The sequence below is a fragment of the Arthrobacter sp. EM1 genome, from assembly GCF_029964055.1.
Classification (GTDB): domain Bacteria; phylum Actinomycetota; class Actinomycetes; order Actinomycetales; family Micrococcaceae; genus Arthrobacter.
This window is the reverse complement of sequence record NZ_CP124836.1, coordinates 1,032,100-1,147,442: the sequence shown is the minus strand read 5'-3', so window position 1 is coordinate 1,147,442 and position 115,343 is coordinate 1,032,100. Positions and strand designations below refer to the sequence as shown.

Annotated in this window: 98 protein-coding genes, 1 tRNA gene and 3 rRNA genes (2 of these 102 only partly in view); 23 read left to right on the top strand and 79 right to left on the bottom strand. The window is 65.7% G+C overall.

The features are described from left to right. The 4 genes from QI450_RS05095 to glnA form a co-directional block, all read right to left on the bottom strand. On the bottom strand, positions 1 to 408 hold the 5' portion of the coding sequence (locus QI450_RS05095) for an amino acid ABC transporter ATP-binding protein (RefSeq protein ID WP_226773313.1). It extends 342 nt beyond the left edge of the window; the window shows 408 of its 750 coding nt (coding positions 1–408); its start codon is at positions 406 to 408; its stop codon lies off the left edge, out of view. Beyond that, positions 405 to 1,835 (bottom strand): amino acid ABC transporter substrate-binding protein/permease, encoded by a 1,431-nt coding sequence (locus tag QI450_RS05090; RefSeq protein WP_226773331.1) that lies wholly within the window; start codon positions 1,833 to 1,835, stop codon positions 405 to 407. Before QI450_RS05090 ends, QI450_RS05095 begins: the two co-directional genes overlap by 4 nt. A gap of 202 nt (positions 1,836 to 2,037) precedes the next feature. Continuing rightward, complete coding sequence (locus QI450_RS05085; protein WP_226773314.1) at positions 2,038 to 5,049, bottom strand: bifunctional [glutamine synthetase] adenylyltransferase/[glutamine synthetase]-adenylyl-L-tyrosine phosphorylase; 3,012 nt, start codon at positions 5,047 to 5,049, stop codon at positions 2,038 to 2,040. A 9-nt stretch (positions 5,050 to 5,058) separates the two neighbouring features. Then, positions 5,059 to 6,399, bottom strand: coding sequence for a type I glutamate--ammonia ligase (glnA, locus tag QI450_RS05080; protein ID WP_226773315.1), 1,341 nt, complete (start codon positions 6,397 to 6,399; stop codon positions 5,059 to 5,061). 253 nt (positions 6,400 to 6,652) lie between these two features. Here glnA and panB point away from each other — a divergent pair, with 253 nt between their 5' ends. After that, on the top strand, positions 6,653 to 7,558 hold the full coding sequence (panB, locus tag QI450_RS05075; RefSeq protein ID WP_226773316.1) for a 3-methyl-2-oxobutanoate hydroxymethyltransferase: 906 nt from the start codon (positions 6,653 to 6,655) through the stop codon (positions 7,556 to 7,558). Positions 7,559 to 7,722: 164 nt separating this feature from the next. Here panB and QI450_RS05070 read toward each other — a convergent pair whose 3' ends face one another. Continuing rightward, positions 7,723 to 7,887, bottom strand: a complete 165-nt coding sequence (locus QI450_RS05070; protein WP_226773317.1) for an SPOR domain-containing protein — start codon at positions 7,885 to 7,887, stop codon at positions 7,723 to 7,725. A gap of 74 nt (positions 7,888 to 7,961) precedes the next feature. Here QI450_RS05070 and map point away from each other — a divergent pair, with 74 nt between their 5' ends. Further along, entirely contained in the window at positions 7,962 to 8,840 is an 879-nt protein-coding gene (gene map, locus QI450_RS05065) for a type I methionyl aminopeptidase (RefSeq protein ID WP_226773318.1), read from the top strand. Between the two features lie 84 nt (positions 8,841 to 8,924). Then, a complete protein-coding gene (ppgK, locus tag QI450_RS05060; protein ID WP_226773319.1) occupies positions 8,925 to 9,728 on the top strand; it encodes a polyphosphate--glucose phosphotransferase in 804 nt (267 codons plus the stop codon). Positions 9,729 to 9,873: 145 nt separating this feature from the next. On the opposite strand, the gene nrdR is transcribed toward ppgK, so the two are convergent. From nrdR to QI450_RS05045, 3 genes are all read right to left on the bottom strand, one after another. After that, the gene (gene nrdR / locus QI450_RS05055; protein ID WP_226773320.1) at positions 9,874 to 10,365 is read right to left on the bottom strand and encodes a transcriptional regulator NrdR; all 492 of its coding nucleotides are present in this window, start codon (positions 10,363 to 10,365) and stop codon (positions 9,874 to 9,876) included. Positions 10,366 to 10,502: 137 nt separating this feature from the next. Further along, positions 10,503 to 11,894, bottom strand: a complete 1,392-nt coding sequence (gene hisD / locus QI450_RS05050; RefSeq protein WP_226773321.1) for a histidinol dehydrogenase — start codon at positions 11,892 to 11,894, stop codon at positions 10,503 to 10,505. A gap of 64 nt (positions 11,895 to 11,958) precedes the next feature. Further along, positions 11,959 to 12,597: a hypothetical protein gene (locus QI450_RS05045; protein WP_226773322.1), complete on the bottom strand. Its 639-nt coding sequence runs from the start codon at positions 12,595 to 12,597 to the stop codon at positions 11,959 to 11,961. A 209-nt stretch (positions 12,598 to 12,806) separates the two neighbouring features. On the opposite strand from QI450_RS05045, the gene QI450_RS05040 reads away from it, so the two are divergent. Beyond that, positions 12,807 to 13,265: a flavin reductase family protein gene (locus QI450_RS05040; RefSeq protein WP_226773332.1), complete on the top strand. Its 459-nt coding sequence runs from the start codon at positions 12,807 to 12,809 to the stop codon at positions 13,263 to 13,265. 27 nt (positions 13,266 to 13,292) lie between these two features. Here QI450_RS05040 and dnaE read toward each other — a convergent pair whose 3' ends face one another. The 23 genes from dnaE to dinB all read right to left on the bottom strand — a co-directional run bounded on the left by dnaE (position 13,293) and on the right by dinB (position 41,114). Further along, the gene (gene dnaE / locus QI450_RS05035; protein WP_226773323.1) at positions 13,293 to 16,850 is read right to left on the bottom strand and encodes a DNA polymerase III subunit alpha; all 3,558 of its coding nucleotides are present in this window, start codon (positions 16,848 to 16,850) and stop codon (positions 13,293 to 13,295) included. Positions 16,851 to 16,930: 80 nt separating this feature from the next. Continuing rightward, complete coding sequence (locus QI450_RS05030) at positions 16,931 to 18,019, bottom strand: RluA family pseudouridine synthase (protein ID WP_226773324.1); 1,089 nt, start codon at positions 18,017 to 18,019, stop codon at positions 16,931 to 16,933. Then, positions 18,009 to 18,593 (bottom strand): signal peptidase II, encoded by a 585-nt coding sequence (lspA, locus tag QI450_RS05025; protein WP_226773325.1) that lies wholly within the window; start codon positions 18,591 to 18,593, stop codon positions 18,009 to 18,011. The genes QI450_RS05030 and lspA overlap by 11 nt, the downstream gene beginning before the upstream one ends. Positions 18,594 to 18,733: 140 nt before the next feature. Further along, positions 18,734 to 19,429 (bottom strand): DivIVA domain-containing protein, encoded by a 696-nt coding sequence (locus QI450_RS05020; protein WP_226773326.1) that lies wholly within the window; start codon positions 19,427 to 19,429, stop codon positions 18,734 to 18,736. Between the two features lie 137 nt (positions 19,430 to 19,566). Continuing rightward, positions 19,567 to 19,875 (bottom strand): YggT family protein, encoded by a 309-nt coding sequence (locus QI450_RS05015; protein ID WP_226773327.1) that lies wholly within the window; start codon positions 19,873 to 19,875, stop codon positions 19,567 to 19,569. A 138-nt stretch (positions 19,876 to 20,013) separates the two neighbouring features. Then, positions 20,014 to 20,544 carry a cell division protein SepF gene (gene sepF, locus QI450_RS05010; RefSeq protein ID WP_226773328.1) on the bottom strand — a complete coding sequence of 177 codons (531 nt, stop codon included), beginning with the start codon at positions 20,542 to 20,544 and terminating at the stop codon, positions 20,014 to 20,016. A gap of 87 nt (positions 20,545 to 20,631) precedes the next feature. Beyond that, complete coding sequence (locus tag QI450_RS05005; RefSeq protein ID WP_226773329.1) at positions 20,632 to 21,414, bottom strand: YggS family pyridoxal phosphate-dependent enzyme; 783 nt, start codon at positions 21,412 to 21,414, stop codon at positions 20,632 to 20,634. After that, positions 21,407 to 22,147 carry a polyphenol oxidase family protein gene (locus QI450_RS05000; protein ID WP_226773333.1) on the bottom strand — a complete coding sequence of 247 codons (741 nt, stop codon included), beginning with the start codon at positions 22,145 to 22,147 and terminating at the stop codon, positions 21,407 to 21,409. The genes QI450_RS05005 and QI450_RS05000 overlap by 8 nt, the downstream gene beginning before the upstream one ends. Positions 22,148 to 22,239: 92 nt before the next feature. Beyond that, positions 22,240 to 23,460 carry a cell division protein FtsZ gene (ftsZ, locus tag QI450_RS04995; RefSeq protein WP_226773330.1) on the bottom strand — a complete coding sequence of 407 codons (1,221 nt, stop codon included), beginning with the start codon at positions 23,458 to 23,460 and terminating at the stop codon, positions 22,240 to 22,242. A gap of 195 nt (positions 23,461 to 23,655) precedes the next feature. Beyond that, on the bottom strand, positions 23,656 to 24,372 hold the full coding sequence (locus tag QI450_RS04990; RefSeq protein ID WP_309485665.1) for an FtsQ-type POTRA domain-containing protein: 717 nt from the start codon (positions 24,370 to 24,372) through the stop codon (positions 23,656 to 23,658). Between the two features lie 139 nt (positions 24,373 to 24,511). Beyond that, positions 24,512 to 25,987: a UDP-N-acetylmuramate--L-alanine ligase gene (murC, locus tag QI450_RS04985; protein ID WP_282468114.1), complete on the bottom strand. Its 1,476-nt coding sequence runs from the start codon at positions 25,985 to 25,987 to the stop codon at positions 24,512 to 24,514. Between the two features lie 59 nt (positions 25,988 to 26,046). After that, a complete protein-coding gene (murG, locus tag QI450_RS04980; RefSeq protein WP_226774310.1) occupies positions 26,047 to 27,150 on the bottom strand; it encodes an undecaprenyldiphospho-muramoylpentapeptide beta-N-acetylglucosaminyltransferase in 1,104 nt (367 codons plus the stop codon). A gap of 6 nt (positions 27,151 to 27,156) precedes the next feature. After that, positions 27,157 to 28,704 (bottom strand): putative lipid II flippase FtsW, encoded by a 1,548-nt coding sequence (gene ftsW / locus QI450_RS04975; RefSeq protein ID WP_226774311.1) that lies wholly within the window; start codon positions 28,702 to 28,704, stop codon positions 27,157 to 27,159. A gap of 2 nt (positions 28,705 to 28,706) precedes the next feature. Then, positions 28,707 to 30,308, bottom strand: coding sequence for a UDP-N-acetylmuramoyl-L-alanine--D-glutamate ligase (murD, locus tag QI450_RS04970; protein ID WP_282468113.1), 1,602 nt, complete (start codon positions 30,306 to 30,308; stop codon positions 28,707 to 28,709). Further along, positions 30,290 to 31,399, bottom strand: coding sequence for a phospho-N-acetylmuramoyl-pentapeptide-transferase (mraY, locus tag QI450_RS04965; protein WP_226774313.1), 1,110 nt, complete (start codon positions 31,397 to 31,399; stop codon positions 30,290 to 30,292). The genes murD and mraY overlap by 19 nt, the downstream gene beginning before the upstream one ends. Further along, on the bottom strand, positions 31,396 to 32,961 hold the full coding sequence (gene murF / locus QI450_RS04960; RefSeq protein WP_226774314.1) for a UDP-N-acetylmuramoyl-tripeptide--D-alanyl-D-alanine ligase: 1,566 nt from the start codon (positions 32,959 to 32,961) through the stop codon (positions 31,396 to 31,398). The genes mraY and murF overlap by 4 nt, the downstream gene beginning before the upstream one ends. Before the next feature lie 6 nt (positions 32,962 to 32,967). Then, positions 32,968 to 34,626 (bottom strand): UDP-N-acetylmuramoyl-L-alanyl-D-glutamate--2,6-diaminopimelate ligase, encoded by a 1,659-nt coding sequence (locus tag QI450_RS04955; RefSeq protein ID WP_226774315.1) that lies wholly within the window; start codon positions 34,624 to 34,626, stop codon positions 32,968 to 32,970. 104 nt (positions 34,627 to 34,730) lie between these two features. After that, positions 34,731 to 36,533, bottom strand: a complete 1,803-nt coding sequence (locus tag QI450_RS04950) for a penicillin-binding protein 2 (protein WP_226774316.1) — start codon at positions 36,531 to 36,533, stop codon at positions 34,731 to 34,733. Positions 36,534 to 36,574: 41 nt separating this feature from the next. After that, positions 36,575 to 37,246 (bottom strand): hypothetical protein, encoded by a 672-nt coding sequence (locus QI450_RS04945; protein WP_282468112.1) that lies wholly within the window; start codon positions 37,244 to 37,246, stop codon positions 36,575 to 36,577. Next, positions 37,243 to 38,241 carry a 16S rRNA (cytosine(1402)-N(4))-methyltransferase RsmH gene (gene rsmH / locus QI450_RS04940; protein ID WP_226774318.1) on the bottom strand — a complete coding sequence of 333 codons (999 nt, stop codon included), beginning with the start codon at positions 38,239 to 38,241 and terminating at the stop codon, positions 37,243 to 37,245. The genes QI450_RS04945 and rsmH overlap by 4 nt, the downstream gene beginning before the upstream one ends. Before the next feature lie 196 nt (positions 38,242 to 38,437). Beyond that, on the bottom strand, positions 38,438 to 38,866 hold the full coding sequence (gene mraZ / locus QI450_RS04935) for a division/cell wall cluster transcriptional repressor MraZ (RefSeq protein ID WP_226774319.1): 429 nt from the start codon (positions 38,864 to 38,866) through the stop codon (positions 38,438 to 38,440). 435 nt (positions 38,867 to 39,301) lie between these two features. Continuing rightward, complete coding sequence (locus tag QI450_RS04930) at positions 39,302 to 39,676, bottom strand: DUF3040 domain-containing protein (RefSeq protein ID WP_226774320.1); 375 nt, start codon at positions 39,674 to 39,676, stop codon at positions 39,302 to 39,304. 277 nt (positions 39,677 to 39,953) lie between these two features. After that, positions 39,954 to 41,114, bottom strand: a complete 1,161-nt coding sequence (gene dinB / locus QI450_RS04925; RefSeq protein ID WP_226774325.1) for a DNA polymerase IV — start codon at positions 41,112 to 41,114, stop codon at positions 39,954 to 39,956. A gap of 176 nt (positions 41,115 to 41,290) precedes the next feature. Between dinB and QI450_RS04920 the strand changes: the two genes are divergently transcribed. Together QI450_RS04920 and QI450_RS04915 are read left to right on the top strand one after the other, a co-directional pair. Further along, positions 41,291 to 41,824: a hypothetical protein gene (locus QI450_RS04920; protein ID WP_226774321.1), complete on the top strand. Its 534-nt coding sequence runs from the start codon at positions 41,291 to 41,293 to the stop codon at positions 41,822 to 41,824. Next, positions 41,821 to 42,915 (top strand): polyprenyl synthetase family protein, encoded by a 1,095-nt coding sequence (locus tag QI450_RS04915; protein ID WP_226774322.1) that lies wholly within the window; start codon positions 41,821 to 41,823, stop codon positions 42,913 to 42,915. The genes QI450_RS04920 and QI450_RS04915 overlap by 4 nt, the downstream gene beginning before the upstream one ends. Before the next feature lie 116 nt (positions 42,916 to 43,031). Here the strand turns inward: QI450_RS04915 and QI450_RS04910 are convergent, their stop codons facing one another. Further along, a complete protein-coding gene (locus QI450_RS04910) occupies positions 43,032 to 43,385 on the bottom strand; it encodes an Rv2175c family DNA-binding protein (protein WP_226774323.1) in 354 nt (117 codons plus the stop codon). A gap of 278 nt (positions 43,386 to 43,663) precedes the next feature. Here QI450_RS04910 and QI450_RS04905 point away from each other — a divergent pair, with 278 nt between their 5' ends. Then, positions 43,664 to 45,055, top strand: coding sequence for a lytic transglycosylase domain-containing protein (locus QI450_RS04905; protein ID WP_282468111.1), 1,392 nt, complete (start codon positions 43,664 to 43,666; stop codon positions 45,053 to 45,055). Between the two features lie 119 nt (positions 45,056 to 45,174). Next, on the top strand, positions 45,175 to 47,286 hold the full coding sequence (locus tag QI450_RS04900; protein ID WP_226776013.1) for a PASTA domain-containing protein: 2,112 nt from the start codon (positions 45,175 to 45,177) through the stop codon (positions 47,284 to 47,286). A 129-nt stretch (positions 47,287 to 47,415) separates the two neighbouring features. Here QI450_RS04900 and QI450_RS04895 read toward each other — a convergent pair whose 3' ends face one another. Together QI450_RS04895 and QI450_RS04890 are read right to left on the bottom strand one after the other, a co-directional pair. After that, positions 47,416 to 48,789: a 3-deoxy-7-phosphoheptulonate synthase class II gene (locus QI450_RS04895; protein ID WP_226776017.1), complete on the bottom strand. Its 1,374-nt coding sequence runs from the start codon at positions 48,787 to 48,789 to the stop codon at positions 47,416 to 47,418. A 139-nt stretch (positions 48,790 to 48,928) separates the two neighbouring features. Beyond that, positions 48,929 to 49,672, bottom strand: a complete 744-nt coding sequence (locus QI450_RS04890) for a lysophospholipid acyltransferase family protein (protein ID WP_226776012.1) — start codon at positions 49,670 to 49,672, stop codon at positions 48,929 to 48,931. 110 nt (positions 49,673 to 49,782) lie between these two features. On the opposite strand from QI450_RS04890, the gene QI450_RS04885 reads away from it, so the two are divergent. Genes QI450_RS04885 through QI450_RS04875 form a run of 3 tightly spaced genes read left to right on the top strand, consistent with a single transcriptional unit; the run spans position 49,783 to position 51,999 of the window. Continuing rightward, complete coding sequence (locus tag QI450_RS04885) at positions 49,783 to 50,607, top strand: alpha/beta fold hydrolase (protein WP_226776011.1); 825 nt, start codon at positions 49,783 to 49,785, stop codon at positions 50,605 to 50,607. Continuing rightward, positions 50,604 to 51,407 carry an alpha/beta fold hydrolase gene (locus QI450_RS04880; RefSeq protein ID WP_226776010.1) on the top strand — a complete coding sequence of 268 codons (804 nt, stop codon included), beginning with the start codon at positions 50,604 to 50,606 and terminating at the stop codon, positions 51,405 to 51,407. Before QI450_RS04885 ends, QI450_RS04880 begins: the two co-directional genes overlap by 4 nt. Continuing rightward, positions 51,400 to 51,999, top strand: coding sequence for a hypothetical protein (locus tag QI450_RS04875; protein WP_226776009.1), 600 nt, complete (start codon positions 51,400 to 51,402; stop codon positions 51,997 to 51,999). Before QI450_RS04880 ends, QI450_RS04875 begins: the two co-directional genes overlap by 8 nt. Here the strand turns inward: QI450_RS04875 and QI450_RS04870 are convergent. After that, positions 51,996 to 53,087, bottom strand: coding sequence for an ROK family glucokinase (locus QI450_RS04870; protein ID WP_226776008.1), 1,092 nt, complete (start codon positions 53,085 to 53,087; stop codon positions 51,996 to 51,998). The genes QI450_RS04875 and QI450_RS04870 overlap by 4 nt on opposite strands. Positions 53,088 to 53,260: 173 nt before the next feature. On the opposite strand from QI450_RS04870, the gene QI450_RS04865 reads away from it, so the two are divergent. Beyond that, positions 53,261 to 55,081 carry a long-chain fatty acid--CoA ligase gene (locus QI450_RS04865; protein WP_226776007.1) on the top strand — a complete coding sequence of 607 codons (1,821 nt, stop codon included), beginning with the start codon at positions 53,261 to 53,263 and terminating at the stop codon, positions 55,079 to 55,081. A 74-nt stretch (positions 55,082 to 55,155) separates the two neighbouring features. Here the strand turns inward: QI450_RS04865 and QI450_RS04860 are convergent, their stop codons facing one another. Further along, positions 55,156 to 58,551, bottom strand: coding sequence for a pyruvate carboxylase (locus QI450_RS04860; protein WP_226776006.1), 3,396 nt, complete (start codon positions 58,549 to 58,551; stop codon positions 55,156 to 55,158). A gap of 336 nt (positions 58,552 to 58,887) precedes the next feature. On the opposite strand from QI450_RS04860, the gene QI450_RS04855 reads away from it, so the two are divergent. Then, complete coding sequence (locus QI450_RS04855; RefSeq protein ID WP_226776005.1) at positions 58,888 to 59,736, top strand: ParA family protein; 849 nt, start codon at positions 58,888 to 58,890, stop codon at positions 59,734 to 59,736. Positions 59,737 to 59,837: 101 nt separating this feature from the next. On the opposite strand, the gene QI450_RS04850 is transcribed toward QI450_RS04855, so the two are convergent. From QI450_RS04850 to gcvH, 5 genes are all read right to left on the bottom strand, one after another. Next, entirely contained in the window at positions 59,838 to 60,434 is a 597-nt protein-coding gene (locus tag QI450_RS04850) for a MerR family transcriptional regulator (protein ID WP_226776004.1), read from the bottom strand. A 261-nt stretch (positions 60,435 to 60,695) separates the two neighbouring features. Next, entirely contained in the window at positions 60,696 to 61,199 is a 504-nt protein-coding gene (locus QI450_RS04845; RefSeq protein ID WP_226776003.1) for a bifunctional nuclease family protein, read from the bottom strand. Further along, on the bottom strand, positions 61,199 to 61,915 hold the full coding sequence (locus QI450_RS04840; RefSeq protein ID WP_226776002.1) for a MerR family transcriptional regulator: 717 nt from the start codon (positions 61,913 to 61,915) through the stop codon (positions 61,199 to 61,201). Before QI450_RS04840 ends, QI450_RS04845 begins: the two co-directional genes overlap by 1 nt. Positions 61,916 to 61,938: 23 nt before the next feature. Then, positions 61,939 to 62,415 (bottom strand): FHA domain-containing protein, encoded by a 477-nt coding sequence (locus tag QI450_RS04835; RefSeq protein WP_282468110.1) that lies wholly within the window; start codon positions 62,413 to 62,415, stop codon positions 61,939 to 61,941. Positions 62,416 to 62,566: 151 nt separating this feature from the next. Continuing rightward, on the bottom strand, positions 62,567 to 62,953 hold the full coding sequence (gcvH, locus tag QI450_RS04830) for a glycine cleavage system protein GcvH (protein ID WP_226776001.1): 387 nt from the start codon (positions 62,951 to 62,953) through the stop codon (positions 62,567 to 62,569). 145 nt (positions 62,954 to 63,098) lie between these two features. On the opposite strand from gcvH, the gene QI450_RS04825 reads away from it, so the two are divergent. After that, positions 63,099 to 63,968, top strand: a complete 870-nt coding sequence (locus tag QI450_RS04825; RefSeq protein WP_226776000.1) for a DNA-formamidopyrimidine glycosylase family protein — start codon at positions 63,099 to 63,101, stop codon at positions 63,966 to 63,968. A gap of 105 nt (positions 63,969 to 64,073) precedes the next feature. On the opposite strand, the gene QI450_RS04820 is transcribed toward QI450_RS04825, so the two are convergent. The 10 genes from QI450_RS04820 to QI450_RS04775 form a co-directional block, all read right to left on the bottom strand. Then, positions 64,074 to 64,150 (bottom strand) — tRNA-Pro (locus QI450_RS04820). A gap of 140 nt (positions 64,151 to 64,290) precedes the next feature. After that, positions 64,291 to 65,841 (bottom strand): ribosome biogenesis GTPase Der, encoded by a 1,551-nt coding sequence (der, locus tag QI450_RS04815; RefSeq protein WP_226775999.1) that lies wholly within the window; start codon positions 65,839 to 65,841, stop codon positions 64,291 to 64,293. Beyond that, the gene (locus tag QI450_RS04810; RefSeq protein WP_226775998.1) at positions 65,838 to 66,518 is read right to left on the bottom strand and encodes a lysophospholipid acyltransferase family protein; all 681 of its coding nucleotides are present in this window, start codon (positions 66,516 to 66,518) and stop codon (positions 65,838 to 65,840) included. The genes der and QI450_RS04810 overlap by 4 nt, the downstream gene beginning before the upstream one ends. 73 nt (positions 66,519 to 66,591) lie before the next feature. Then, complete coding sequence (cmk, locus tag QI450_RS04805) at positions 66,592 to 67,320, bottom strand: (d)CMP kinase (RefSeq protein ID WP_226775997.1); 729 nt, start codon at positions 67,318 to 67,320, stop codon at positions 66,592 to 66,594. Then, positions 67,320 to 68,429 (bottom strand): prephenate dehydrogenase, encoded by a 1,110-nt coding sequence (locus QI450_RS04800; protein ID WP_226775996.1) that lies wholly within the window; start codon positions 68,427 to 68,429, stop codon positions 67,320 to 67,322. Before QI450_RS04800 ends, cmk begins: the two co-directional genes overlap by 1 nt. A 1-nt stretch (position 68,430) precedes the next feature. Next, on the bottom strand, positions 68,431 to 69,651 hold the full coding sequence (locus QI450_RS04795; RefSeq protein WP_226775995.1) for a pseudouridine synthase: 1,221 nt from the start codon (positions 69,649 to 69,651) through the stop codon (positions 68,431 to 68,433). 111 nt (positions 69,652 to 69,762) lie between these two features. Further along, positions 69,763 to 70,371, bottom strand: coding sequence for an SMC-Scp complex subunit ScpB (locus QI450_RS04790; protein ID WP_226776015.1), 609 nt, complete (start codon positions 70,369 to 70,371; stop codon positions 69,763 to 69,765). Positions 70,372 to 70,475: 104 nt separating this feature from the next. Next, the gene (locus tag QI450_RS04785; protein ID WP_226775994.1) at positions 70,476 to 71,324 is read right to left on the bottom strand and encodes a ScpA family protein; all 849 of its coding nucleotides are present in this window, start codon (positions 71,322 to 71,324) and stop codon (positions 70,476 to 70,478) included. 8 nt (positions 71,325 to 71,332) lie between these two features. Continuing rightward, positions 71,333 to 72,232 carry an AAA family ATPase gene (locus tag QI450_RS04780; RefSeq protein WP_226775993.1) on the bottom strand — a complete coding sequence of 300 codons (900 nt, stop codon included), beginning with the start codon at positions 72,230 to 72,232 and terminating at the stop codon, positions 71,333 to 71,335. Between the two features lie 252 nt (positions 72,233 to 72,484). Then, entirely contained in the window at positions 72,485 to 73,840 is a 1,356-nt protein-coding gene (locus QI450_RS04775) for a cation:dicarboxylase symporter family transporter (RefSeq protein WP_226775992.1), read from the bottom strand. 138 nt (positions 73,841 to 73,978) lie between these two features. On the opposite strand from QI450_RS04775, the gene QI450_RS04770 reads away from it, so the two are divergent. Beyond that, a complete protein-coding gene (locus QI450_RS04770; RefSeq protein ID WP_226775991.1) occupies positions 73,979 to 75,667 on the top strand; it encodes an ATP-binding protein in 1,689 nt (562 codons plus the stop codon). After that, positions 75,664 to 76,383: a response regulator gene (locus QI450_RS04765; protein WP_226775990.1), complete on the top strand. Its 720-nt coding sequence runs from the start codon at positions 75,664 to 75,666 to the stop codon at positions 76,381 to 76,383. Before QI450_RS04770 ends, QI450_RS04765 begins: the two co-directional genes overlap by 4 nt. A gap of 29 nt (positions 76,384 to 76,412) precedes the next feature. Here the strand turns inward: QI450_RS04765 and QI450_RS04760 are convergent, their stop codons facing one another. Further along, positions 76,413 to 78,317 carry an AMP-binding protein gene (locus QI450_RS04760; protein ID WP_226775989.1) on the bottom strand — a complete coding sequence of 635 codons (1,905 nt, stop codon included), beginning with the start codon at positions 78,315 to 78,317 and terminating at the stop codon, positions 76,413 to 76,415. Between the two features lie 174 nt (positions 78,318 to 78,491). On the opposite strand from QI450_RS04760, the gene QI450_RS04755 reads away from it, so the two are divergent. From QI450_RS04755 to QI450_RS04740, 4 genes are all read left to right on the top strand, one after another. Then, the gene (locus tag QI450_RS04755; protein WP_226775988.1) at positions 78,492 to 79,133 is read left to right on the top strand and encodes a GntR family transcriptional regulator; all 642 of its coding nucleotides are present in this window, start codon (positions 78,492 to 78,494) and stop codon (positions 79,131 to 79,133) included. Between the two features lie 12 nt (positions 79,134 to 79,145). Next, on the top strand, positions 79,146 to 80,666 hold the full coding sequence (locus QI450_RS04750) for an MmgE/PrpD family protein (protein ID WP_226775987.1): 1,521 nt from the start codon (positions 79,146 to 79,148) through the stop codon (positions 80,664 to 80,666). Continuing rightward, on the top strand, positions 80,666 to 81,568 hold the full coding sequence (gene prpB, locus QI450_RS04745; RefSeq protein WP_226775986.1) for a methylisocitrate lyase: 903 nt from the start codon (positions 80,666 to 80,668) through the stop codon (positions 81,566 to 81,568). Before QI450_RS04750 ends, prpB begins: the two co-directional genes overlap by 1 nt. A 62-nt stretch (positions 81,569 to 81,630) precedes the next feature. Continuing rightward, a complete protein-coding gene (locus tag QI450_RS04740; RefSeq protein ID WP_226775985.1) occupies positions 81,631 to 82,770 on the top strand; it encodes a bifunctional 2-methylcitrate synthase/citrate synthase in 1,140 nt (379 codons plus the stop codon). Positions 82,771 to 82,835: 65 nt separating this feature from the next. Here the strand turns inward: QI450_RS04740 and QI450_RS04735 are convergent, their stop codons facing one another. The 15 genes from QI450_RS04735 to QI450_RS04665 form a co-directional block, all read right to left on the bottom strand. Beyond that, positions 82,836 to 83,708 (bottom strand): hypothetical protein, encoded by an 873-nt coding sequence (locus QI450_RS04735; RefSeq protein ID WP_226775984.1) that lies wholly within the window; start codon positions 83,706 to 83,708, stop codon positions 82,836 to 82,838. Positions 83,709 to 83,749: 41 nt separating this feature from the next. Beyond that, positions 83,750 to 84,268, bottom strand: a complete 519-nt coding sequence (locus tag QI450_RS04730; RefSeq protein WP_226775983.1) for an 8-oxo-dGTP diphosphatase — start codon at positions 84,266 to 84,268, stop codon at positions 83,750 to 83,752. Between the two features lie 88 nt (positions 84,269 to 84,356). Further along, on the bottom strand, positions 84,357 to 85,364 hold the full coding sequence (locus QI450_RS04725) for a hypothetical protein (RefSeq protein ID WP_282468109.1): 1,008 nt from the start codon (positions 85,362 to 85,364) through the stop codon (positions 84,357 to 84,359). Then, complete coding sequence (locus QI450_RS04720; protein ID WP_226775981.1) at positions 85,361 to 85,834, bottom strand: sigma factor-like helix-turn-helix DNA-binding protein; 474 nt, start codon at positions 85,832 to 85,834, stop codon at positions 85,361 to 85,363. The genes QI450_RS04725 and QI450_RS04720 overlap by 4 nt, the downstream gene beginning before the upstream one ends. A gap of 241 nt (positions 85,835 to 86,075) precedes the next feature. After that, a complete protein-coding gene (locus QI450_RS04715) occupies positions 86,076 to 87,002 on the bottom strand; it encodes a hypothetical protein (protein ID WP_226775980.1) in 927 nt (308 codons plus the stop codon). 1 nt (position 87,003) lies between these two features. Further along, entirely contained in the window at positions 87,004 to 87,540 is a 537-nt protein-coding gene (locus QI450_RS04710) for an RNA polymerase sigma factor (protein ID WP_226775979.1), read from the bottom strand. Between the two features lie 95 nt (positions 87,541 to 87,635). Beyond that, the gene (gene xerD / locus QI450_RS04705) at positions 87,636 to 88,715 is read right to left on the bottom strand and encodes a site-specific tyrosine recombinase XerD (RefSeq protein WP_226775978.1); all 1,080 of its coding nucleotides are present in this window, start codon (positions 88,713 to 88,715) and stop codon (positions 87,636 to 87,638) included. A 2-nt stretch (positions 88,716 to 88,717) separates the two neighbouring features. After that, a complete protein-coding gene (locus tag QI450_RS04700) occupies positions 88,718 to 89,380 on the bottom strand; it encodes an NUDIX hydrolase (protein WP_226775977.1) in 663 nt (220 codons plus the stop codon). A 27-nt stretch (positions 89,381 to 89,407) separates the two neighbouring features. Further along, on the bottom strand, positions 89,408 to 91,186 hold the full coding sequence (locus QI450_RS04695; protein WP_226775976.1) for a CTP synthase: 1,779 nt from the start codon (positions 91,184 to 91,186) through the stop codon (positions 89,408 to 89,410). Positions 91,187 to 91,264: 78 nt separating this feature from the next. After that, positions 91,265 to 93,004 carry a DNA repair protein RecN gene (recN, locus tag QI450_RS04690; protein ID WP_226775975.1) on the bottom strand — a complete coding sequence of 580 codons (1,740 nt, stop codon included), beginning with the start codon at positions 93,002 to 93,004 and terminating at the stop codon, positions 91,265 to 91,267. Positions 93,005 to 93,007: 3 nt separating this feature from the next. Continuing rightward, the gene (locus QI450_RS04685) at positions 93,008 to 94,048 is read right to left on the bottom strand and encodes an NAD kinase (protein WP_226775974.1); all 1,041 of its coding nucleotides are present in this window, start codon (positions 94,046 to 94,048) and stop codon (positions 93,008 to 93,010) included. 22 nt (positions 94,049 to 94,070) lie between these two features. Further along, positions 94,071 to 94,883 carry a TlyA family RNA methyltransferase gene (locus tag QI450_RS04680; protein WP_226775973.1) on the bottom strand — a complete coding sequence of 271 codons (813 nt, stop codon included), beginning with the start codon at positions 94,881 to 94,883 and terminating at the stop codon, positions 94,071 to 94,073. Beyond that, positions 94,880 to 95,149 (bottom strand): hypothetical protein, encoded by a 270-nt coding sequence (locus QI450_RS04675; protein WP_226775972.1) that lies wholly within the window; start codon positions 95,147 to 95,149, stop codon positions 94,880 to 94,882. Before QI450_RS04675 ends, QI450_RS04680 begins: the two co-directional genes overlap by 4 nt. Before the next feature lie 10 nt (positions 95,150 to 95,159). After that, complete coding sequence (locus QI450_RS04670) at positions 95,160 to 96,149, bottom strand: HAD-IIA family hydrolase (protein ID WP_226775971.1); 990 nt, start codon at positions 96,147 to 96,149, stop codon at positions 95,160 to 95,162. Between the two features lie 6 nt (positions 96,150 to 96,155). Then, the gene (locus QI450_RS04665) at positions 96,156 to 97,067 is read right to left on the bottom strand and encodes a hypothetical protein (RefSeq protein ID WP_282468108.1); all 912 of its coding nucleotides are present in this window, start codon (positions 97,065 to 97,067) and stop codon (positions 96,156 to 96,158) included. Here QI450_RS04665 and QI450_RS04660 point away from each other — a divergent pair. Further along, entirely contained in the window at positions 97,056 to 98,102 is a 1,047-nt protein-coding gene (locus QI450_RS04660) for a hypothetical protein (RefSeq protein WP_282468107.1), read from the top strand. The genes QI450_RS04665 and QI450_RS04660 overlap by 12 nt on opposite strands. A gap of 368 nt (positions 98,103 to 98,470) precedes the next feature. Here the strand turns inward: QI450_RS04660 and rrf are convergent. The 8 genes from rrf to QI450_RS04620 all read right to left on the bottom strand — a co-directional run bounded on the left by rrf (position 98,471) and on the right by QI450_RS04620 (position 109,538). Beyond that, a 5S ribosomal RNA gene (rrf, locus tag QI450_RS04655) occupies positions 98,471 to 98,587 on the bottom strand. A gap of 198 nt (positions 98,588 to 98,785) precedes the next feature. Next, a 23S ribosomal RNA gene (locus QI450_RS04650) occupies positions 98,786 to 101,920 on the bottom strand. Between the two features lie 513 nt (positions 101,921 to 102,433). Beyond that, positions 102,434 to 103,957: ribosomal RNA gene (locus tag QI450_RS04645) — 16S ribosomal RNA — on the bottom strand. Together the 16S, 23S and 5S rRNA genes form the textbook arrangement of a ribosomal RNA operon. 211 nt (positions 103,958 to 104,168) lie before the next feature. Further along, positions 104,169 to 104,321: a hypothetical protein gene (locus QI450_RS04640; protein WP_226774705.1), complete on the bottom strand. Its 153-nt coding sequence runs from the start codon at positions 104,319 to 104,321 to the stop codon at positions 104,169 to 104,171. 159 nt (positions 104,322 to 104,480) lie between these two features. Continuing rightward, a complete protein-coding gene (gene tyrS, locus QI450_RS04635; RefSeq protein WP_226774706.1) occupies positions 104,481 to 105,794 on the bottom strand; it encodes a tyrosine--tRNA ligase in 1,314 nt (437 codons plus the stop codon). Positions 105,795 to 105,870: 76 nt separating this feature from the next. Next, the gene (locus QI450_RS04630) at positions 105,871 to 108,099 is read right to left on the bottom strand and encodes an AAA family ATPase (protein ID WP_226774707.1); all 2,229 of its coding nucleotides are present in this window, start codon (positions 108,097 to 108,099) and stop codon (positions 105,871 to 105,873) included. A gap of 124 nt (positions 108,100 to 108,223) precedes the next feature. Continuing rightward, positions 108,224 to 108,766, bottom strand: a complete 543-nt coding sequence (locus QI450_RS04625; RefSeq protein ID WP_226774732.1) for an adenine phosphoribosyltransferase — start codon at positions 108,764 to 108,766, stop codon at positions 108,224 to 108,226. Between the two features lie 103 nt (positions 108,767 to 108,869). Continuing rightward, positions 108,870 to 109,538: a DNA-3-methyladenine glycosylase gene (locus QI450_RS04620; RefSeq protein WP_226774708.1), complete on the bottom strand. Its 669-nt coding sequence runs from the start codon at positions 109,536 to 109,538 to the stop codon at positions 108,870 to 108,872. A gap of 91 nt (positions 109,539 to 109,629) precedes the next feature. Here QI450_RS04620 and QI450_RS04615 point away from each other — a divergent pair, with 91 nt between their 5' ends. Then, positions 109,630 to 111,168, top strand: coding sequence for an AlkA N-terminal domain-containing protein (locus tag QI450_RS04615; protein ID WP_226774709.1), 1,539 nt, complete (start codon positions 109,630 to 109,632; stop codon positions 111,166 to 111,168). Continuing rightward, positions 111,165 to 111,680 (top strand): methylated-DNA--[protein]-cysteine S-methyltransferase, encoded by a 516-nt coding sequence (locus tag QI450_RS04610; RefSeq protein WP_226774710.1) that lies wholly within the window; start codon positions 111,165 to 111,167, stop codon positions 111,678 to 111,680. The genes QI450_RS04615 and QI450_RS04610 overlap by 4 nt, the downstream gene beginning before the upstream one ends. A 25-nt stretch (positions 111,681 to 111,705) precedes the next feature. On the opposite strand, the gene QI450_RS04605 is transcribed toward QI450_RS04610, so the two are convergent. The 4 genes from QI450_RS04605 to QI450_RS04590 form a co-directional block, all read right to left on the bottom strand. Beyond that, positions 111,706 to 112,467, bottom strand: a complete 762-nt coding sequence (locus tag QI450_RS04605; RefSeq protein ID WP_226774711.1) for a maleylpyruvate isomerase family mycothiol-dependent enzyme — start codon at positions 112,465 to 112,467, stop codon at positions 111,706 to 111,708. A gap of 38 nt (positions 112,468 to 112,505) precedes the next feature. Then, a complete protein-coding gene (locus tag QI450_RS04600) occupies positions 112,506 to 113,036 on the bottom strand; it encodes a pyridoxamine 5'-phosphate oxidase family protein (protein WP_226774712.1) in 531 nt (176 codons plus the stop codon). Between the two features lie 136 nt (positions 113,037 to 113,172). After that, positions 113,173 to 114,588: an argininosuccinate lyase gene (gene argH / locus QI450_RS04595; protein ID WP_226774713.1), complete on the bottom strand. Its 1,416-nt coding sequence runs from the start codon at positions 114,586 to 114,588 to the stop codon at positions 113,173 to 113,175. Beyond that, a protein-coding gene (locus tag QI450_RS04590; RefSeq protein ID WP_226774714.1) for an argininosuccinate synthase crosses the window boundary here: on the bottom strand, positions 114,588 to 115,343 show its 3' portion. Its footprint extends 450 nt past the window's final position; 756 of the gene's 1,206 nt are visible here — the last part of the coding sequence; the start codon falls outside the window, past its right edge; the stop codon is at positions 114,588 to 114,590. The genes argH and QI450_RS04590 overlap by 1 nt, the downstream gene beginning before the upstream one ends.

The following is a 115,343-nucleotide window of genomic DNA, read 5'->3' as shown; positions in this document are numbered from 1 at the left end:
GGCCAGCCCCACACGCTTGAGCAGCTTGACTGCGTTGGCCAGGGCCTCGCCCTTGCCCTGCTTTTTGGATTCCACCGGCGCTAGCATGATGTTCTCAAGCACGGACATGTGCGGGAACAAGTTGAAATGCTGGAAGACCATACCAACGTGCCTGCGGACTTCGTTGATGTCCACCTTGGGGTCCGTGACGTCGAAGCCGTCCACCGTGACCTGGCCGGCGGTGACGTCTTCAAGCTTGTTGAGGCAGCGCAGGAAGGTTGACTTGCCCGAACCCGAGGGTCCGATGACGCAAACGACCTCGCCTTCGCCAACTTCGGCGGTGATGCCTTTGAGGACCTCGTTTGATCCGAAGGACTTCTTCAGCCCGCGGACGGAGATTTTACTGGGTGCAGTGACTGCCGTGCTCATTTGTTGAACCTCTTATCCGCGACGTTGGCCAGCTTGGTCAGCAGCATAATTACCACGAAGTACAGGACCGCCACGATCAGCAGCGTTTCGGTGATCCGGAAATTTCCTGCGTAGATCTGCTGGCCCTGATAGAGAAGTTCGGCGAAGCCGATGGCCAGCAGCAGGGAACTGTCCTTGAGCATGATGATCAGCTGGTTGATCAGTGACGGTGTCATAATCTTGAAGGCCTGCGGGACCACCACCTTTTGCATCGACTTGGCGTAGCCCAGGCCGAGGCTGCGGCTGGCTTCGAGCTGGCCAGGGTCCACGGACTGGATGGATCCCCTGACGATCTCGGTAATGTACGCGCCGGAGTTCAGGCTGAGGGTCAGCACACCGGCGACCCAGATGTCGATCGGCGCACCGGTAAGCTGCGGGATGCCGAAGTAGAAGAAGAAGGCCCAGACCAGCAGCGGCGTGCCGCGAAAAATGCTGACGTAGGTGGTGGCGATACCACGCAACACGAGGCTGGTCGAGATCTTCAGGAAGGCCATCAGCAGGCCGACGACCATGGCGACGGCGAACGAAATTCCGGTGACCAGGACTGTGTTTCCCAACCCCTTCAGCAGTGCCGGGAAGCTGTTGATCAGGAGGTCCCAGAAGCTGGACTCGACGGCCTGGGCCGGGTCCTTGAGGTACTTGTCGAGGATTTCCTGGTACTTGCCGCTCGATTTCAGGTCCGCGAGGCCGGTGTTGAAGGCCTGCAGCAGTTCAGGGTTCTGGCCCTTATTAACGGCGAATCCGTAGGAGCCGCCCTTTTCCTTCTCGGACACCGCCTTAAGGCCGTTGTTCTGGCTGATGCCATAGGCCAGGACCGGGTAGTCATCAAAGACCGCGACGGCGTTGCCGGATTTGACCAGCTCGTACATCGTGGCGGACTGGTCCAGCGACTTGACCGTAAAGCCGTACTGTCCTGCGATGGATTTGGCGAACGTCTCCCCTTCGCTGCCGGTCTTGGCCGTGACGGTCTTGTCCTTAAGGTCTCCGTAGCCCTTAATGTCCGTGTTGGCTTTCGCGACAGCCATCTGGACGCCCGACTCGAAATAGGGTTCGGAAAAGTCGTAGATCTGCTTGCGCTGATCCGTGATGGACATTCCGGCGATGACACCGTCCACCTGGTTGGAGGACAGTGCCTGCAGTGCGGCGTTAAAGCCAAGCGACTTGATCTCGACGGCAAAACCCTGGTTCCTGGCGATCTCCCGGATGATGTCCATGTCGATGCCGGTCAGCTCGCCGCCGGTGTCGCGGAATTCAAACGGGGCGAAGGTGGTGTCCGTGCCGATGACGAATGTCTTTCCGGACAGGCTCGACGGCGTCGCGCCGGCCTGTGCCGCGGCTGGTGCTGCGGAGTCCGGTGCCGCGGCTGCGCCGGCGGCACCGAAGAACATTGCTGCAACTGCGAGCAAGGCTCCGATTACAGCGGTGGTCCGCCCTCTGGCGGCCCCGTTCTGCTGTGTTCTGGGCAAGAGTAACAACCCCTTGTTGATGAGCGGATGGAGTGCACGGCCAGACACGCAAAGCCCGGCCAGACATCCCTAGAGATTACCCGCATTCACCGGTCCGGACAGCGGCTGATCCAGAACGGCGGCGTTACTGGCCGTAGAAGACCCGTTCGAAGACCCCACGCGCCCGGCGGCTCAGCCGCAGGTAGTCCTCCTCGAGGGCTGCGGCGTTCCCCTGCCCGTAGCCGCACCAGCGGGCCACGGCTTCCAAATCCCGGCGCGAGGACGGCAGCACGTCCGAGGCCCTGCCGGTCCAGACCACATTGGCCGACCGGATCCTGCTGGCCAGCCGCCAGGCCCGGAGCAGGATCACCACATCGCCCGCTTCGAGCAGTCCGACGGCGGCAGCTTCCTCGAGTGCCTCGACGGTGGAGGTCGTCCGCAAACCGGGATGTTTCCCGGCGTGCTGCAACTGCAGCAGCTGGGCCAGCCACTCGACGTCGCTGAGGCCGCCGCGGCCCAGTTTCAGGTGCCTGGCGGGGTCCGCGCCGCGGGGCAGCCGCTCAGCTTCCACCCGGGCCTTGACCCGGCGGACCTCCCGTGCATCCTGCTCGGAAAGCAGCTCCGGGTAGCGGACCGGGTCGATGAGCGCTACGAAGTCAGCGGCAAGCACGTCGTTGCCGGCCATCGGGCGGGCGCGGAGCAGCGCCTGCGCCTCCCACACCAGTGACCACCGGCGGTAATACTCCGCGTAGGACTCCAGCGACCGCACCATGGGACCGCTTTTGCCTTCGGGCCGCAAATCGGCGTCCACCAGCAGCACGCGTTCGGCGAGGATGGCAGGCTTCAGCGGCTGGGTCAGCAGGCTGGAGAGCCTGCTGACGATCTGCAGCGCCTGGTCCTGGGCCTCTGCCTCGGGGACACCCGGCAGCCCCCGGTGCACATACATCACATCCGCGTCCGAGCCGTAGCCGATCTCCCGGCCGCCCTGCCGGCCCATGGCGACCACCAGCACGTCCGTCTTGAGCGGCGCCCCGGCAGCCACCACGGACTCCGCGACGCGCAGGGCACCCAGGACCGCGGCCCGGTCGGTGTCCGCCAGCGCCGCGCCGACCTGGTCCTGGTCCAGCAGCCCGGCGCTGTCCGCGATCGCAATCCGCAGGATCTCCCGCCGCCGGATCAGCCGGATCAGCCGCATGGCGCTTTCCGGCTCCGCGTGCCGGGACATCTTCGACGCGATCTCAAGCCACTGTGCCGCGAAAGTCAGCGGGACCAGTTCCTTGTCCGAGCCAAGCCACGCCACAGATTCCGGCGACACTTCCAGCAGGTCGGCAATCAGCCGGGAGTTGGAGAGCACGTGGCAGAGCCGCTCGGCGGCCGCCGTTGAATCCCGCAGCATACCGAGGTACCAGTGGGTGGTTCCGAGCGCCTCGCTGACCCTGCGGAAGGCCAGCAGGCCGGCGTCGGGGTCCACGCCCTCCGCGAGCCAGCCGAGCAGGATCGGCAGCAGCTGCCGCTGGAGCGCAGCCCGGCGGCTCACACCGCCGGTGAGTGCCTCGATATGCCGCATGGCGCCCCTCGGATCGAGGTACCCCAAGGCGGCGAGGCGCCCCTGCGCGGCTTCCGGGCTGAGCCGGGCTTCCTCGCTGCTCAGCGCTGCGGCCGTGTTGAGCAGCGGACGGTAGAAGATGCGTTCGTGCAACTCCCGCACGGAGCGTTTGGTCTTGCGCCAGACCGCGACCAGGGCGTCTGGTTTGGGCCGTTCGCTGGAGAAAGGCCCCAGCATAGCTTTGGCGAGGGCCCGCAGCGAGGCTTCCTTGACAGGCATCAGGTGGGTACGGCGCAGCTGGAAGAGCTGGATCCGGTGTTCAAGCAGCCGGAGGTAGCGGTAGGCGCGATCAAACTCGGCGGCATCGGAGCGCCCGATGTAGCCGCCGGCTGACAAAGCGGCGATAGCCGAAGTGGTGTCCCGGCACCGGAGGGACTCATCGGATTTGCCATGCACCAGCTGCAGCAGCTGGACAGTGAATTCCACGTCCCGCAGCCCTCCCCGGCCCAGCTTGATCTGCCGCTGCTCCTCCTCGGCGGGAATGTTTTCGGTGACCCGTCGGCGCATGGAGCGGACGGACTCTACGAAACCTTCACGGCCGGCGGATGACCAGACCAGCGGGGCAATGGCTGCCTCGTACCGTGCGCCGAGCCCGGTGTCCCCGGCAATGGTCCGGGCTTTGAGCAGGGCCTGGAATTCCCAGCTCTCGGCCCAGCGTGCGTAGTAGCTCTCGTGCGAGGCAAGGGTTCTGACCAGCGGTCCGGATTTGCCCTCCGGACGCAGGTTCGCGTCCACCTCCCACAGCCCGGGTTCCCGGCCCGTGGACATAATGGCCCGGGATATACCGGCCGCCAGGGCCGTGCCGATCGTGTTGGCCCGCGAATCGTCCAGCGAGCCGGACTCGATGACGTAGATGACGTCGACGTCGGAAATGTAGTTCAGTTCCCGGGCGCCGCACTTGCCCATACCGATCACGGCCAGCCCGACGTCGGCCACTTCGGCCGCGCTGAACTGCTCGCCAGCTTCGGCCCGGGAGACCGCCAACGCTGCCTCGATTGCCGCGCCGGCGAGATCGGCGAGTTCGGCGCCGGCGGCCGGCATAAAGTCCAACGGGTCCGCGGCACAGATGTCTTTGACGGCGAGCTCCACCAGGCCGCGCCGGTACTCCGTGCGCAATGCCTCGTAGCCCTCCTGCCCGGTCACCAACGCGACTGGGCGGCTGGATTTCGGATCGGCCCGCACGGAACGCAGCAGCCGATCGCGCAGCACCGCCGTCTCTGCCTCCCGCGGTTCGGGGCCGGCCTTCACGTCGAAGGCGTTCAGGTGCTCCGGATGGCGGATGAGGAACTCGCCGAGCGCCTCGGACGCACCCAAAACCCGGTACATGGGCTCGCTGCGGTCCAGGTCCGCGACTGCCAGCCGGCGCAGATCGTGGTGTTTTTCGATCAGCCTGACCAGTGACTGCAGGGCCGTGTCAGGGTTCGCGGCAAGCTGCAGGCCGGCGAAAAGGATGTCCTGGTCCAGGCCGTCCAGCTCCGGGGCGGCCAGGAACCTTTCGCTCTTCTCCAGATCGCTGAAACCCGCGGCTATCAGGCGTCGTGCCAGACTCACCCGGGGCGCCTAGAGGATGCCGAGGTTGCGCTGCAGTTCGTAGGGCGTGACCTGAAGACGGTAGTCCTGCCACTCGGCCCGCTTGTTGCGCAGGAAGTGCTCGAATACCTGCTCGCCGAGGATCTGGGGCATCAGTTCGGAGTCCTCCATCGACCGGATGGCGTCGTGCAGGCTGGCCGGGAGCGGGTCGTGGCCCATCGCCCGGCGCTCCGCCGAACTCAGCGACCAGATGTCGTCCTCGGCCGCGGGCGGGAGCTGGTAGCCCTCCTCAATGCCCTTCAGCCCGGCACCGAGCAGCACGGCGTAGGCCAGGTAGGGGTTGGCCGCCGAGTCGATGCCGCGGTACTCAATCCGGGCGGACTGGCCCTTGCCTGGTTTGTACAGCGGAACCCGGACCAGCGCGGAGCGGTTGTTGTGTCCCCAGCTGAGGTAGCTGGGGGCTTCTCCGCCGCCCCAGAGCCGCTTGTAGGAGTTCACAAACTGATTGGTGACAGCGGTGAACTCCGGGGCGTGCTTGAGGATGCCGGCGATGAACTGCCGGGCCGTTTCGGAGAGCTGGAATTCCGCCCCCGCCTCGTAGAACGCGTTGGTGTCGCCTTCGAAGAGCGAAAAGTGCGTGTGCATGCCCGAACCCGGGTGGGCAGTGAAGGGTTTGGGCATAAAGGTGGCGTAGGTGCCCTGCTGCAGCGCTACCTCCTTGATCACCGTGCGGAAGGTCATGATGTTGTCCGCGGTCTGCAGCGCATCCGCATAGCGCAGGTCGATTTCGTTCTGGCCCGGGCCGGCCTCGTGGTGGCTGAACTCAACCGAGATGCCGACGGATTCGAGCATGGTCACGGCGGTGCGGCGGAAGTCCTGCGCCACCCCGCCCGGAACGTGGTCGAAGTAGCCGCCCTCGTCCACGGGGACGGGGGAACCGTCCGGGCCCGGCTGCTGGGACTTGAGCAGGTAGAACTCGATCTCGGGGTGGGTGTAGCAGGTGAAGCCCATGTCCGCGGCCTTGGCCAGGTTGCGCTTGAGGACATTGCGGGGATCAGCAGCCGACGGTTCGCCGTCGGGCGTCAGGATGTCGCAGAACATCCGGGACGTTGCCTCGGTCTCGCCGCGCCACGGCAGGATCTGGAACGTGGCAGGGTCCGGCTGGGCCAGCATGTCGGATTCGAAAACCCGGGCGAGGCCCTCGATCGAGGAGCCGTCAAAGCCAAGGCCTTCCTCAAACGCGCCCTCGACTTCAGCCGGGGCCAGCGCCACCGATTTCAGCGAACCGACGACGTCGGTGAACCACAACCGCACGAACCGCACGTCACGCTCTTCGATCGTCCGCAGGACAAACTCTTGCTGGCGGTCCATAGTGGCCTCTTTCCGGTTCTTTCGTCCGTGCCCCAGGCCCGTCATGCATGGATCCCGCAGCTGCTCAGGCTTCACTTTACTAATCATTGCCACCGAATGCTGGCACGGCTGCTGCGCGTAACACAGCGTTAACACCCGGACCCCGAAATTCGCCGCCGCAAGCCGCTGCGGCGAACGCGGTGTGACGTGATTCACCCGGGCGCGGGCCGGAAGCCGGTAGCTAGGACACGCGCTATCGCACTACGCTCGTGCCATGGCCACAAGCAACAACACCGATTCCAGCATGCCCGCAGAACTAGCCGCACCCTACGGCAGCGGCCCGGCGGCGCCTGCCGCGGGCCAGGAGCCGGTCACCCGGAAGCCGGTGGCCCGGGTCCGCACCCACCACCTGCGCCAGGCGAAACTCAACGGTGAACGCTTTGCCATGCTGACCGCCTACGACCAGTACACGGCGGAAATCTTTGACCAGGCCGGCATCGAAGTCCTGCTGGTGGGCGACTCGGCGTCCAACAATGTCTTTGGCAATGAGACGTCCCTGCCCGTCACGGTCGATGAGCTGCTCCCGTTGTGCCGGGCGGTGGCCCGTTCGGCCAAGCGCGCCCTGGTGGTGGCGGATCTTCCCTTTGGCAGCTACGAGGTCTCTGCCCAGCAGGGGGTGGCCACCGGAGTCAGGTTCCTCAAGGAAGGCCTCGCCCACGCGGTCAAGATCGAGGGCGGACAGTTCTATGCCGAAACCGTCCGGGCCATGGTCCAGGCCGGCATTCCGGTGATGGCGCACATCGGTTTTACCCCGCAAAGCGAGCATGCCCTCGGTGGCTACCGGGTGCAGGGCCGCGGCGATGACGCCCAGCGCCTGATCGACGATGCCGTCGCCCTGGCCGACGCCGGGGCGTTCTGCGTGTTGATGGAAATGGTGCCCGCCGCGACAGCGGCAGCCGTGGACGCCGCCGTCGAGGTCCCCACCATCGGCATCGGCGCCGGCAACGCCACCACCGGCCAGGTACTCGTGTGGCAGGATATGGCGGGACTGCGCGGCGGCAAAATGGCCAGGTTCGTCAAGCAGTACGCTGACCTGCGGACTTCACTCAGCGACGCCGCGAAGGCCTACGGCGAGGACGTACGCACCGGCCAGTTCCCCGGCCCCGAGCACTCGTTCTAGCGGACACCCGTTCCGGCGCGCCTTTTCCGGCGCGGCCGTTCCGACGGGCGCCCGTTCCAGCGGGCGCCCGGCCATCGGGCGCCCGGCCAGGGAGCAGGTGTCCCCGGCGGCGTGCCGGACCCCGGATGCCGGCGCGCAGGACCAGCCTGCTCAGTGTGGGCCGCCTAGTCGTCGTCGCCCTTTTCCCACGATTCGTTGCGGGCTTTGACTTTCTCGAGCGCGTGTTCTGCTTCGTCGCGCGTTGCGTACGGGCCGATCAGCTGGCTCCAGTCGGACATGGCGTCCTCTTCAACCTCGTGGGTGGTGACGTTGTACCAGTACTCGGGCATGGATTCTCCTCAGCTGGTGTGGCTTTGTTCGGATTTGTTTCTGCGCCTCCGGCCGCGCCTTATATGATCAATGTATGCCTTCCCTAGCCTCGACTGCACCCATCGGCACGCTGGTCCCGGGAGCTGTCAGTCCTCAGCTTCCCGTTCCGGCCTCGATCCCGCGCCCCGAATACGTGGGCAAACCCGCGCCGGCCAAGTTCACCGGCTCTGAGGTCAAGCAGGCGGAGACGATCGAGAAGATCCGCACCGCCTCCCGGATTGCCGCGCAGGCCATCGTGGAGGTCGGCAGGCACATCGTGCCCGGCGTCACGACCGACCAGCTGGACCGGGTGGGCCACGAATTCCTGCTGGACCACAACGCGTATCCATCGACTTTGGGCTACCGCGGCTTTCCCAAGTCGCTGTGCTCGTCCTTGAACGAAGTCATCTGCCATGGCATCCCGGACAGCACTGTGGTCAGGGACGGTGACATCGTCAACATCGACATCACCGCCTTTATCGGCGGCGTGCACGGCGACACCAACTACACCTTCCTGGCCGGCGACGTGGATGAGGAATCCCGCCTGCTGGTTGAGCGCACGCAGGAATCCCTGAACCGCGCGATTCGTGCGGTGGCCCCGGGCCGCGAAATCAATGTCATCGGCCGCACTATTGAGTCCTACGCCAAGCGCTTCGGCTACGGCGTTGTCCGCGACTTCACCGGCCACGGTGTGGGCGAGGCCTTCCACACCGGCCTGATCATCCCGCACTACGACGCTGCCCCGGCCTACAACACGGTGATTGAGGCCGGCATGGTCTTCACGATTGAACCGATGTTGACGCTGGGCACCGTGGACTGGGACATGTGGGCCGACGACTGGACCGTCGTCACCCGTGACCGCAAACGCACTGCGCAGTTCGAGCACACCCTGCTTGTGACGGAGACCGGTGCCGAAGTGCTGACCCTCCCCTGATTGCCCCACAGAAGATCCCGGTCTTCGCATCTCGGCCCTGCGCCGATCCCTGCTAGCTCCGCCCCTGCCACGAACGGAACCACATTGGCCAAGAAGGACGAGAAGTCGACCAAAAACACCACGCTGATCGGCATCGACATCGGTGGTACCGGGATCAAGGGCGGAATCGTCGACCTGAAAAAGGGCAAGCTGCTCGGGGAGCGCCTGCGTATCCCCACCCCGCAGCCCTCCACCCCCGAATCCGTTGCCGATGTCGTGGCCCAGGTCGTTGCCGATTTGACGGCCCGGCCGGACGCGCCGGCACCGGACTCGCCGGTCGGTGTGACCTTCCCCGGCATCATCCAGCACGGCGTGGTCCACTCCGCCGCCAACGTGGATAAGTCCTGGCTGGAAATGGACATCGATGCCCTGCTGACCGCCCGCCTCGGGCGGCCGGTTGAGGTCATTAACGACGCCGATGCCGCCGGGCTGGCGGAGGCACGCTTCGGCGCCGGCGAGTCCGTCAAAGGAACCGTGCTGGTCATCACGCTCGGCACCGGGATCGGTTCAGCCTTTATCTTCGATGGCAAGCTTGTGCCGAATGCCGAACTCGGCCACCTCGAAATTGACGGATTCGATGCCGAAAGCAAGGCCTCAGCCGTTGCCCGGGAACGGGACGGACTGAGCTGGGAGGAGTACAGCGTTCTGCTGCAGCGCTACTTCTCCCACGTGGAATTCCTCTTCTCCCCCGAATTGTTCATCGTCGGAGGCGGCATCTCGAAGCGCGCCGACGAATACCTGCCGCGGCTGCAGCTGCGCACACCGATTGTGCCGGCCAAGCTGAAGAATGACGCCGGAATCGTCGGGGCGGCCCTCGAAATCGCGCTGCAGCACCAACTGGCCAAGTAGCCGGATGGGCTCTCACTCCGGGTTGTCCTGCGCGCTGGCGACGACCCGGAGTGGTGGTTCTTTTCTTGATTGGTGCCGGTGGTGGCCGCGGCTTCCCCTCCGCTGCCACCACCGGAGTCTGTGAGCCGGCGCTCCTGATACGCCCCTAGAGCGGGCTCTTCTGCTGGCTCTGGCCTTCGCGGGCCTTGCTTTCGGCTTCGTGGCGGAGCAGCGAAATGGCAGCCTCGAAGTCCTCGAGGGACTCGAAGGCCTGGTAGACACTTGCGAAGCGCAGGTAGGCCACCTCATCGAGCCGCTGGAGCGGGTTGAGGATTGCGAGACCCACTTCATGGGCGTCGATTTCGGCGGCGCCGGCTGCCCGGATCGTCTCCTCGACTTCCTGGGCCAGCATGGCGAGGTCGTCCTCGGTGACGGGACGGCCCTGGCAGGCCTTGCGGACACCGTTGATGATTTTGCTGCGGCTGAACGGCTCGCCGACTCCGGAGCGCTTGATCACGCTCAGGCTGGTGGTCTCGACGGTGGTAAAACGCCGGCCGCACTCGGGGCACTGCCGGCGGCGGCGGATGGCAGAGCCATCGTCGGCTATCCGGCTGTCGACCACCCGCGAATCAGGGTTCCGGCAAAACGGGCAATACATCTCGTTCCGTCCCCTGTCGCAGGCCGATGACCAAACGCGGGCGAACACCCGTAGTTCGGCGGAGCATTTTTGTCTCCATTATCAGTTTACGACTAGATGTAGGCGAATAACAATCCTGTAATTACTACATGTAGTGGTCAGGCACCGCCGGCAAAGCGGGCGGTGACGGCTTCGCCGTGCGCCGGCAGATCCTCGGCTCCAGCCAGGCTCACGATGTGTCCGCTGACCTCTTCCAAGGCCGCGCGGGTGTAGTTAACCACCTGGATGGCCCGCAGGAAGGTGGTCACGTTCAACCCCGAGGAGAAGGCCGCGGTGCCGCTGGTCGGCAGCACATGGTTTGACCCGGCACAGTAGTCGCCCAGGCTGACCGGGCTGTAGTCGCCCACAAAGATCGCCCCGGCGCTGCGGATCCGGCCCGCGACACTGGCAGCGTCCGCCGTCATAATTTCCAGGTGTTCGGCCGCGTAGGCGTTGCACGCCGCAATGCCCTGGTCGAGGTTGTCCACCAGGACAACGCCGGACTGCGGACCGGAGAGCGCCTCGCGGACCCTGTCCCGGTGTTTGGTCAGGGCCGCCTGACGGTCCAGTTCCACCCGAACCGCGGCGGCGAGCAGCTCGGAATCCGTGACCAGAACTGACGCAGCTTTGGGGTCGTGCTCGGCCTGGCTGATCAGGTCCGCCGCGACGAGGTCCGGCCGGGCCGAGTCGTCGGCCAGGATCGCAATTTCCGTTGTGCCGGCCTCGGAATCGATGCCCACAACACCTTTGACGAGGCGTTTGGCAGTGGCGACGAAGACGTTGCCGGGGCCGGTGACAACGTCGACCGGGTCCAGTCCGGCGTTCCCCTCCGAGGCGGGGATGCCATAGGCGAACGCGGCGATCGCCTGGGCGCCGCCGATCGCGTAGACCTCGTTAATGCCCAGCAGGCATGCCGCGGCGAGGATCGTGGGGTGCGGGAGTCCGTTGAAGTCCTTTTGCGGCGGCGAAGCCAGGGCGATGGATTCGACGCCGGCCGCGAGGGCAGGAACAACGTTCATAATGACGGAGGACGGGTAGACCGCCAGCCCGCCGGGCACATAGAGTCCCACACGCGCTACCGGGACCCATTTTTGGCTGACCACCGCCCCGTCGCCGAGTTCGACATCGGTGTCGGCCGGCCGCTGGGCATCGGCAAAGCGCCGGGCACGTGAGATGGATTCTTCCAGTGCTGCCCGGACGTCGGGGTCGAGCCCGGCCAAGGCGTCCGTCAGTGCCCCGGCGGGAACCCGGGGGTGTGCTTGCTCGACGCCGTCGAACGTTCGGGCCAGTTCACTCAGCGCTTCGAAGCCCCCGGCGCGGACGGTGGCGATAATGCCCAGGACGGTCTGCTCCGCATCCGCCATGGCGCCGGCTTTTGCGCGGGGTACCGCGGCGCGGAGGCCGGCAAGTGTCAGCCGCTGGCCGCGCAGGTCAACGGTACGGAAGGTGAGTCCGGCGGGGGCCGGGGGCGCAGTAGCGGCGGGCACGGAACTGTCAGCTGAAAGGGTCACCCGTTTATTTTACGGGTCCCGCGGGCACGTGCCGCGCCGCTCGCCCCCGGGTGGTTCCGGCTGGCTACTCCAGGGCTTCGGGGTCCGCACCGTGAGCCCCGGGCCCGCTTTCCGGAGCCGGTTTACTCCCGAGGGTGCTCAAGAAGATCGCAAGGGCAGTAGCGGCCGGCCACATTGTCAGGACCGCCACGGACCGCAGCGAAAAGGCGATACTGGCGTTCGCCGACGTGTCCTCGGGCGTTCCCCACCACAGGCCGCACAGCACGCCGGTCCCCCACGCGGCGAGTGCGCCGAGTGCGCCGGCACCCACTGCCACCAGGACCTCCCGGCTGGACGGCCCGTTATGCTTGCTGCCGGAAGCGACGGCACCGGAAATGCAGCCGGCCAGCAGCATCAGGGCCGCCAGGACCAGGTCCCGGGGCAGCCACCCTTCGGTGTTTGCCCCGCTGCGCAACTGCGGATCACCCGAGAGCAGGTTAAGGCCGGACGGGGCCAGGAGCCACCACAGCAGCCCCGCCGGCACACCGGCAGCAGCGATAACGGCAGCTTTACGCCACGTCACAACGCGCACGAGCGGCGGCGGTTCCGGCGCTGCGGCGGGAATACCCTGCCGGGATTCGGGACCCGGCATCCCGGCCGGTCCCTGCAGCGGGTCCTGCCGGGCGTGCTGCGGGAGCTGGCCATTGAGTGCGGGCTGTGTCATGGAACAAACTTTAACAAGCTTTTGGCCGGGCGGGCACACCACGCCGCGCTGGGCCCGATGACCGTCCACATGACGCGTCGGGGGCAACAAGTACCGCGGCCGGGCGCTGAGAGAATACGCTGGCGGGGTAGGAATGACACAAATGTGCACCAGGGAGTGGGATTGCAGTGGCCGCAGAGGACCAAGCCTTCGAAAGTACTTTCAAGGAGATGTTCCGCCGGCACGCCGCCGGCGTGGCCATCATCACCGCCAACTTCAACGGCGTCCCCTTCGGCTTTACTGCAACATCTGTGGCCTCGCTCTCCGCGAAACCTCCCCGGTTCACCTTTAATATGGCCCGCACTTCCAGTTCCTGGCCGGCCGTCGCCAATGCGAAGTACATCGGCGTGCACATGCTGGGACTGGAGAACCAGGCGTTGGCCGACCGTTTTGCCAGGACCCGCGACCGCTTCGAGGGGGACCACTGGGTGCCAGGGCCCCATGAGGTGCCGGTCCTCAAGGACGTTGCCGGCTGGTTGATCGGCAAGGTCCAGATGCGGCTCTCCTTCGAGAACAACGCCGTTGTGGTGGTCGAGGTTGTGGGCGGCGAAGTCGGTGCCGACGGCGCCCCGCTGCTCTACCACTCCGGCTCCTACGGCCAGCCCGTGCCGCTCGACTACGAAATCTAGCCCGCCGGAGGCCCTCGCGGGCTGGCCTTAGCCGTCCAGGCAGGTCGGGCCCAGCAGCACCTTCAGATCTCCAAACAGCGACGGGCTGGGGTTTACCCGCAAGTGCACGGGCAGGCCCATAACCTCCACCCGGGCGTCACCTTGCAGGTGCAGCCTGACTTCGGATTTGCCGCGGTGGGTCCGCAGCACGTCGCCGAGCTCGGTCACAACTGCTTCGGTTGCCTTATGCGTCGGCATGGTGATCACCAGCGGGCCGTTGAGGCCCTCGCTGAGGTCCGGGACGGAGAGTTCCATGCAGTTCAATGCCACGGCGCCGTCATCGCGGCGCTGCAGCCGGCCCTTCACAACAACGATCAGGTCCTCTGCCAGCACGGAGGCGATCGGGCCATAGACCTGCCCGAAGAACATAACCTCGACGGAACCGCCGAGGTCCTCGATCTCGGCCCGGGCGTAGGCATTGCCGCTGGCCTTCGCGATCCGCCGGCTCAGCGAGGTGATCATGCCGGCAATGGTAACGATGGCGCCGTCGTGCGGGCCGTCTTCGGCGATGAGCGAGGTGATGGACTGGTCGGCATGCTGGCTGAGGACCCCTTCAAGGCCCTGCAGCGGGTGGTCCGAGACGTAGAGGCCGAGCATGTCCCGTTCGAAGGAGAGTTTGTCCTTCTTCTCCCATTCGGGGAGGTCCGGAATTTCGATGCTCAACGAGGCCTCGGACTCGGCTTCGTCGATTCCGGCGAACAGGTCGAACTGGCCGATTGCCTCGTTCCGCTTCAGGGTGATGACCGAATCGATGGCTTCTTCATGAATCATGGCCAGGGCGCGCCGGTGGTGGTTCAGCGAATCGAAGGCGCCGGCCTTGATCAGGGACTCGATGGTGCGCTTGTTGCACACCACAGCCGGTACCTTCATCAGGTAGTCCTTGAAGGAGGTGTAGGCCCCTTCTTTTTCGCGGGCCGCCACCATGGCTTCGACGGCGTTGACTCCGACGTTGCGGATGGCTCCCATGCCGAAGCGGATGTCCGTGCCCACCGGGGTGAAGTTCAGCGCCGACTCGTTGACGTCCGGCGGCAGCACCGTGATCCCCATACGGCGGCATTCGTTGAGGTAGATGGCCGACTTGTCCTTGTCATCGCCCACCGAGGTGAGCAGGGCTGCCATGTACTCCGGCGCATAGTGGGCCTTGAGGTAGGCGGTCCAGTAGGAGATCACGCCGTATGCAGCCGAGTGGGCCTTGTTGAAGGCGTAGTCGGAGAATGGCAGGAGGATGTCCCAGAGGGTCTTGACCGCGGCCATCGAGTAGCCGTTGTCCTGCATGCCCTGGGAGAAGCCGGCGAACTGCTTGTCGAGCTCGGATTTCTTCTTTTTGCCCATGGCGCGGCGCAGGATGTCGGCCTGGCCCAGGGTGTACCCGGCAAGCTTTTGCGCCACGGCCATCACCTGCTCCTGGTAGACGATCAGGCCGTAGGTGCCGCCGAGGATCTCGGCGAGCGGTTCCTCGAGCTCGGGGTGGATCGGGATGACGTCCTGGATCTTGTTCTTGCGCAGCGCGTAGTCTGTGTGCGCGTTGGCGCCCATGGGTCCGGGCCGGTAGAGGGCCAGGACGGCGGAGATGTCCTCGAAGTTGTCGGGCTTCATCAGCTTGAGCAGGGAGCGCATGGGCCCGCCGTCGAGCTGGAACACACCAAGGGTGTCGCCGCGGGCGAGCAGCTCGTAGGACGCCACGTCGTCCAGGGCCAGGGACTCCAGATCCAGCTCAATTCCGCGGTTCATCGTGATGTTTTCCAGGGCGTCGGAGATGATCGTGAGGTTCCGCAGGCCCAGGAAGTCCATCTTGATCAGGCCCAGGCCCTCGGAGGTCGGGTAGTCGAACTGGGTGATGACCTGGCCGTCCTGGAAGCGGCGCATCACCGGGATCACGTCGATGATCGGGTCCGAGGACATAATGACGCCGGCCGCGTGGACACCCCACTGACGTTTCAGGCCCTCGATGCCGAGCGCCGTTTCGAACACCTTCGCGGCTTCGGGGTCGGTGGCGATCAGCTGCCGGAAGTCGCCGGCCTCGCTATAGCGTTTGGAGTCCTTGTTCTGGATATCTGCAAGCGGAATGTCCTTGGCCATCACCGCCGGCGGCAGCGCCTTGGTCAGCTGTTCACCCATGCTGAAGGGGTAACCCAGCACCCGGGAAGAGTCCTTGAGGGCCTGCTTGGTCTTAATGGTGCCGTAGGTGACGATCATCGCGACACGTTCGTCGCCGTATTTTCGCGTGACGTAGTCGATCACTTCGGAGCGCCGCCGGTCATCGAAGTCGACGTCGAAGTCAGGCATGGAGACCCGGTCCGGGTTGAGGAAGCGCTCGAAAATCAGGCCGTGGTGCAGCGGATCAAGGTCAGTGATGCGCATGGCATAGGCCACCATGGACCCGGCGCCCGAGCCGCGTCCGGGACCCACCCGGATGCCGTTGTTCTTGGCCCAGTTGATGAAGTCCGCCACCACCAGGAAGTAGCCCGGGAAGCCCATCGAGGTGATAACACCCAGCTCGTAGTCGGCCTGGGTGCGCACCTTGTCCGGAATGCCCTGCGGATAGCGGTACTGGAGTCCCTTGTCGACTTCCTTGACCAGCCAGGACGTTTCGTCCTCCCCGTCCGGGCACGGGAACCGGGGCATGTAGTTGGCGCCGGTGTTGAAGGACACTTCGCAGCGCTCGGCGATCAGGAGCGTGTTATCGCATGCCTCGGGATGGTCGCGGAACAGCTCCCGCATTTCCTGCGGCGACTTCAGGTAGTAGCCGCTGCCGGAGAAAGCGAAGCGCGAGCCGCCGTTGTCGTACGTCGGCTCCAGAAGGGTGGAACCCGACTGGATGGCCAACAGTGCCTCGTGTGCCTTCGCGTCGTGCTCGTGTGTGTAGTGCAGGTCGTTGGTGGCCACCAGCGGAAGGTTCAGTTCCTTGGCCAGGCGCAGCAGGTCGCCGGTGACGCGGCGCTCGATGTCCAGGCCGTGGTCCATGAGTTCGCAGAAGTAGTTCTCGGCGCCGAAAATGTCGCGGAACTCGGCCGCGGCCTCGACGGCTTCCCGGTACTGGCCAAGCCGGAGCCGCGTCTGGACCTCGCCGGAGGGGCAGCCGGTGGTAGCGATCAGCCCTTCCGAGTAGGTGTTGAGCAGTTCACGGTCCAGCCGCGGCCATTTGCCGAAGACCGAGTCCAGTGAGGCGATCGAGGAGGCCCGGAAAAGGTTGCGCATGCCCACGTTGTTGTAGCTGAGCAGCGTCATGTGGGTATAGGCACCACCGCCGGAGATGTCATCCTTGCGCTGGTTCTCTTCGCCCCAGCGGACGCGGGTCTTGTCGGTGCGCGCGGTCCCGGGCGTCACGTACGCCTCGACGCCGATGATCGGCTTGATGCCCTGGTCCGTGGCCCGCTTCCAGAAGTCGAATGCCCCGAAGAGATAGCCGTGGTCGGTGGTGGCCAGGGCCGGCATGCCCAGCCGCTCGGTTTCGTCGAACAGCTCCCCCAACCGGGCCGCACCGTCCAACATGGAGTATTCGGTGTGGTTGTGGAGGTGCACGAACGAGTTGTTGCTGGAAGTCACCGGTTCATTCTAGTGCCGCGCACCGAGCTTTCGGCACGGAGCTCAGGCCGCACCGGCGGGCAGGCCAGGTGCTGCGCGGCTCAGGCCTGTCCCGACTCCAGGACTTCCAGCGCGTAGCGCAGGTCCTGCGGGTACTCACTGGTAACCGTAACCCGCTCCCCGGTCCGGGGATGATCGAAGGACAGCTGTCGGGCGTGCAGCCACTGCCGGGTCAGCCCCAGGGTGGCAGCCAGGCGCGGGTCCGCGCCGTACGTCAGGTCGCCGGCGCAGGGGTGGCGCAGGGCAGAGAAATGGACGCGGATCTGGTGCGTCCGGCCGGTCTCGAGGTGGACCTCCACAAGCGAGGCCTTTCCAAAGGCTTCAAGAACTTCGTAATGCGTGATGGAGTCCCGGCCGTCCTCGATGACCGCAAAACGCCAGTCGTGGCCTGGGTGACGGCCGATCGGCGCATCGATGGTGCCCGCCAGCGGCTCCGGAAGTCCCTGGACCACCGCGTGGTACACCTTGTCCACGGTGCGCTCCTTAAAGGCCCGCTTGAGCGCCGTGTACGCACGCTCCGTCTTGGCGACCACCATCACGCCCGAGGTCCCGACGTCGAGCCGGTGCACAATGCCCTTGCGTTCCGGCGAGCCTGAGGTGGAAATCCGGTAGCCGAGACCGGCGAGGCCGCCGACCACAGTGGGTCCCACCCAGCCGGGAGAGGGATGGGCGGCTACGCCGACCGGTTTGTCGATGACGACAAATTCGTCATCGTCCAGCAGGATGTCCAGGCCGTCCACTACTTCCTCCACAATTTCCAGGGGGTCCCGGCGTTCCGGGACAACAACGTCGAGCACGGCACCGGCGGCAAGCCTGAGCGACTTCCCCACCGCTTTGCCGTTGCTGCGGACGTGGCCTTCGGCGATTAACGTGGCTGCCTGCGAGCGGGAAATAGCCATCAGGCCCGCAAGTCCGGCATCTATTCGGGCGCCGGCGACGTCCGCCGGGACCACAAAGCGAAGCGCGGACGAGGCGGCCGGCGCGTCCTGCCCGCCGGGTGCGTCGGACCGGTCGGCGTCGTCGAGGTCTTCCGGGAGGATCACTTCCGGGACATGGCCGGCCGGGGCCGGCCACTCCGGAGTCACGGTATCTGGCGTGCCGTCGCCGGGCACGGTGTGATTAGGAGTCATGTTTTACCGTGTCCTTGGTCGGGTGTGAGCCGTCCAGGGCAATCCCGCGCAGCGTCAGCAGGCAGATAATTACCACGGCCGACACAACGGCGGAGTCCGCGATGTTGAAGATCGCAAAGTTGGGGAGCTGGATAAAGTCCACGACGTGGCCCATAGCGAAGGAGGGTTCGCGGAACAGCCGGTCCGTGAGGTTGCCCAGGGCGCCGCCCAGGAGCAGCCCAAGCGCCAGCGCCCACCAGAGCGAGCCCAGCTTGCGCAACTGCAGCAGGATGGCGATCGAGACGGCCGTCATAATGAGGGTAAACACCCAGGTGACGTTCTCACCGATCGAAAAGGCAGCACCGGAGTTCCGGATGTAGTACCAGTGCAGCAGCGGCGGGAGGACGGGGATCCTTTCGCCTTCGATCATGGTGGCCGTAACCCAAAGTTTGGTCAGCTGATCGAAGACATAGGCGAACGCCGCAAGGCCGAAGAATACGGATAGCAGCAGGGCGCGCCGCGGCCGGTGGCCGGTGCGGCCTGCGTGGGCGGACGCAGCGTGCTGCGTTGCGTCAGGTGGGGGTGCGTCAGTCATAAGGCTTTCGTTCGCGAGCCAGTGCGGGCACTGGAATCCGGGTGCTTGGTCACGGCCGCGGCCGGAGCCGGCGGTTAATGCCAAAAGCCGGCGGCCGAGGAATCCTCAGCCACCGGCTTTCAGAATACTTGCTAACTGTCCTAGCTGTTGGCTTCCACCTCAGGGGCAGCCACGGAGCCGCGGGCATCGAGGTCACGCAGCTGGCCCTCAATGTAGGCCTTCAGGCGTGAACGGTAATCGCGTTCGAAGCCCCGAAGCTGCTCGACCTTGCGCTCCAGGACCGAACGCTGCTGCTCAAGGGCGCCGAGGATCTTGCGGGACTTTTCCTGCGCGTCGTTGACGAGGCTGCTGGCCTCAATCTGCGCTTCAGCGATGATTTTGTCGCGCTGCTGCTCGCCGTCGGCGACGTGCTTGTCGTGCATCTGCTGCGCCATGGCCAGCAGGCCGGCGGCGGACTCCGCAGCGGGGGTTGAGACGGTGCGGGCCGGGGCAACTGCCTGCTCGGTTTCCTTCTTCTTGGCAACTTCGGCAGCTTCGGCAGCCTTGACGGCTTCGGCGGCCTTGGCCTCGGCTTCCGCCTTCGCGCCGTCTTCTTTCTCGACCTTGACCGGTGCCGGAACCTTTTCCACGACAGGCGCCGCGGCGGAAGAACTGGCAGGCGTGCCGGCGCCCAGTTCGGCGAGCTTCTTGCGCAGCTCGTCGTTCTCCTGGTTCAGGCGTCGCAGTTCGACGACGATTTCGTCCAGGAAGTCATCAACTTCATCCTGGTCGTAGCCTTCGCGGAACTTGGTCGGCTGAAAGCGCTTGTTGACAACGTCTTCTGGCGTCAAAGCCATCTGGTCACCTCGTTGGTCTAGTTAGTCAGTAGGCCTTTCGGCCGTAAAAACTACGGTACCTAAATATGGTCTGGTTCCTCTAATTCAACACCGCAGTGTCAAACCGGAGTTTCTATCTGTTTCGGGCCACGAACGGGCTAGGCTGCGATCGGCTGGGAGAACACCAGGTACTTGGCAAACGCCATGGCAATGCTGACAGCCACGAAGATCAGCAGGAAACCGAGGTCCAGCGAGATTCCGCCCAGCCGCAACGGCGGGATGAGACGCCGCAGCAGTTTCAACGGACGGTCTGTGACCGAATACACAGCGTGAGCTGCCACAAGCGCCGCGCCGCGGGGCCGCCAGCCCCGTGCGAACATCTGCACCCAGTCGAACACCAGGCGGATGATGAGCGCCACCAGGAACAACAGCAAGGCGATATAGACAAGTCCGAAAACAATTCCCATGAGTTAGCTCATATCTCCATGTTCATTCCGGATACCGCAGTGTCCGCCTGATAGTTCCGCCTCTATTTCAACACGGATCGTGCAGCAAGGATGCCAGACGAGGTGTCCCCGCCTGGCATCCTTCAAAAGAATCCGGAACTAGCTCTGGTTGAAGAAGCTTGCCTGGGTCTCGCTGACCTTTTTGTCGTCGCCAATCACTTCGACGTACGACGGCGAGAGCAGGAAGACTTTGTTCGTCACGCGCTCGATGCTGCCGCGCAGGCCGAACACCAGTCCGGCGGAGAAGTCGACCAGGCGCTTGGCGTCCGCTTCGCCCATGTCGGTGACGTTCATGATGACGGGGATGCCATCACGGAAGCTTTCACCGATGAGTTTGGCGTCGTTGTAGGACCGCGGATGGATCGTAGTGATCTGGCGGAGTCCGGTGTGCTCTTCGCGGCTCGACGCCGCTCGCTTGATGGGTGTCACAGGTGCGCGGTATTCCTCTTCAGCGGCGTAGGGCTCGTCCCTGGGTGCCTCGCGGACGGGCGCCGGTGCACGGCGTTCCTCGCGGTCGTGCTCCATGGAATCGTCCTCATCCTTGTGCGATGTTTGGTGCTCGGACTCGTAGTGTTCGTCGCCATCAGCGAGCCCAAGATAGATCATTGTCTTGCGCAGAGCGCCGGCCATGGTCGACTCCTAATCGTGTCCGTCAGCGGGCCGATCAATGACGTAGCAGCCTTGGAATTCCCGCCGTTACCTTCCAATACGTTGAACTTACCGCAACGCCGGACGCGGACCGAGAATATCGGAGCCAACGCGAAGGTGTGTCGCCCCGAACCGGATGGCCGCCTCAAGGTCCTGGCTCATGCCTGCGGAAATACCCGTGGCCCCGGGGTGGACGGCGGTCAGCCGGGCGGAGAGCTCCGCGAGCTTTTCAAATGCCGGGACCGGATCCTCGCCGAAGGGGGCCACTGCCATTACGCCGGCCAGGTGGAGTCCCGCTGCCCCCGCCAGCTGCGCGGCCAACGCCGGGATCTCGGCCGGCAGGGCGCCACCCCGGCGTCCGCCGGCGTCGCCGTCGAGACTGACCTGGATGAAGCACTCCAGCGGCGGGCGCCCCGTCAGTTCCTTCTGTGCGGACATGGCCTTGGCCAGGGCTCCGGCCAGCTGCGGGCGGTCCACTGAGTGCACCGCGTGGGCGTACTTCACGACCGACTTGGCCTTGTTACTCTGCAGCTGGCCGATAAAGTGCCAGCGCAAGTCCAGCCCGGGCAGCGCACCGGACTTCTCCGCTGCTTCCTGGTCCCGGTTCTCCCCGACGTCGGTGATGCCGAGTGTGGCGAGCCGCCGGACATCCTCGGCGGGATGGAACTTGGTGACCACGATCAGCTGGGGCGGGCGCTCCTGCCGTCCGGCGGCCGCAACGGCAGTGTCGATGCGCTGCCGGACGGCGGTGAGCCGCTCCCTGAGCTGTTCCAGCCGGGCATCGGGCAGGCCGCCGTCGGGGTCCTGTTCCGCCAGCGGTTCATCGGCGCCGCCGCGCAGCTGATTATTCATCCGGGACCGCCGCGGCGTGGGTCCACACGAGCCCGGCGAAACGTCCGGTGTCCTGGTCACGGCGGTAGGAGAAAAGCTTTGTGTCCTCCAGGGTGCAGGCCCCGGAGTATTCAACTGTGACTCCGGCATCGCGCAACTGGCTGTGCACGGCAGCCGGCAGGTCCAGTCCAGGGGTGCCGCGGGAAGTGGTGCAACGGGCCGCGGGCACCAGGGAGGCAACGTCGTCGCGCATCCGCGCGGGCACCTCGTAGCACCGCCCGCAGACGGACGGACCGATCCAGGCCCGGAGTGCCGACGCACCCAACTCCCGCATACGTGCGACGGCCACGGGGACAATTCCGGAGGCGACGCCCGGACGGCCCGCGTGGACGACTGCCAGAACGGGGTCCGGGCCACCGGCCCGTTCCCCGACCAGGACGACCGGCACACAATCGGCCACCAGCACGGCGAGCGGGTCCCCGAGGGACACCAGGGCATCGGCCGTCGGGCCACCGGCAGCCGGAGCTCCGCCCGGGCCGCCCGCGGCCGCGCCAACGACGGCGACGTCATTGCCGTGGACCTGGTTCATGTACTGGAAACGCCGGCCGCCGAGTTCCAGCGCCGACTCGAGGGCCCGCCGACGACGGGCCACTTCGGTCGCATCATCACCGACATGGAGCGCCAGGTTGCCGGCAGCGGCGTCGGTGAAGGCCACCCAAACGCCGGGCCGGACTTCCGCCCGCCAGGAGAACACCCAGACCACCGCCCAAACTTGTTTGCAGAACTACGATCCTAAGAGAAAGCACCGTGGCACTGCCATCAGGCAGTGCCACGGTGCTTCAGGACTTACTTGAGGAAGTCAGGGACATCCAGATCATCGGAGTGACGGCCGGACATGTCCGGCTCCACAACTGAAGGAAGGTCGGCGTCGAAGCCGGAGTCGGCCGGGACCGCAGACGGACGCTGCTGCCCCCAGCCGCCGTAACCGGAAGCGCCAACCGTGGCGTGCAGCGGCTGCACGTGGGCCGAGGACGGTGCCTGGACCGGGGCCGCTGCCGGGGCCGCCGGCCGCTGCGGGGCCGACTGCGGAAGCGACTGGTCCATGGACGGTGAGGTGGCCTTGACATCGTCGAAACCGGCGGCGATGACGGTGACACGGGCCTCGTCGCCGAGCGCATCGTCGATGACCGCGCCGAAGATGATGTTCGCTTCCGGGTGGGCAACTTCCTGGACCAGGCGGGCAGCTTCGTTGATTTCGAAGAGGCCAAGATCCGAGCCGCCCTGAATGGACAGCAGGACCCCGTGCGCGCCGTCGATCGATGCTTCAAGCAGCGGCGAGGCGATGGCGAGCTCTGCAGCCTTGACCGCACGGTCTTCGCCGCGCGCCGAACCGATGCCCATCAGCGCGGATCCTGCGCCCTGCATAACGGACTTAACGTCGGCGAAGTCGAGGTTGATCAGGCCCGGGGTGGTGATCAGGTCGGTGATGCCCTGGACACCGGAAAGCAGCACCTGGTCAGCGGAGCGGAACGCGTCAAGGACGGAGACGTTGCGGTCGCTGATGGAGAGCAGGCGGTCGTTCGGGATGACGATCAGCGTGTCCACTTCGTCGCGGAGGGCGTCGATCCCGGCTTCGGCGGAGCCGGCACGGCGGCGGCCTTCGAAGGTGAAGGGCCGGGTGACAACGCCGATGGTCAGCGCGCCGAGCGAGCGGGCGATCCGGGCGACCACGGGCGCACCGCCGGTCCCGGTGCCGCCACCTTCGCCGGCGGTGACGAAGACCATGTCCGCGCCGCGGATGACCTCTTCGATCTCCTCGGCGTGGTCCTCGGCGGCCTGTCGGCCGACATCCGGGTTAGCACCGGCACCCAGGCCTCGGGTCAACTCACGCCCGATGTCGAGCTTGACGTCGGCATCGCTCATCAACAATGCCTGCGCATCGGTGTTGACCGCGATGAATTCGACGCCGCGAAGACCGACTTCGATCATGCGGTTGACTGCGTTCACGCCACCGCCGCCGATGCCGACGACCTTGATGACGGCCAAGTAGTTCTGCGGAGCTGCCACGTTACGTGTCCCTTGTTCGTGTTCTATTGCGAAAACTGGTGGAGTCGGACTTGAAGCTTATAACCTTAACCTTCGAGTTGAAGGTTATAGTTATGTCAAGTAACTCATGCTGTGACGCTATTTCCTATGTAGATGACATTCAATAACCGGCCCCGCGTGTCGCGGTATTAGCGGCGAAATAGCCTCTTTTCCCAGCTACCGGGTGACCGGGTGCCGGGGCGCACTGACGTCGTAGACCCGGACCGGGTTCTTCGGGTCGGCGGGGGCCTTCAGCAGGGCTTCGAGGACCCGCGCCTTTAGCTCCTTCTCCCCCGCATTGCCCCAGACAATCGTCTGTCCGTCCACAAGCTTAAGTTCGACGGCGTCCACGGACTTCGCCGAGGCACTGGAGAGCCGTCCGAGCACGTCGGCCGGCAGCGCCCCGAGGACACCGGTGATGGCCTGGAACAGGTCCTTGGGCAGCGTGCCGTTGCCGCCGTCGATGACAGGAAGCGGGATTGCGGCCGGGTCGGCGGTGTCGCTGAGCTTCACGCCGTCCTCGTCCACGAGCTGGTGGACCTCACCCTGCTTAACGAGGGCAACCGGTACGCGTTCGGTTACCCTGACCTGAAGCGTCGACGGCGGGCGGGCCTGGGTGCTGACGCTCTTAACCTGCACGAGGGGCTGCAGCAGGGCTGTGACGTCGCCGTCGCTGATCTGCGGCAGCGGCTTGCCTTCCAGCGGAGCGAGCGCCGTTCGGATCTGGTCCGCCGTCAGCAGTTTGGTGCCCTCGACGGTGACCGTCCGAACCGCCAGCACCGGAGAGTAGACAGCAATGGCAAGGATCCCGGCGGTCAGAACGGCCAGGATCCCAATGGTAGCCAGCAGGATGCGCAGCCGGCGTTTGGCCTTGGGTTCGGGAAAGGACAGCACGTTATCCGGAGCCGGCCGGGGGGTCGCGGCACGGATTGCTGTCCCGTCCTTAGTAGCCGAGATAGCGTCCTCCGGCGCTGAATCCCCGCGGGTCCCCGGGGCCCGTGGTCCAGCCGCCCGGTAGCCGGGCCTGCGGCTGCTAGGCACCTTGGCCACCGCCGCCCGGCAGTCCCTCGTGCGGGGTGCCCTTGTTCAGGGTGGGGTCGTGCGGGGTGGGGTCGTTCAGGGCTGCGACAATCATCGGCCCGTAGGCGGTAACGTCGCCTGCGCCGACCGTAAGCACAATGTCCCCCGGCGCCGCGGCGGCCAGCACTGACCGCACGGCCTCATCGCCCGGTCCGATGAGCCGGCCGCCGGCACCAAGGTGCGCGGCGATCAGCTGGCTGCTGACGCCCGGGATCGGATCTTCCCGGGCGGGGTAGATATCAAGTACCAGTGCGGTGTCGGCGGCGTTGAGCGCTGCCGCGAACTCTCCGGCGAATTCCCGGGTCCGGGAAAACAGGTGCGGCTGGAAGAGGACGTGGAGTTTGTGGCCGCCCGCCACGGAGCGCGCTGCGGACAGGGCTGCCCGCACTTCGGTGGGGTGGTGGGCATAGTCGTCGTAGACCCTTACACCGCGGCCCGCGCCCTTGAATTCGAAACGCCGGGACGCCCCGGTGAAGTGGGTCAGGGCGGCGGCGGCGCGACCTGGCTCCACGCCGAGTTCCAGCGCAACGGCGAACGCGGCCGCCGCGTTGAGGGCGTTGTGCCGCCCGGGAACGTGCAGATCGAGCGGAAAGCGTCCGGCGTCGGTGGTGATCGACACATCGCCCGGACCGCCGTCGTGGAGCATGATCCCGGCGTCGACGCTGGTGCCGTAAAGCACAACGCGGGTGTTGCCGCGCTCGAGGGTTCGCCGGGCCAGCGCCCGGGCGCCGGCGTCGTCAGCGCAGGCGATCAGCACCCCGTCTGCCGGGAGCAGTGCGGTGAAGCGGTCGAAGGAGGCGTAGACGGCCTCGGCGGTGCCGTAGTAGTCCAGATGGTCCGGTTCAACGTTGGTCACGACTGCGATCTGCGGACGGTAATTCAGGAAGGAACCGTCGGATTCGTCGGCTTCGGCGACGAAGATCGGTGTGCTGCCGCTGGCGGCGTTAACTCCCAGCGCCGGAACGTTCGCACCGATGGCGAAGGACGGGTCCAGGCCTGCGCCCTGCAGGAGAACGGCGATCATCGACGTCGTGGTGGACTTTCCGTGTGTCCCGGCGACGGTCACGGCGGTGTCCTGCGCCATGGCCGCGGCCAGTGCCTCGGAGCGGTGCAGCACAGGCAATCCGGCAGCCCGGGCGGCGGTCAGCTCCGGGTTATCCGGGCGGATCGCCGAGCCGGCGACGACGCTTTGAGCGTCGCCGAGGTTAGCGGCGTGATAGCCGACGCAGATCCTGGCCCCGGCCGCGGCCAGGTCCGCCATCACCGGCAGGTCTTTCGCGTCGGAGCCGCTGACCGGCAGTCCGCGGGCCACCATAATTCGGGCCACAGCCGACATTCCGACGCCGCCGATGCCGATGAAGTGGATGCGGCCAAGGGACTCCCCTGTGCTGGCGGGCCCGGGTACGTGCTGACGTTCTGGCTGGGTCATTCCTCTATCGCTTCCTGCTTTGCTGCTTCGGGATGGCATGGCGCTCCGTGGCATGTCGTTCACGCTGCGGCCGATCCCAGGACGAGATCGGCCATCCGCCGGTCAGCATCCCGAATGCCGAGCTTTTCAGCGCTGGCTGCCATCCGGGCCAGCCGGTCCCGGTCCTGGAGCAGCGGGACGATGTGATCGCGGACCCAGTCAGGGGAGAATGTGCTGTCCGCCACGAGCAGGGCGCCACCGGCGTCCACGAGCCCGGCGGCGTTAAGCGCCTGTTCCCCGTTGCCGATCGGCAGCGGAACAAAAACGGCGGGAAGCCCGACGGCGGCAGCCTCGCTCACCGTCGCGGCACCGGAGCGCGCCAGGAGTAGGTCTGCTGCCGCGTAAACCGTTTCCATGCCGTCCACGTATTCGCGCTGGTGGTACCCGGGGGCAACGAGCGGCCGGCCGTCGGCGTCGTGGACGGCCTTGCCGCGACCGGTGATGTGCAGGGTCTGAATGCCGGCCCCGGCCAGGAGCCCGAGCGAGGCGGCAATGGTGCGGTTGATACTTTGGGCCCCCGAGGAGCCGCCGGTGACAACCAGTGCCGGAAGGTCCGGCTCAAGGCCGAGGGCTACCCGGGCAGCGGTCCTGGCTGCTGACCGGTCCAGCCCGGAAATTTCCTCGCGCATCGGCATGCCAACGTGCTGCGAGGCACCCAGTTTGGTGCCGGCAAACGCCACGGCAACGTGTCCGCCCAGCCGGGCACCCACCCGGTTTGCCAGACCGGGCCGGGTGTTCGCCTCGTGGATCACGATGGGGATCTTCCGGCGCCAGGCGGCGATGTACATCGGGGTGCAGACGTAGCCCCCAACACCGACCAGGACATCGGCACCGGCCGCATCGAGGATGGCGCCGGCCTGCTTCACGGCACCCGCCAGCCGGGCGGGCAGCCGCAACAGCTCCAGTGAGGGCCTGCGCGGGAAAGGAACCCTGCTGATGGTGGCAAGGTCCAGTCCCGCGGCCGGGACCAGCGTGGCTTCCATTCCGCCGGGGGTTCCGACCGCCAGGAGCCGGACTCCGGGGCGGGCCTGCCGCAGTGCGTTGGCGATGGCCAGCAGCGGACTGATGTGCCCTGCTGTTCCGCCGCCGGCGAGGACAACGGACAATAACGACTCGGTGCTCATGGCGGCTTATTTACGCTTTCGTGCGGGATTGCTGGGTGAGGGGATCCTGGTACCGGCTTTTCCGGCGGCAGGTATTGCGGCAGGAGTCTTTCCGGCGGCAGGTATTGCGGCAGGAGTCTTTCCGGCGGCAGGTCTTGCGGCGGGAGGCTTTCCGGTCCGGGAACGATCCGGGACCGGAGTCCGGGCGGCGGGCCGGAGGGTGCGTGCGGCGCCGCCTCGCGCGGCGACCCGCTTCCGCAGGGAGGCCGCCAGCGTGGCGGGGCCGAACCGGAACAGCCGCTCCGGCTGCAGCCCGGGCGCCATCTGCGCGCGGGCCAGGGACAACACAACGCCGATCGCGCACAGTGACATCAGAAGCGCCGAACCGCCGTAGGAAATAAAGGGAAGCGGGATGCCAACGACCGGCGCCAGGCCGGTGACCACAGCCATGTTGACGGTGGCCTGGCCCAGCAGCCAAACCATGATGGTACCGGCCAGGACGCGGTGGAACATGGCCGTCTGGGCGGCAACGACGCGGTAGATGGCGGTGCCGAGAATGGCGAAGAGCACCAGCACCACCAGGGTTCCGACCAGCCCAAGCTCCTCGCCGATGATGGCGAAGATGAAGTCGTTGTGGGCCTCCGGAATCCAGCTGTACTTCTGCCGGCTTTGGCCCAGGCCCACCCCGAACCAGCCTCCGGAGGCAAGCCCGTACAGGCCGTTGGTGGACTGGTAGTTCACATTGGATCCGTCCGCGCACGTCTGCCCGGTCCAGGACAGGATGCGGCAGACACGGTTGGGGCTGGTGATCGCCAGGACAGCGGTGCCGGCGGCGAGGACAACACCGGCGATGCCGAACAGGTAGAGCCGCACTCCGGCGAAGAACAAGGCGGCAGCCGTGATCATCATCACGATCATGGCGGTGCCCAGGTCGTTACCCATCAAAATGAGCCCGATCACTCCGGCGGCGCCGGGAAGCACCACGGGGACGAGGGCGTGCCTGGCCCGGGACAGCAGCTTGGCTTTGCGGTCCAGCACCGTTGCCATCCACAGCGCCAGCGCCAGTTTGGCCGCCTCGGAGGGCTGAAAGGTGAAGGGCCCGACGTCGATCCAGTTCTGGTTACCGAGGGCGCTGCGTCCCACGAGAAGCACCAGCACCAGCAGCACGAGGGCCACAATGATGGCCATCCAGGCTCCGCGTTTGAGCCACACCACGTTTACCCGCGACAGCAGGAACATGGCGAACAGCCCAATTCCGGCGAACAGCCCCTGTTTGAGGGCCGCAGTGTAGGGCGATTCCCCGGCAGCGATCGCCTCGACGCTGGAGGCGGAGAGCACCATCAGGATGCCGATTGCCGTGAGCGCCAGGGTGGAACCGAGGATCAGGTAATACGTGGAGCCGTTGCGCGACTTCCCGGTTCCTTCCAGCGCGGACCAAAACCCCCGGTACCAGCTTCGGACCCTGCGGAGGCCTGATGGCAAGCCTGATTTCCCAGGCTTGTTCGGTGCCTTGGCGGCGGGTTGTTGTCGAGCGGCCGTTGCGGCCGCCGGGTGACGTGTGGGCGTGCTGACCATTGTTACTCCTCGCTGGTCTGAGCCTGCCCTTCCACGAGCTCGCGGACAGCTTCGAGGAAGGCGTCGCCACGGTGAGCGTAGGAAGAGAACTGATCCATGGATGCAGCTGCCGGAGCCAGGAGCACAGTGTCCCCGGAGGTGGCCAGCTGCGCCGCCGATGCTACGGCCTGTGCCATCACAGTCTCGCCGAAAATCGGTGAAGGTCCTGCTGCGGCGTCGGCCGGTCCGGCAGTCTGCACGTCTTCAGTTTCACCCTTCCCGGCGCTGATCACCGGGACATCGGGTGCGTGTCGCCGGAGCGCGGAGCGCAGATCGCTGGAGTCTGCCCCGATCAGAACCACTGCCTTGAGCCGCCTGGCGTGGGCCTGGATCAGCGGTTCATAGTTCACGCCTTTGGAAAGGCCGCCCGCTATCCAGACCACGTTATCGAACGCTGAGAGCGACGCGGCCGCGGCATGCGGGTTGGTGGCCTTAGAGTCATTGACCCAGAGAACTCCGTGGTCCCGGGCGACGAGTTGGATGCGGTGGTCCCCCGGGAGGAAGTTGCGCAGGCCTTCGCGGACGGCCGCAGGCTCGACGCCATAAGCCCGGACCAGCGCTGCCGCGGCCAGGGCATTGGCCACCATGTGCCGCGGAGCCACGGGTCCGAGGTCCGATACGGACGCCAGTTCGGCCGCGCTGTCCTTGCGCTCTGCGATGAAGGCGCGGTCCACGAGGAGTCCTTCGACCACACCGAGCATACTGACCGCCGGCGTGACGGTGGTGAAGGCCACCGCACGGCACCCTTCGACGACGTCGGCGTCCTCGACCATTCGCTCGGTTTCGATCTGCTCGGCATTGTAGATGCAGGCTTTTTGGGTGTTTTCGTAGACTTTGGCCTTGTCCGCCAGGTAGGACGCATAGGAGCCGTGCCAGTCGACGTGGTCCTCGGCGACGTTGAGGCAGACGCTTGCCAGCGGGGAGACGGAGTGGCTCCAGTGCAGCTGGAAGCTGGAAAGTTCAACGGCGAAAACGTCGTAATCGACAGGATCGCGCAGCGCATCCAGGATCGGTGTGCCGACGTTGCCGACGGCGATGGCCTTCAGCCCCGCCGCCTGGAGCATCGACTCGGTCAGCCCTACGGTGGTGGTCTTGCCGTTGGTCCCGGTGATGGTGAGCCAGTCGGCCGTCTTGCGTCCATTGCGCACGCGCAGCCGCCAGGCCAGTTCGACGTCGCCCCAGACCGGGATGTGGGCCCGCGCCGCGGCGGCGAGCAAGGCCTGGTCCGGCCGCCAGCCCGGGGAGGTGACAATCAGGTCCGGAGTGGCTCCGTCAATGCGGGGGACGGACTCAACGGCGTCCTCGCCCAGCAGGACATCGGCCGCACCAACGATCCGCAGGGTGTCCGCCTTGGCCCGTGCCGTGGGCCCGGTGGCGGCGTCGACCACCACCACACGGGCGCCGAGTTCTATCAGCGTGTCGGCGGCAGCGAAGCCGGAGACCCCGATGCCCGTGACGACTACGCGCAATCCGGCCCAGGCGGAGTCCCAGCTGACCAGGTCCTGGAGCCGGGGCGAGCTCGTGAGCGGCGCGGGGATCGGACCAGTCACAGCAGTACCACCCATTCGGCGTAGAAGATGCCCAGGCCCGCGGCGACGAAAAGCCCGCAGAGGATCCAGAAGCGGACGACGACCGTGACCTCGGCCCAGCCTTTGAGCTCAAAGTGATGCTGGAGCGGTGCCATCTTGAAGAATCTTTTACCCTTGGTGATTTTGAAGTAGCCGACCTGGATGATCACCGAAAGGGTAATCAGGACGAACAAGCCGCCGATGAAGGCGAGCAGCAGCTCGGTCCGGGACAGGATGGCGAGGCCGGCGACGGCACCGCCGATGGCCAGTGACCCCGTGTCCCCCATAAAGATCTTTGCCGGCGAGGTGTTCCACCACAGGAATCCGACCAGCGCCCCGCTGAGGATGGCGGCAAGCAGGGCCAGGTCCAGCGGGTCCCGGACGCTGTAACAGCCGGCACCGGCCTGCCGTGGCGAGCCGCAGGCCTGATTGCTTTGCCAGATCCCCATCAGCGTGTAGGCACCAAAGACCATAATGGATGCCCCAGCGGCGAGGCCGTCGAGGCCGTCCGTCAGGTTCACGCCGTTGGTGGCGGCGGTGATGATCAGGTTCGACCACAACACAAAGAGAATGGCTCCGACGATCGTACCGGCGAAGGCGAGGTCCAGCCATGGGATATCGCGGACCAGCGAGATCTGGTACGACGCCGGTGTCACGCCGTTTTCGTCCGGGAACTGCAGGGCAAGGACGGCGAAAATGATGCCCACGGCGGCCTGCAGGATGAGTTTGGCCTTGGCATTGAGGCCCAGGCTTCGCTGTTTGGAGATTTTGATGAAGTCATCCAGGAAACCGACGAGCCCCATCCCGACCATCAGGAACAGCAGCAGCAGCGACGACGCGGTGGGTCCCGGCGACGCCGGGTTCATCAGCCACATCACGAGGTGGGTGACGGCGTAGCTCGCAAGCACTGCGAGAACGACGACAGTGCCTCCCATCGTCGGGGTGCCGCGCTTGGTGTGGTGCGAGGTGGGCCCGTCATCTCGGATGAATTGTCCGTAGCTCTTCCGGACCAGGAAACGGATAAACAGCGGGGTTCCCAGGAAGGCAAACAGCAGGGCCAGTCCGGTGCCCATCAGCAGTGCAATCACGGCAGCGCACTCCCTTCAGTGGCGGTTCCGGCAGTATCTCCGGCTGCGCTCACGGCAGCCGATCCCCCAGCCGCACCGGAAACGGTACCGGGGGCCTGAAGAGGCAATGCTATCCGATCCCCCAAGTGTCTCAGGCCGATGCTGTTGGACGACTTGAACAGCACCAGGTCACCGGGCTCCAGCTCGGCCTGCAGCAATTCGTAGGCCTCGTCGGCTGTTTCGGCAAAAACGCACTCGTTGCCCCAGGACCCCTCATTGACGGCAGAAACGTAGAGCGAACGTGCTTCCCGGCCCACAACGAGCAGGCGGGAGATGTTGAGCCGGACCACCTGCGTGCCGACTGCCATGTGCTCGCGGATCGAATCCGGACCCAGCTCAAGCATGGCACCAAGGACAGCCCAGGTGCGGCGGCCCCGTCCGAGGTCAGCGAGGGTCCGCAGCGCGGCACGCATGGATTCCGGATTGGCGTTGTAGGCATCGTTAATGATGGTGACGCCGTCGGCGCGTTCGGTGCGCTCCATCCGCCAGCGGCTGGCAGCCGACTGGGAGCTGAGGGAGGCGGCGATCCGCGCGGCGGGGACTCCGGCTGCGTGGGCGGCGGCCGCCGCTGCCAGCAGGTTGCCGATGTGGTGCGCCCCGATAAGCTTCGCCGCAATATGATGCGGCGGTGTTCCGCCGGGGAAGAGCACCTCAAACTCGGGACTTCCGCCGGAATTCAACTCGATCCCCTCGGCGCGGACGCATTCTGCCCCGGCAGGCCCGGTCCCGGTTTCGCCTGACAGGCCGGCGCTGGCCGGAGCGGCAGAGAAGCCCAGCACCGCGGCCCGGGTGCGGGCGGCCATGGCGGCAACACGGGCGTCGTCCAGGTTCAGGACTGCGGTGCCGCCGGCCGGCAGGGCCTCGACAAGCTCGCCCTTGGCGATGGCGATGTTTTCCACGCCGCCGAATTCGCCCGCGTGGGCGGTGCCAACACCGAGCACCACGCCGATGTCGGGCCGGACCATCCCGGCGAGGTAGCTGATGTGTCCCACGCCCGTGGCGCCCATCTCGATGACGAGGAAGCGGGTGTCGGGACCGGCTTTGAAGACGGTCAGTGGCACCCCGACTTCGCCGTTGTAGGAACCCTGCGGGGCAACAGTGCTGCCTTCCGCGCCGAGGATACCGGCCAGCAGGTCCTTGGTCGTGGTTTTGCCGGCGGAACCGGTGATGCCAATCACGGTCAGCGGCTCGCCGTTGGCGGCACGGCCCGCACGGATCCGTCGGACGGCCTCCGCGGCGAGGGCACCCATCGCCAGGACCGAGTCCTGGACCACAACGGCGGGGTAGGTGCGCCCGGCGTCGTCCGTGACATCATGCTCGACGAGGGCCAGCACGGCGCCGCGTTCGAAAGCCGCGGCGACGAAGTCGTGGCCGTCGGCAGTCTCCCCCGGCTTGGCCACGTAGAGGGAACCCGGGGTGGCTTCGCGGGAGTCGGTTACGACCGAACCGGGAGTAACGCCCGGTTCGGCGGCTAGCCGGCCGTTGGTTATTTCGGCGATTTCCGCCGCGGTAAATGCAATCATCTCGGTTTAGGACTCTATCCGCTGGTCTTCGAGAACGGTGAATCCCCGGGCTGTCAAGGCGGAGCGGAGCTCCACCCGGTCGTCAAGGGCGAGGTTGACGCCCTTGACCTCCTGCCAAATTTCGTGGCCGCGCCCTGCGACGAGGATTGTGTCCGCCGGACCGGCGAGTTCCACGGCTTTCCGGATGGCGGCCGCGCGGGGGAACACCTCGATGATGCTGCAGCCGAGGCCCTCGTGTTTTTTGGCGTCCAGTGCGCCGGCCATAACGTCGGCGCGGATTGCGGCGGCGTCCTCATCGTGCGGGTCATCGTCGCTGACAATTACCGTGTCGGCAAGGCGTGCGGCGATGGCTCCCATGGCGGGCCGCTTGCTTTGGTCCCGTTGTCCGGTTGCGCCGAACACAACGATCACCCGGGAGCCCGGTTGCGGGGAGCGGACGGCTTCGAGTGCCCGGGCCAGGGCGTCCGGGTTGTGGGCAAAGTCGACCACCGCGGCGGGGGCGGTGGAGACGAGCTGCATGCGGCCGGGAACGGCGACGGTGAAGGGTTCCGCCGCGTCGAGGGCGGCCTGTACGGCGCTGGCACCGTGGCCGCCCGCGAGCACCATAACCGTGGCCAGCGCGGCGTTGGCGACGTTGAAGCTGCCGGGCAGCCCGGTGTGCACACGCAACTGAGTGCCGTCGCGGTGCTGCAGGGTGAAGGCGGTGCCGAGTCCGCGCGGTGCCTGGTTGTGGACGGTCCAGTCCGCTTCCGCACGGATCGGGGCCGCTGCGCTGTCGGCCTGCGTGGCCAGGGTGGTGACCGGAATGCCAGCGGTGGCTGCGAGCTTGACGCCCCAGGCGTCGTCGACGGTCACCACTGCGCTGCGGGCCCGTCCGGCCGTAAAGAGCCGGGCCTTGGTCTGGAAGTACTCGTCCATGCTCCCGTGCAGGTCAAGGTGGTCCTGCGTCAGGTTGGTGAAACCGGCCACGTCGAACACAACCCCGTCCACCCGGTGGAACGCCACAGCATGCGAGGAGACTTCCATCGAGGCCGCGTCCAGGCCGCGTTCGCGCATCAGCGCCAGCAGGGCATGGACGTCCGTGGACTCGGGCGTGGTGAGCAGGCTGGGAATCGGCGCGCCGCCGGCCAGGATCTCGATGGTGCCGATCAGTCCCGTCTTCTGTCCAAGGCCCTGCAGCAGGGCATTGAGGAAGTATGTGGTGGTGGTCTTTCCGTTGGTGCCGGTGACGCCGTAGAGGGCGGGAGCGATCGCGTCGTCGGGCCTGCTCCGGTAGATCAGGGCGGACAGTCCGCCGACGAGGCTGCGGGGTTCCTGGGCCAGCAGTACCGGCACGGCGATGTCGTGGGAGAAGGCCAGCAGGCGCGCGCCGGCGTCGTCCGTCAGAATGGCGGCCGCACCGCCCTCCACGGCCTGGGCGACAAAGCCGGCACCGTGGCGGCTCGCGCCGGGCAGTGCCACGTAGAGGTCTCCGGGCTGCACGGTGCGGGAATTCAGCGAGATCCCGGTAACCGGTACGGCCCCCGAAGCTCCGGGGACGTCGACGCCGATCGCTTCGCCAATGGCTGCCAGCGGCACTGCAGCAACCGCGGTGGGCCGGAAGCCGCGGGTGGACCCCGGGCCGGACGGCGCGGCGGAAGCGCCGGGGGCAAACTGATCTGACACGTGGATCTCCGTAGGTGGTGCTGGTGGATCTGGACCTGCTGCGCGGAGGAATCCTCCGGCCACTGGCTGCAGTCCTTGGTTCGGGTGCTGGGTGGCGCTTGGTCCTACTTGGCGTACTGCGGCAACCGGGCGGGCTCCCCGGTGGAGGGCGGAACGTTGAACGTCCGCAGCGTCTGGCTCATCACGGACCGGAACACCGGTCCGTTCGTGATTCCGTAGATGCTGCCCTTGGGCCGTTGCAGGACCACTTCAACAATAAACCGCGGATCGTCCATCGGCGCCATCCCCACCATGGAGGCGGTATAGCCGCAGAAGCCCGATTTGCCGTCGTCGCAGGGAGATTCGGATGTCCCGGTCTTCGCTCCGACCCGGTAGCCGTCAATCGCGGCGTCCTTAATCTCACCCTCGGTCACGGCGCTCTCCAGGATATCGCGGACCTGTTTGGCGGTGTCCGCACTGACGATCTGCCGGGGCGCCTGGGCCGGGACCTTCTCCTCGGTGCCGTCCGGGTTGATGAAGCTGTCGATCAGGCGCGGCTGGAGCATAACGCCGTCATTAGCGATGCTTTGGTAGGCGCGGACTGTCTGCAGGGTTGACTGCGAGACACCCTGGCCGAAAAGGACCGTGTACTGCTGGCGCCCGTCCCACTGCTCAGCGGGGGTCAGGATGCCCGTGGACTCGGCGGGCAGCCCGATGTCCGGCGCTTCGCCGATACCGAACTTTTGCAGCCAGTCGTGACGTTTCTCCTTGCTGAGCCGCTGGCCCACCATCACTGTGCCGGTGTTCATCGAATACCCGACAATGCCGGCGAGGGTCCGCTCTTCAGTACCGTGCACGAAGGAATCGGTGAAGGTCTGGCCATCGACAGTGTAGGTCGGCGGAATCGTAAAGTGGTCCAGCGGGTGGGCCGTGCCTTCTTCGATCGCGGCGGCGGCGGTGATCATCTTTTCCACCGAGCCCGGCTCATAGGCGGCCGTGACGGCACGGACGCCGCGGTCCTTGGCCGCCACCTTGCCGGGATCGTTGGGGTCGGGTGCATCAGTGTCCGCCATCGCGATGATGTTTCCGTTTTTGGCATCGGAGACGATTATCACGCCCCATTCGGCGCTGAGCTTGTCCTTCTGGCTCTGGATCGCCTGCTGGGCGAAGTACTGGAGGTCAGAGTTTAGGGTGAGCTTGATGTCCTTGCCGTTCACGGCCGGCGTCAGCTGGTCCACTCCCACCGGGATGCGCAGTCCGTCTGCACCGATCTCAAACAGCCGCTTGCCCGGGGTGCCCTTGAGGATCTCGTCCTGGGTCTGCTCGAGGCCGGCCTGGCCGGTGCTGCCGTCTTTCAGGAAGCCGACGATCCCGCCAGCCACCGAGCCGTTGGGGTAAACCCGCTTGCTGGTGCCCTCGGTGACGATGCCTGGGATCCGAAGCTTTGAGATCCGGTCCTCGACGTCGGGCTTCAGGTCTTTGGCCACAATGTAGTAGCGCTGTTCACCGGTAAGGGCGTCCTTCACCGTGTCCCTGTCCATGCCCAGCACCGCGGCAAGTTCGGAAATGCCCTGGTCCCGGGAGACTTTGACCAGTTGTTCCTTGCCGTCCATTTGCTCCAGCCGGCGGAAGGATTCGGTTTTGGTATTTACGGTCTGGTCGACCACGATGTTGTAGCGGATCACGCTGCTGGCCAGGACATTGCCGTTGGTGTCCAGAATGCTGCCGCGCTCGGCCGGCAGCTCAATGGGGGTGAGCCGGTTCTGGAGCGCGGCCTCGGCCATCCCCCCGACGTCGAGGCCCTGGACCAGGAAGAGTTTCCCGCCGACGACGAGAAGGAGTGTCAGCATCAGGCCAAGGCCCAGCCGCAGCCGCCGGGTTGTGCTCGGCGCTTTCGCTTTGCCTGCCTTGCCGGTGTTCTGAGCCACGATGTTTCCTTGCTTTTGCCTGGCGGGTGATCCGAGCTGCGTTACTGTCCCGGGATCTTCTGCGCGGGGGCGGGAACGGACCCGCCGTGGAGTTCAGCCGCCGGCGCGGCGGGGACCGGCACGGCAGCGGGCGCGGGTACAGCTGCCGCGGGCACGGCCGGCACCGGGGCGTCCTGCGAAGGCTTACGGTTCGCGAGCGGCTCATTGACTGTGGCCGGCGGGACGACGCTGAGCTGTCCTGCGACGGCGGGAGCGGCGATAACGGCTCCGGGGGCGTCGCCTTTCACCGAAGGTTTGGCCTTGCCGGTGACGGTCAGGGTGGACAGGTCGATCTGGCCCTTGGTGATGGAGGCCACCATGCCCAGCTCGGTGGCCTTGGCAGCCAGGTTCTGCGGGGCGTCAAAGTTCTGCGCCTGCTGGGTGAGGTCCTGGTTCTGCTTCGTCAGGGTGGACTGTTCACCCCGCAGCTGCACCAGCTGGTACTGGGCCGTGGAGACGGAGATGTTCAGGACCAGCACGGCCAGCAGGGCGACCGCAAGGAGGCCAAAGCACAGCACAACGAAGGGTGCGCGGCGTTTCCGCGGGGCCGAACGGACCAGTGAAAGCGGGGTGCGCTCCTTCCTGGCGGGGCCGGTGCCGGGGGAACCCGCGGGCAGTGCCCGGGCCGTTGCGCCTGCGGCAACGGGAAATCTGTTGACAGCGGCGGTGCTCATACGGCTCTCCTGGTTTTGATGCGTTCCACTGCGCGGAGCCTGGCGGACGCGGCGCGTGGGTTTTCGGCGATTTCTGCGGCGGTGGGCACTTCGGTGCCCTTCGTCAGAGTTTTCAGCTCGGCCTTGTGTTCTTCCAGTTCCACCGGGAAACCAAGAGGCGCGGACGATTTGGACCCGGCCTGGAAGAAGCCCTTGACGATTTTGTCTTCCAGCGAGTGGTAGGACATCACCACAACCCGGCCGCCGAGTGCGATCGAGGTGATCGCTGCGGGAACGGCGCGTTCGAGGACATCGAGTTCTTCATTGACCTCGATCCGGAGCGCCTGGAAGGTGCGTTTCGCAGGGTGTCCGCCCGTTTTGGCGGCGCCGGACGGTACAACGTCGCGGATCTGCTCGACGAGTTCCCCGGTCGTTGTAAACGGCTTCGTAGCCCGGACGGTCACGATGCGGTTGGCAATGCGGCCGGCAAATTTCTCCTCGCCCCATTTTCGGATGATCCGGACAAGGTCTTCTTCGCTGTAGGTGTTAACAACGTCGGCGGCGGTCTGGCCGCGGCTCAGGTCCATCCGCATGTCCAGCGGGGCGTCGAAGGAGTACGCAAAACCGCGGTCGCGTTCGTCCAGCTGGAGCGATGAGACCCCGAGGTCCATCAGGACTCCGTGGACTTCCGCGAAGCCGAGGTCTTCCAGGATTTCAGGGATTTCGTCGTAGACGGCGTGCACAAGGTCGATCCGGTCGGCGAAAGCCTTGAGGCGCTCTTCCGCGAGGGCCAGTGCTTCCTCATCGCGGTCGATGCCGATCAGGTGCAAGTCCGGAAAGCGCTGCAGCATCGCCTCGGAATGACCGCCCATGCCAAGGGTCGCGTCGATGACGACGGGGCTCTCGCCGCGGCTGCGTGCCGCGGCGAATCCCGGTGCCAACAAATTGATGCACCGGTCCTTGAGGACCGGTACATGCCGTTCGGACGTAGGCTTCGACTGGTCAGGGTCCGTCATGCCTGCGTCCTTTCGTGGTTGGGCTGATGCCTGGAGTGCGGTTGCTGGCTGTTGGCGCCGCTTCTTGATCCAGATCCCCATCCGCGCCTATCCTGCGTCCGCCTGGCTCCGGGGAAGTGAGCCAGGAAAACAGCAGGATGGGCGGCTGGAGATCTCGGTCAAGAATCGTGCAGTGCTGCTTGGTTCCTGCGGGGATTCACAGAATCCCCGGTATTGCGTCATCGGTCTCCGAGAAGGCCGTTTCCTTTTCAGCGAGGTATTCGCTCCAGGCTTGGGCGTCCCAGATCTCCGCACGGGTGCCTGCGCCGATAACGGCCAGTTCCCTGCCGAGCCCTGCATACTCCCGGAGCGCCGGCGGAATCGTCACGCGCCCCTGCTTGTCAGGCACCTCGTCAGAGGCTCCGGAGAGGAAAACACGGATGTAGTCGCGAGCTTGTTTGCTGGAGATTGGTGCCTCGCGCATTTGCTCGTGAACACGGCCGAATTCCGCCTCACTGAAGACGTAGATGCAGCGTTCCTGGCCCCTTGTGAGAACCAGTCCGCCGGCAAGTTCCTCGCGGAACTTGGCGGGAAGGATAATTCGTCCCTTTTCGTCCAGACGCGGCGAATGTGTGCCGAGAAACACGGCCCACCGCCTGTCTGTTCGTAGGAAGCCCAACGTCCCCCGTGCTGCCACTACCCTCTTACGGCCTCCACATTACTCCACATCCCTCCACAGTCAACGACACACCGCCGGTTTCGGCCGCAATTTGCGCCCGTCGTTCCTTCCGGTCCCCCGCAACTGCAGGGAACTGGGCCCGGTGGTTGGCAGTGGAGGAAAACGCGGTGCCACGGCGGCGGTCCGGGCAACACGGGCTTGGGTGGGGTCTTGCCGGGGCCCTCCCCCGCAGCCCAGCGCGCCGCTGCAACGCCTCAGTTGGGCCCGCTAGTCAGAAGTTAACGAAAAAAGACCCGCCGAAGCGGATCTTTTTTTGCGGCCGGTCCTTCCCGTGGTGGAAAGTGGAGGCAGCTACAGGAGGCTTAACAACGAGCCGACACCGGGACGGGCCCGGCGGCCCCTTCAGGGTTCGCCGCGGTGCCGCTCATCCCAGCGTTCCTCGAGGCTGCTCATGAATGAACTCCTGGGCTTCCCCGATTTCCGGTCCGCTCCAGCGGCCCTGGCTTTGCCAACGGCGGCTCCCCGCATGGTCGCGTAGTAAACCCCAGCGCCCATAACAACGAATCCAAGGACTCCGACAACGATGACCTGAATCGTTACACCCAAGAGCAGGAGCACAATGCCGGCAAGTGTGGCCAGTACGCCGATCACAAGATGGCGGGTGGACCATGAACGCCCCGCGTCCGAGCCCATCGAGCTGGCGAACTTGGGATCGTCCTCATGCAGCTGCTTCTCTAGTTGCTCCAGCAACTTCTGTTCGTGCTCCGAGAGCGGCATCACGACCTCCTTAAGTCGGCCAACGTCCGGACTGACGCGACCAGTGTCCCTAAAACCACAACGTGCGGGCATCCCGTGTGGTTCCCATTCACCGTCGGTGGTCGAATGGGATCTTCCACGGCCCCTTCCGGGGTGTCCAGCTGGTCCTGCATTAATCCGAACGCTCGATCCAGTCGTTCCAAACCTTCGTATTAATAAGGATAGTTTGTTGTGCCCCGTTCTGAAAGATGCCGAAAGTCCCCCTGGCGTGATGAACAGGACCACGGAACTGCCGGGTTCAGCCCGGGGTATTCCCGGGATCAAGCAGACGGGCCGGAAGTACCGATTTTGTCCCGAATTTACGGGTCACCTGGTCCAGGACCTGCTCGGCGGCGCGCCAGTTATCGTCCCTGCGGTCAAGGCTCAACTGCAGGGGCGCCTGGGCCGCCTCCTCAAGCTGCTCGGCCCGGATCCCCACGAGCCGCACGGTCATGGGGCGGTCCCCGACTGACCCGAGCAACTGGACGGCGACGGCGTACAGCAATTGCGCGCTGTCGATGGGGGTGCTGACCGTCCGGCTGCGGGTGATCGTGGAGAAGTCTGCGTAGCGCAGCTTAAGCGCCACGGTTCGCGCGTGCATGCCGGCGCTGCGGAGCCGTTCCGCTGTCCGGTGCGAGAGGCGCAGCAGTTCGCGGTGCAGTAATGCCTCGTCGGCGGTGTCCACCGCGAAGGTCTCTTCCGCACCGATGCTTTTCTCCAGCCGCACCGGGGTCACCGGGCGCGGATCAATCCCCCACGACAGCCGGTGGACGTGCTCCCCCGAGGCGCCGAGCACTTTGCGCAGGGACGGCAGCGGGGAGGCCGCGACGTCGGCGACGGTTCGGATGCCCATCCGGGCGAGCACCTCCACGGTCTTGGCACCGACGCCCCAAAGAGCGCTGACCGGAAGGCTGTGCAGGTAAGGGACCGTCTCCTCCGGACCGATCAGCAGCAGTCCGTTCGGCTTGCAGCGGGTGGACGCAATCTTCGCCACGAACTTGCTGGCCGCGATCCCAACAGATGCTGTGATGCCCAGTTCGCTGCGGACCCGGGTGCGGACGAGTTCGCCGATCTCGCGGGGCGGACCAAGCCGCCGGATGGCGCCCCCGACGTCGAGAAAGGCCTCGTCCACGCTGAGCGGCTCAACGAGTTCGGTAATGGAACCAAAAATTTCCATGATCTGGCCGGAAACCTCGTAGTACAGCTTGTGCCGGGGCTCGATCACGACGGCGGATGGACACATCCGCATGGCAACCACCATCGGCATCGCGGATTTGACACCGAATTTCCGGGCTTCGTAGGAAGCGGACAGCACAACTGAACGGTCCGCAGGGTAGCCGACGATAACGGGCTTGCCCACCAGTGCGGGCCGGCTGCGAAGTTCCACGGAGACAAAGAACGCATCCATATCCACGTGCATAATGCTGCTCCGCCGGAGCTCCCGCAATTGTGCCTCACCGGGCCGGGAGGGTACGCCACCGGAAGGCTGCTCCCGCTGCTGGTTATCCCGCTCCTGCCCCACGACTTCAATCCTATGCCCGGGGACTGACTAAACTGGAAGCTGCATCCGGCGTCAACACCAGGAGGAAAGTCCCTGTGAAGGAATTTCGAGAGCGCAGACGCGCTGCGGTAGCCGTTGCGGCGGCGGGCACGCTGTTGGCCCTGGCCGCCTGCACGCCCGCCGACCAAGGGGGCACAGCCCCGGGCTCCGCGTCGGCCTCGGCCGCGCCGACCGCCGCCCAGCCCTCCGCCACAGCCTCGACCAGCCCGCCGGCAGCACCCGGCACCTCGGCCACCGTTGGCGCCATGGTTCCCGGGTTCCCGGCGAAGCTCCTGCCGGTGATGCCCGGCGCGAAAGTCGTCTCCAGCAGCTTTGACAAGACCATAACCCCGGCCACGGTCGCCCTGGTCGGAAGCATCTCCGCTCCGTCGGCCGAAGTGCTGGCGTTTTACACAACAGTGCTGGCTGCCCAGGGCTTCCAGGCCGTTCCGGGAGAATCCGTCGGTACCGTCCCGTCGAAGGACTTCCTGCGCAATGACAGCGAAACTGTCAACATTTCGGTGATCGAAGCCGCCGGTATCTCCACGTTCACCATTGGCGCGAATGTCGCCCCCGAGTCCGTCAAGTGACCCTCATTGAACAGTTGCGCCTGGAACAGGCCGCGTATGTCGCCGCCGTTGCCGGGAAACTCACGGATTTCCTGACCACCCGGCAGTCATTGATGTCCTCGATCTCGCCGGACATAGATCCGCTGATGGGATCCATCTCGAACCTTGTCACCGGCGGAAAGCGCCTCCGGGCGCTGATGTGCTACTGGGGCTGGCGGGGTGCCGGCGGCGGCGCCGGATCCTCCGATGTGGTGACGGCCGGTGCGGCGCTGGAGCTTTTCCAGGCCGCGGCCCTGATCCACGATGACATCATTGACCGCTCGGACACCCGCAGGGGCGGTCCCAGCGTGCACCGGCGCTTCAGGGAATTACACGAGACCCAGGGCTGGGCGCTGGACAGCGAACGGTTCGGGCATGCCGCCGCTATTCTGACCGGAGACCTGTGCCTGTCCTTCAGCGAGGAATCGTTTACCGAGATCGGGCAAAGCGCGGCCGCTGGAAGCCGGGCACGGCTGATTTTCAACCTGATGCGCTCCGAGGTGATGGCGGGCCAGTACCTGGACATCCTCGAGGAAGTAGCCGGGCCCAGGCGGGACCGGGCCGGAGCGGTCAGCAGGGCGAAGTCCATCATCCGCTTCAAGTCGGCCAAGTACTCCACGGAACATCCGCTGGCGTTGGGCGGGGCACTGGCCGGCGCTGGAGACGAACTGCTCCGTGGCTATTCGGCGTTTGCCCTCCCGCTGGGCGAGGCCTTCCAGCTTCGCGACGACGTCCTGGGAGTCTTCGGGGATCCGGTGACCACCGGAAAACCGGCCGGAGACGACCTCCGCGAAGGTAAACGGACCGTGTTGATCGCGTTTGCCCTGGATCTGGCCGGCCCGGCCGAATCTGCGTTCATCGACTCGAGGCTCGGCAGCCCCGGACTGGACGAAAACGACGTCGACGAAATCCGCCGTATTATCACGGACAGCGGCGCGCTCCAGGCCACGGAGGTGCTCATCGAGGAATTCGGGCAGGCGGCGTTTGCCGCGTTGGATGTCCTGCAGCTGGAGGAGTTGCCGAAAACTGCGCTCAGGAAACTGGCCGAGGCCGCAGTCAGCCGCGCAGCCTAAGCGCCGGGCTGTCCTGCAACAGCACCAACGACGCGGGCCTTGCACCTCATCTTTGAGGTGCAAGGCCCGCGTCGTTGCTTAACGACAATTGGTGTCCGCGCGGCAGAAACCAGCGGCTACCAGGCCAGGGACTGCGCCCGGCGCCGGATTTCCGTCTTGCGGCCCTCGCGCAGTGCATCGATGGGCCGGCCGCGCAGGGATTCGTCCGGCGTAAACAGCCAGGTAATAAGTTCCTCGTCGGAATAACCGGCGTCAGCCAGAACGACAATCGTTCCCTTAAGGCTCTCGACGGCGTGGCCGTCCTGGATGAATTCTGCAGGAACGCAGCGTATCCGGCGTTCACCGACCCGCAATGCCGCCACTGCACGTTCGTCAAGGAGCGCATGCACCTTGGTAATTGACATATTCAGAAGCTGTGCGACATCGGGCAGGGGCAGCCATTCGCCCACAAGGCTTTCTACATTGCTCACGGATCAAGATTGCCATGCCGGCGGCCTCTGCGCCTAGTCGGCGCCCGCCGGACGATCCCCCGCGGCACCGTTCAACATATCCGCTGGAGCCGCGGGAGCCCTCGCCGACACTCCAGAATGACTTGTTTGCGGAATATCAAACTGTTCTTGTACTAAATCGCAAGTCGTGAGATATTCACATAGATCACATTTGTAACAGTATTAACATGAGTCACACTGGTAACACCAGTAACGCCGGGTAGACCGCAGCGGTCGCCGCTAAGAAGAGGACCTTTCCTATGACGACGTCACGTTCGCCGAAAACAAACGCGAGGCCCCGCCTGCCGATGATTGCCGCCACGACGGCTGCCCTTCCCGCCGTCGTGCTGTCTTCCCTGGCCATCGCCCAGCCGGCCGCAGCGGAGTCGCGTCCCCGTGTCATCCCGGCCACACTTGCTGCGGCCATTCAAGCCCAGGCCCAGGGACAGACCGTCCGGTCGCTGAGTTCCGCGTTGATCCCTGCCGGTTTTGTGCCGGCGGCCGTGCCCGCAGCGTTCCGGCCGGCCCAGGTTTCCGCCCCGGCGGAGTACACAATTGCCCGCGGTGACACGATCAGCGGAATCGCCGGCAAGTTCGGCCTGGATACCTACGCCATTCTGAAGCTGAACGGGCTGCAGTCGAACACCATCATCTACCCCGGCCAGAAGATCAAGCTCGGCGGCTCGGGCGAGGCTCCCGCCCCCGCAGCACCAGCTGCGCCGGCGCCCTCGGCCGCCGCCGGCAGCGCCTACACGGTGAAGTCCGGCGACACCCTCAGCGCCATTGCAGCCCGCCACGGCGTCAAGCTCTCCGAGGTCCTGGGCTGGAACGGACTGAACATGGGCTCAATTATCTACCCGGGCCAGCAGATCAAGATCGGCGGCGGCGCTGCGGCACCGGCCCCCTCAGCCCCCGCCCCCGCCCCGGCGGCCCCTGCTCCGGCGCCGGCTGCGCCCGCCTCGGCTTCATACACCATCAAATCCGGCGACACGCTCTCCGCCATCGCGGCCAGGAACGGCGTCAAGCTCGCCGATATCCTTTCCGCCAACCGCCTGACGATGAGCAGCATCATCTACCCTGGCCAGAAGCTCGCCCTCACGGGCTCGCCGAGCACGCCGTCCTCCGTCGCCCCGGCTGCCACCCCGCCGGCCGCCACCGTTACGCCCCTCGTCCCGGGCAGCTTTCTCGGCTTCACTTACCCGGCCGCCGTCGTGAGCTCCGCCAACGCGAACAAGGCCCTGCTCAACGCCTCGCCCGTCCCCAGCCGCGAACAGATGAAATCCATCGTGGCCGACACAGCGCGGCGGATGGGCGTCGATCCCTCGCTGGCGATGGCCTTCGCCTTCCAGGAATCCAGCTTCGACCACCGCTCGGTCTCCCCCGCCAATGCCATAGGCACCATGCAGGTCATTCCGTCGTCTGGCGAGTGGGCTTCGGACCTGGTGGGACGCCGGCTCAACCTGTTGGACCCTTACGACAACGCGACGGCCGGCGTCGCCATCATCCGCCAGCTGATCCGTTCGAGCCCGGACCTGGACACGGCCATCGCCGGGTATTACCAGGGCCAGTACTCTGTCAGCAAGTACGGCATGTACGACGACACCAAGCGCTACGTGGCATCCATCAAGTCGCTGCAGAAAACCTTCGGCTAGGAGCCCGGGCATGGCGGGGCCGCGGCATTCAGCCGCTTGGCCCGGCCTCGGGCGGATAACGATACGGGTCCGGATCGCATGTTGATCCGGGCCCGTTTCCGTGCAGCGATTAGGATCGTATGGTGCAGGAATACTCGTCGGACCCGCTAGTTGGCACCCTCGTGGATGGCCGGTACCTGATTCAATCCAGGCTCGCCGGCGGTGGCATGTCCACCGTGTACGTGGCCACCGACCAGCGGCTTGAGCGGGATGTGGCCCTGAAGGTGCTGCACCCCCACCTCGCCGGCGACCCGCAATTCCTCGACCGGTTGGGCCGCGAGGCCAAGGCAGCCGCCCGGCTTTCGCACCCGCACGTTGTGGGCGTCCTGGACCAGGGCGAGGATGACCGGGCGGCCTACCTGGTGATGGAGTACATCAAAGGCCACACCCTGCGCGACGTCCTCAAAACCAAGGGCGCCTTGCCACCGCGCCTCGCCCTCGCGCTGATCGACCCGGTCGTCGAGGGCCTCGGGGCAGCCCACAACGCGGGGCTTCTGCACCGGGATATCAAACCCGAGAATGTGTTGATCGCAGACGATGGCCGAATCAAACTCGGCGACTTCGGACTGGCCCGCGCTATTTCGACGTCGACAAGCACCGGTGCGCTGATTGGAACCGTGGCGTATCTGTCCCCGGAACTTGTCCTCGGCCGTCCGTCCGATGCACGCAGTGACATCTACTCGGTCGGCATCATGCTCTACGAGATGATCACCGGCCAACAACCATTCGACGGCGAGGTGCCGATCCAGGTTGCCTACCAGCACGTGAACTCCGCAGTTGGCGCCCCTTCCGAACTGGTGCCGGGACTCGCTGCCGAAATCGACGAACTGGTGCAGTGGTGCACCGCCAACGACCCCGACAAACGGCCCGTCGATGGAACCGCCCTGCTCTCCGAGCTACGCCACATCCGGCGGAACCTCAGCGACGCCGAACTCGACCTGCAACCCCCTGCGGCACGCCCTGCGATCCCCCTGATAGCAGGCCCTGCCACATCGGGACCCGGCGGCGATCAGCACCATATACCCGGCAACGGCGCCACCGAAGTCATCGGGGCCGGCCAGCACGCCACGGAATTCATCGCCGGCGGCAACCACCCCACCGCTGTAATGTCCGCCTCTCCGCGGCACCCCGGCTACGGTCCGCTCTCCGCCCCGGAGGAAGCTACTTACCCGGAGGATAACAATCCCGAACCGGAGCCACCGGTTCCGGGCAGCAAACGGGCACAGCGCAAGCAGGACCGCGTCGACGATCGGTCACGCCAGCGAGCCGCGGCAACGCCGGTCCGGAGCCTGCGAGCCGGCAACGCCAGCCGCCGCGGCCTGTTGTGGATCGTGCTGCTGGTTCTCGCTGCGCTGCTGGCGGGCGGGGCAGGCTGGTTCTTTGGCATGGGCCCGGGCTCCCCCGGAACGATTCCACAGCTCAAGAACAAGACCGTGGCCGAAGCCCAGCAACTGCTCCGCACGGCCGGCTTCCAGTCCAGCACCAGGGACGTCTTCGATGACGACGTTGCCCCCGGACTGGTGGTCGAATCCGCGCCCACCGCGGGGGAAGTCATCCGTAAGTTCCAGCCGGTTTCACTCGCAGTCTCCAAAGGCGCCGAACTGTTCGCACTGCCCCAGCTGACCGGCAAATCCCTGGAAGAGGCCAAGACCTCCCTCAACGGCGCGGGCATGGCGCTGGGACAGATCGGCGAAACGTACGATGAAACCGCGCCCGCCGGCACTGTCCTGGCACAGGCGCCGCGCAGCGGCAACCCGGTGCGCCACGGCACTCCGGTGGATCTCACCGTCTCCAAGGGGCCGCAGCCCATTCCGGTGCCGGACGTGCGCGGGCAGCAGCAGGGCGACGCGGTCAAGGCCATCGAGGCCGCCGGCCTGAAAGCCGCGGTGGCGCCCGATCCCGTCTTCGATCGGGCAGTGCCAAAGGGCGCCGTGGTGTCGCAGGACCCGCCTTCCGGCAACCTGACCAAGGGCGGGACCGTGACGCTTACCGTTTCCAAGGGCCCCAAGCTGGTCCAGGTACCCAGTTTCATCGGGAAACAGGCCGCGGAAGCCCAAAAAGCCTTGGAGCAGCTTGGCTTTAAGGTCAAGGTTGACAACATCCTCGGCGGGTTCTTCGGCACGGTCCGTGCCCAGGATCCGGTGAACACGGGGGTTCCGGAAGGCTCGACCATTACGCTTACTGTGGTGTGACCCGGGGGCTTGGCCTACGTCAGTGCCGCCGGCTGCGGCCCGAGCTGCAGAAAAGCTCCGCCCGGCTGAACCAGCCGGCGGAGCTTTTCCCACTGAGGAGCGTTCCGGATTAGTGCCGGAACTCCCGGTTTAACGCTTGGACAGGGCTCCGGCCACCAGGAAGGCCATTTCGAGCGACTGCATGTGGTTCAGGCGTGGATCGCAGACCGATTCATACCGGTCTAGGAAGGCCTCCTGGTCGACCGGGTCTGCTCCGCCGAGGCACTCAGCCACGTCGTCGCCGGTCATCTCCACATGCAGGCCGCCAGGGACCGTGCCGAGCGCGTCGTGTACCTCGAAGAAGCCGCGCACCTCATCGATAACGTCATCGAAGTTCCGGGTTTTGTAGCCGTTTGGTGAGGTGACCGTGTTGCCGTGCATCGGATCGGTCACCCAGAGGACCTGTGCGCCGGAAGCGGTGACCCGCTCCACGAGCGGCGGGAGCTTCGCCCGGATGTTGCCGGCGCCCATCCGGGTAATAAAGGTCAGGCGGCCGGGTTCACGGTCCGGGTCCAGCTTATCGATCAGGCGCAGAGCGTCGTCGCCGGAGGTGCCGGGACCAAGCTTCACACCAATCGGGTTCCGCACCCGCGAGAGGAAGTCGACGTGCGCGTTGTCCAGTTCCCGGGTGCGCTCACCGATCCAAAGGAAGTGCGCGGAGGTGTCGTACGGGAATCCGGTGCGGGAGTCGATCCGGGTCAGGGCACGTTCGTAGTCGAGCAACAGCGCTTCGTGGCTGGCGTAGAATTCCACCCGCTTAAGCGCCTCGAAATCCGCGCCGCAGGAGGCCATGAACTTGATGGCACGGTCAATGTCCCGCGCCAGCGACTCGTAGCGGGCATGGGCGGGGTTCTCGGTAAAACCCTTGTTCCACTGGTGCACCAGCCGCAGGTCCGCGAAACCGCCCTGGGTGAACGCCCGGATCAGGTTCAGGGTGGAAGCGGAGGTGTGGTAGGCCTGCAGCATCCGGCCGGCGTTGTGGGCGCGGGATTCCGGCGTGAAATCGTAGCCGTTGACGATGTCGCCCCGGTAGGCCGGCAGCGTGACGCCGTCGCGGGTCTCATCATTGGATGAGCGCGGCTTGGCGAATTGCCCGGCCATCCGGCCCATTTTGATGACCGGCATGGCGGCGCCGTAGGTGAGGACGACTGCCATCTGGAGGATGGTGCGGACGCGGGCACTGATCTTGTCAGCGGTGGCGGCCTCAAACGTTTCGGCGCAGTCGCCGCCTTGGAGCAGGAACGCCTTGCCCTGCGCCGCTGCGGCGAGGCGTTCGCGCAGGATGTCCACTTCGCCAGCGAACACTAGCGGCGGGAGGACGGAGAGTTCCTTGACTGAAGCCTCGAAGACGGCCTGATCCGACCAGCTCGGCTGTTGGGAAACGGGCAGCTCCCGCCAGTGGTCCAGGCCGGGATAGTTGGCGGCACCGCTCTGCGCGGTGCTGGTCAGGGCGGAGCCGGCCAGCGGCGAGCCACTGGCGGAACTGTTCAGGGGAAAGGCCGAAGGCGCAGATAACTCAGTCACCTTCTAAGGATAGTTGCCTCCATGGCCATCCTCGGACCCGGGGCGTCATTGACCGGACCGCTGCCGTCACACGGTCAGGCTACTCGGTCCCGGGCGCGGCCGGGCCGGCGCCGGACGCGCCGTCCTCCGGAGCCCCGGCAGCCTTCCCGGCGAGCCGGAGTTTGACGACGGCGGCGTACTCGTCCACGTATTCCTGTCCGGAGAGCCGCATCAGTTCGTACATAATCTCGTCGGTGACGGACCGCTGAATCAACCGGTCGTCCTCCAGGCCGTAGTACCGGCTGAAATCCATCGGTTCACCGAAGATCATCCCGATGCGCCGGATGTTGGGCATCCGTTTGCCGATCGGCTGGACCTTGTCCGTACCGATCATCGCGACCGGGATCACGGGGACCCGGGCCTGCAGGGCCAGGCGCGCCACTCCGACTTTGCCGCGGTACAGCCGGGAGTCCGGGCTGCGGGTGCCCTCGGGGTAGATGCCCAGGAGCGAACCGTTCTTCAGCACGTCCATGCCGGCATTCAGTGACAACGCTGACGCAGCACCGCCGGAGCGGTCCATCGGGAGCTGGTTGGTGAGCCGGAAGAAGGCAGCCGTCAGCCGGCCTTTGATCCCCTTGCCGGTGAAGTACTCGGATTTCGCCAGGAACACCACCGGGCGGGGCACCATCAGCGGCATAAAGATCGAATCCGAGAAGGACAGATGATTGGAGGCCACAATTGCTGCTCCCGCGGCGGGGACGTTGTCCAGGCCCTTGACCCAGGGCCTGAAAAGCGTCTTGAGGACCGGTCCGAGAACGAACGTTTTCATAAACCAATAAAACACGTGGTGTACCTCTCCGGAAGGCGTCTGGCAGACCCTCCGTCGGACCCGGCGGGACTTCACTGAAACCCTACTCTAGTGAGATTTGTCCGGAACAGTGACACGATGGGCTTATGACCGGAAGCAGCACTCCCCTGGCACCCGCGGCGTTCAGTTATCCCGGCCACGGAGCCAATGCGGGCATCGGCGTGGCCATCTGCCACGGCTTCACCGGGAGTCCGCTGAGCGTCCTTCCCTGGGCCCGGCACCTGGCCCGACAGGGCTTTGCTGTCTCTGTACCGCTGCTGCCCGGACATGGCACGGACTGGCGCGATTTGGCCACCCGCGACTGGCGGGACTGGTATGGGGCTTTTGAGGACGCCTATCTGGAACTCGACGCCGGAACCCGGCACTGCTTCGTTGCCGGACTGTCCATGGGCGGCACCATTGCGCTGCGGACGGCGGCGCGCCACCCCGTGGCCGGGGTCGCCGTCGTGAACCCCGGTTTGGGCTTCTATGACCGCAGGGTGCGCTACATCGGCCTGCTGAAGCACTTCCAGCGCACCACCGTCCCGGTCCAGGAAGCGAATCCCACCGCGCCAGCTACCGAGGACGGCGACTACTCCCTTACCCCACTGGCAGCCGTCCACCAGCTGAGCAGGCTTTTTAGGACAACGGCGCGCGAACTGTCCGCAGTCAGCGCCCCGGCCGTCGTCTTCAAATCCGATACCGATGCTGTGGTTCCGCCCACCTCGGTGCAACTGCTGCGGAAGCGTCTTGGCTCCCGCGAGCTGAATCTGGTCCGCCTGCCCGACAGCGGCCACGTCGCCACGCTCGACGTCGATGCCCCCCTGATTTTCGAGCAGTCCGTTCAGTTTTTCCTGCGCCATGCAGACGCCGCGCCGCAGTCAGCGCCGTCGCCTGCCCCGCCCGCCAGCACATCTCCGGAGACCCCATGAGCATCCCCTTGGACCACACGCCGTTCAGCAGCCCGTTCACCGGGACCGGCACCCGCACCGGCGTTGTGGTCTCGCATGGTTTCACCGGCAGCCCGCACGGTGTCCGGGAATGGGCCAGCTCCCTGGCCGGCGCCGGCTACGCCGTGCGGATGCCGCTGTTGCCCGGGCACGGCACCAGTTGGCAAGAGCTGGCCAGGACACGATGGCAGGACTGGCACGCCGCGCTCGACGCCGCCTACCTTGAGCTGGCCGGTGAATGTGATCTGGTGGTCGTCGCCGGGCTGTCCATGGGCGGGGCGCTGGCGCTGCGCATTGCCGCGACGCGGCCCGTTGCCGGGGCCGTCCTGGTCAACCCGGGCCTTGTCATCGACGATCCCCGGGCGCCGCTGGCGGGCATCCTGAAGTTTGTCCTGAAAAGTACCCCGGCGATTGCCAACGACATCCGCAAGGAAGGCATCGATGAAGGTGCCTACTCCCGGACACCGGTCGCCGCCGCACACGAGTTGAACAAGATGTTCAAGGACACCGTCAGGCTCCTCCCCCGGATCACCGCCCCGGTGCGGGTGTACCGTTCAGCGGTTGACCATGTGGTTTCCGAATCGAGTATGGTGGCTCTTCGTCGCGGCCTCACGCACGCCCCGTTGGAGGTCATCCGGCTCCAAAACAGCTACCACGTGGCTACGATGGACAACGATGCCCCCGAGATCTTCCGCGGCTCGGCCGAATTTGTCCGGTCGCTGGCTGCGGGAGGCGTCCCGGACCCCGTCCATACCCGCCAAAAGGACACCGCAGATGACTAGACCGGACTCCGGCTCTCCGGATTCCAGCGCCAACCAGGACAACGCCGTCTGGTTGGACCTCGTCGCGCGGCTGGAATCCCCGGACCCTGCGGAAGTCTCCGGGAGTCCGGAGGCCCGGGAAGGTCCGGGCGGCGCGGAACCATCCGATACGCCCACCGGCGCAGCCAGCGACGCGACCCCCCGGCCTTTCAGCGATTTCGACCCACTGGGGCTCTCGGCGGTGGTGCCGGTTGAACTTTCCGCCGAGGAGCGGCAGGCGCGGGGACGGCTTGAGGGGCGGGCCGCCGCCGGCCGGCCGCAGGACGCCGGGGGCCCCCGGGACTATGCCGGGGCCGCGGACGACCCGATGATGCCGGATGAGTTCGTGCCGGAAGAACCGCCAAGCCTTGCCGGAGCCGATCCGATGACGGTCCTGGCGTGGCTGGGGGCGGTCGGTGGGCCGGTAGCGCTTGTGATGTCCGCGATGTTTTGGCGCTCAGCCCCGCTGCTCGCCATCCTCGCAATGGTGGCCGCGTTTGCGGCGTCGGTGGTTTTCCTGATCATGAAGCTGCCGGGCGAAAAGGATGAACACGACGACGGCGCACGCATCTAGCTGTGCATACGGCTGCTGACCCGGGACAGGTCGGCAGCACCAATCAGGCCGGCATCCGGGCCAAGGGCGGCCAACGCGATGTCCGCCGCCGGGCGGAAGCCGCGGCCGGTGAGGTTCCGGGCGAAAGCCTTCCGTGCCGGGCCGACAAGCAATTCTCCGGCATCGCAAAGCCCGCCGCCGATCACAAACTTTCCCGGGTCCAGTGCAGCCGCCAGGTTGGCAAGTCCTAGTCCGAGCCACTCCCCGACGTCCTCGAGCAACTCCCGGGACGTCGCATCCCCGGCCTTGGCAAGTTCGGTGACAATCACCCCGGTGATGAGTTCAACGCGGCCGTCCACTGCTTTGAGCAGCTCCTGGGCCACCGGGGAGTTGGCGGCGGCCAGTTCCCTGGCTTCCCGGCCGAGCGCGTTGCCGGAAGCGTATTGTTCCCAGCAACCGCGGTTGCCGCATTCGCAGCGGTGCCCGCCGGGCATGATGATCTGGTGGCCGAATTCCCCGGCCACCCCGAAGCGCCCGCGTTCGATCCGGCCGTCCATCACCATGGCACCGCCGATTCCGGTGCCCAGCGTGATGCACACCAGGCGGTCCTGGCCCTGCCCGGCGCCGAACCGCCACTCTGCCCAGGCTGCGGCATCGGCGTCGTTGGTCAGCAGTACGGGCCGTCGGAGCAGCCGCTGCAAATTGTCCCGAAGCGGTTCGTTGCGCCAGGCAAGGTGGGGGCTGAACAGCACGGTGCCGCCGTCGAGGTCCATCCAGCCGGCCGCTCCGATTCCTACCGACCAGACCCGGTGGCCCGCGCCCAGTTCCTCGACCAGCTCCACAATCACCTGTTCAACAGCGCGGGGGTCATCGCCGGGGGTGGACCGCTTGGCCCGGGCCAGGATCCGGCCCTCCGCGTCCACCACGCCCGCGGCCACTTTGGTCCCGCCGATGTCCACGCCGATGGCGAGGCCCTTGCGACCCAGCCGCAAGTGCTCACGGAACCCCTGCGCGGCCGGTGCGGCGGCGACACCAGGCAGTGTCCTGCGCCGCCAGGCGGCCGTCCTGCGGTACGGGCCGGGCTGTTGCCCCGGTGTTGGTGTGTGCATGATTCCCTATCCTATTCGCCCCGGCACCCGGGCGCCGTCCCGCGCGGCTTGGCAACGGAGCCGCCAAACCGTAAAGTTACCCGCCAGTAGGTGTGGTGAAAAGCACACGCCGAGGGCCACATACTAGTCTTGGAAGTACCCCTCACGGGTCCATGGAAATCAAAGGAGCTACCGTGCGAGAATTCAGTGTCCCGCCCCTAGTCAACGTCCCGCCGGAAATGAACGCCACGGACCTGGTCCTGCGCCAGGCGGCGAAGGCTTCCGACCCGGCCCTCTTCTCCCGCCTTGACGCGGCCGGAGCGTGGCAGGACGTCCGGGCCACCGACTTCCTCGCCGATGTTTCGCTGCTCGCCAAGGGACTGATGGCCAGCGGCGTCGGGGCCGGCGACAGGGTTGGCATTATGTCGCGCACCCGCTACGAGTGGTCCTTGATTGACTTCGCCATTTGGTTCGCGGGCGCCGTCTCCGTCCCGATCTACGAGACCTCCTCGCCCTCCCAGGTTGCGTGGAACCTCGGAGATTCCGGCGCCGTCGCAGCGTTCGGCGAGTCCGACCACCACGAAAACATCATCCGGCAGGCCGCCACGTCCGAGAACCTTACGGCGCTGGCACATGTTTGGCAGCTTGCGGGAAAGGGCCTCGATGAGGTCCGCGCGGCGGGCGCCGCGATCAGCGACGAGGACCTGGAGGCGCGGCGCAGCCTCGCTTCCCTCAAGGACCTCGCCACCATCATTTACACCTCGGGCACCACCGGGCGGCCCAAGGGCTGCGAGCTGACCCACGGCAACTTCGTCGAACTCTCCGAAAACGCGCTGGCGACCTCGTTGAACACGATCGTCCACGAACAGGCAAGGACAATTATGTTCCTGCCCCTCGCCCACGTGTTTGCTCGTTTCATCTCGGTGCTCGCCGTGGCCGCCGGCGTCACGGTGGCGCACACCCCCGACATCAAAAACCTCTTGCCGGACCTGCAGAGCTACAAGCCAACCTTCATCCTCGCGGTGCCGCGGGTCTTTGAGAAGGTCTACAACTCGGCACTGACCAAGGCAGAGGACGGCGGCAAGGGCGCCATCTTCCACCGCGCAGCGGACACCGCCATCGAATTCTCCCGCGCCCGCCAGGCCGGCAGGATCGGGCTGGGCCTCAGGGTCAAGCACGCCGTCTTCGACAAACTCGTTTACGGCAAGCTCCGCGCGGCCATGGGCGGCGAGGTGGCGCACGCCGTCTCCGGCGGCGGACCGCTGGGCGAACGGCTGGGGCACTTCTTCCAGGGCATCGGCATGCAGATCCTGGAGGGCTACGGGCTGACCGAGACCACGGCCCCGGTGACGGTCAACACTCCGAACCTGATCAAGATCGGCACGGTCGGCGCCCCGATTCCCGGGAATGCCGTGAAAATTGCCGACGACGGCGAGATCCTCGCCAAGGGCGTCTGCGTTATGAGCGGCTACTTTAAGCGCGCGGACCTGACTGCGGAGTCGTTTACGGACGGCTGGTTCCGAACCGGTGACATCGGACAGCTCGATGAGCAGGGCTTCCTGACCATCACCGGACGCAAAAAGGAAATCATCGTCACGGCCAGTGGCAAAAACGTTGTGCCCGCGCTGCTGGAGGACCAGATCCGTGCCGACGCCCTCGTCTCCCAAGTACTTGTAGTCGGTGACAACCGCCCCTTTATCGGCGCACTGGTAACCCTCGACGAAGAGGCGCTTCCCGGCTGGCTGCACCGCCACGGACTGCCTGCCGGCACCACCCTCGCCGAAGCGACCGACAACCCGGCGGTCAAAGCCGCCGTCCAGGACCTCATCAACGGTGCCAACCAGTCGGTCTCCAAGGCCGAGGCGATCAAGTCATTTCGGATTGTCGCCGCGGACTTCACTGAGGCTTCCGGGCACCTGACTCCGTCGATGAAGGTCAAGCGCGCCCAGGTGATGAAGGACTACGAGAAAGTCATCGAAGAAATGTACGGCACACCCCGTCCCAGCCAGGTCTAGCCACCACGGCAAAGGGACCCTCCACTTCGGCGGAGGGTCCCTTTGCACGTTCGGCTTGGAGCTGTTCGCTATCGCTACTCGACGACGAGCAGCAAGTCCCCGCCCTGGACCTGTTCAACCGCCCCGACGGCAAGGCGCGAGACAGTGCCGGCGACCGGCGTCGTGATGGATGCTTCCATCTTCATGGCCTCGATCGTGGCGACAGTGTCACCGGCCAGGACGGCCTCGCCGGCCTTGACTGTCAGCGTGACGGCGCCGGCGAACGGTGCGGCCACCTGGCCCGGTTGGGACGTGTCGGCGCGTTCTGCGGCCTTGACGTTGCTGACGACGGAACGGTCACGGACCACCACAGGGCGCGACTGGCCGTTGAGCGTGCACATCACGGTGCGCATGCCCTTCTCGTCAGGTTCGGAGACCGCTTCGAGCGAGGCGATCAAGCGCACACCCTTCTCCAGCTCGATTTCGTGCTCGGCGCCGCGCTGCAGCCCGAACAGGTAGTCGCGGGTGTCGAGCACCGAGAGGTTGCCGTAGGTCTCCACGCTCTTCTGGTAGTCCTTGGAGGGCCCGGCAAAGAGCAGCCGGTTGAGGGTCTGCTGCACGGTCCTGGAATCACCCTTGAGTGCTTCGCTGTCCTCGGCGCTGAGCTCGACGTCGCGGACCTTGAGGGTGCGGCCCTGCAAGGCCTTGGTGCGGAACGGTTCCGGCCAGCCGCCGGGAGGATCGCCGAGCTCACCGGACAGGAAGCCGATCACTGAATCCGGGACGTCATAATTTTGCGGGTTCTCGTTGAAGTCGGCCGGGTCGGCATTGAGCCCCACCAGGTGCAGCGCGAGGTCACCGACGACCTTGGAGGACGGGGTGACTTTCACCAGCCGGCCAAGGATCCGGTCCGCGGCGGTGTACATGTCCTCGATCGCCTCGAACCGTTCACCGAGTCCTAGCGCAATCGCCTGCTGGCGCAGGTTGGAGAGCTGGCCACCGGGGATTTCATGCCGGTAGACCCGGCCCGTGGGGCCCGGAAGCCCGGACTCAAACGGGGCGTAGACACGGCGGACGGCCTCCCAGTACGGTTCCAGGGCACACACGTTGGCCAGGCTCAAGCCGGTATCGCGCGGCGTGTGGGCCAGCGCGGCGACCAGTGCGGAGGCGGAGGGCTGGCTGGTGGTGCCGGCCAGCGAGGCGGAAGCGACGTCGACGGCGTCCACTCCGGCGTCCACCGCGGCCAGCAGCGTGGCCAGCTGGCCGCCCGCGGTGTCGTGGGTGTGCAGGTGGACCGGGAGGTCAAACTTCTCCCGCAAAGCCGTCACGAGGCGGGCAGCGGCCGCCGGGCGCAGCAGCCCGGCCATGTCCTTGATCGCCAGGATATGCGCGCCGGCGTCGACGATCCGCTGCGCCAGCTCCAGGTAGTAGTCAAGCGTGTAGAGCGTCTCGTCCGGGTCCAGCATGTCAGCGGTGTAGCACAGCGCCACCTCTGCGACGGCAGTGCCGGTCTCGCGGACGGCACGGATGGCCGGGGCCATCTGGTTCACGTCGTTGAGCGCGTCGAAGATCCGGAAGATGTCGATGCCGGTGGCGGCGGCCTCGTTGACAAAAGCCACAGTGACCTCCTCCGGGTACGGGGTGTAGCCGACCGTGTTGCGGCCGCGAAGGAGCATCTGCAGGCAGACGTTCGGCAACGCTTTGCGCAGCGCTGCCAGCCGGTCCCAGGGATCCTCACCGAGGAACCTCAAGGCGACATCGTAGGTGGCACCGCCCCAAGCCTCGACCGAGAGCAGCTCGGGAAGGAGGCTGGACACCGCCGGTCCGGCCGCCACCAGGTCGCGGGTGCGTACGCGGGTGGCGAGCAGGGACTGGTGCGCGTCGCGGAACGTGGTGTCAGTGACGGCTACTGCATCCTGTTCGCGCAGGGCTTTGGCGAACCCTTCAGGCCCCAGCTGCAGCAGCCGCTGCCGGGAGCCTTCCCGGGGTGCGGCATCGGCGAGGGCAGGAAGCTTGGCGGCCGGATCGCTGTGGACCGTGAGTTCGCCGTTGGGCTTGTTCACCGTAACTTCGGCGAGCCAGGTCAGCAGCTTCGTGCCGCGGTCCGCTGAGACGCGGGCCTTGAGCAGCTCGGGCCGTTCGTCAATAAAGGACGTGGCCACGTTGCCGGCGATGAAGTCGGGGTCGTCCAGGACGGCCTGCAGGAAAGAGATGTTGGTGGAGACGCCGCGGATGCGGAACTCGGCGAGGGCACGGCGTGCCCTGGCCACCGCTGCCGGATACTCCCGCCCGCGGCAGGTCAGTTTCACCAGCATCGAGTCAAAGTGCGGGCTGATCTCCGCGCCGGAATAGACGGTGCCGCCGTCGAGCCGAACGCCGGCGCCGCCGGCCGAACGGTAGCCGGTGATCTTGCCGACGTCGGGACGGAAACCATTGGCCGGGTCCTCGGTGGTGATGCGGCATTGCAGTGCGGCACCCTTGAGCTGGACCGTCTCCTGCGACAAACCCAGGTCCGCGAGCGTCTCACCGGCGGCGATGCGCAGCTGCGCCTGGACGAGGTCGACGTCGGTAACTTCCTCGGTGACGGTGTGCTCGACCTGGATCCGGGGGTTCATCTCGATAAAGACGTGCTGGCCTGCCCGCTCCCCCACAGTGTCGATAAGGAATTCCACGGTGCCGGCGTTGACGTAATTCAGCGCCTTGGCGAACTTCACGGCGTCGCGGTAGAGCGCCTGCCGGATGCCTTCGTCGAGGTTAGGCGCCGGGGCGATCTCGATGACCTTCTGGTGGCGGCGCTGGATGGAGCAGTCACGTTCGAAGAGGTGCATCACATTGCCCTCCGCATCGGCCAGGATCTGGACCTCGATGTGGCGGGGACGCAGGACGGCCTGCTCCAGGAACATGGTTGGGTCGCCGAAGGCCGCGTCGGCTTCGCGCATGGCGGCCTGCAGTGCTTCGGGAAGGGCATCGCGGGTGTCGACGCGGCGCATGCCGCGGCCGCCGCCGCCGGCGACGGCCTTGGCGAAAATGGGGAAGCCGATCACGTCGGCGGCTGCGATGAGTTCGTCAAGGTCTTTGGAGGGCTGGCTGGATTTCAGCACCGGCACCCCGGCCTTGCGGGCGGCCTCGAGGGCGGCGACCTTGTTGCCGGCAAGTTCCAATACGTCCGCCGGTGGACCCACAAAGGTGATACCGGCTTGCGCGGCGGCCCGGGCCAACCGCGGATTCTCGGAGAGGAATCCGTAGCCGGGGTAGATGGCGTCCGCCCCGGACTCCTTCGCCACCCGTACCACCTCGTCGACGTCGAGGTAGGCCCGGACGGGGTGGCCCTCTTCACCGATCAGATACGCCTCGTCGGCTTTCTGTCGGTGGATGGAGTTGCGGTCCTCATGGGGGAAGACGGCAACGGTCTTGGCGCCCAGCTCGTAGCTGGCGCGGAAGGCCCGGATCGCGATTTCGCCGCGGTTGGCCACAAGAATCTTCGAAAACATACTTCTCCTGCATCATCGCGGGTTTACCGGTAATTGCTCACAGTGTCCAAGACGTGGCCGGATAAACACAAATCTTTGTGGCGACCGTCACAGCGATGCGCGTCACGTATGCCGGTTTTGGCAGGCCTGGTTGGCAGGCAGATCAGGCGGGGTCAGGCGCGGGCCGCCGATTCAGCGTCGCCATGATCTGCCGCCCCGGCATCCGATGACGCAGGATTCGGGCAGCGGGCAACATATGATGAAGGAGTGGGTGGCGTATGTTCGCCCCGGCTCCGGAGAACGCGGGAGCCGGCAGGACCCCGACCCGGCAACCGGCGTTAGGTATTGGTTTTTCAAGTGCAAGTAGTCAGCATCAGCAGCCTCAAAGGCGGCGTCGGCAAAACATCGGTGACCACTGGACTGGCGTCCGCGGCATTGGCCGCCGGCATCCCCACCCTCGTCGTCGACCTTGACCCGCACGCCGATGCGAGCACGGCGCTCGGCGTCCAGCCAGGGGAACGGCTGGACATCGGCCGGATGCTCAAGTCCCCGCGGCGGGCCCGTCTGGCAGAGAACGTGGTCCCCAGCGGCTGGGTGGAACGCGCTGCCGCTGCCGGCGGCGCTCCCGCCGGCCCGGCATTACCGATTCTGGATGTGGCCGTCGGTTCCGCTTACACCGGTATCTACGACCGACCCGATTTGGGTCGACGCGACCTTCGCCGGCTCTCCGCTGTGCTTTCCGGAGCGCAGAAGTACGAATTGGTACTCGTAGACTGCCCGCCCTCGCTGAACGGCCTCACACGGATGGCATGGTCCGCCAGCGACAAAGTCACGCTCGTCGCCGAGCCCGGACTGTTCTCGGTCGCAGGCACGGAGCGCACCATGCGTGCAATCCAGCTGTTCCGCCAGGAGTTCGCCCCAAACCTCTCCCCCGCAGGCATTGTGGCTAACCGGGTGCGGACCGGTTCCGCCGAACACACATTCCGGCTCGCCGAGATGGACTCCATGTTCGGCCCGCTGCTGCTCTCACCGCATATTCCGGAACAGGCCAACTGGCAGCAGATCCAGGGTGCTGCCCACTCCATCCACCACTGGCCCGGGGACTCGGCGAAAAACGCAGCCGCACTTTTTGATGCCCTGCTGGCGAACCTGTTAACCGCTGACGGCCGGCAAAACGCCGGGGTCCGGGACCGCCGTCAGCGCTGAGCAGAGCGGGCCCGGGCAGACGCAGGCCTCCGAACTTACACACCCACCACAACAAAGGCCGCCTTCCCTGCGGAAGGCGGCCTTTGTTGTGCTAGCGGAACTTAACTGATCTTGCGGGTGGCCCGCCGCTTGCTGAGTTCGTCGTCGGGGAACGAGAGATCACTGACGTGTTCACTGGGAAGAGCCGCGAGGCTGCCCTCAACTTCGCGCCAGACCCGGCCGACGGCGATCCCGAAGACGCCTTGTCCGCCCTGGACCAGGTCAATGACTTCGTCTGCCGAGGTGCACTCGTACACACTGGCACCGTCGCTCATGAGGGTGATCTGGGCGAGGTCCTCGACGCCGCGCTCCCGGAGATGCTCGACGGCCGAGCGAATCTGCTGGAGAGACACGCCGGTGTCCAGGAGGCGCTTGACGACTTTGAGGACCAGGATGTCACGGAAACCGTATAGGCGCTGGGAACCCGAACCGGCGGCACCGCGGACGGCAGGCTCCACCAGCCCGGTACGCGCCCAGTAGTCCAGTTGACGGTAGGTGATGCCGGCTGCCTTGCAGGCCGTCGGGCCCCGATAGCCCGCATCCTCATCCAGCACTGGAAGATCCTCGGTGAACAGCAGGCCCTGGGAACCGCTGGCGGGCATGGCCGCACCAGCTGCCGGGGGCTGCTTGAGCTCGCCTGCTTCGCCTTTCGGACTCACGTGGATCCTCCTTGTTATGGCTCCCCTGCGGAAATTGCAGCAACAACCGGTTATTCCTACTTGAACATCACACGGACGGATAAAATCCATGAGAGTGATTCTGCCGGGGCCGCACCTCCCAGTGTGAGCCCAGTGGCTGCCTGCGTGCAACGGGAACTTCTACTCCGACGTTAGGCCTGCCGCGGCCCAAGGTCAAAGACGTTCGGGGTATTCCGGGGGCGTGTCGAAACTTTCATCCTCAACTTTAACCTTAGCGTGACATTAGCCCGCAAAATCTTCGGGTTCCACGTCGTCCAGGAACTCCCGGAACCGGCGCAGCTCACCCTCTTCGTCGACGGCAGGACCCGCCTGGGTGTCCTCACCCTCGTCATGTTCGGCAATCCGGACACCGGCCTCTTCCATCACGGCGTCGGCGCACCAGATCCGGCACTTGGCCCGGAGGGCCAATGCCAGGGCATCGGAGGCGCGGGAGCTGACGGTGGTCCCGTTTTCGAACTGAAGCTGCCCGTAGAAGATGTTGTCTTCCACGGCCACAATGTTCACACTGACGATCGTGTGGCCGAGGGATTCGACGACGTCGATCAGCAGGTCATGCGTCATGGGCCGCGGCGGCACAACCCCCTGCTGGGCCAGGGCGATGGCGCTGGCCTCAGGGGTGCCGATCCAGATCGGCACATGCCGCTCCCCGTGGATCTCACGCAGCAGGACGAGGGGCTGGTTGGAGGGAAGCTCAATCCGCACGCCGACAATTTCGACCTCAATCATCAGCTGTCCATCCTCGAAATGCGATCCTGGACCAAGGCCCGGTGCAGCGTCAGACACAATTCGCTGATCTCCCGGGCGGCCTCGGCGGCGCGGGCTTGGGAGGCTGCATCCTTCCGGGAGGTCAAAGTGGACACCGCACGCTCCACCAGCCCGAACTCGCGTTCGGCGGCGGCCTGGAATGGGCGCAGGTGCCGCGGTTCCAGACCGTGTCCCTCGAGCTGGACGCAGGCGCGTGCCACCTGGAGGGCGTGCTCATCGAAGTTACCGTCGACGTGGCCGATCAGGCCAAAGCTCAGGAGCGATTCAAGCAGCGCAACACTGGCACCGGACTCGGCCCGGAGCTGTTCCGCACTAAGCCGACGGACCCGGTTGTGCAGTTCAGCAGCGAGCTCCTCCGAGACAATCCGGGGCGAGACGGTCACCCCTGGCGGCAGATTGTCTGGCCGTTCGCCGCGGTCGATCGCATCCAGGTAATCCTTGATGACCTTCAACGGCAGGTACTGGTCCCGCTGCAGGGCCAGCACAAAGCGCAGCCTTTCGACATCACTGTCGGCGTACTGCCGGTAACCGGCCGGGGTGCGCTGGGGGTTGATCAGCCCCTTTTCCTCAAGGAAGCGTATTTTTGACGCGGTCATGCTCGGAAAGTCGTCGCTCAACTGAGCCAGGACTTCCCCGATGTTCAGAACCTGGGGTCCGCGCCGTTCCGGTTGTGCCATGGCCACAGGCAACTACCCCGGAATCAGACGTTGCCTGCTGCGCGGGCAGGGCTCAGGTAGAAGGTGAGTCGGAACTTCCCGATCTGCACTTCGTTGCCGGACTTCAGTTCGACGCTGTCGACTCGGTCGTGGTTCACGTACGTGCCATTCAGGCTCCCGGTATCAACGACCTCGAAGCTGCGCGCCGTTCGGCGGAACTCCACGTGCCGGCGGGAGACTGTGACGTCATCGAGGAAGATGTCGGCGTCCGGGTGCCGGCCCGCCGTAGTGACATCGGAATCGAGCAGGAAACGGGCGCCGGTATTGGGACCGCTGTGCGCAACCAGCAGGGCTGAGCCGTACGGCAGCGCCTCAGCGGCGGTCCGTTCCTCGACCGAGAGATTCGGTGCGACGCTCGGTTCATCGTGGACCGGTGTGAGGTTGATCGACGTGGTATCCGACGCCTTCAGTGCACCCGTGCCGCTGCCGTCACCGGTGGTGTTGCGTTCGTTCCCAAACATTGATTCCTCCATTCGTTGCAGGTGTCCCCCCTGCAAACAACGCATGCCGTCCGGACAGGCCCTGCAAGCCCGGGATTCGGCCCCCGGCGGGCCGTTCAGGGGCTGGCTTCCCAGCAACTGTTCGAACGGCCCGGCCCGAATGGCCTTGGCTTTAGCCTACCTGCTGTTCGTACTCCGATGCACTGAGCAGCGACTCGATCGCGTCGGCGTCCGCAAGCTTGATTTCCAGCAGCCAGCCCTCACCGTACGGATCCGAATTGATCAGGGCGGAATCGGTGTCCAGGGCCTCGTTGCGGGACACTACTTCGCCGGAAACCGGGGCGTAGATGTCACTCACGCTTTTGGTGGACTCAACTTCACCGACGACCTCGTTTGCCTTGACCGCGGCGCCGGCCTCCGGCATCTGGGCATAAACAACGTCCCCCAGGGCGTCCTGGGCAAAATCAGTGATACCGACACGCACAACACCGTCGGCGTTCGGGGCGGAAACCCACTCGTGCTCCGCCGTGTAGGACAGCTCTTCGGGAATGTTGCTCATGATGGGCCTTTCATCGGGTCAAACACCAAAGGCGGCGGCGGTCACGTGAACAGCCCGCCGCTGAAAGTATAGGCATATCCGGCCGGGACCGGCAGGTCTCTGCCATGATGGGGCAATGACGGAACACGCCGGAATCGGCTAGCAAATGCCCGAACTTCCTGAAGTGGCGGCCCTGGCGGACTTCCTGGCCGGGCGCCTGCTCGGCGCTGAAGTCTCGAAGATCCAAATCGCCTCCGTCGCGGTGCTCAAAACCGCAGATCCCCCTGTTTCGGGGCTGGCGGGCCGGACCGTGACGGGGGTCGGCCGCTTCGGAAAGTTCATCAGCCTGGAGGCCGAGGGGCTGTTCTTCGTCTTTCACCTGGCACGCGCCGGCTGGGTCCGCTTCACCGATGCTCCCACCGACGCCCCGCTGAAGATGGGAAAGGGGTACATTGCGGCGCGGCTGTCCTTTTCCGGCGGCACCGGCCCGCTGGCCCTGGACTTGACCGAGGCCGGCAGCAAAAAGGCCCTCGCGGTCTACCTGGTCCGGGATCCGCACGAGGTTCCAGGGATCGCCGCGCTGGGACCGGATCCGTTCAGTCCCGGCTTCGACGTTGATTCCCTGGCGGGCATCCTCAGCTCCAGTTCCCGGCAGATCAAGGGTGTCCTGCGCAGCCAGGGCATTATTGCCGGCATCGGAAATGCCTACAGCGACGAGATTCTGCATGCGGCCCGGACGTCGCCCTTCGCCCTTGCCAGCTCGCTGGACCGGGACGAGGTCCAGCGTCTCTACGACGCCATCCACGGCGTTCTTGGCTCAGCGCTGCGGGAAGCGCGCGGCAAAGCGCCGAACGAACTCAAGGACACCAAACGGAGCCACCTGCGGGTCCATGGCCGGACCGGGGAAACGTGCCCTGTGTGCGGGGATACCGTCCGTGAAGTGTCCTTTGCTGACACTTCCCTGCAGTACTGTCCCGGATGCCAGACGCACGGAAAGGTGCTGGCTGACCGCCGGACGTCGCGTTTCCTGAAGTAGCCCCGCCGGCAGCGGCGCCGCTGCCGGCACCGCCGCCCGGAAGCCCCGGGGAAACAGAAAACCCCGCCGTTCCTTAATCCTCAGGAACGGCGGGGTACTTTCTGTTGGTCGGGCTGACAGGATTTGAACCTGCGACCCCTTGACCCCCAGTCAAGTGCGCTACCAAGCTGCGCTACAGCCCGCTGATTCCGCCGTTCTCCGCCCTCGACGTCATCTGTGCGATTTCATCTGAGCAGTCCGGCCGAACCACCTCCAAAAGCTTACACGATTCCGGAGGGTGCCCGTGACACTTTGAGAATGTCACGGGCCGGCTGTGTCCCAATTAGCGCTTCTTGCCGCGCTTTTCACGCACCCGCATGTTGACCTCGATCGGTGTGCCCTCGAACCCGAACGTTTCGCGCAGCCGGCGGGTGATAAAGCGGCGGTAGCCGGGGTCCAGGAATCCGGTGGTGAAGAGCACGAACTTCGGCGGACGGCTGGAAGCCTGGGTGCCGAACAGGATCCGGGGCTGCTTGCCGCCGCGGACCGGGTGCGGGTGTGCGGCCACCAGTTCACCCAGGAAAGCGTTGAGCCGGCCGGTCGCGATGCGCTTGTCCCAGCTTTCCAGGGCGGTGTCCAGGGCAGGAACGAGCCTGTCCTTGTGCCAGCCGGTCTTCGCAGAGATGTTGACCCGGGGAGCCCACGCGACGTGCGCCAGGTCTTGTTCTATTTCACGCTCAAGGTAGGTGCGGCGTTCGTCGTCGAGCAGGTCCCACTTGTTGAATGCGAGGACCAGGGCCCGGCCGGACTCGATGGCAAGCTGCAGGATGCGGACATCCTGCTCGCTGAGCACTTCGTCGACGGCGAGGAGCACCACGGCGACCTCCGCTTTTTCGAGGGCGCTCTGGGTCCGCAGCGAGGCGTAGAAGTCGGCGCCCTGTGCCATGTGCTGGCGGCGGCGGATACCGGCGGTATCCACAAAGCGCCAGGTGCGGTCGCCAAGTTCAATGAACTCATCGACCGGGTCCCGGGTGGTGCCTGCGGTGTTGTCCACCACAACGCGCTCGGAACCGGCCAGCTTGTTCAGCAGCGAGGACTTGCCCACGTTGGGCCGGCCAATCAGGGCGATGCGGCGCGGGCCACCGGAGCGCTCCAGGCCTTCGATGGTGGAAAACTCCGGAAGAGTGTCCATCACATGGTCAAGGAGGTCGGCAACACCGCGGCCATGAAGGGCCGAGACCGGATACGGCTCACCGAAGCCCAGGCCCCACAGGGTTGCCGAATCGGCTTCCTGGGCGAAGTCGTCCACCTTGTTGGCCACCATAATGACCGGCTTCTTGGACTTGCGCAGCATTTTCACGACTGCCTCGTCCGTAGCGGTGGCACCAACGGCAGAGTCGACGACGAACAGGACCGCGTCGGCGAGTTCCACGGCCATCTCGGCCTGCTCGGCGACGCGGGCGTGGATGCCCCGCGCGTCGTGCTCCCAGCCGCCGGTGTCGACAACAGTGAAGTTCCGGCCGTTCCAGGTCGCCGAGTACATCACCCGGTCGCGTGTAACGCCGGGGGTGTCTTCCACCACTGCTTCGCGCCGGCCGAGGATACGGTTCACCAGGGTGGACTTGCCCACGTTGGGCCGGCCGATGATGGCCAGGACCGGATCAAGCTTGACCGGGCCGTCGAAGTCCTCGTCGTCGTACTCGCCGCTCAGCAGGGCGGCGTCGTCTTCGTCCAGCTCGTAATCGTCCAGGCCGGCCCGGAGTGAGGCAGCACGCAGCTCTGCTTCGTCGTCGTCCAGGGCGGCAAGGTGCTCGGCCACCTGGTCCGTGCCGGTGGGCGTGTATTCGTCTTCGCCGGCGCCAAATTGGCCGGATGTTTGAGTCGTATCGCTCATTGCACTTTCCTTATGGGGTGATCTGCCGGCGTCCCGGCTACTGCTGTATGGAATTCTTGCGGGGAGTCCGCGTCGGGCAAGGGCTGCCCGGTTTTCTGGATCGTGTCCTGGACGTGGCGCGCCAGCGCGGCGCGGATCTCGCTTCCGGCCCTGTCCATTGAAACACGGCCGGTCTCACCGGGCCTGCGGCTGACATTGAGCGCTCCGCCGAAGCTCACCTGCAGCCGGCGGCGAAACCGCGGAACGGCGTCGAGGTGTTCGCTTCCTGTCCTGGTGCCAAGGATGGCCACCGGGACCACTGTCGCACCGGAATTCAGTGCAAGCCAGGCGACCCCCTTGTTGATGGCGGCCGCTTCTCCGCTCCCCCGGGTGCCTTCCGGAAGGATGCCGATGCACCGTCCGGCGTCCAGCACCTCTTTGGCTGTGAGCAGGGCCGCACGGTCGCCCGCGCGGTCCACGGCCAGCTGGCCGGAGGCAAGGAGCACCCGGCCAAGGAAGCCGCTGAACATTTCCTGCTTGACCAGGATGTGCATGGCACGAGGGGCCGCCCCGAACATCACCGGTCCGTCCAGGAAGCTGATGTGGTTGGCGGCGAAAATCACCGGGCCCGTCGCAGGGACATTCGACCGGCCGCTGACGGAGGTCCGGTAAAGGACGTGGTCCAGAACCCAACCCACGGGCCGGCTCCAGACCGTCGTCCAACGGGCCGGTACCGCTGTTCCGGCGCGGTCCGGCGGCCGCTGCCCGGGCTCAGTCAAGGCGGGGGGCCCGGTGGTTGACAACGCTGTTGACGATGCTGAGGGCGGCCTCGACGGTCTCGGCGAAATCCAGCTCCGAGGAGTCCAGCGTCACCACACCGTCTGCAGCCCGGGTGAAGTTCACCACTGTCGAGTCCTTCTCATCGCGCCGGGTGACCTGGGCGGCGAGCTGTTCGGCGCTCTGGCTGCCGCCGAGCTGGATCCCCCGGCGGCGCAGGCGCGCCTCCTCGCTCGCGGTGAGCAGCATCCGCACTTCGGCATGCGGTGCGACCACGGTAGTGATGTCCCGGCCTTCGACCACCATGCGGCGGTGGTGGGTTTCGATCAGCTCACGCTGCCGGCGGATCAGTTCGGTGCGGGCGCCGAGGGTGGTCGCGACGGTGCTGACGGCGGCGGATATCGCCGGCTCGCGGATTGCGAGCGTAACGTCGGCACCGCCGACCCGGACGTATTCGTCCAGCGGTGCCGTGCTGATTTCCAGCGGAAGGCCCCTGGCGGCAGCCTCGACGGCCGCCCCGTCGTGCAGGTCCGTGCCGTTGTCCAGGCAGAACCAGGTCAGCGCACGGTACATGGCGCCGGTGTCCAGGTAGGCCAGCCGGAGTCGGTGTGCCACCTCTTTGCTGACGCTGGATTTGCCCGACCCGGACGGCCCGTCGATGGCGACGACAAGGCTTTTTCCGGGACGGAGGACTTCCTCGGTGTTAATGAGTTCTTGGGTCATTACTGGAGTACCCGCCATCCGCGGTCGTTGAGGGCTTCGATAAGCAGTTCGTGTTTGTTCGGCAGAACTGAGATTTCCACCATTCCCACGTTCTGCCCCGAAGAGTGGTCCAGCCGGAGGTCCTCAAGGTTGACGCCGATCTCGCCGATCTCCGTCAGGAGCCGGGCGATCTGTCCGGGGGTGTCGTCCACGAGGACCGTCAGCCAGGAATATGCCTGCGGGGGTCCGCCATGCTTGCCCGGAATGCGGGACTGGCCGGCGTTGCCTTCGCTGATCAATTGGGCAAGATCGAGCCGGGCGCCGGGTGCAGTCGGCTCCTCGAGCGTGCCGATGACCCGGTTGAGGTCCGCACGGACCCCGTGCAGGATCGCCACCACCTTGTCCGCGTTCGCACCGAGAATCTGCACCCAAAGGGTCGGATCACTCGCCGCGATCCGGGTCACGTCCCGCAGTCCGTTGCCGGCGAGGGACAGCGCGTGCAGGGGCGTGCCCTGCAGCCGGCTGGCGACGAGCGAAGCCACTACCTGCGGCACGTGCGAGACCAGGGCAACCGCCTCGTCGTGCTCCTCGGCCCCGAATTCGGACACCACGGCGCCGAGGTCCGATGCCAGCGCACGCGCTGCCTCCAGCGCGTCGGGCTGTGTCTCCGCCGAGGGGCACAGGACCCATGGCATGGAGGTAAAAAGCTCGCCGCGGGCAGCGACGGGACCGGACTTTTCCCGGCCAGCCATCGGGTGGGTGCCCACGTAGCGGCGGAGGTCGGCTCCGCGGCCACGGAGCTCGGACTGGATCCCGGCCTTCACGCTGGCGATGTCCACAACTGTCGCTTCGGGGTAGTCCGTGAGGGCCCGTTCCACCACATCGGCCGTGACATCCGGCGGCGCGGCGACCACCACGAGTTGGGGCTGCGCGCCAGCCAGGCGCGCCAAGGGCAAGCCGGCACCGATGTCCACGGCGACGGCCTGGTTGGTGGGCGACGGGTCGGAGAGGAAAACGGCGACGCCGCGGCCCCTCAGCCCCAGCCCGATGCTGGTGCCCAGGAGTCCGGTGCCCACGACCACCACCGGACCGTTGACGTGGCCGCGGCCGTGGGTGCGAAAGGCGGACATGCTAGAGCCCTACGGATGCCAGCAGGTGGCCGACTTCCTGCTTGCCGAGGTTGCGGATGCTGCCTTGGCGCTGGTCGCCCAAGCCAATCGGGCCAACCTTGACGCGGACCAGCCGGAGCACCGGGAAACCGACGGCGTCGAAGAGGCGCCGAACGATCCGGTTTTTGCCCGAGTGCAGCACAACCTCGATCAGCACGTGGCCCGGGGTGGAGTCCACAAGCTTAAAGGAGTCAACCGACGCGATGCCGTCTTCAAGTTCGACGCCGGCTTTAAGCTCGGCGCCGATGCCCTGCGGGAACGGCCCGCGGACCTGCACAAGGTAGGTCTTGGGGACTTCGTAGGACGGGTGTGTCAGGCGGTTGGCGAGTTCGCCGTCGTTTGTCAGCAGCAACAGGCCCTCGGTAGCCACGTCGAGACGCCCGACGTGGAAGAGCCGTTCGCCATGGTGGTTGCGGACGAAGTCGCTGACGCAGGGACGGCCGTCCGGATCTTCCATCGTGGAGACAACGCCCTTGGGCTTGTTGAACACCATGTAGACCATGTTCTCGTCCAGCTGGATGCGGAGTCCGTCGACGTGGATCACCGCGGTCTTCGGGTCAACGCGGACGCCAAGCTCGGTGACGACCTGCCCGTCGACCTCCACCCGGCCTTCGGCGATCATTTCTTCGCAGACACGCCGTGAGGCGACGCCAGCCGATGCCATAACCTTCTGGAGGCGGGTGCCGTCCTGGTCGTGCACCTCGGACTGGGGAACCTCGGCGCGGGGGCCGCGCTTGCGGGCCGGTTTGCGTACCGGACCGAGGTTCTGGCCGAAGCGTTCGCTGCCGAAAGCACGGGGGCCGACGAACTTCGCGGCACCGGTGCGCGGCTTGGGCTTCAACGCGCCGGGGCTGCCTGGGGCTTTGCCGGACCCGGGCTTGCGGGCCGCAGCCTTGCGGGCTGCCTCCTTGCCGGACGGCGGCTTGGACTTCCAGTCTCCGGAAGCTGCCGGGCGGCTCGCCGCGGGTGTGCCGTCGGGACCTTGCAGGTCCGGATCGATGAAGGCCTCTTCGCGGGGCTTTGGTCGTTTGAAGGGGCGGTCTCCGCCGCCCTTGAAGCCGGCCCCGCCGCTGCGGCCGGCTCCGCCCTGCGCGCCGCGGCCGGAGCCCTGCGCGGAATTTTGTCCGGCGCTGTTGCGTCCCGAACTGTTACGTGGTGAACCCTGGCGTCCCGCCTGTGTCATGACCCGTCCTTCGTTTGTTGACCAACGGCCGCTGTCTCCCGACAGCACCCGCCAGCAGGGGCAAAAACCCTCTGCCCCGGTGGATACTCGTGCGCAGGAAGTTGCTCCTGCTTACATTCTTGCTGCGTCGTAAAACTCGTCGATGCCTTCCAGCCCCGGAAGATGCGGGGAAAGTTGCGGCAGTTCCGCCACCGAGCCGATTCCCATCCGCTCCAGGAAATACGACGTCGTACGGTAGAGGATGGCCCCGGATTCGGGATCGGTTCCCGAGTCCCCGATCAGCCCCCGCTGTGTCAGCGTCCGCACAACAGAGTCAACGTTAACTCCTCGAATTGCAGAGACCCGCGCCCGGGAAACAGGCTGGCGGTAAGCAATGACGGCGAGCGTTTCGAGCGCCGCCTGCGTCAGCCTGGCTGTCTGTCCTTCCAGCACAAACCCGCCCACAATGTCGGCGAACTCTGCGCGGGAATAGATCCGCCAGCCTCCGGCGACATTCCGCAATTCAAAACCCCGGGGGGTGGAAGTGAAACCGATGAAACTGGCGTCGTCCACAGCCGGGGCATTAACAGTATAACCGTTGTAGTCCCGCTGCAGCTCCGCCAGCAGTTCCTCGACGACCTCGACGCTCACGTGCAGTCCCGCGGCAAGCTCGGCCGCCGTCGCAGGCTGGTCGATGACCATCAGGATCGCTTCGAGTGCCGCGCGGGCACCGCCGGGCATGCTGCCGAGGTCGGCACCTGCCTCGTCTGCGGTGTCCTTTTCTGCCGGTGTTTCGCCTGCCCCGGCGGATGCCTGTCCGGCTGCTTGTCCCGGTCGGGTCTGGTTCACGGCTGCTCCTCATATTCGTCACTCAGGTTGGTGCTGCTCCAGGCCCCGCCGTCGGCGCTCCAGCGGACCGTCAGGTCCCCCAGCGGGAGCAGCTGTTCAAAAGCCACCGCTTTGTCCCGGAACAGCTCCAGCAACGCCAGGAACCGGGCCACCACCACAAGCGTTGATTCGGCGTCGGCGATCAAGGCCCGGAAGGTAAGCGGGGTGCCGTGTTGCAACCGCCGGCCCAGGAGTTCGGCCTGCTCCTTGACGCTGACGGCTGTGCCGTGGAGGTGGGCGAGGCCCACGACGGAAGGTGCGGCTTCTCTCGGCTTGAACGCGGCCTCCGCAAGGCCGGCAAACTGCTGCGGGGTGTGCCGCCAGAGGAGCTCCGGGAGCAGGGCGGCGAAATGCCCCTCCAGCGCGACCTGCCGCGGATAGCGCCCGGCCTCGAGTGCCAGGGTGGCGCCCATCATTCCGGCCACCTGCTTGAACGCCTTGTACTGCAGGAGCCGGGCGAACAGCAGATCGCGGGCTTCCAGCAATGCAATGTCTTCCTCGTCCTCAACTTCGCCGGCCGGTAATAGCCTCGCCGCCTTCAGGTCGAGCAGCGTGGCGGCGATGACGAGGAATTCACTGGCTTCGTCAAGTGCCCACTCTTCGCCCAGGTTCTGCAGCCGCTTGATGTACTTGATGAACTCATCGGTGACGGTGGAAAGCGCCACCTCGGTAATGTCCAGCTGATGTTTGGAAATCAGCCCCAGGAGCAGATCGAAGGGGCCGGTGAAGTTGGCCAGCCGGACCTCGAACCCCGGCTTCTTCCCGGCCGGCGCGGGCTCCGCCGCCGGAACGCCTGTTTCCGCCACGGTCCTGGCTAGGGTGCGCCGCCGCGCGAGATGAGTTCCTTGGCCAGGTTGCGGTAAGCGTCTGCGCCGATGTGGTTTCCGGCGTAGCTGGTGATGGGCTCGGCGGCGACGGTAGCGTCCGCGAATTTGATGGACCGCTTGATAACCGTCTCGAAGACCTTGTCGCCAAAAGCCTCCACCAGGCGGGAGATCACCTCCCGGCTGTGCAGGGTGCGGGCGTCATACATGGTGGCAAGGACCCCGTCGACCTGGAGCCTGGGATTCAACCGGTCCTGGACCTTGTCGATGGTCTCCACCAGCAGGGCGACGGCACGCAGGGCAAAGAACTCGCAGATCAGCGGGATGATGACCCCGTGGGCGGCCGTCAGCGCGTTAACGGTAAGCAGGCCCAGTGACGGCTGGCAGTCGATCAGCACGATGTCGTAGTCGTCCTCGACCTTCTTCAGGGCCCGGTCCAGCACCTGCTCCCGGGCCACTTCATTAACGAGCTGCACTTCCGCGGCGGAGAGGTCGATGTTGGCCGGGAGCAGGTCCAGGTTGTCGACGCCGGTCTTGTGGATAGCGTCGCGGATGTCCACCTTGCGGTCCATCAAAACGTTGTAGACCGTGAGGTCCAGTTCATGCGGGTTGATGCCGAGACCGGCGGACAGGGCACCCTGGGGGTCGAAATCCACCACCAGCACCCGGCGGCCGAACTCCGCGAGCGCCGCAGCAAGGTTGATGGTGGAGGTGGTTTTACCCACTCCGCCCTTCTGGTTCACCATGGCGATGACCCGTGCAGGACCGTGGGAAGACAGCGGTGCGGGCTCCGGAAAGTCGCGTTGAGGGCGCCCGGTGGGGCCCATAACGGCGTCTTCCAGATCGAGTTCGGTGCCTTCCAGAGTTGCTGAACCCTGTTCGCTGCTCACGTATCTATCCACACTTTCGATGACGGTGATTGTTGTGCTTGACAATGCTGCCGCTGGACTTCCAGCGCCGGTCCTGTTCCACCCAAGGTTACAGCCACCGACACGGTATTCCGTGGACCTTGACAGCCGCCGTCTTTTGAGCCTCAACCCTCTGGTAGAAGTCGAAGGTTACCGGCGCGACGCAAAAAACCGCCCGGACACCTTGCGGCGTCCGGGCGGTTCCAGCAGCTCACTGGCGGGTTGCGGAACGGCTCAGGCGTTGGCCGGAACAGGCTGGGCCGACGCAGCGGCTTCCTGCGGGGCGCCGTGTCCGGCCAGCATGGTCTGCTCGTCGAAAGGCTCGGTTCCGGAAAGGACCCGCTCAAGCTGTCCGCCGTCGATCTCCTTCACCCAGGTGCCGATCAGCACCGTGGCGACGGCGTTGCCGGTGAAGTTGGTCAGGGCGCGGGCCTCGGACATAAAGCGGTCAATGCCCACGATCATGCCGACGCCGCCCAGCAGTTGCGGCGCATGCGCCTGGAGGCCTGCAGCCAGGGTGGCCAGGCCGGCACCGGTGACGCCGGCAGCGCCCTTGGAGGCGATGATCATAAAGACCAGCAAGGAAATCTGGGCGCCGAGGTCCAGTGGTGTGCCCATGGCGTTGGCGACGAACAGCGATGCCATCGTCAGGTAGATGGCCGTGCCGTCCAGGTTGAAGGAGTAGCCGGTCGGGACGGTGACGCCAACGACAGGCTTGGACACCCCGAGGTGTTCCATTTTGGCGATCAGGCGGGGCAGTGCGGCTTCGGAGGACGAGGTGGAGAAGATCAGCAGGTACTCGCGGCCCAGGTACCTCATCAGCCGGAAGATGTTGACGCCGGCGATCACCTGCAGCAGTCCGCCCAGGACGACGACAATGAACAGGGCACAGGTGAGGTAGAAGGCGATCATCAACGTAGCCATACCGACGATGGCCTGGACTCCGGTGGCACCGACAACGGCGGCAATCGCACCGAAGGCACCCACCGGCGCCACCCACATGATCATGATGAGGATGCGGAAGACCAGGACCTGGCCGTGGCTGATGGCCTTGAGGATCGGGACGCCCTGCGGACCCATCCGCTGGAGGGCGAAGCCAACCAGGATCGCCGCGAAGAGAGTCGGCAGCACGGGAATGTCGGACGGGATGATGCCGAGCAGGAAGTCGACAGTGCTGTCCGTAGCGGCCTTTTTGTTGGGATCGTAGGGCGCGAGCTTGAGGCCCTCTCCGGGATGGATCAGGTTGCCGACGACAAGGCCGATGGCGAGCGCAAAGGTGGACATCACCATAAAGTAGCCCAGGGCCAGTCCGCCGACTTTGCCGACGGTGGCGGCCTTGGCGATGGAGCCAATGCCCAGCACGATCGTGCAGAAGATGATCGGCGCAATCATCATCTTGATGAGTTTGATGAACCCGTCCCCCAACGGCTTCAGGGACTTGCCGACCTCGGGGAACAACAGCCCGATGAGGGCGCCGAGGACGACGGCCACAATTACCGCCATGTAAAGATAATGGGACTTGTCGAGCCTCTTGCGCTTCTTGACCGGCGTCGCGGTCAACGCCGCCGACTCTCCTCGTTGAGAGGTCATGGTGTTCTCCTTGGATAGGCTGGACGTTGGTGTGGCGCAGGCTGTGGGCCCACCGCGTCCGTTCTGCGTGTTCCACCATCATTGGGGATGCAGTGACGCGCATCACCGTTGCGTTCATATTGGTCATGGAAGGTGTTGATGATCCACCGCTGGAGCATCGCCAGACGGCTGTTTGTGGCCCACTTGCTCTTTATGCTGGCCCTGACGGCCATCGTCGGCACTGCCACCTTCGTTGACGCACGCGACCACGCCTATTACGAGGCGGGCCGGCGGATGGCCGGCGTCGCGACCGCTGTGGCTGACAACCCCCTGGTGCTGGCGGCGGCAGGGGACGCGAATCCCACCGCCCTGTTGCAGCCGTATGCCCTGCAGGTCATGGAGGATGCCCAGGCGGATTTCATCACGATCATGGCACCGGACCGCACCCGGTGGACCCACCCCCGGGCGGAAGAACTCGGGAAGCCCTACATCGGCTCCATCGATCCGGCCCTCGAGGGCCGGATCTTCACCGAAATCACTGCCGGAACCCTGGGACCGTCAGTACGCACCATCGTCCCGGTCAAGGACGGGGACGGGACCGTCCGGGCGCTGGTTGCGGCCGGTGTGACCGTCCGGACCGTGGACATCGCCGTCTCCGGCAGGCTTCCGGCGCTGCTGGCGATCGGATTGGCCCTCCTCGCTGGCGGATCGGTGGCGTCCTGGCTGCTGGGGCGGTATCTGAGGCAGGTCACCCGCGGCTGGGGACCGGAGCAGCTCGCCCAGCTCTTCGCGTACTACGAATCGGTCCTCCACTCGGTCCGGGAAGGCGTCATCCTGATCGATCCCCACGGCAAGGTCGTGATGTACAACGACCAGGCCGCGGAACTGCTTGGCCTCACCCGCCGGGCGTCCGACGACAAAGGCACGTCTGCCGACGGCGGGCGGCAGGAGGCGCCGTCGCTCGCTGAGCTCCCGCTGGCCCCGAGCCTCGGGGAGCTGTTCGAATCGGGCCGGACCGCGCTGGACGAGATCCACCTGACCGGCTCGCGGGTTCTTGTGGTGAACCAGGGGCCGGCCATCGGTCCAGTTTCTGCCCGGGGACGCACCGGCCCGCCCGTCTATGGCACCGTGGCCACCATCCGCGACCGCACCGAAATCGAATCCCTCGGCAGCGAGCTGGAAACCATGCGCACACTCTCGGATGCCCTGCGGGCCCAGACCCACGAGCACGCCAACCGGCTGCATACGATTGTTTCCCTGATGGAGCTGGGGCGCGGCACCGAAGCCCTGGAATTCGCTACCCAGGACCTCGAACTGAGCCAGCGGCTGACCGATGACGTGGTGAGCTCGATCGATGAGCCCGTGCTCGGCGCCCTCATTATGGGCAAGGCCGCCGAGGCCCATGAGCGGGGCGTCGAATTGGCCCTCACCACAGCAGTGACGGGGACGGGATCATCCGCTGCGACCGGCCTGGCCGTGCAGGACCTCGTGGCGATCCTGGGGAATCTGCTGGACAACGCCATCGATGCGGCTGCCGAGGCGCCGGCCCCGAAACTCGTGGAGCTCACTGTGGCAGCATCAACAGGGTCCCTTGAAATCACTGTGGAGGACAGTGGGCCCGGAATCGATCCGCAGGCTGTGGAAGACATTTTCCGGCACGGCTTCAGCACCAAAACACCCGGTCCGTTCGGGCGCGGCCTTGGCCTGGCCCTGGTCCGCCAGGCGGTGCTGCGGCTCGGCGGTACCATGACGATCACCAGCCCCGCCGGGGCGATGTTCCGCGTCACGCTGCCAGCCGCACCAGCGGCAGCGACGCCGGAACCACTGACCACCGAAGGAAAGCCATGAGCGAAATCCGTGTACTCGTCGTCGAAGACGAGCCCGTCGCGGCAGCCGCCCACGGCGCATATATCGGCCGGCTGGAGGGCTTCACACTGGCCGGCTCGGCCCCGGACGGACAGTCCGCGCTCCGGCTTATGACGGACTTCGCGGCTGCGGGCACCCCGGTGGAGCTGGTGTTGCTGGACATGAACCTGCCGGACCTGCATGGCCTCGACATCGCGCGGCGCATGCGTGCCGCCGGGCTGTTCGCGGACATCATCGCCATCACCGCGGTGCGGGAACTGAGCATTGTCCGCAGTGCCGTCGCCACAGGTGTGGTCCAGTACCTGATCAAACCGTTCACCTTTGCCACCTTCGCGGACAAGCTCACCAGCTACCGCCACTTCCGGCAGCAGCTGGCCTCCCCCGCCGAGGGACAGACCGGCCCGGGCCCGTCGCAGAGCGACGTGGACCAGGCTTTCGCGAGCTTGCGTGCCCCCTCCGACCTGCCCTTGCCCAAGGGTTTGGCCGTGTCCACCCTGGATGCGGTGCAGGATTTTATGCAGCAGCAGTCCGGTGCGGTGTCTGCCAGCGAGGTAATGGACGCGCTGGGTATGTCCCGGGTGACCGCGCGGCGCTACCTGGAATACCTCGCCGACGCCGGTACGGTCTCCCGAACTGCACGCTATGGCGCACCGGGCCGGCCGGAGAACGAATACCGCTGGGCCCGGCCGGGGGGCTAGCGGACCCGCCCGTACCGCGGCGCCGCCTGCTAAGGCGAGATTGACCGGCCCGGGCGCAGGGTCCCGATCAGCTGGTCGATCACGCCGGCGTCCTCGATCGTCGAGGGCACCACGTAGTCTTCGCCGTCGGCGATTTGACGCATGGTCTTGCGCAGGATCTTTCCGGAGCGCGTCTTGGGCAGCGCATCGACGACGGTGACGTGCTTGAAGTCCGCGACGGCGCCGATGTCGCGCCGGACCAAGGCGATGAGGTCCTTGACCAGGATCTCCGCGGACACCTCAACCCCAGACTTCAGCACCACGTAACCGCTGGGACGTTGGCCCTTCAACGGGTCCGCGAGCCCGATTACGGCACACTCGGCGACGGCCGGGTGCTGGCCGATCACCTGTTCCATGGCGCCGGTGGAGAGCCGGTGGCCCGCGACGTTGATGATGTCGTCGGTGCGGCCCATCACGAAGAGGTATCCGTCCTCGTCGCGGTAACCGGAGTCCCCGGTGGCGTAGTAGCCCTCGAACGCCTGCAGGTACGAGGAGATGTAGCGCTCATCGTCGCCCCACAGCGTTGTCAGCGTGCCCGGCGGCAGCGGCAGCGACAGCACGATGTTGCCCTCGGTGCCCGCCTCGACGTCCGCACCCGCGCCGTCCACGATATTCAGCTTGAAACCCGGCATTGGCACACTGGGCGAGCCTGCCTTGATCGGCAGCCCGTCGAGTCCGCGCGGGTTCGCGCAGATGGCCCAGCCGGTCTCGGTCTGCCACCAGTGGTCCACCACGGGAACGCCCAGGATCCGGGAGGCCCAGTGGAAAGTATCGGTGTCCAGCCGTTCACCGGCGGCAAACAGGGTGCGCAGACTGGAAATGTCGTACCCGGCCAGCAGCTTCGCCTCGGAATCGGCCTTCCGGATGGCCCGCAGCGCGGTGGGCGCGGTGAACAGGACGTTGACCCTGTGGTCCTGGATGACCCGCCAGAACGCGCCGGCGTCGGGTGTGCCCACTGGCTTGCCTTCGTAGAGAACCGTTGTGGCGCCGGCCAGCAGCGGGCCGTAGACGATGTAGGAATGCCCCACCACCCAACCGACGTCGGAGGCGGTCCACATCACGTCGCCGGGGCCGATGTCGTAGATGTTCTCAAGGGTCCAGCACAGCGCCACTGCATGGCCGCCGTTGTCCCGCACCACGCCCTTTGGCGCGCCGGTGGTGCCCGAGGTGTAGAGAATGTACAGCGGATCAGTGGCCCTGACGTCCACCGGCGCGGCGGGCGCGGCGGTCGCCATCTCGGTATCCCAGTCCAGCCAGCCGGCGTGGCCGGCCACCGAGGAAGCGAAGCCTTCCCTGCCCTTGACCACGACCGGAGTGCCCGGCGACCCGGCCAGGCCGAGGGCCTCCTCGACCGCCGGGAGATACTCGATCCGGCGTGAGGGTTCGATGCCGCCGGAGGCCGTGACCACCGCGGCCGGGGCGGCATCGCGGATGCGGGCGGCGAGTTCCTTGGGGGCAAAGCCGCCGAAGACCACTGAGTGCACGGCGCCGAGCCGGGCCGTGGCGAGCATGGCGATGGCCGCCTCGGGGATCATCGGCATGTAGATCACCACACGGTCTCCCCTGCCGACGCCCTGGCGGCGCAAAACGCCGGCGAACCGGGCAACGAGGTCCGTCAGCTCGCTGTAGCTGAAGCGCTGCTGCGTGCCGAGCATGGCGGAGTCGTAGATCAGGGCGTCCTGCCCGCCCCGGCCCGCCGCCACGTGACGGTCCAACGCGTTATAGGAGGTGTTGAGCACTCCGTCGGGGAACCAGTCGTACAGCGGGGCCCGGCCGGAATCGAGGGCACGCTGCGGCGGGACAGTCCAGGAGACTTTCGCTGCGGCTTCCAGCCAGAATGCTTCCGGTGTTGCCAGGCTGGCCTGGTAGCTGTCCTGGTAGTTCTTGGTAACCATAAGAATGTGTCCCGTCCACGACGATGTGATGGTGCTTATGGTAGTCCCGCCGGAGCTGCCCGCACAAGGCTTATGTATACACAGATGGAAACAATGAAACGGATGACCGGCAAAAGCTGGGCAAAATTGGTCTTCCTGTATACACTGGGAGCGTCAGGCAACGAAGGAGTCAGGATGCGCGCAAGCGACAAGGCCTATGCGGCCCTGCGCGAGGACATCATCGAGTGGCGGCTGGCGCCGGGAACGGTACTCGCGGAAGTCGAACAGTCCGAGCGGCTCGGCATCTCCCGCACCCCGCTGCGGGAGGCCTTGAGCCGGCTCACCGCGGAGGGTCTGACCACGACGGCGGGTGGCCGCGGCGTTGTTGTCACCGACATCTCGCTGGAGGACATCGACGAACTTTTTGAACTGCGGGAGACCCTCGAGGGCAAGGCCGCGGCGCTGGCGGCCGAACGCGGCAACGCCGCCACCTTCGAACAGCTGCGCAACGAACTGCGCCGGGCCCCGGCCCTGGTCAGCGGCGAGAATCCCGCCCTGCACGACTACTACGCCTTGGTCGGACGGCTGGACGCAGCCATCGACGCCGCGATCCATAACTCCTACCTCGCCCAGGCAATGCGCAGCCTGCGCGTCCACCTGGTCCGGGTCCGCCGGCTGGCGGCCGACGACGCCGAGCGGCTCACCGCCGCCGCCGCCGAGCATGCCGCCATCGCCGAGGCGATCGCCGCCGGCAACCCCCGGCTGGCCGAGGCTGCCACCACGCTGCACCTGCACCGCAGTCTTACCCACGTCAAAGCCACCCACGTACCCCACTAACTAAGGAGCACCATGGTCAAGGAACACCACGTCCGCGTCTACAAGAGCGAAGAAAACCTGCCCCGCGAGGACCAGCTCGCCTTCAAGATTGCAACGGTGGCCGCGGATCCCGTCGCCGTCACCGCCGAGGTCACCGACATGGTCATCAACCGCGTCATCGACAACGCCTCGGTGGCGATTGCCTCGCTGAACCGCGCACCGATCGTCGCCGCCCGCGCCCAGGCGCTGACCCACGGCCCCACCACCGGCGGCAAGGGTTCGAAGGTCTTTGGCATCGAAGAGCGGGTGGCGCCTGAATGGGCGGCCTGGGCCAACGGGGTCGCCGTCCGTGAACTCGATTACCACGACACGTTCCTGGCCGCGGAGTACTCCCACCCGGGCGACAATATTCCGCCGATCCTCGCCGTTGCCCAGCATGTGGGCTCCAGCGGCCACGACCTGATCCGCGGCATCGCCACCGGCTACGAGATCCAGGTCAACCTGGTCAAGGCCATCTGCCTGCACAAGCACAAGATCGACCACGTCGCACACCTCGGCCCCTCTGCCGCCGCCGGTATCGGGACCCTGCTCGGGCTCGAGGTCGAAACGATTTTCCAGTCCATCGGACAGGCCCTGCACACCACCACCGCCACCCGGCAGTCCCGCAAGGGCGAGATCTCCACCTGGAAAGCCCACGCCCCGGCGTTCGCGGGCAAGATGGCCGTCGAGTCCGCGGACCGTGCCATCCGCGGCCAGACGTCGCCGGTGCCGATCTACGAGGGCGAGGACGGTGTAATCGCCTGGCTGCTGGACGGCCCCGACGCCTCCTACACTGTGCCCCTGCCAACGCCCGGCGAAGCCAAACGCGCCATTATGGACACATACACTAAAGAACACTCGGCCGAGTACCAGGCCCAGGCCTGGATCGACCTGGCACGCAAACTCCACGGCACCCACCCGCAGGTCACCGACCCGGCCAACGTGGAATCCGTGCTGATCAAGACCAGCCACCACACGCACTATGTCATCGGTTCCGGGGCAAACGACCCGCAGAAGTACAGCCCCACGGCAAGCCGCGAAACGCTGGACCACTCGATCCCGTACATCTTCACGGTCGCCCTGCAGGACGGCTCCTGGCATCACGTCGATTCCTACGCGCCCGATCGCGCCGCGCGTCCGGACACCGTGGAACTCTGGCACAAGGTCACCACCGTGGAGGATCCGGAATGGACGCGCCGCTACCACTCCCTGGACATTGCGGAGAAGGCTTTCGGCGGCACCGTGGTGATCACGCTCAAGGACGGAACTGTCATCACTGACGAGATTGCCGTCGCCGACGCCCACCCGCTGGGCGCCCGGCCGTTCGCGCGGGAACAGTACGTCAACAAGTTCCGCACCCTCGCTGCCGGCCTCGTCGCCGATGCGGAAATCGACCGTTTCCTCGCCGCCGCCGCCCGCCTGCCGGAGCTCGCCGCCGGGGAGCTGGACCAGCTGAACATCAAGGCCGCCGACGGTGTGATCGACCTGGCCGCAGCACCGAAGGGACTCTTCTAATGCTGTACTCGAAGGTCACCCCGGAGCAGAAGCGGATCCGCTTCCGCGAGCTCCTGGCGTCGGGTACGATCCAGCAGTTCCCGGGCGCGTTCAACCCGCTCTCAGCCCGGCTGATCGAGGAGAAGGGCTTCGCCGGGGTTTACATTTCCGGCGCTGTCCTGGCCAATGACCTGGGCCTGCCGGACATCGGGCTGACCACACTCACCGAGGTGGCCACCCGCGCCGGGCAGATCGCCCGGATGACCGATCTGCCCAGCATCGTCGACGCCGACACGGGCTTCGGCGAGCCGATGAACGTCGCCCGCTCGGTCCAGGAGCTTGAGAATGCGGGCCTGGCCGGCCTGCACATCGAGGACCAGTTCAACCCGAAGCGCTGCGGCCACCTCGACGGCAAAAACGTCGTGGACCTGGACACCGCCACGAAACGCATCCGGGCCGCGGCAGATGCCAGGCGCGACCCAAACTTCCTGATCATGGCCCGGACCGATATCCGTGCCACGGACGGCCTGAAGGCAACCCAGGACCGGGCCAAGGCGCTCGTGGAGGCCGGGGCGGACGCCATCTTCCCGGAAGCCATGAAAGACCTCAGCGAATTCCAGGCGATCCGGGACGCCGTCGACGTGCCGATTTTGGCCAACATGACCGAGTTCGGCCAGAGCGCGCTGTTCACCGTGGAGCAGCTCGCCGCCGTCGGGGTCAACATGATCATTTACCCGGTGACGCTGCTCCGTAGTGCCATGGGCGCTGCGGAGCGTACGCTGGAGTCGATTAAGGCTGACGGTACCCAGGAGGCCCAGGTCGGGAACATGCTGACCCGGGCGCGTTTGTATGATCTCGTGGACTACGAGGCCTACAACAGCTTCGATACCGGCGTTTTCAACTTCCAGATCCCGGGTCAGTAGGCTCGCATCGGACTTCCGGCCACGGCCGGTTCAACAGGCGACAGGAACAAAGGAGTCTCAGCATGGCTGAACAAGAGATCAAAAAGGGCCTCGCCGGCGTCGTGGTGGATTACACCGCGGTCTCCAAGGTGAACCCGGACAGCAATTCACTGCTCTACCGCGGGTACCCCGTGCAGGAGCTGGCCGCCAAGTGCAGCTTCGAGGAAGTCGCTTACCTGCTCTGGAACGGCGAGCTGCCGTCGCCGGCGCAACTGGCGGAGTTCACTGCCCGGGAACGCGCCGGGCGGGCGCTGGACCCGGTCGTCAAGCAGGTCATTGACGCGCTGCCGACCAGCTCGCATCCGATGGACGTCTGCCGCACGGCGGCCTCTGTTATGGGTGCCCGGCATCCCCTCGCCGAGGACTCCTCCCGCGAGGCAAACATGGCAAAGGCCGCGGACCTCTTCGCTGCGATGCCGGCGGTGGTCTCCTACGACCAGCGCTGGCGCCACGGCCAGGAGCTGGTGGAGCCCCGCGACGACCTGGGCTACTCAGCCAACTTCCTCTGGATGGCCTTCGGTGAGGAGCCCGTCCAGGAAGTTGTTGAGGCTTTTAACGTCTCGATGATCCTGTACGCGGAGCACTCCTTTAATGCCTCGACGTTCACCGCCCGGGTGATCACCTCGACGCTTTCGGACCTGCATTCGGCTGTGACCGGTGCGATCGGGGCGCTAAAGGGCCCGCTGCACGGCGGGGCGAACGAGGCCGTAATGCACACCTTCGATGAGATCGGAATCCGCCCGGAAGAGTCCCTGGACGAGGCAGCCACCCGCGCGAAGGCGTGGATGGAGGATGCGCTGGCGCAGAAGAAGAAGGTCATGGGCTTCGGCCACCGCGTGTACAAGCACGGCGACTCCCGGGTGCCCACCATGAAGGCCGCCCTGGACAAGATGATCGCGCACTATGGCCGGCCGGAGCTGCTGGGGCTGTACAACGGTTTGGAGTCGGCGATGGACGAGGCCAAGGCAATCAAGCCGAACCTCGACTACCCGGCCGGACCCACGTACCACCTGATGGGCTTCGACACCCCGACTTTCACTCCGCTGTTCGTTGCCAGCCGGATCACCGGTTGGACGGCGCACATTATGGAGCAGCTGGCCGCGAACTCGCTGATCCGCCCGTTGAGCGAATACAACGGCGTGGAGGAACGGCACCTGAGCTAGATCCCGCAAAACAATGCGGAGCGGCCGGTCACCCCAAGGGTAACCGGCCGTTCCTTGTTGTGCTCCTAGTCCTGCATCTCCAGGCTGAGGATCATGGCCTTGAGCTTGCGGTATTCGGGTGTCGCCAGGTAGTCCCGGGCTTCGGCCATCGAGTTGAAGATGGGGTCATCGTGCCGGGGACTTTGGGCGGCCCGGTTTGCAAAGGAGAGTGTGCCCCGGGGTGCGCCGTTGACGAACGAGTACATCAGGCACCCGTCGGTCAACTCGCCGCTCGCCCTGTCGACCAGTCCAAGTTGGTAGTCGAAGGCACCGCCGTCGGCCCGCAGATCGAGGACCCGGTAGGAAAACCGCACCCCGGCCGCGGTTGCCCACTTATTGTCCAGGGCGGGCGCCGTGTCCAGCTCCGTTATGGGGTAGGGACCAGGACCGCAGGCCCCGCCAACCCCGCTGCCGGCGCCGTGGTAAAGCGCCGCGACTTGCATCCGGTCCTCGTTGAAAACAATGATGCGGGTTCCCGGATAGTCGGCGGACCCGACCGTGGACTCCTCGGCTGTCCAGCCGTCGGGCAGCTCAAAAGACGCTCCGGCCGCAGCGCTAACGTAGCGCCGGTCCGCGGGCCCGGCGACGGGCCCGCCCGTTGCCGGGGCCGTTGACTGCGCGCTCGACGGGGACGCTGAACTGGCGGAAGGGCCCGGGCCCGGTTCCGTACTCGGCGGAGCGGAAGCCGTGGGTGCGGCTACGCTTCCGGCCGTTACGGCAGGCGGCGCGGGGACCAGGTTGCCAGCTATCACCAGACCTGCGGCGACTCCGGCCGCGGCTATGGCAGCGATCGCAACCACCCAGGGCCACCGGCGGCGCGGGACCGGTTCCGCGCCGGAACCCGGCATCACTTCATCGTCGCTGAAGGCACTTCCCGTGGTGTCCTTGATTGATTCCATGTTCGTCCTCCGGTGTGTGCAAGCTGATGATTTTCCCCGGGTTAGTTCCCGGTTGGCCGGCGCCGGGGCCGCGATCCCACGGGCAGTCTATCGACCGTCGCAACTGTTTCGTTGTCAGCATGGAGAACCACGACGACGTCGATGCTTTCGCCTGCCAGCGCCGGCGGCAGCCAGTGCTCCGCATCCTGCCACATACGCTGCAGCGGAAGCGCATCGACGGCGAACCATTCCGGCGCGATTTCGGTGCTCTCGGCGGGCTCCCCTTCCCAACGGCGGGTGGTGAAGAGGCGGCAGTACATGTTCCATTCCGGCCGGGCGGGGAAGATGAACTCGACGTTGCCGGCGTCGGCCAGATCCTCCTGGTGCACCATCAGGCCGGTTTCTTCCCGCACTTCCCGGACAACGGCCTGGGCATCGCTCTCCCCTGCTTCCACATGGCCGCCGATGCCCACGACCTTTCCGGCACCAAAGCCGGTGAGCTTCAGGCCCAGCAGCACCTCGGTTGAACCTGCCTCCGGCTCGCGGAGCAGAAAGCAGAGGGTGACGGGAGTCGACGGCATAGGTCCAAGGGTAGCCGCGCCGAGCCTGCCACGACGTCGGGACCCGCTGCCGGGTCCCCTGGGCCAGTCAACAGTCCCGGCCGGCGGGCTACCCGAGCCGCGCGGACCGGGACGAACCCAACGTCCAGATTTCCGAGGTGTCAGCCGGCAGGGTAAATCGCAGCGACGTAACCATCCGGCGGAGCGTGGCGTATTCGACCGATTTGAGGTACCGGCGGGCGTCGTCCCTGGCAGCGAACATCCTGGCATAGCCGCTTCTGGGGCCGGGACCGCCGGCGGCGCCGGGCAGCAGCAGCTCGTCCCCGAAGCGAAGGAGGAGTCCGCCAGCCGGGGCGGCGAGCGGGTCCGGAACACACGGTGTGTCTCCCGCCGTGGCCCGCACCAGGCCAAAGGTGCTCCGGGGTTCCGGACCGGCCGCGACGGTAAATGAGAAGGCTGCCGCGAGTGCCGGGTCCAGGGTCTCCGCACCGGTGACGATGCTGCGTCGGTCGAGATCCTCCCCGCTTCGGGAAGCCAGTCCACAGCGCTGGAAGCCGGCGTCGGTGGCGGGGGCCGGTCCGAAGTAGAGCATGGCCACCGGGAGCAGGTCCTGGTCGAAGATGTCAGCGTGCAGTCCCGGATATTCAGCAGAGGCGTTTTGCGGGACGGCTGTCCAGCCGAACGGCAGCTCCACAGTTGCGGCGAAGCCCAAGTCCACTGCCGACCATGGCCGGGTCAGCCTGGCGTGCCACCACAAAGCGGGCGCCGCTGAGGACCCGCCTGGTGCTTCCTCCCGCGCGCCTGCCTTGGCCGCCGCCGCACCAGCCACCGGCGCAGCCGAATTTTCCGGGGCACGGCCCGGGGTTAGCAGCCAGGTGCCCGCGACCAGGAGCGCGAGGATGAATCCGAGCCATGCCGGCCGCCGGCTTGCGTCGTCCAAAGCATTTATCCCGGCCCGGAATCGGATCTTCCCCGCATCATCCGCCCGGCCCGGCAGCAGTTGCTCGTGGTTCGGGGCTGCCGTTAGCAGTTGCGCGATCTCCGCCTCCGGGTTAGTCTGCTGCGTCGCCCCAACCGCCGGTGCTGCATCGTGGAGCCGCTGTTCGATCCGGTTCACAGCGGCACCCCGTTCCGTCTCCGGGATGTCTGAGCTCGCCGGTTCTCACGCCGTTGCAGCCGCCTTTCGGCCCTGCGGTAGGCCCGGTCGAGCCGGATACCGGCCTGGGCCATCGAGCAACCGAGGAATTCAGCCAACTCCGCCATGCTGAGTTCGTCCCAGTAGACCATGCGCAGGACTTCGCGGTCCCGCACTCTCAGCGAAGCGATCGCGCCGGCGTCGGAGGGCTGGCGGGCAGCGGCTGCGTCGGCGTCCCGGACTGCTGCTGCGGCGGCGCGCAACGCAAGGGAAAGCAGTGAACAGTAGCCCACCGTCGTGCCAGTTCGATCCTCGGCCCAGGCTGTCCGAAAGACGTCAGCAGTGAGCGTCACCGCGTAGTCAGGGTCGCCAGTGCGTCGGGTGAGCGCGGCTACGATGCGGCGGAAGTCTTCGGCCGGATCATCGCTCAGTCCTGCGAGCTGTGCGGTCATGACCTGTTCTCCGTTCACGGCTGGGACCCGATCTACAAGAATCGTCGGGTAGTCACGTCAATTAGTCCTCTGCTGCCGGCTGCCGGCCGGATCCCGGACGTTGGATTCTGCCGGCCCGCAGCAGCAACATGGATCTGCCGGCCCGTTTTATGCCTCGACTCGAGAATCCCCTCTACCCCACTTGTTTCCGGCTCATCCCCGGACCTTACACAGCGGGCGGAAATCATTCCGCCCGCCTGGACTACGGTGCAGTGACAGTGATCGAGCTGAACATTCGCTTGATGTCCTGGTACGTGGACGTCGCCAGAAACGCACGGGCATCCTCCAGCGAGCCAAACTCACGGGACGCCGGGCCGGAGGCATCCGTGACCCAGCCCGGATTTGCACCGGAAAACACGGCATAGCTGGAGAATGCGAAGTAGTAGCCCGGCCGGGCTGCCCGAATCTGGAAGAACTGGCTGCAGGAGTCGATGCTGGCCCCGGCGGGTCGGGTGGTAATGCCAAAGGAGGCCACGAAGCTGTTGCCCGCGCTCTTGACACGATAGACAAACCGTGGCGGTACGGTGCCCGTGGCTGCGGGGTCGTAGGGGATGTCCACCGGGGAACTGTCCAGTTCCGCATAGGACTCCTGCGGCCCGCCGCAGGCACCCGGATCATAGCGCGGTCCCATCGGGCCGTAGTAGATCATAACGGCTGCGCGGGTGAAGTCCGGCCCGTCCGCTGCGCCCGGCACCGGGGCAAAGAGGTAGCCGCCATTAGCCGGATAATCCGGGTCTCCGGCGGTCCAGCCGAACCCCCAGTCCGGCGGAATCGTCAGTCGCACATATGTTTCGCTTCCCGCGTCCGGGGACGCCGGGTAGCCGGTGAGACGCCAGCCGTCCGGCGTCCACGTGGCAGTGCTCGACTGACCTGATACCGGCCGCGCCGGGTGCGGCCAGGACGTCACGGCAAAGGCGGCCACGACGGCCAGCCCCAGCATTGCCGCGATGGCTACGACGGCCGGCAGAAGACGGCGTCGGCCCGCCTCTGGACGGGTATCCGCGGACCGGTGGCTTTCGTCCGGGCCGGGCAACAGCAACAACCGTAGTTGCCACGCGGGATCGATCGGAGGTTTCGAATCATCCGGCACCGGGTTGGCGCCTCTTAAGAGTCTGTCGATCCGGTCCATGTTAGGTTCCTGCGCTCTCATCGAGGTGCGGTGACAGGGTCGCCGCAAACGCCTTTTTCGCCCGGTGCACGCGCACACTGGCGGCCCCTTCCGAGCAGCCCAGGCACTGTGCGAGCTCCGCTGTGGTGAAGTTGTCCCAGTAGACGAGGATCAGGACCTCACGGTGTCTCGCCGCGATCCGGCCAAGAGCGGCGATCACCGGCTCTGACGTCGGCTCCCCCGTTTCGCCGAATCCTCCGCTGCCCGTTCCTCCCGGCTCGGGGCGCCGCGACGAAAAATCCTTCAGTTTCAACAAAAGTTCCCGCCGACGCTTGCGGCCCCGGTATTCGTTGCCCAGGACGTTTCGAGCCACCGCGCAGAGCCACGGCAAGCCGGCGTCCTCCTGCGCGGCGAACTTCCGCCACGCGATCCGAAAGACGTCGCCGGTGAGTTCCTGTGCGGTCTCCGGATCGCCGATCCGGCGGAGGACGTACTGGTAGACGCGCCGATAGTGAGCCCGATAAAGGGCTTCAAACTCCGTTTCGCGTTCCAACAGCATGGGACCGCCCCGCTACCCCGATACCCGAAATCCCTCAGGTGTACTCCATGTTTCCGGATAGCCGGCAATCCTTACAGCCGTCCGGAAAAATCCTTCTAGCCCAGTGCCCGGGGGTGCGCGGCGGCGTAGATCTCCCGAAGGGTGTCCGCCGTGACCAGCGTGTAAACCTGCGTGGTGGTCACGGATGCGTGGCCCAGCAGTTCCTGCACCACACGTACGTCGGCGCCGCCCTCGAGCAGGTGCGTGGCGAACGAGTGCCGAAGGGTGTGCGGCGAAACGGCCTTGGTGATGTGGGCTTTCTCAGCCGCGGTCTTGAGGATGGTCCAGGCGCTCTGCCGGCTGATGCGTCCGCCGCGGGCGTTCAGGAACAGTGCCGGGGTGCCCTTGCCCTTGGCCGAGAGCAGCGGACGGCCTCGGACCAGGTAGGCGTCGAGTGCGCGTGCGCCGAACGAACCCAGCGGGACGAGCCGTTCTTTTGACCCCTTGCCGAACAGCCTGACAATCGCGGGCCCGGCGTCGTCCTGTTCGTTCCGCCCTGCTGTGTGCAGCGAAATATCGTCGACGTCGAGGCCCACCGCTTCGCTGATCCGGGCGCCGGTGGAATAGAGGAACTCCAGCAGCGCCCGGTCCCGCAGGCCGGTAGCGGTGTCGGTGCCGACCGCTTCCAGGATCCTGGTGACTTCGTCGACACTGATGGCCTTGGGCAGCCGTTTGCCAGGCATGGGCGGGTGGACATCGCTGGCCGGGTCGGTGGGAGTGACGCCCTCAAGGGCCCAGAACTTATGGAGTCCGCGGACCGCCACCACCGTTCGGGCCGCCGACCGGATACCCAGGGCAGAGCCGCCGTCGGAGCCGTCGGAGAGCGCCTGGACGAAGCCGGTGACGTCCTGCCGGGTGACCTCGTCCGGACGTTGGCGGCCCGAACGGCAGAGGTGCCTGGCATAGCGGGCCAGGTCGCGCCGATAGGCGGAAAGGGTGTTGGCCGCGAGCCCCCGTTCCACGCCCATGTGCTGGAGGTAATCCGTGATGGCGCGGTCGATTGCCGTCGGCGGCCGCACCGGGGGCTGTGCCGGGACGGGGGCGGGCGCTGCTGCGACCGAGGGCACCGGAGCCGTACGGTGCACCGGAGCCGGAAGGTGCGCCGGAGCCGGCGGCTCGGCAGTGAGCGGTTCCATCGTCAGCGCTGGCTGGGGTGCGCCGGCCACGGCGCGTTGCCCGGGCGAAGGCCCGTGAAGTTGCCGGCCCGCGCGGCTGCGGCGGCGAGGAGTCCGACGACGGCGGACGGGTTGTGCAGGCGCCCCTCCAACACCGCCTGGACGGCGTCGTCCAGGGAAATCCAGTGGAGTTCGATTTCTGCTTCCTCGTCGGTGCGGACGTGAAGTTCGTGCCCGGGCACATCGCTCAGGTCCCGGGCGAGGTAGATGCGGATGGCTTCGCTGGAGGAGCCGGGGGAATTGAAGAAGTCCGCCAGCACATACCACTGCCCGGCGACGAGGTCGGCCTCCTCGGCGAGTTCCCTGGCCGCCCCGGCCAGGAAGTCCTCGCCTTCAACATCAAGGAGCCCGGCAGGGATTTCCCACAGATCCATCCCGACGGGGTGCCGGTACTGCTTGATCAACAGCACTTCCCCGGCGTCGTTCATCGGCAGGACCGCCACCGCCCCGGGGTGGTCGATGTAGTCGCGGACCAGCGGATCGCCGTCGTCGTTGAGCTGGAAACTGTCACTGACAACGTCCCAGATCCGGCCTTGATAGACCGTACTGGAAGACAAAAGACGGCGCGGGCTCGGCTCATCCGAAACCTGCCGTGCAGCATGGGGGGTTTCAGGCTTACCGGGCATCGCGCCGTCCTTTGATTTAGTTGGTGGTTACTTCGACGCTGCCGGGGCTGCTTTAGCTGCCGCCGGAGCCTTCACAGCAGTCCCTGCTGATACCTCCGCCGGTCCGGCGCCCTTCTGGTGTTCCAGGGCAGCCTTCACAAGTCCCGAGAACAGCGCGTGCGGCCGGGTTGGGCGTGAGCTCAGTTCCGGGTGCGCCTGCGTGGCAACGTAGTACGGGTGGACTTCGCGGGGCAGCTCGACGTACTCCACCAGCTTGCCGTCGGGTGACGTTCCGGAGAACACCAGCCCCTTGGCCGCGATCTGCTCACGGTATTTGTTGTTGACCTCGTAGCGGTGGCGGTGCCGTTCACTAACCGTGGTGGTGCCGTAGGTCTCGGCGACCACGGACCCCTCGTCCAGTTTGGCCTCGTACAGGCCCAGGCGCATGGTGCCGCCCAGGTCGCCCTTGCCGTCGACGATGTCCAGCTGCTCTTCCATCGTGGCGATCACCGGGTACTTTGAATCCGGCTCGAACTCGGACGAGGAAGCGCCCTCGAGGCCCACCACGTTGCGGGCGTATTCGATCACCATGCACTGCAGGCCCAGGCAGAGTCCCAGCACGGGGAGCTTGCTCTCGCGGGCGTACTTCAGCGCGCCGAGCTTGCCTTCGAGGCCCCGGATGCCGAAGCCGCCTGGGACACAGATCGCGTCGACCCCGGCCAGGGACGTGACCGCACCTTCATGGGTTTCGCATTCGTCCGAGGGGACCCAGCGGATCTTGACCTTGGTGTCGTTGGCGAAACCGCCGGCACGCAACGCCTCGGTGACGGACAGGTAGGCGTCCGGCAGGTCGATGTACTTTCCGACCAGGGCGACCTCAACCTCGTGCTTGGGGTTGTGAACCGCGTCCAGGAGTTTATCCCAGCTGGTCCAGTCAACGTCCTTAAACGGCAGGTCGAGGGCGCGGACGATGTAGGAATCCAGGCCCTGGGAGTGCAGGGTCTTCGGGATGTCGTAAATGCTCGGAGCATCGGGGCAGCCGATGACGGCGTCAAGGTCGACGTCGCACATGCGGCCGATCTTGTCGCGCATGGCCTGCGGGACTTCGCGGTCCGACCGGACCACAATCGCCTCCGGCTGGATGCCGATGGAGCGCAATGCGGCAACTGAGTGCTGCGTCGGCTTGGTCTTCAGTTCCTGCGACGGTCCAATGTAGGGCACGAGGGAGACATGCAGGAAAAACACATTTCCGCGGCCGATGTCCTGGCGGACCTGACGGGCGGATTCAAGGAACGGCTGCGACTCGATGTCGCCCACGGTGCCGCCGATTTCGGTGATGATCACGTCGGGGGCGTGCTTGCCCTCGGCCGGAAGCCGCATGCGCCGCTTGATTTCATCGGTAATGTGCGGAATAACCTGGACGGTGTCGCCGAGGTACTCGCCGCGGCGCTCCTTGGCGATGACCGTGGAGTAGACCTGCCCGGTTGTGACGTTGGCCGAGCCTTCGAGGTTCTCATCGAGGAAGCGCTCGTAGTGGCCGATGTCGAGGTCCGTTTCGGCGCCGTCGTCGGTGACGAAGACTTCGCCATGCTGGAAGGGGTTCATCGTGCCCGGATCCACGTTCAGATAGGGATCGAGCTTTTGCATAGTTACAGACAAGCCGCGTGCCCGCAGGAGGTGACCGAGGCTCGAAGCCGTCAGTCCCTTACCGAGCGAGGACGCCACACCACCGGTTACGAAGATGTGTTTGGTCGTCTTGGACGAGCCCGGGAACCGGGAATTTACACGGGAATTTGATCGCTGCACCACGGAGTTCGAGCCTATCATCAATTCGGCCTTCCGAGGTCCTGTCCGCGGGATTCCGCCGTGCTGGTCATCCCGTATACGCGCCGCCGCACGGGGCGCTCAGGCTTGCTGCGGCAGGAGCCGGGCATCGTCCAGCAACTCCTGGGCGTGGGCCTGCGCGGATTCGGAATCCTCCTGCCCGGCGAGCATCCGGGCGAGTTCGCGGACGCGCTCCGCTTCGCCGAGTAGTTGGACGTCACTGGAGGTGAAACCGGCCGCCGTGGAACCGTCGGCGCCGCGCACTGAGGTCTTGGTGACCCGGATGTGCTGATCGGCGAAGGCCGCCACTTGGGGCAGGTGGGTCACAACAAGGACCTGGACGTGCCGGGCGAGCATCGCCAGCCGGCGGCCGATCTCGACGGCGGCGCGGCCGCCCACGCCGGCGTCGACCTCGTCGAAAACGAAGGTGGGGACCGGGTCGACGGCGGCCAGCACCACTTCGATGGCGAGCATCACGCGGGACAGTTCACCGCCGGATGCGCCCTTGCCCAGCGGGCGCGCGGGGGCGCCGGAGTGGGGCTGGAGCAGGAAGGAGATCTCATCCGCTCCGAACGGTCCGGGCTGCCCGGCGGATTCGACGTTGATCACCAGGGTGGCATCCGCCATCGCCAGGGCCTTAAGCTCGGCGCTGACCCGAACGGAGAGGTCTTTGGCGGCCTTTTTGCGCAGCTTGCTGAGTCCGGCGGCCTGCTTGGCCAGTTCGGTGCCTGCGCGAACCACCTCGGCCTCCAGCGCCTCGATCCGGAGGGAGTCGTCCTGCAGTTCCAGGAACCGTTTCCGGGATTCTTCAGCCCACACCAGTACTTCATCGATGCTCGGGGCGTACTTGCGCACCAGCGTCGCCAGGGCCGCCCTGCGGTCCTCAATCTCGGCAAGCCGTTCCGGGCCCTCGGTGTCCAGGGTGGCCTGGTAGCTGGCGAGTTCGGTGGCGATATCGTTCAGCAGGAAGCCGACCTCGGCCAGGCGGGCAGCCGCGGAGCCGAGTTCACCGTCATGTTCGGCGACATGCTCGAGGGTGCGCTTGGCGGAATCCACCAGGGCCGTAGCATCGTTGCCCTCGCCGAAGTCCTCGGCGATGAGCGCCTGATGTGCGGTGGTGGCAGCGATCCGGAGTTCCTCGACGTTGGCGAGTTTGACGGCCTCGGCCTTAAGCGATTCGTCTTCGCCGGGCTGCGGGTCGACAGCATCGATCTCGGCCAGCGCAGCTTCCAGGGATTCGGCCTCCCGGAGCCGTTCCCGGGCGGCGCTGCGGAGCTCCGCCAATTCGGCTTGGCTGGACTTCCACCGGGCGTAGAGCTCCTGGTAGCTGCTGCGCGCCGCGGTCAGGCCCTCCCCCGCGAACTTGTCGAGGGCTTCGCGTTGCGCGACGGGGCTTTTGAGCCGGATCTGCCCGGACTGTCCGTGGACCACCACAAGGGTTTCGCCTATTTCGCCGAGCACCCCTACGGGCGCGGCGCGGCCGCCCAGATAGGCTCGGCTGCGGCCGTCTGCACCCACAGTGCGGGCGAGCAGCAACTCCGCACCGCCGTCGAACTCCCCAATCTCTGCCCCGGCCTCGCGGGCGCGCGCCACGGCTGGGTGGCCGGCGTCGAGCGTCACAGTTGCCTCCGCTGAGGCGCTCTTCGCGCCGCTGCGCACGGCCCCGGCGTCGGAGCGTGCGCCGAGCAGCAGCCCGACGGCGGTGACCACCATGGTCTTACCGGCGCCGGTCTCTCCGGTCACGACGCTCAGGCCCGGGCCGAGGGGAAGCGTGGCGTCGGTAATAACGCCGAGGTCGCGGATTCTCAGTTCTTCAAGCATGGTTCACTTCGCAGTCGATGGATCAGGAGTCTCGCCCGGGCCCGCGTGCGGTGGCCCAGCCTGCGGCGGAGTCGGCAGCGGGGGCATCGGCCGGGGCGTGCGGATCACCGGCACCGGCCCGGTGTTGATCGCGGAGGCTGCGGGCATCGGACCGCGCCAGCCTTGGATGGGCAGTTCAAACTTGCGGACCAGGCGGCCGGAGAACGGCGTCTGGTGCGTTCGGGCGAGGCGGACGGGGGTGGCGGAGCGGGTCACTTCCACACGCGCTCCGGGCGGGAGGTCCACCGAGCGCCGCCCGTCACACCACAGCACCCCCTGGGCTCCGGTCCGGTTCAGGATTTCGACGGCGAGCCGGGACCGGGGCGAGACCACCAGTGGTTTGGCGAAGAGCGCGTGCGCACTGATCGGCACGATCAGCAGCGCCTCAACCTCGGGCCACACCACCGGGCCGCCGGCGGAGAAGGCGTAAGCGGTGGAGCCGGTGGGAGTGGCCAGGACAACGCCGTCGCAGCCGAAGGAGGTTAGCGGGCGCTCATCCACCTCGGTGACTACCTCGAGCATCCGTTCCCGGTTGCCCTTCTCGATGGCTGCCTCGTTCAAGGCCCAGGTATGCCAGATCTTCTGCCCGCGGACCCAGACCTGGACGTCGATGGTCATCCGCTCTTCCACGGTGTACTCGCGGCTCGCGATCCACTCCACGGTCTGGGCGAGGTCCGCCCGCTCACTCTCGGCCAGGAATCCGACGTGGCCGAGGTTCACGCCGAGCAGCGGCACGTCGACCTCGCGCACCAGTTCCGCGGCACGAAGGATTGTCCCGTCGCCGCCGAGGACCATCACGAGCTCCACTTCCGGCAGCATCACATGGTCATGGAGGATCTCAACAGGCTGGTCGAGTCGTCCGAAGAAGCGGACCATGTCGCCAAGTTCGGATTTCAGCATCACGGGAACGATGCCGGAGTCGTGGAGCCCGGCGCACGCCTCCCAGGCAGCCTTGAGTGACTCCTCACGGCCGGTGTGGGCAAGGATGAGGACGCGCCTGCTCATCGGGTTCCGCCTTCTAGTGCTTCTAGTACTTGGGCCAGATCGTTCCGAGTAACGCAGCAACGGCTGCGTCCCGCTCTTCGATCTTAGGCAGGTCTGTCCTCATCCCGCGCTTTATCCACAGGAAGTACTCGACGTTTCCGTCCTGGCCGGGCAGCGGGCTGCTGGCAAGGCCCTTCAGTTCCAGGCCCGTGTCCACCGCTTCCGCCGCCACTTTGCCCACCGCAAGGCGGCGCTCCCGGTCCGAGGTGACAACACCGGTGCGGCCCAGCCGGTCCTTGCCGATCTCGAACTGCGGCTTCACCATCAGGACCAGGTCCCCGCCAGGCTCCGTGCACGCGGCGAGGGCTGCCAGCACGAGGGTGAGGGAAATGAATGACAGGTCAGCCACCGTCAGCGCGGCCGCCCCGCCGATCTCCTCCGGTGTTATGTAGCGGACATTCAGTCCCTCGTGGACGGAAACGCGGGGGTCATTCCGGATCACGGAGACCAGTTGGTCGTGGCCCACATCGACGGCCACCACGTGGGCGGCACCGCGTCGCAGCAGAACCTCGGTGAACCCGCCGGTGGAGGCGCCCGCGTCCAGGCAGCGCTTGCCTTCAACCCCGACGGCCGGGAAAGCGTCCAGTGCGCCGGCCAGCTTGTGCCCGGCGCGGCTGACGTAGTTGTCCTCATCCGCGGCTGCCACGTCCAGGCTTGCATCGTCCTGGACCTGGAGCGAGGCCTTCGCCAGTACGACCCCATTGGAACTTACTTTGCCTTCGGATATCAGTCGCGCGGCGTGGGTGCGGGACCGCGCCAGCCCACGGCCGACGAGGGCCTGATCAAGCCTGCTCATGTCGTGGCATCCCCTGCTGAAGTGGTAGTTACGGACTCATTCAGGGCGGCCAGCAGTTCATCGTGCAGGCTGGCGTACATCTCCGCGTGCCCCGCCACCGGCAGCTCCGGCAGCTTCCTAAGGCCGCCCAGGAGGGCGGATACCGCCGGGTCCGTTGATACGGGCGGTCCGCCGGCATCGGGCGCATTCTCCGGACGCCTCGGCCAGCTGACCGGCACTTGCGCCGCAGCGAAGTCCTTTTCGGTGATGTGGTTGAGCTCGGTCATGGTCCCCAGTCTAGTGATCCAGCCATTCAAGGCCCGGCGCCAAGGCAGTGGCGGCCTCAGGGTTGGCCGCCCACCAGGCCGAACAGGCGGCCCGCCATGAATCGAGGTTGCCGGGATCACCGCTGACACGCACTGTCCGTCCGTGCACTTCGGCGGAGGCCGCGCCGCAGCGGTGCTGTCCGGCGTCGACATCAATCACCGGGTACGGGCGGTAGAGGTCGGTGAGGTCGTTAATGAGATAGTCGGGCCGTTCGAGGGTGCGGGCGGCCAGGACCGATTCGCGCGTGTCGACGCCGGTCAGGACGGCCACCGTGGCAAAGCCGGCGTTGTTGCCGCCGAGGATGTCGGTGTCCAGGCGGTCACCGACAACCAGCGGCCGGTCGGCGGCAAGGCGTTTGGCCGCCGCGTGGAACAGCTGCGCTTCCGGCTTTCCGGCGACCAGGGGCCGCTTTCCGGTGGCGGCGGCCACGGCAGCGACCAGGGTTCCGTTGCCGGGTGCAATGCCCCGGGCCTGCGGAATCGACATGTCCGTGTTGGTGGCCACCCACAAGGCTCCGCCGGCAACAACATAGGCGGCTTCCGCGAGGTCTTTCCAGCCGAGATCGGGATGAAAACCCTGAACGACGGCGACGGGGTGCTCCGCCTCGCTGCGGACGGGCACCAGCCCGGCGAGTTCAATCTCCTGCGCCAGTGAGTCGCCGCCCGTGATCAGGACGCGGGCGCCCGCCGGCAGCAGCGAAGCCAACAGCTCACCCGCGGCCTGCGAGGAGCTGACCACCTGATGATCCTCCGCCGGGGCGCCGAGTTCGCGCAGGTGCTGCGCGACCTGCGCGGGCGTCCGGGAGGCGTTGTTTGTGACGTACCCCAGCCCGACGCCGGCCACGGCCAGCCGGCGCAGGGACTCCACGGCACCGGGTATGGCCTGCGGGCCTGCATAGACGACGCCGTCAAGGTCGGCGAGTAGGGCGTCGAAGGTCGAAATCAGCTCGGCTGCAGCCATTTCGGATCAGTCCTCGGAACGTTCCGGCTCGTGCGGGTCGGCGTCGCCGCTACCGGTTTCGCCGGTGTTATCGCCGGCCAGGAGCTCGGAGCGGTCCAGCGTGTCCTTCTCCACGGAGTCCTCATCGGATTCAGCGTCGTCGGATTCCCAGAAGTCGGATTCGACGTCGTCTGATCCGTCGTCGAGCGCGGTCACAGCCGCCTCGCCGGTCTCCTCGAAGCCAGCGACGGCCTCAGCGCTGGCAGCACGCGGCGCCTGCGACTGGGCCGCAGCGGCGGACCGCTCGGCAGCCTGATCGGCGAGGAGCCTGCGCTGCTGCTCTTGCTCGCGGGCGTCCTCGTCCTCATCCCAACCCAGGTCGATGATGTCGGGATCCTCCTGGACGTCGAGGCCGAGGGCATTCTCGGCCACGGCGGCCTGGCGTTCCCACTTTTGCGCTTCAGCCGTCCGGCCAACCGCTCCCAGAGCATCGGCGTAGGCACGGAAGAGGCGCGGGCTGTAGGAGAATGCACGGTTGATGTCGAGCTGGGCAATTTCCAGTTCGGAAACCGCAGCGTCTAGTTGACCAAGGTCTGTCCGGGCGCCGGCGGCCACAATGGCGAGCTCTGCCTTGCCGGGCGCGTCGAGGTCCTTGGCTTCCTCGGAGCGGGCCATTTCCAGGGCACGGTCGGCACGTCCGAGTCCACGCTCACAGTCAGCCATAACGGGCAAGTGCATGTTGGAACCGCTGATCCGACGGTAGGTGCGGAACTCGCGCAGGGCTTCACCATAGTGGCCGGCGGCATAGGCGGTCAGGCCCACTGCTTCGCGAACGGCTGCGAGGCGGCCACCGCGGCGGCTTGCCGCGAGGGCATGCTGGAATGCCAGCTCCGGTTCATCGTCGATCAGACGCCCTGCCATCACGAGGTGGCGGGCCACCCACTCGGCGCTGTTGTCCTCGAGTGTCTTGATCTGGTGCTGGGTGGCACGGTCAAGTTCCTTGCCCGTAACGTCATCGTCAATCTGCGGCGAGCGTTCGCGGTCGGGGCGGTTGGCGCTGCGCAGGTCCCGGGCGTTGGGGACGCGGGCCGGGCGGTCTTCCGGGCGGTCCCGGCCGAACTGGCGGGGGCCGGAGTCCCCGCGGTCAAAGCCGCGGGCCGGGCGGTCATCACGGTTGCCGAAGGGCCTGCGGTTCTCGCCGCCGCCGGCACCGAAGCTCCTGCGCTCTGCGCCGCCTTCGCGGGGAGCACGGTCACCATAGGGCTTCCGGTCACGATCTCCGCCGCCGCTGTAGGGGGGCTTCCGGTCGCCGCCGCCGCTGTAGGGGGGCTTCCGGTCGCCGCCGCCGGCACCGAAGCTCCTGCGCTCTGCGCCGCCTTCGCGGGGAGCACGGTCACCATAGGGCTTCCGGTCACGATCTCCGCCGCCGCTGTAGGGGGGCTTCCGGTCGCCGCCGCCGGCACCGAAGCTCCTGCGCTCTGCGCCGCCTTCGCGGGGAGCACGGTCACCATAGGGCTTCCGGTCACGATCTCCGCCGCCGCCGTAGGGGGGCTTCCGGTCGCCGCCGCCGGCACCGAAGCTCCTGCGCTCTGCGCCGCCTTCGCGGGGAGCACGGTCACCATAGGGCTTCCGGTCACGATCTCCGCCGCCGCCGTAGGGGGGCTTCCGGTCGCCGCCGCCGGCACCGAAGCTCCTGCGCTCTGCGCCGCCTTCGCGGGGAGCACGGTCACCATAAGGCTTACGGTCACGATCTCCGCCGCCGCTGTAAGGGGGCTTCCGGTCGCCGCCGCCGGCACCGAAGCTCCTGCGCTCTGCGCCGCCTTCGCGGGGAGCACGGTCACCATAAGGCTTCCGGTCACGATCGCCGCCGCCGCTGTAAGGGGGCTTCCGGTCGCCGCCGCCAAAGTTGCCTCGGTCGTTGCCGCCACGATTACGGTCGTTGTGCTCAGCCATGATGGATTCCTCCTGTTGTGAGCTGACCACTGTCGTAATCGCAGCCGCTCTATTCCGTGTTTCGTTCCTACGCAACCCGAAATCAAGCGCTTCGAAGTCCGTACATCTCATCCAATTCTAAGCGAGTCCCCTGCGCCCGGCTAACGGCAGTGAGCCTTTCCGCGGTCGCGGTGTCGAGCCTCACAGCCGCACCGCTATTCTGGCCGCGGTTGGCGGCGGGCTGGCCGTCGAGCTCCTGGCGTGGATTGATGGGCGGCGGTTTCCCCGCTGAGCCGGGTGGGGTTCCCGGTGGGGGTGGGTGGGGTTTCCGGTGGGGGTGTTTTTGGGTGGGGGTGTTAAATGCGGGAGGACCCCCAACGTTGTTGGGGGTCCTCGACCGTTTAATGATGTTCCGGCGGTGACCTACTCTCCCACACCCTCCCGGGTGCAGTACCATCGGCGCTGTGGGTCTTAGCTTCCGGGTTCGGAATGGGACCGGGCGTTTCCCCCACGCTATGACCGCCGTAACTTTGTGTCCGCACCGTTCCGCGCCTGGGCGTGGTGGTGGGAAATCTGTGGTTACAACTGTGGTGTTGTTGTGTTTTTGTTCCTCACGCAACGGGTTTGTTGGTTGGGAACCACATAGTGGACGCAAGCAGTCTTGTTATCTTTGTTCTCTCTTCCGGGTGTGAACGTCTTTTGAATCCGTTCACGGAAGAGGGAGTGTGGTGTAAGTTATCGGCCTATTAGTACCGGTCAGCTTCACGAGTCGTTAGTCCTCGCTTCCACATCCGGCCTATCAACCCAGTGGTCTGGCTGGGGGCCTCTCACACACAAGGTGTATGGAAATCTCATCTCGAAGCGAGCTTCCCGCTTAGATGCTTTCAGCGGTTATCCCATCCGAACGTAGCTAATCAGCGGTGCACTTGGCAGTACAACTGACACACCAGAGGTTCGTCCGTCCCGGTCCTCTCGTACTAAGGACAGCCCTTCTCAAATTTCCTGCGCGCGCAGCGGATAGGGACCGAACTGTCTCACGACGTTCTAAACCCAGCTCGCGTACCGCTTTAATGGGCGAACAGCCCAACCCTTGGGACCTACTCCAGCCCCAGGATGCGACGAGCCGACATCGAGGTGCCAAACCATGCCGTCGATATGGACTCTTGGGCAAGATCAGCCTGTTATCCCCGAGGTACCTTTTATCCGTTGAGCGACGGCCATTCCACAATGTACCGCCGGATCACTAGTCCCGACTTTCGTCCCTGCTCGAGATGTCTCTCTCACAGTCAAGCTCCCTTGTGCACTTACACTCGACACCTGATTGCCAACCAGGCTGAGGGAACCTTTGGGCGCCTCCGTTACTTTTTAGGAGGCAACCGCCCCAGTTAAACTACCCATCAGGCACTGTCCCTGACCCGGATTACGGGCCGAAGTTAGATGTCCAAAGTGACCAGAGTGGTATTTCAACGATGACTCCACCCGAACTGGCGTCCGGGCTTCAACGTCTCCCACCTATCCTACACAAGCCACTCCGAACACCAATACCAAACTATAGTAAAGGTCTCGGGGTCTTTCCGTCCTGCTGCGCGTAACGAGCATCTTTACTCGTACTGCAATTTCGCCGAGTTTATGGTTGAGACAGCGGGGAAGTCGTTACTCCATTCGTGCAGGTCGGAACTTACCCGACAAGGAATTTCGCTACCTTAGGATGGTTATAGTTACCACCGCCGTTTACTGGGGCTTGAATTCTCAGCTTCGCCTTGCGGCTAACCGGTCCTCTTAACCTTCCAGCACCGGGCAGGAGTCAGTCCGTATACATCGTCTTGCGACTTCGCACGGACCTGTGTTTTTAGTAAACAGTCGCTTCCCCCTGGTCTCTGCGGCCCCTGCACGCTCCGGACAGCTTGTGTCCATCACGATGGGGGCCCCCCTTCTCCCGAAGTTACGGGGGCATTTTGCCGAGTTCCTTAACCATAATTCTCTCGATCGCCTTAGTATTCTCTACCTGATCACCTGTGTCGGTTTGGGGTACGGGCGGCTAAAACCTCGCGTCGATGCTTTTCTAGGCAGCATAGGATCACCGAATCCCCCCTTACGGGAGTCCCATCGGATCTCAGGCATCATGAACGGCGGATTTGCCTACCGTTCGCCCTACATCCTTAGACCGGGACAACCATCGCCCGGCTCGGCTACCTTCCTGCGTCACACCTGTTAATACGCTTGCCTCCCAGGATCAGGTCCCGCGCTCCACCAAAACCCTTCACCCACAAGGGGTGTCAGGCAGGTATTGGGCAGTTAGTATCCCCTGTTCAACATGGACGGTTTTTCGCCGGTACGGGAATATCAACCCGTTGTCCATCGACTACGCCTGTCGGCCTCGCCTTAGGTCCCGACTTACCCAGGGCAGATTAGCTTGACCCTGGAACCCTTGATCATTCGGCGGACGGGTTTCTCACCCGTCTTTCGCTACTCATGCCTGCATTCTCACTCGTGTAGGCTCCACCGCTGGTTTACACCGCGACTTCACTGCCCACACGACGCTCCCCTACCACTCCAGACGCCTGAACCAACCCACAAGGGGCGGCTTAGCTAATATCTGAAATCCACAACTTCGGCGGTGTACTTGAGCCCCGCTACATTGTCGGCGCGGAATCACTTGACCAGTGAGCTATTACGCACTCTTTTAAGGATGGCTGCTTCTAAGCCAACCTCCTGGTTGTCTTCGCAACTCCACATCCTTTCCCACTTAGCACACGCTTAGGGGCCTTAGTTGGTGGTCTGGGCTGTTTCCCTCTCGACTATGAAGCTTATCCCCCACAGTCTCACTGCTGCGCTCTCACTTACCGGCATTCGGAGTTTGGCTGACGTCAGTAACCTTGTAGGGCCCATTAGCCATCCAGTAGCTCTACCTCCGGTAAGAAACACGCAACGCTGCACCTAAATGCATTTCGGGGAGAACCAGCTATCACGAAGTTTGATTGGCCTTTCACCCCTACCCACAGCTCATCCCCTCCATTTTCAACTGAAGTGGGTTCGGTCCTCCACGACGTCTTACCGTCGCTTCAACCTGGCCATGGGTAGATCACTTCGCTTCGGGTCTAGATCACGCCACTGCAACGCCCTATTCAGACTCGCTTTCGCTACGGCTTCCCCACACGGGTTAACCTCGCGACGTAACACTAACTCGCAGGCTCATTCTTCAAAAGGCACGCCGTCACCAGAATCAGACTGGCTCCGACGGATTGTAAGCACACGGTTTCAGGTACTGTTTCACTCCCCTCCCGGGGTACTTTTCACCTTTCCCTCACGGTACTGGTCCGCTATCGGTCATTAGGGAGTATTTAGGCTTATCAGGTGGTCCTGACAGATTCACACGGGATTTCTCGGGCCCCGTGCTACTTGGGATACTCCCCGGGCGGTGCACAACATTTCGGTTACGGGGCTCACACCCTCTCTGGCCGGCCTTTCAAGACCGTTCACCTATGCCTGCACTACACACCCCACTGTCCCGGCAGAGACAGAATGGGAAGTCCCACAACCCCGACCATGCAACGCCCGCCGGCTATCACACATGGAACGGTTTAGCCTGATCCGCGTTCGCTCGCCACTACTGACGGAATCACTATTGTTTTCTCTTCCTGCGGGTACTGAGATGTTTCACTTCCCCGCGTTCCCTCCACGCACCCTATGTGTTCAGATGCGGGTCACCAGGTGACTCGCGCCCCTGGCGGGGTTTCCCCATTCGGACACCCTGGGATCACAGTCCGGTTATCGACTCCCCCAGGCTTATCGCAGATTCCTACGTCCTTCTTCGGCTCCTAATGCCAAGGCATCCACCGTGTGCTCTTAAAAACTTGACCACAAAAGATCAAAAACGCTAATTTTCGAGAGAACCACGAAAACCAACCCACACACCCAAAGGCGCCCAGGTCAGATCCAGGTTCATATTCTTGGAAATTGCTTCTTATAAAAGATGCTCGCGTCCACTATGTAGTTCTCAAACAACAACCCCGTACCACACACCCCACACGCAACCCCCACAAAGGGACCAAACCGTGCGATCGATGCAGCCAGGAACAACCAGAAACACCAGCACCGGACACCACAGCGAAAACCGCGGAACCCGGCCCCTGTTGCCTCAGGACCCAACAGTGTGCCAAACACTAAACCACCAGCACCCCCCGCACACCGTTCCAGGAACCACACAAGTGCAGAACCGTACTAAGTGCCGCAGGAAAAACCAGCGGCCGCTACTTGTTGATATTCCACCCGTGAGCACCCGCCGCAGAACTAGCGTCTGCGCAACGGGCGTACTCCTGACAACCCCTCCACACTCACATACATGAGGCAAGGTGACTGTAGGTGCTCCTTAGAAAGGAGGTGATCCAGCCGCACCTTCCGGTACGGCTACCTTGTTACGACTTAGTCCCAATCGCCAGTCCCACCTTCGACAGCTCCCTCCCACAAGGGGTTAGGCCACCGGCTTCGGGTGTTACCAACTTTCGTGACTTGACGGGCGGTGTGTACAAGGCCCGGGAACGTATTCACCGCAGCGTTGCTGATCTGCGATTACTAGCGACTCCGACTTCATGGGGTCGAGTTGCAGACCCCAATCCGAACTGAGACCGGCTTTTTGGGATTAGCTCCACCTCACAGTATCGCAACCCTTTGTACCGGCCATTGTAGCATGCGTGAAGCCCAAGACATAAGGGGCATGATGATTTGACGTCGTCCCCACCTTCCTCCGAGTTGACCCCGGCAGTCTCCTATGAGTCCCCGCCATCACGCGCTGGCAACATAGAACGAGGGTTGCGCTCGTTGCGGGACTTAACCCAACATCTCACGACACGAGCTGACGACAACCATGCACCACCTGTAAACCGACCGCAAGCGGGGCACCTGTTTCCAGGTATTACCGGTTCATGTCAAGCCTTGGTAAGGTTCTTCGCGTTGCATCGAATTAATCCGCATGCTCCGCCGCTTGTGCGGGCCCCCGTCAATTCCTTTGAGTTTTAGCCTTGCGGCCGTACTCCCCAGGCGGGGCACTTAATGCGTTAGCTACGGCGCGGAAAACGTGGAATGTCCCCCACACCTAGTGCCCAACGTTTACGGCATGGACTACCAGGGTATCTAATCCTGTTCGCTCCCCATGCTTTCGCTCCTCAGCGTCAGTTAATGCCCAGAGACCTGCCTTCGCCATCGGTGTTCCTCCTGATATCTGCGCATTTCACCGCTACACCAGGAATTCCAGTCTCCCCTACATCACTCTAGTCTGCCCGTACCCACCGCAGATCCGGAGTTGAGCCCCGGACTTTCACGGCAGACGCGACAAACCGCCTACGAGCTCTTTACGCCCAATAATTCCGGATAACGCTTGCGCCCTACGTATTACCGCGGCTGCTGGCACGTAGTTAGCCGGCGCTTCTTCTGCAGGTACCGTCACTTTCGCTTCTTCCCTACTGAAAGAGGTTTACAACCCGAAGGCCGTCATCCCTCACGCGGCGTCGCTGCATCAGGCTTTCGCCCATTGTGCAATATTCCCCACTGCTGCCTCCCGTAGGAGTCTGGGCCGTGTCTCAGTCCCAGTGTGGCCGGTCACCCTCTCAGGCCGGCTACCCGTCGTCGCCTTGGTGAGCCATTACCTCACCAACAAGCTGATAGGCCGCGAGTCCATCCAAAACCACAATAAAGCTTTCCACCCCCCACCATGCGATGAGGAGTCATATCCGGTATTAGACCCAGTTTCCCAGGCTTATCCCAGAGTTAAGGGCAGGTTACTCACGTGTTACTCACCCGTTCGCCACTAATCCCCCAGCAAGCTGGGATCATCGTTCGACTTGCATGTGTTAAGCACGCCGCCAGCGTTCATCCTGAGCCAGGATCAAACTCTCCGTTGAAGTAAAACAGACACAACCAACACCCCCGGGAAAACGGGACGCATCAGCTGCACAAAATTTGAAACCAGCTGTAAAAACCAGACCCCACCACGGGGTGGCGGACCTGATCAATTCAACCAATTCAATACAATAAATTGGTATCAACAAACTTGGCACACTATTGAGTTCTCAAACAACAGACACATTCAAAGTAGTAGCTGAAACAATTCAACTAAATGAATTCTTTATCTTTCAGTCTTTCTTTGCTGCGATATTTCAATCTTATTTCATTCATTTCCGCTTTGCAAATCCGGATTTTCATCCGAAGTTCACTTGCTGGAGCAAATGTCCCAACCAAAATATGAAGCATTTTTTCGATTTGCACGATGTACTCCGGGGAGGACAATAGCGCTAAAAGAATTGCTTCTCTAGTTTGGTTGGGGTTGGCCGCCACTCTGCGGTGGCGACTAAAAGAACAATACACGCTCCGCCCCGACCTTGCAAGCGGGGCGGCAAACGGGGTACGTCGACGCGCGGTGTTCGGCTAGGGCACGCTGACTTCCACGGTGGCCAGGTTCTTTTTGCCGCGGCGCAACAGCAGGTATCGGCCGTGGAGCAGTTGGCCGGGCTCAATGACGGCGTCGGGATCTGCAACCTTGGCATTGTTGACGTACGCCCCGCCCTCCCCCACCGTGCGGCGGGCGGCGGACTTGCTCTCCGACAGGCCCGTTGCGACCAGGAGTTCGATGATGCCCAAGGTGCCGGCGCCGACTGTCGCGGACGGCAGCTCGGACGTGGCTGCCTTGAGCGTTGCCTCGTCCAGGGCGCTCAGATCACCGTTGCCAAACAACGCAGCAGAGGCGGCAATGACCTTCTCTGTCGCTTCTACTCCGTGCACGAGCGAAGTCACTTCGTAGGCAAGCTTGCGCTGCCCTTCGCGGGCGAACGGCCGCTCGGCCAGCGCAGCCTCCAGGGTCTCGATCTCCGCCCGGCTGAGGAACGTAAAGACCTTAAGGCGCGCAGCAACGTCGCTGTCTGCGGTGTTGAGCCAAAACTGATAGAACGCATACGGGCTGCACATCTCCGGATCAAGCCAGATGGCGTTACCCTCGCTCTTGCCGAACTTCGTCCCGTCGGCATTGGTGATGAGTGGTGTCCCAAGCGCGTGGACGTGTTTGCCCTCAACCTTGCGGATCAGGTCAGTGCCGCTGGTCAGGTTGCCCCACTGGTCCGATCCACCGGTCTGCAAGACACAGCCGTGGTCACGGAAGAGCTGGAGATAGTCCATACCCTGAAGGATCTGGTAACTGAATTCCGTGTAGCTGATTCCCTCGTCGGAGTTCAACCGGTTGGCGACGATGTCTTTTTTGATCATGGTGCCGACCCGGAAATGTTTGCCGATTCCGCGCAGAAAATCGATGGCGCTCAAGGGCGCTGTCCAGTCAAGGTTGTTGACCATTCGGGCCGCGTTGTCGCCCTCAAAACTGAGGAACCGCTGGACCTGCGCCTGCAGTTTTCCGACCCATTCTGCTACCGTCTCGGGGGTGTTAAGCACACGCTCTGCACTCTGGCGCGGGTCACCGATGAGGCCGGTGGAGCCGCCGACGAGGCCGAGGGGCTTGTGGCCGGCTAGTTGGATCCGGCGCATTAGCAGCAACTGCACCAGGTTGCCCAGGTGCAGACTCGGAGCAGTGGGATCGAAGCCGCAGTAATAGCTCACTGGTTCTCCGGCGAGCAGCTGCTGAAGCTCCGCCTCATCCGTGGAGACGTGGACCAGGCCCCGCCATTTCAGCTCCTGCCAGACGTCGGCGAAGCTGGGGTCATTCTGCTGGGAACGGGGATCATTTAGCTGGGACACGGAATCTAAGGTAGCAGGATCAGCGCACCCTCAGCGTCTGTGACTTTCGATCGAGACCGGCACCGCCGTGCCGGGCTCAGTCTTCGATGCCCGCCGGCACGCCGGCGGAGGCGATCAGACGCAGCCGCTGGGTGGGCCGGGTCATGGCCACATACAGGTCACCGACACGGCCGTGCTCACGGTTCAGCATGGCCGAAGGCTCCAGCACCACAACGCCGTCGAACTCCAGGCCTTTGGCCTCGCGGGGACTGATAACAACGATGTCCTGGGCATAACTTCCGGCGTCGGTGCCGACGCGGCGCCCGTAAACGGCGCGCAGTGCCGCGGTGGCTTCGGAAAGAAGCCCGCCGTCGGCAATGACCGCCAGCAGGCCGCCCTCCAGGGAAGCGAGTTCCTCCGGCAGGACCGCCACGAGCTTGCTGATCACCTGGCCCGGCTCGACGCGGTCGACCACCGGCGCCCAGCGACCCTCGCGGACAGCCTTGGGTGCGGAGACGACAAGCCCCGCCGCGTTGGCCATCCGGGCCGCCGCTTCGGCAATCTGCGACGGTGTGCGGTAGTTGACTGTGAGCTCCTCGAGCTGCCAGCGGTCACCGAACATCGGGGCCAGGGCGCTCTGCCAGGAATTGGCGCCCACCACGGAACTGGTCTGGGCAATGTCGCCCACGATGGTGAAGGACTTCAGCGGGCAGCGGCGGACCAGCAGGCGCCACTGCATCGGCGAGAGCTCCTGGGCCTCATCCACCACAATGTGCCCAAAGGCCCAGCTGCGGTCGGTCGTGGCACGCTCTGCTGCAGTGAGCCGGGCCTCGCGTTCCTGGTTCTGGTCAACGAGCTCTTCCGCGGAGATCAAGACGTCTACGCCGGCGGTTTCCATGTTAACAAGCGTCTGTTTGGCGTTGGCCAGGTCGCGTGCACGATCGTGTTCCTGCTGTGCCAGCCCCCTGCCCGCAGCGGCGTCCAGCTCGCCGAGGAGTTCGGCTGCCTCGTCCAACAGCGGCACGTCAGCTTCGGTCCACGGCGCATCGGCCGGACGGAGCAGCAGTTGCCGCTCGGCCGGGCTGAGCTGGGGGGTACAGGCTTCCAGGATCGCCGGCTTGCTGAAGAGTTCACCAATCAGCTTCTCCGGCGTCATCGGCATCCAGCACAGATTCAATGCGATCCGGACGTCCCGGGCGGAGCGGACATCCTCGGCCAGGTAGGAGCGGTCTGCGTTGTTGCCGATGCTGCCGGCCTCGACGAGTTCGGTCATCTGTTCCGTAAGTTCGCGCAGCAGCATCCTGACAAACGAAACGCGCGCTTCGTTGTGCGGCTTGCCGGTGGAGCGTGCGCGGTCCCGGGCACGGCGGACCTGCCGGGGAGTCAGGAGGAGTTTGCGCCCGTCCACTTCAAGGACGCGGTTCTGCGCAGGAATACGCTGCCGGTTGGCCACCGCGTTCGCCACGACCTCGACCATGTCCAGCCGGCCCTTGATGGCAGCGACCTCGGACTCCGGCTCGGCCACGGCATGGATTCCGGGCATCAGCCGGCCGACACTGGCCATCACAACGCCGGTCTCGCCGAGTGACGGCAACACGCGTTCGATGTACTTCATAAAGGACGACGACGGTCCCACCAGCAGGACGCCGGCGGTCTTGAGCCGGTCCCGGTGTGTGTAGAGCAGGTAGGCCGCGCGGTGCAGGGCAACCGCCGTTTTGCCGGTGCCGGGCCCGCCCTGGACGACAAGGGCTCCGGAGATCGAGGACCTAATGATCCGGTCCTGCTCGGACTGGATGGTGCCGACGATGTCTGACATCCGTCCGGTCCGCTTGGAGTTCAGGGCTGCCAGCAGCGCGCCCTCGCCCTGCAGGGACTCGTTGTCCGCGAGCAGCCCGGCGTCCAGGACATCGTCCTCGATGGCCTTGACCTCGCGGCCCTGCAGGATGAGGTGGCGCCGGCGCCGCACTCCCTGCCGGTCAAACGCGGTGGCCTGGTAAAAGTGTCCGGCTTCCGGCGCACGCCAGTCGAGCATAAGCCGCTGCAGCTCGTCAGTGGTCAGCCCGATGCGGCCGATGTACTGCGCCTCCCCGGAGTCGAGGTCGAGGCGGCCGAACACCAGCCGGTCATCGACGGCGTCGAGCTGCGCAAGGCGGTCCTCGTAGAGTGCAGCGAAAGCATCCCGCTCGGAGACGTTCTGCATAGTGCCCACCGCACCGGCCCGACGGACCTGCGCCAGCTGGGTGCGCTTTTCCGCCCGCAGCTCGTCGAGCCGGGCGTAAAGTCCGGCGACATAGTCGCGTTCATGGGCCAAATCAGCGTCGTGCATCGAACGTTCCCCTATCGAAAAAGACAGACCAACCATTCTACAACCATTTCAGTGCGGCACCGCTACACGACCGCTTTTTGCACCCCGGTGCAGCGGTGCCAGCGGGCCGGGCCCGGAGGGCGGTTTACAGCCGCAGCAGGGAACTGACCCGATGCCCGTCGAGGGCAGAACGGCCGTTAAGCTCATCCAGTTCCAGGACCACACCCACACCGGCCACTTCGACGCCGCAGCGTTCGAACAGCCGGACGGCGGCAGCCAGCGTGCCGCCCGTGGCAAGGACGTCATCGAGAATCAGGACGCGGCTGCCGGGCGCAAGGTCAGTGGTGTGCAGCTCCAGGGTGGCGCTGCCGTACTCGAGCGCGTAGTCCTCGGAGACCACTTCACGGGGTAGCTTGCCGGCCTTGCGGACGGTGATGACGCCCGTGCCGGTGGCGTAAGCCGCGGCGGCGGCCAGCAGGAAACCGCGGGCCTCCACGCCGGCCACGGCGTCGAACTGGCCCTCGAACGGCGCCACCAGGGCGTCCACAACAGCCTTGAGTGCTGCGCCGTCGGCGAAAACGGGGGTCAGGTCCTTGAAGACAATTCCGGGCTTGGGGTAATCCGGGATGGTGGCGCAGAGGCTGCTGATCAGTTTGTCCACCGGCGCAGTGGTTTCACTCTTGGTCATCGTGGTCCGGGGAAGCTCGCTTTGATTCACCCGTCAAGCTTACTCGCTGGGCTTTTACGGTTCCGCCGGGCACGTGTGCCGGTCGCCCGGCAGGGCAGGCCTGCTACCCCGGGCGCACCTTCGCTGCCTTGTAGCGGGAGACGGTCGGGTCGCCGGTGACCCAGAAGCGCCAGGGGTAGTCGCGGCTGCCCCCGGCGCCCGAGACGCCGACGCGTGGCCCGGAACTGACATCTACGGCCGGCAGGTCCGGCAGTTCCAGCCGGAACGGGGCCACGAGCGCATCCCGGCCGGTGTCCGCCGTCGTGATGCCCAGTGCCGTGGCGAGCCGGGCCGGGCCGCTCGCGAGCTCCCTGGCGGATTTCGACGTCGGCCGGCGGGTGAGTGCCAGGTCTTCCCCTGCCACAATCATTCCGGCCCGCAGCAGCACGGCAGAGGCTTCTCCGAGCGGTCCGCAGACGATGTTGGCGCAGTGGTGCATGCCGTAGCTGAGGTAGACGTAGAGGTGCCCGGCCGGGCCGAACATCGGGGCGTTGCGCGCGGTGGCGCCGCGAAAGGTGTGCGAACCGGGATCCGGGTGCTGCGAGTCGTGCGGTCCCAGATAGGCCTCCACCTCGCTGATCCGCACGGACACCAGTCCGTCGGGACCCTCATGCGTCAAAACTGCACCAAGCAGCAGCGGCGCCACCTGCCGGGCGTCGGCGGAAAGTAGCCCACGCAGGCCAGCGGCCGGGAATCCACGGCCCGGCGCACTGTCAGGAGGAGTCGCACTCATGCTCCGACTTTAACAAACCCGCCGGATTACCCTGCACGGCCATGTCCGATTTCCGCTAGCAGCAGCATCCGGATGCTGGCAGGATGAACTCATGGATTTCTGGCAGCGCTACCGGGCAATCGACGCCCGGGACATCCGGTTCGACGGGCAGTTCTACACGGCTGTCCGCACAACCGGCATTTACTGCCGGCCGTCCTGCCCGGCCCGGACCCCCAAGGCCGGCAATGTCACGTTCTACGAGACCTCCGCCGCCGCGCACGACGCCGGCTACCGGGCCTGCAAACGCTGCCTGCCCGAAGCGGTGCCCGGCACGCCTGCCTGGAATGTCCGCTCGGACATCGCCGGACGCGCTATGCGGCTGATCAACGACGGGGTGATCAATCGCGACGGCGTCCAAGGCCTCGCCACCCGCCTGGGCTACTCCTCGCGCCAGCTCAACAGGATCCTCAGCCACGAGCTCGGCGCCGGCCCCCTCTCGCTGGCCCGTGCCAGCCGGGCCCAGACGGCGCGGACCCTGCTGGTCTCCACCACGATCAAGGTCGCCGACATCGCGTTCGCCGCCGGATTCAGCAGCGTCCGCCAGTTCAACGAGACCATCGGCGAAGTTTTCGCCATGACCCCGTCGGCGTTGCGGGCCACCGCACGCCACCATCGGTCGCCGCCCCAGGCTGCTGTGTCGTCGACGGCCCTGACGCTGAACCTGCCGTACCGCGAGCCCTTCGACCCCGGCGTTTTTTCGTTCCTCGCAGTCCGGGCCATCCCCGGCGTCGAGGAGGGCACCTCGAGCTCCTATGCGCGGACGCTGCGCCTGGCGCACGGCGATGCGCGCTTCCGGGTGGACTATAACGCCGACGCCAGCGGGCGCCCGCTGCTGCTGAGCATCGGCGCCGTCGACCTCCGGGACCTGCCCTCCCTGCTCAGCCGGGTCCGCCGGCTGCTGGACCTTGACGCCGACCCGGTCGCCATCGACGAGGTGCTGGGATCCGATCCCCGGCTGGCGGCGGGAGTCACCGCCACGCCGGGAATCCGGATGCCCGGCGCCGTTGATCCGCAGGAGCTGCTGATCCGGGCAATGATCGGCCAGCAGATCACAGTCGCCGCCGCGCGGACGGCACTTATCCGGTTGTCCGCCGCCGGCAGCGACAGCTTGGTTCCCGCCGTCGGCCTGCACCGGCTGTTCCCCACCGCTGAGCAAATTGCCGCGGACGGCCTCGAACTGCTCCGGGGCCCGCAACGCCGCATCGATTCGATCCGGAATGCAGCCGCTGCGATGGCTTCGGGCAGGCTCGACTTTGGCTATGGCGATGACCTGCCGGGGCTGGAGTCCAAGCTGCTGCCCCTGCCCGGGGTGGGGCCGTGGACGGTGGGCTATGTGGCGATGCGCGTGATCGGAGCACCGGATGTCTTCCTGGCCAACGACGCGGCGGTGCGCAACGGCATCCGCTCGCTGGCCCCGGATCCTGACGGCGCCGTGTCGCCGGGCCAGCCCCTGAGCCCCGATTTCCGCGAGCTCAGCCCCTGGCGTTCCTACGCCACCATGCACCTGTGGCGCACAGCGGCGCTCGCCCGGGCCGCGGCACCCAAAACATCATTTATTTCCCGCCTGGCTCCCAAGAAAGCGGCATTATGAAAGCCCAGTTGCTGACCATGTCCACCCCCGACGGCCCGTTCACCATCATTGCCCGGGACGGTGTGGTGATTGCCTCCGGGTGGACGGCTGTTCCCGGGGACTTGATCGGGCAGATCCACCCGGACCTGCTGCCGGGGGCCTTCGAGTCCGTCCCGGGCCTGGGAGTCATCTCCGATGCCGTGGACGAGTTCTACGCCGGCTATCCGGAACCGGCTATGGCGGTGCCGGTGCTGCAGAAGTCCGGCCCGTTCCGCGGGCATGCCTGGGAGATCCTCCGCACCGTCGCGCCGGGACACCCCGTGAGCTACACCGAGTACGCGGAAATGTCCGGAAATGCGAAGGCCGTCCGGGCTGCTGCCAGCGCCTGCGCCTTCAACGCTGCGGCGCTTTTTGTACCGTGCCATCGGGTGATCCGCACCGACGGAAGCCTGGGCGGATTCCGGTGGGGGCTGGTAATCAAAAAAAGCCTTCTGGCCCGGGAACACCTGCTGGTCTCTGCCGTCAAGCAGTAGCGGGCGCGGGCCGGCGCCCGGGTGGTTAGGCGCCCGAGTTAGGTTCAGCGGGTGACAGGCGCACCCCGGCCGGCCACGGAAGCAGCGCCGGGAGGTCGACGCCGTCGGCCGCGGCCGTGGCGCGCAGGCTGCCGAGAGTGGGCGTGCGGCCCGCGAGCCAGGCAGCAATGTCGGTCAGCATCCCGTTGACGGCCGTCGATCGGCTGCCGGGCGTACCGATGGCCACGGCTGGCAGTCCGAGCGGCTGGAGGACAAAGCGCTGCCCGTCGGGCACCCGCGCGGCCAGGAATTCGAAGAGGTGCTCGCAGAACGGCCGGCTCCAGGTCTCGGGGCCGCGGCCGGTGCCAAGATCTGCGGCGTGGATGACGAATTCGCGCCAGAGTGCCAGTCCGCCGTCGAACACAACTCCCCCGCGGAAACTGATCGGCCTGTGCCAGTCGGCGCCGTCAAGGGATTCAAAAGCAGTCAACGCCCGGACCAAGGCGTGATCCAGATCGGAGCGGTGTTCGGCCACGGGGTGTCCGGCCGACATTTCGATCGCCCGGGTCCGGCCTTCGAAGCCGCCGTCATAGAGTTCGATGGTCTTGCCCTGCGCGGCGAATTCCAGCTGGCGGGCCATCGCGTTGGCGATGCCGCAGAGGTGGGCCAGCACATGTCCCCGGGTCCAGTCCGGCAGTTCCGAGGGCGCCTTGACGTCCTCCTCGGAAAAGGTGGCAGCTATCCCCGCCACGACGTCGGCGGCGCGGCGGAGTTCTGCCAGGAGTTTTTCCGGCGTGATTGTGGTCATGGCGAACATCCTAACCGAGCGCCCTGGATAAATCCGGATTAACTGAAGGGCCCCGGGCCATAGCGGTGGCGGATGTGCCGGCGGTCGTGCCGGGCCTGCCAGAACTCGATTTCGCGGGGCCGGAGGGCATAGAGCTGCCAGTCCGGGTTCTCGCCGCCGTCGGCCCCCGGCCGGGCGTGCCAGTCTGCGGCGGAGGCCTCCGCCGACAACTCAACAACACCGCCGGCCACCCGGACCTGACGGCCCTGCTGCTGCCAAAAGAAGTTGAGCGCGGCCTCCGGGTTGGCCGCAAGCTCCCGGCCTTTCCGCGACGCACGGGACGTGGCGAAGTGCCAGCCGCCATCGTCGATGTCCTTCAGGATGAGCATCCGGGCGGAGGGACGCCCAAGGCGGTCCGCCGTGGCCAGGCTGCAGGCGTTGGGCTGCCGCACACCGGCTGAGAGCGCCTCATCGAACCACTGCCGGAACAGCTCGGCGGGGTCAGCGGGCGCTTGTGCCGGGTCGAACTCCGGAAGTACATCGGGGAAATCGGGCAGGCCACGCAGCAACTGGCGGAAAGTTTCGCTCATGCCGTAATGCTAGCGGGGAGTTTTGGCGGCAAACGCACAGCGCTCCCTCACTTTTGGCAGGAAATCCGCCGACGCTCCTGCAGGCAGTGCAGGAGCGTCGGCGGAAATACTGCAGGAAGTGAGGGAGCGTGTGTCGCTAGCCCGCGTACCCGCGGACCCCGGCCAATTCGCTCTCGAGGGCCACCAGCTGGCGCTCGACGGCGGCCGGAGCCGTACCGCCCTGGGAGTTGCGGCTGTTCAGCGAGCCCTCGGTGGACAGGACCGTACGGACCTCGGGTGTCAGGTGCTCGGAGATCGCGGCATATTCCTCATCCGTCAGGTCCCAAAGCTCGACGCCGCGGCTTTCCGCCTGCTTGACCGCAGCCCCGGACAGCTCGTGCGCCTCACGGAACGGAACGCCCTGCCGGACGAGCCATTCGGCAATGTCCGTAGCCAGCGCGAAGCCCTGCGGCGCCAGGGACTCCATCCGTTCGGTGTTGAACGTCAGCGTCGCGATCATGCCCGATACTGCCGGGAGCAGGACCTCCAAGGTGTCGGCGGCGTCGAAGACCGGTTCCTTGTCCTCCTGCAGATCGCGGTTGTACGCGAGCGGCAGGCCCTTCAGGGTGGCCAGCAGCCCGGTCAGGTTGCCGATCAGCCGGCCGGCTTTGCCACGCGCAAGTTCCGCCACATCCGGGTTCTTCTTCTGCGGCATGATCGAGGAGCCGGTGGAGTAGGAATCGTGGAGGGTAACAAAGGAGAACTCCTTCGTGGCCCACAGGATAACTTCCTCCGACACACGGGAAAGGTCCACTCCGATCATGGCCGTGATCCACGCAAACTCGGCGAAGACATCGCGGGAGGCGGTGCCGTCGATCGAGTTGTGCGTCGCGGAGAAGAAGCCCAGTTCCGCGGCCACAGCCTCCGGGTCCAGGCCCAGCGACGAGCCGGCGAGGGCACCCGAGCCATAGGGTGACACCCCGGCCCGCTTGTCCCAGTCCGCCAAACGCTGCACATCGCGCAACAGCGCCCAGGCGTGGGCCAGCAGGTGATGGCTCAGCAACACGGGCTGGGCGTGCTGCAGATGGGTGCGGCCGGGCATGGCGACGCCCTGATGGGCCTTCGCCTGGTCCACCAAAGCAGCGATCGTTGCGAGGACACCGCGGGCAATGATCCGGGCATGGTCACGCAGGAACATCCGCCCCAGCGTGGCCACCTGGTCGTTACGGGACCGGCCGGCGCGGAGCTTGCCGCCAAGCTGGGTGCCGGCGCGCTCAATCAGACCCCGTTCCAGCGAGCCGTGCACGTCCTCATCGGAGTCCGCGGGCAGGTAGGCACCGGAGGCCACGTCTGCATCCAGCCGTTCCAGGGCGTCCAGCATGCCCTCAAGCTCGGTGTCGTCGAGCAGGCCGGCCTTGTGCAGGACGCGGGCATGGGCCTTGGAGCCGGCGATGTCGTAGCGCGCCAGCCGCCAGTCGAAGTGCGTGGACTTGCTCAGCGCCGCGAGGGCGTCAGCGGGTCCGCCGGCGAACCGGCCGCCCCACAGCGCGCCTTCATTTGTGCCGGAAGCCACTACTGACCTGCGACGCGGATGTCGCGGCCCGAGGCGACCTTGGCGGACATGCCCCACAGCTCGATGAAACCCTTGGCCATGGACTGGTCGAAGGTATCGCCGGTGTCGTAGGTGGCGAGGTCGAAGTCGTAGAGCGAGGTCCCGGACCGGCGTCCGTTGACGATCGCCTGGCCGCCGTGCAGCACCATCCGGATGTCGCCGGTGACGTAGCGCTGGGTGTCTTCGATAAAGGCGTCGAGGGAGCGCTTGAGCGGCGAGAACCACTGGCCGTCGTACACCAGTTCGGACCAGCGCTGGCCGACAGTGGCCTTGAACCGGGCCTGCTCGCGTTCGATGGTGATGTCTTCGAGGTGCTTGTGCGCGGTGATCAGCGCCATGGCACCAGGCGCCTCGTAGATTTCGCGGGACTTGATGCCAACGAGGCGGTCCTCGACGACGTCGATCCGGCCCACGCCCTGGGCGCCGGCACGGCGGTTGAGCTCCTTGATGGCCTGCAGCGGGGTGACCTTAACACCGTCGATCGCGACCGGGACACCGGCGTGGAAGGAGATGGTGACCTCGTCGGGAGCCGGCGGGAACTCCGGGGTCGCGGTGTAGTCGTAGATGTCCTTGGTGGGACCGTTCCAGATGTCCTCGAGGTAGCCGGTTTCGACGGCGCGGCCCCAGACGTTCTGGTCGATGGAGTACGGGTTCTTTTTGGTGGTCTCGATCGGGAGTCCCTTTTCCTCGGCGAAGGCGATGGCCTTGTCGCGGGT

Excerpts from the sequence above, each read along its gene's own strand:
- QI450_RS05090 (WP_226773331.1), bottom strand. The coding sequence starts at position 1,835 with ATGTTCTTCGGTGCCGCCGGCGCAGCCGCGGCACCGGACTCCGCAGCA.
- glnA (WP_226773315.1), bottom strand. The coding sequence starts at position 6,399 with ATGGACCGCCAGCAAGAGTTTGTCCTGCGGACGATCGAAGAGCGTGAC.
- panB (WP_226773316.1), top strand. The coding sequence starts at position 6,653 with ATGGCCACAAGCAACAACACCGATTCCAGCATGCCCGCAGAACTAGCC.
- QI450_RS05070 (WP_226773317.1), bottom strand. The coding sequence starts at position 7,887 with ATGCCCGAGTACTGGTACAACGTCACCACCCACGAGGTTGAAGAGGAC.
- map (WP_226773318.1), top strand. The coding sequence starts at position 7,962 with ATGCCTTCCCTAGCCTCGACTGCACCCATCGGCACGCTGGTCCCGGGA.
- nrdR (WP_226773320.1), bottom strand. The coding sequence starts at position 10,365 with ATGTATTGCCCGTTTTGCCGGAACCCTGATTCGCGGGTGGTCGACAGC.
- QI450_RS05045 (WP_226773322.1), bottom strand. The coding sequence starts at position 12,597 with ATGACACAGCCCGCACTCAATGGCCAGCTCCCGCAGCACGCCCGGCAG.
- QI450_RS05040 (WP_226773332.1), top strand. The coding sequence starts at position 12,807 with ATGTTCCGCCGGCACGCCGCCGGCGTGGCCATCATCACCGCCAACTTC.
- QI450_RS05030 (WP_226773324.1), bottom strand. The coding sequence starts at position 18,019 with ATGACTCCTAATCACACCGTGCCCGGCGACGGCACGCCAGATACCGTG.
- lspA (WP_226773325.1), bottom strand. The coding sequence starts at position 18,593 with ATGACTGACGCACCCCCACCTGACGCAACGCAGCACGCTGCGTCCGCC.
- QI450_RS05020 (WP_226773326.1), bottom strand. The coding sequence starts at position 19,429 with ATGGCTTTGACGCCAGAAGACGTTGTCAACAAGCGCTTTCAGCCGACC.
- QI450_RS05015 (WP_226773327.1), bottom strand. The coding sequence starts at position 19,875 with ATGGGAATTGTTTTCGGACTTGTCTATATCGCCTTGCTGTTGTTCCTG.
- sepF (WP_226773328.1), bottom strand. The coding sequence starts at position 20,544 with ATGGCCGGCGCTCTGCGCAAGACAATGATCTATCTTGGGCTCGCTGAT.
- QI450_RS05005 (WP_226773329.1), bottom strand. The coding sequence starts at position 21,414 with ATGAATAATCAGCTGCGCGGCGGCGCCGATGAACCGCTGGCGGAACAG.
- murC (WP_282468114.1), bottom strand. The coding sequence starts at position 25,987 with ATGACCCAGCCAGAACGTCAGCACGTACCCGGGCCCGCCAGCACAGGG.
- murG (WP_226774310.1), bottom strand. The coding sequence starts at position 27,150 with ATGAGCACCGAGTCGTTATTGTCCGTTGTCCTCGCCGGCGGCGGAACA.
- ftsW (WP_226774311.1), bottom strand. The coding sequence starts at position 28,704 with ATGGTCAGCACGCCCACACGTCACCCGGCGGCCGCAACGGCCGCTCGA.
- murD (WP_282468113.1), bottom strand. The coding sequence starts at position 30,308 with ATGGGTGGTACTGCTGTGACTGGTCCGATCCCCGCGCCGCTCACGAGC.
- murF (WP_226774314.1), bottom strand. The coding sequence starts at position 32,961 with ATGATTGCATTTACCGCGGCGGAAATCGCCGAAATAACCAACGGCCGG.
- QI450_RS04945 (WP_282468112.1), bottom strand. The coding sequence starts at position 37,246 with ATGAGCACCGCCGCTGTCAACAGATTTCCCGTTGCCGCAGGCGCAACG.
- rsmH (WP_226774318.1), bottom strand. The coding sequence starts at position 38,241 with ATGACGGACCCTGACCAGTCGAAGCCTACGTCCGAACGGCATGTACCG.
- QI450_RS04930 (WP_226774320.1), bottom strand. The coding sequence starts at position 39,676 with ATGCCGCTCTCGGAGCACGAACAGAAGTTGCTGGAGCAACTAGAGAAG.
- dinB (WP_226774325.1), bottom strand. The coding sequence starts at position 41,114 with ATGCACGTGGATATGGATGCGTTCTTTGTCTCCGTGGAACTTCGCAGC.
- QI450_RS04905 (WP_282468111.1), top strand. The coding sequence starts at position 43,664 with ATGACGACGTCACGTTCGCCGAAAACAAACGCGAGGCCCCGCCTGCCG.
- QI450_RS04900 (WP_226776013.1), top strand. The coding sequence starts at position 45,175 with ATGGTGCAGGAATACTCGTCGGACCCGCTAGTTGGCACCCTCGTGGAT.
- QI450_RS04885 (WP_226776011.1), top strand. The coding sequence starts at position 49,783 with ATGACCGGAAGCAGCACTCCCCTGGCACCCGCGGCGTTCAGTTATCCC.
- QI450_RS04880 (WP_226776010.1), top strand. The coding sequence starts at position 50,604 with ATGAGCATCCCCTTGGACCACACGCCGTTCAGCAGCCCGTTCACCGGG.
- QI450_RS04875 (WP_226776009.1), top strand. The coding sequence starts at position 51,400 with ATGACTAGACCGGACTCCGGCTCTCCGGATTCCAGCGCCAACCAGGAC.
- QI450_RS04870 (WP_226776008.1), bottom strand. The coding sequence starts at position 53,087 with ATGCACACACCAACACCGGGGCAACAGCCCGGCCCGTACCGCAGGACG.
- QI450_RS04860 (WP_226776006.1), bottom strand. The coding sequence starts at position 58,551 with ATGTTTTCGAAGATTCTTGTGGCCAACCGCGGCGAAATCGCGATCCGG.
- QI450_RS04845 (WP_226776003.1), bottom strand. The coding sequence starts at position 61,199 with ATGATTGAGGTCGAAATTGTCGGCGTGCGGATTGAGCTTCCCTCCAAC.
- QI450_RS04840 (WP_226776002.1), bottom strand. The coding sequence starts at position 61,915 with ATGGCACAACCGGAACGGCGCGGACCCCAGGTTCTGAACATCGGGGAA.
- QI450_RS04835 (WP_282468110.1), bottom strand. The coding sequence starts at position 62,415 with ATGTTTGGGAACGAACGCAACACCACCGGTGACGGCAGCGGCACGGGT.
- gcvH (WP_226776001.1), bottom strand. The coding sequence starts at position 62,953 with ATGAGCAACATTCCCGAAGAGCTGTCCTACACGGCGGAGCACGAGTGG.
- QI450_RS04825 (WP_226776000.1), top strand. The coding sequence starts at position 63,099 with ATGCCCGAACTTCCTGAAGTGGCGGCCCTGGCGGACTTCCTGGCCGGG.
- der (WP_226775999.1), bottom strand. The coding sequence starts at position 65,841 with ATGAGCGATACGACTCAAACATCCGGCCAATTTGGCGCCGGCGAAGAC.
- cmk (WP_226775997.1), bottom strand. The coding sequence starts at position 67,320 with ATGACCCAAGAACTCATTAACACCGAGGAAGTCCTCCGTCCCGGAAAA.
- QI450_RS04800 (WP_226775996.1), bottom strand. The coding sequence starts at position 68,429 with ATGTCCGCCTTTCGCACCCACGGCCGCGGCCACGTCAACGGTCCGGTG.
- QI450_RS04795 (WP_226775995.1), bottom strand. The coding sequence starts at position 69,651 with ATGACACAGGCGGGACGCCAGGGTTCACCACGTAACAGTTCGGGACGC.
- QI450_RS04790 (WP_226776015.1), bottom strand. The coding sequence starts at position 70,371 with ATGCCCGGCGGTGCCCGCGCGGCACTCGAAGCGATCCTGATGGTCATC.
- QI450_RS04775 (WP_226775992.1), bottom strand. The coding sequence starts at position 73,840 with ATGACCTCTCAACGAGGAGAGTCGGCGGCGTTGACCGCGACGCCGGTC.
- QI450_RS04770 (WP_226775991.1), top strand. The coding sequence starts at position 73,979 with ATGATCCACCGCTGGAGCATCGCCAGACGGCTGTTTGTGGCCCACTTG.
- QI450_RS04765 (WP_226775990.1), top strand. The coding sequence starts at position 75,664 with ATGAGCGAAATCCGTGTACTCGTCGTCGAAGACGAGCCCGTCGCGGCA.
- QI450_RS04760 (WP_226775989.1), bottom strand. The coding sequence starts at position 78,317 with ATGGTTACCAAGAACTACCAGGACAGCTACCAGGCCAGCCTGGCAACA.
- QI450_RS04755 (WP_226775988.1), top strand. The coding sequence starts at position 78,492 with ATGCGCGCAAGCGACAAGGCCTATGCGGCCCTGCGCGAGGACATCATC.
- QI450_RS04750 (WP_226775987.1), top strand. The coding sequence starts at position 79,146 with ATGGTCAAGGAACACCACGTCCGCGTCTACAAGAGCGAAGAAAACCTG.
- prpB (WP_226775986.1), top strand. The coding sequence starts at position 80,666 with ATGCTGTACTCGAAGGTCACCCCGGAGCAGAAGCGGATCCGCTTCCGC.
- QI450_RS04740 (WP_226775985.1), top strand. The coding sequence starts at position 81,631 with ATGGCTGAACAAGAGATCAAAAAGGGCCTCGCCGGCGTCGTGGTGGAT.
- QI450_RS04735 (WP_226775984.1), bottom strand. The coding sequence starts at position 83,708 with ATGGAATCAATCAAGGACACCACGGGAAGTGCCTTCAGCGACGATGAA.
- QI450_RS04730 (WP_226775983.1), bottom strand. The coding sequence starts at position 84,268 with ATGCCGTCGACTCCCGTCACCCTCTGCTTTCTGCTCCGCGAGCCGGAG.
- QI450_RS04720 (WP_226775981.1), bottom strand. The coding sequence starts at position 85,834 with ATGACCGCACAGCTCGCAGGACTGAGCGATGATCCGGCCGAAGACTTC.
- QI450_RS04715 (WP_226775980.1), bottom strand. The coding sequence starts at position 87,002 with ATGGACCGGATCGACAGACTCTTAAGAGGCGCCAACCCGGTGCCGGAT.
- QI450_RS04710 (WP_226775979.1), bottom strand. The coding sequence starts at position 87,540 with ATGCTGTTGGAACGCGAAACGGAGTTTGAAGCCCTTTATCGGGCTCAC.
- xerD (WP_226775978.1), bottom strand. The coding sequence starts at position 88,715 with ATGGAACCGCTCACTGCCGAGCCGCCGGCTCCGGCGCACCTTCCGGCT.
- QI450_RS04700 (WP_226775977.1), bottom strand. The coding sequence starts at position 89,380 with ATGCCCGGTAAGCCTGAAACCCCCCATGCTGCACGGCAGGTTTCGGAT.
- QI450_RS04695 (WP_226775976.1), bottom strand. The coding sequence starts at position 91,186 with ATGATAGGCTCGAACTCCGTGGTGCAGCGATCAAATTCCCGTGTAAAT.
- recN (WP_226775975.1), bottom strand. The coding sequence starts at position 93,004 with ATGCTTGAAGAACTGAGAATCCGCGACCTCGGCGTTATTACCGACGCC.
- QI450_RS04685 (WP_226775974.1), bottom strand. The coding sequence starts at position 94,048 with ATGAGCAGGCGCGTCCTCATCCTTGCCCACACCGGCCGTGAGGAGTCA.
- QI450_RS04680 (WP_226775973.1), bottom strand. The coding sequence starts at position 94,883 with ATGAGCAGGCTTGATCAGGCCCTCGTCGGCCGTGGGCTGGCGCGGTCC.
- QI450_RS04675 (WP_226775972.1), bottom strand. The coding sequence starts at position 95,149 with ATGACCGAGCTCAACCACATCACCGAAAAGGACTTCGCTGCGGCGCAA.
- QI450_RS04670 (WP_226775971.1), bottom strand. The coding sequence starts at position 96,149 with ATGGCTGCAGCCGAGCTGATTTCGACCTTCGACGCCCTACTCGCCGAC.
- QI450_RS04630 (WP_226774707.1), bottom strand. The coding sequence starts at position 108,099 with ATGCACGACGCTGATTTGGCCCATGAACGCGACTATGTCGCCGGACTT.
- QI450_RS04625 (WP_226774732.1), bottom strand. The coding sequence starts at position 108,766 with ATGACCAAGAGTGAAACCACTGCGCCGGTGGACAAACTGATCAGCAGC.
- QI450_RS04620 (WP_226774708.1), bottom strand. The coding sequence starts at position 109,538 with ATGAGTGCGACTCCTCCTGACAGTGCGCCGGGCCGTGGATTCCCGGCC.
- QI450_RS04615 (WP_226774709.1), top strand. The coding sequence starts at position 109,630 with ATGGATTTCTGGCAGCGCTACCGGGCAATCGACGCCCGGGACATCCGG.
- QI450_RS04610 (WP_226774710.1), top strand. The coding sequence starts at position 111,165 with ATGAAAGCCCAGTTGCTGACCATGTCCACCCCCGACGGCCCGTTCACC.
- QI450_RS04605 (WP_226774711.1), bottom strand. The coding sequence starts at position 112,467 with ATGACCACAATCACGCCGGAAAAACTCCTGGCAGAACTCCGCCGCGCC.
- QI450_RS04600 (WP_226774712.1), bottom strand. The coding sequence starts at position 113,036 with ATGAGCGAAACTTTCCGCCAGTTGCTGCGTGGCCTGCCCGATTTCCCC.